80 protein-coding genes and 1 pseudogene (1 of these 81 running past the window's edge) are annotated in these 115,343 nt (G+C 72.0%); 44 read left to right on the top strand and 37 right to left on the bottom strand.

Translation table 11 applies throughout. The features are described from left to right. Positions 1-1,291, top strand: the 3' portion of a protein-coding gene (locus NAEX_RS52985; protein ID WP_245913752.1) for an ATP-binding cassette domain-containing protein. 620 nt of this gene lie to the left of the window's left edge; only the last 1,291 of its 1,911 coding nucleotides appear in the window; the start codon falls outside the window, past its left edge; it ends in the stop codon at positions 1,289-1,291. Between the two features lie 400 nt (positions 1,292-1,691). On the opposite strand, the gene NAEX_RS18055 is transcribed toward NAEX_RS52985, so the two are convergent. The 3 genes from NAEX_RS18055 to NAEX_RS18045 form a co-directional block, all read right to left on the bottom strand. Next, entirely contained in the window at positions 1,692-2,441 is a 750-nt protein-coding gene (locus NAEX_RS18055; protein ID WP_096328720.1) for an amidohydrolase family protein, read from the bottom strand. Between the two features lie 219 nt (positions 2,442-2,660). Then, entirely contained in the window at positions 2,661-4,193 is a 1,533-nt protein-coding gene (locus tag NAEX_RS18050) for a PAS domain-containing sensor histidine kinase (protein WP_096328719.1), read from the bottom strand. Next, the gene (locus NAEX_RS18045; RefSeq protein WP_096328718.1) at positions 4,190-4,456 is read right to left on the bottom strand and encodes an ATP-binding protein; all 267 of its coding nucleotides are present in this window, start codon (positions 4,454-4,456) and stop codon (positions 4,190-4,192) included. Before NAEX_RS18045 ends, NAEX_RS18050 begins: the two co-directional genes overlap by 4 nt. A 627-nt stretch (positions 4,457-5,083) precedes the next feature. On the opposite strand from NAEX_RS18045, the gene NAEX_RS18040 reads away from it, so the two are divergent. The 3 genes from NAEX_RS18040 to NAEX_RS18030 all read left to right on the top strand — a co-directional run bounded on the left by NAEX_RS18040 (position 5,084) and on the right by NAEX_RS18030 (position 8,303). Continuing rightward, positions 5,084-6,592, top strand: coding sequence for a serine/threonine-protein kinase (locus tag NAEX_RS18040; protein WP_170135808.1), 1,509 nt, complete (start codon positions 5,084-5,086; stop codon positions 6,590-6,592). Positions 6,593-6,764: 172 nt separating this feature from the next. Beyond that, positions 6,765-7,547 (top strand): nucleotidyltransferase family protein, encoded by a 783-nt coding sequence (locus NAEX_RS18035; RefSeq protein ID WP_096328716.1) that lies wholly within the window; start codon positions 6,765-6,767, stop codon positions 7,545-7,547. Between the two features lie 3 nt (positions 7,548-7,550). Beyond that, complete coding sequence (locus NAEX_RS18030; RefSeq protein WP_096328715.1) at positions 7,551-8,303, top strand: metallophosphoesterase family protein; 753 nt, start codon at positions 7,551-7,553, stop codon at positions 8,301-8,303. A 96-nt stretch (positions 8,304-8,399) separates the two neighbouring features. Here the strand turns inward: NAEX_RS18030 and NAEX_RS53840 are convergent, their stop codons facing one another. From NAEX_RS53840 to NAEX_RS47985, 4 genes are all read right to left on the bottom strand, one after another. Continuing rightward, positions 8,400-11,966, bottom strand: a complete 3,567-nt coding sequence (locus NAEX_RS53840) for a type IIL restriction-modification enzyme MmeI (RefSeq protein WP_143825590.1) — start codon at positions 11,964-11,966, stop codon at positions 8,400-8,402. A gap of 6 nt (positions 11,967-11,972) precedes the next feature. Next, positions 11,973-12,278 (bottom strand): DUF3817 domain-containing protein, encoded by a 306-nt coding sequence (locus NAEX_RS18020; protein WP_096328713.1) that lies wholly within the window; start codon positions 12,276-12,278, stop codon positions 11,973-11,975. A 571-nt stretch (positions 12,279-12,849) separates the two neighbouring features. Beyond that, positions 12,850-13,776 carry a hypothetical protein gene (locus NAEX_RS18015; RefSeq protein ID WP_143140919.1) on the bottom strand — a complete coding sequence of 309 codons (927 nt, stop codon included), beginning with the start codon at positions 13,774-13,776 and terminating at the stop codon, positions 12,850-12,852. Between the two features lie 364 nt (positions 13,777-14,140). Beyond that, positions 14,141-14,332 (bottom strand): hypothetical protein, encoded by a 192-nt coding sequence (locus NAEX_RS47985; protein WP_143140920.1) that lies wholly within the window; start codon positions 14,330-14,332, stop codon positions 14,141-14,143. A gap of 351 nt (positions 14,333-14,683) precedes the next feature. On the opposite strand from NAEX_RS47985, the gene NAEX_RS18010 reads away from it, so the two are divergent. Next, entirely contained in the window at positions 14,684-15,016 is a 333-nt protein-coding gene (locus tag NAEX_RS18010) for an FKBP-type peptidyl-prolyl cis-trans isomerase (RefSeq protein ID WP_096328711.1), read from the top strand. 60 nt (positions 15,017-15,076) lie between these two features. On the opposite strand, the gene NAEX_RS18005 is transcribed toward NAEX_RS18010, so the two are convergent. Both NAEX_RS18005 and NAEX_RS18000 read right to left on the bottom strand, forming a co-directional pair. Beyond that, positions 15,077-16,261, bottom strand: coding sequence for a class I SAM-dependent rRNA methyltransferase (locus NAEX_RS18005; RefSeq protein WP_096328710.1), 1,185 nt, complete (start codon positions 16,259-16,261; stop codon positions 15,077-15,079). 526 nt (positions 16,262-16,787) lie between these two features. Next, positions 16,788-18,062: a hypothetical protein gene (locus NAEX_RS18000; protein ID WP_096328709.1), complete on the bottom strand. Its 1,275-nt coding sequence runs from the start codon at positions 18,060-18,062 to the stop codon at positions 16,788-16,790. A gap of 252 nt (positions 18,063-18,314) precedes the next feature. Here NAEX_RS18000 and NAEX_RS17995 point away from each other — a divergent pair, with 252 nt between their 5' ends. Further along, positions 18,315-18,617 carry a polyhydroxyalkanoic acid system family protein gene (locus NAEX_RS17995; RefSeq protein ID WP_245913751.1) on the top strand — a complete coding sequence of 101 codons (303 nt, stop codon included), beginning with the start codon at positions 18,315-18,317 and terminating at the stop codon, positions 18,615-18,617. Between the two features lie 38 nt (positions 18,618-18,655). On the opposite strand, the gene ligD is transcribed toward NAEX_RS17995, so the two are convergent. Then, positions 18,656-21,421, bottom strand: a complete 2,766-nt coding sequence (gene ligD, locus NAEX_RS17990) for a DNA ligase D (RefSeq protein WP_096328708.1) — start codon at positions 21,419-21,421, stop codon at positions 18,656-18,658. Then, positions 21,421-22,359, bottom strand: a complete 939-nt coding sequence (ku, locus tag NAEX_RS17985; RefSeq protein ID WP_096328707.1) for a non-homologous end joining protein Ku — start codon at positions 22,357-22,359, stop codon at positions 21,421-21,423. Before ku ends, ligD begins: the two co-directional genes overlap by 1 nt. A 302-nt stretch (positions 22,360-22,661) precedes the next feature. Between ku and NAEX_RS17975 the strand changes: the two genes are divergently transcribed. The 4 genes from NAEX_RS17975 to pyrC all read left to right on the top strand — a co-directional run bounded on the left by NAEX_RS17975 (position 22,662) and on the right by pyrC (position 29,584). Beyond that, a complete protein-coding gene (locus tag NAEX_RS17975) occupies positions 22,662-24,398 on the top strand; it encodes a Ca2+-dependent phosphoinositide-specific phospholipase C (protein WP_143825589.1) in 1,737 nt (578 codons plus the stop codon). 86 nt (positions 24,399-24,484) lie between these two features. Beyond that, on the top strand, positions 24,485-27,037 hold the full coding sequence (locus NAEX_RS17970; protein ID WP_096328705.1) for a tetratricopeptide repeat protein: 2,553 nt from the start codon (positions 24,485-24,487) through the stop codon (positions 27,035-27,037). Between the two features lie 194 nt (positions 27,038-27,231). Next, complete coding sequence (locus NAEX_RS17965) at positions 27,232-28,374, top strand: acyl-CoA dehydrogenase family protein (protein ID WP_245913750.1); 1,143 nt, start codon at positions 27,232-27,234, stop codon at positions 28,372-28,374. 166 nt (positions 28,375-28,540) lie between these two features. Continuing rightward, a complete protein-coding gene (gene pyrC, locus NAEX_RS17960) occupies positions 28,541-29,584 on the top strand; it encodes a dihydroorotase (protein ID WP_245913749.1) in 1,044 nt (347 codons plus the stop codon). 69 nt (positions 29,585-29,653) lie between these two features. Here pyrC and NAEX_RS17955 read toward each other — a convergent pair whose 3' ends face one another. Together NAEX_RS17955 and NAEX_RS50385 are read right to left on the bottom strand one after the other, a co-directional pair. Beyond that, positions 29,654-32,812, bottom strand: a complete 3,159-nt coding sequence (locus NAEX_RS17955; protein WP_096328703.1) for an amino acid adenylation domain-containing protein — start codon at positions 32,810-32,812, stop codon at positions 29,654-29,656. Positions 32,813-33,207: 395 nt separating this feature from the next. After that, positions 33,208-34,092, bottom strand: coding sequence for an STAS domain-containing protein (locus NAEX_RS50385; RefSeq protein WP_170135807.1), 885 nt, complete (start codon positions 34,090-34,092; stop codon positions 33,208-33,210). Between the two features lie 1,054 nt (positions 34,093-35,146). Here NAEX_RS50385 and NAEX_RS17945 point away from each other — a divergent pair. Together NAEX_RS17945 and NAEX_RS17940 are read left to right on the top strand one after the other, a co-directional pair. Further along, positions 35,147-35,869 carry an SIR2 family NAD-dependent protein deacylase gene (locus NAEX_RS17945; protein ID WP_096328701.1) on the top strand — a complete coding sequence of 241 codons (723 nt, stop codon included), beginning with the start codon at positions 35,147-35,149 and terminating at the stop codon, positions 35,867-35,869. After that, positions 35,866-36,390: a GNAT family N-acetyltransferase gene (locus tag NAEX_RS17940; protein ID WP_096328700.1), complete on the top strand. Its 525-nt coding sequence runs from the start codon at positions 35,866-35,868 to the stop codon at positions 36,388-36,390. Before NAEX_RS17945 ends, NAEX_RS17940 begins: the two co-directional genes overlap by 4 nt. Positions 36,391-36,534: 144 nt before the next feature. Here NAEX_RS17940 and NAEX_RS17935 read toward each other — a convergent pair whose 3' ends face one another. After that, on the bottom strand, positions 36,535-37,353 hold the full coding sequence (locus NAEX_RS17935; RefSeq protein WP_096328699.1) for a hypothetical protein: 819 nt from the start codon (positions 37,351-37,353) through the stop codon (positions 36,535-36,537). 49 nt (positions 37,354-37,402) lie between these two features. Between NAEX_RS17935 and NAEX_RS17930 the strand changes: the two genes are divergently transcribed. The 3 genes and pseudogenes from NAEX_RS17930 to NAEX_RS54555 all read left to right on the top strand — a co-directional run. Continuing rightward, positions 37,403-37,693, top strand: a complete 291-nt coding sequence (locus NAEX_RS17930; protein ID WP_170135806.1) for a hypothetical protein — start codon at positions 37,403-37,405, stop codon at positions 37,691-37,693. Between the two features lie 81 nt (positions 37,694-37,774). After that, positions 37,775-39,475: an IgGFc-binding protein gene (locus NAEX_RS50380; protein WP_170135805.1), complete on the top strand. Its 1,701-nt coding sequence runs from the start codon at positions 37,775-37,777 to the stop codon at positions 39,473-39,475. Positions 39,476-39,560: 85 nt separating this feature from the next. Continuing rightward, positions 39,561-39,761: pseudogene (locus tag NAEX_RS54555) on the top strand (HEAT repeat domain-containing protein); the annotation flags it as partial. Positions 39,762-39,889: 128 nt separating this feature from the next. Here NAEX_RS54555 and NAEX_RS50375 read toward each other — a convergent pair. Both NAEX_RS50375 and NAEX_RS17920 read right to left on the bottom strand, forming a co-directional pair. After that, positions 39,890-40,165: a hypothetical protein gene (locus NAEX_RS50375; RefSeq protein WP_170135307.1), complete on the bottom strand. Its 276-nt coding sequence runs from the start codon at positions 40,163-40,165 to the stop codon at positions 39,890-39,892. 95 nt (positions 40,166-40,260) lie between these two features. Continuing rightward, a complete protein-coding gene (locus NAEX_RS17920; protein ID WP_096333649.1) occupies positions 40,261-40,578 on the bottom strand; it encodes a helix-turn-helix transcriptional regulator in 318 nt (105 codons plus the stop codon). A gap of 621 nt (positions 40,579-41,199) precedes the next feature. Here NAEX_RS17920 and NAEX_RS17915 point away from each other — a divergent pair. From NAEX_RS17915 to NAEX_RS17905, 3 genes are read left to right on the top strand one after another with little or no spacing between them, the layout of a single operon-like run. Next, entirely contained in the window at positions 41,200-42,900 is a 1,701-nt protein-coding gene (locus tag NAEX_RS17915; RefSeq protein WP_170135804.1) for a helix-hairpin-helix domain-containing protein, read from the top strand. Between the two features lie 17 nt (positions 42,901-42,917). Next, a complete protein-coding gene (locus tag NAEX_RS17910) occupies positions 42,918-44,108 on the top strand; it encodes an NADH:flavin oxidoreductase (protein ID WP_211302428.1) in 1,191 nt (396 codons plus the stop codon). Beyond that, the gene (locus tag NAEX_RS17905; protein WP_096328695.1) at positions 44,105-44,902 is read left to right on the top strand and encodes an SDR family NAD(P)-dependent oxidoreductase; all 798 of its coding nucleotides are present in this window, start codon (positions 44,105-44,107) and stop codon (positions 44,900-44,902) included. The genes NAEX_RS17910 and NAEX_RS17905 overlap by 4 nt, the downstream gene beginning before the upstream one ends. 1 nt (position 44,903) lies before the next feature. Here the strand turns inward: NAEX_RS17905 and NAEX_RS17900 are convergent, their stop codons facing one another. Both NAEX_RS17900 and NAEX_RS17895 read right to left on the bottom strand, forming a co-directional pair. Continuing rightward, positions 44,904-45,983 carry a hypothetical protein gene (locus NAEX_RS17900; protein ID WP_096328694.1) on the bottom strand — a complete coding sequence of 360 codons (1,080 nt, stop codon included), beginning with the start codon at positions 45,981-45,983 and terminating at the stop codon, positions 44,904-44,906. Continuing rightward, on the bottom strand, positions 45,980-47,860 hold the full coding sequence (locus tag NAEX_RS17895; protein WP_096328693.1) for a S8 family serine peptidase: 1,881 nt from the start codon (positions 47,858-47,860) through the stop codon (positions 45,980-45,982). Before NAEX_RS17895 ends, NAEX_RS17900 begins: the two co-directional genes overlap by 4 nt. A 227-nt stretch (positions 47,861-48,087) precedes the next feature. On the opposite strand from NAEX_RS17895, the gene NAEX_RS17890 reads away from it, so the two are divergent. Then, complete coding sequence (locus tag NAEX_RS17890; protein WP_096328692.1) at positions 48,088-49,005, top strand: PAS domain-containing protein; 918 nt, start codon at positions 48,088-48,090, stop codon at positions 49,003-49,005. Between the two features lie 170 nt (positions 49,006-49,175). Beyond that, a complete protein-coding gene (locus NAEX_RS17885) occupies positions 49,176-50,921 on the top strand; it encodes an NHL repeat-containing protein (RefSeq protein WP_096328691.1) in 1,746 nt (581 codons plus the stop codon). Positions 50,922-51,073: 152 nt separating this feature from the next. Here the strand turns inward: NAEX_RS17885 and NAEX_RS17880 are convergent, their stop codons facing one another. Continuing rightward, positions 51,074-52,357: a sensor histidine kinase gene (locus NAEX_RS17880; protein WP_100793227.1), complete on the bottom strand. Its 1,284-nt coding sequence runs from the start codon at positions 52,355-52,357 to the stop codon at positions 51,074-51,076. Positions 52,358-52,701: 344 nt separating this feature from the next. On the opposite strand from NAEX_RS17880, the gene NAEX_RS17875 reads away from it, so the two are divergent. Genes NAEX_RS17875 through NAEX_RS50370 form a run of 4 tightly spaced genes read left to right on the top strand, consistent with a single transcriptional unit; the run spans position 52,702 to position 60,071 of the window. Then, positions 52,702-53,685, top strand: a complete 984-nt coding sequence (locus tag NAEX_RS17875) for an ADYC domain-containing protein (protein WP_096328689.1) — start codon at positions 52,702-52,704, stop codon at positions 53,683-53,685. 4 nt (positions 53,686-53,689) lie between these two features. Beyond that, the gene (locus NAEX_RS17870; RefSeq protein ID WP_096328688.1) at positions 53,690-56,419 is read left to right on the top strand and encodes a serine/threonine-protein kinase; all 2,730 of its coding nucleotides are present in this window, start codon (positions 53,690-53,692) and stop codon (positions 56,417-56,419) included. 42 nt (positions 56,420-56,461) lie between these two features. Beyond that, a complete protein-coding gene (locus tag NAEX_RS17865; RefSeq protein WP_096328687.1) occupies positions 56,462-59,719 on the top strand; it encodes a serine/threonine-protein kinase in 3,258 nt (1,085 codons plus the stop codon). A 13-nt stretch (positions 59,720-59,732) separates the two neighbouring features. Then, positions 59,733-60,071 (top strand): DUF2325 domain-containing protein, encoded by a 339-nt coding sequence (locus tag NAEX_RS50370; RefSeq protein ID WP_211302427.1) that lies wholly within the window; start codon positions 59,733-59,735, stop codon positions 60,069-60,071. 200 nt (positions 60,072-60,271) lie between these two features. Here NAEX_RS50370 and NAEX_RS52150 read toward each other — a convergent pair whose 3' ends face one another. Beyond that, positions 60,272-62,065, bottom strand: a complete 1,794-nt coding sequence (locus NAEX_RS52150; protein ID WP_211302426.1) for a ribosomal protein L7/L12 — start codon at positions 62,063-62,065, stop codon at positions 60,272-60,274. Positions 62,066-62,117: 52 nt separating this feature from the next. After that, on the bottom strand, positions 62,118-63,587 hold the full coding sequence (locus NAEX_RS17835) for a sigma-54 interaction domain-containing protein (RefSeq protein ID WP_096328686.1): 1,470 nt from the start codon (positions 63,585-63,587) through the stop codon (positions 62,118-62,120). A gap of 182 nt (positions 63,588-63,769) precedes the next feature. On the opposite strand from NAEX_RS17835, the gene NAEX_RS17830 reads away from it, so the two are divergent. The 4 genes from NAEX_RS17830 to NAEX_RS17815 all read left to right on the top strand — a co-directional run bounded on the left by NAEX_RS17830 (position 63,770) and on the right by NAEX_RS17815 (position 66,311). Beyond that, positions 63,770-64,072: a 4Fe-4S binding protein gene (locus tag NAEX_RS17830; RefSeq protein WP_096328685.1), complete on the top strand. Its 303-nt coding sequence runs from the start codon at positions 63,770-63,772 to the stop codon at positions 64,070-64,072. A gap of 76 nt (positions 64,073-64,148) precedes the next feature. Beyond that, on the top strand, positions 64,149-64,922 hold the full coding sequence (locus NAEX_RS17825) for a HipA family kinase (protein WP_096328684.1): 774 nt from the start codon (positions 64,149-64,151) through the stop codon (positions 64,920-64,922). After that, the gene (locus tag NAEX_RS17820; RefSeq protein ID WP_096328683.1) at positions 64,906-65,283 is read left to right on the top strand and encodes a DUF3037 domain-containing protein; all 378 of its coding nucleotides are present in this window, start codon (positions 64,906-64,908) and stop codon (positions 65,281-65,283) included. The genes NAEX_RS17825 and NAEX_RS17820 overlap by 17 nt, the downstream gene beginning before the upstream one ends. A gap of 497 nt (positions 65,284-65,780) precedes the next feature. Then, positions 65,781-66,311 (top strand): hypothetical protein, encoded by a 531-nt coding sequence (locus NAEX_RS17815; RefSeq protein ID WP_096328682.1) that lies wholly within the window; start codon positions 65,781-65,783, stop codon positions 66,309-66,311. A 467-nt stretch (positions 66,312-66,778) separates the two neighbouring features. Here the strand turns inward: NAEX_RS17815 and NAEX_RS17810 are convergent, their stop codons facing one another. The 3 genes from NAEX_RS17810 to NAEX_RS17800 all read right to left on the bottom strand — a co-directional run bounded on the left by NAEX_RS17810 (position 66,779) and on the right by NAEX_RS17800 (position 69,716). Beyond that, a complete protein-coding gene (locus tag NAEX_RS17810; protein ID WP_245913748.1) occupies positions 66,779-68,143 on the bottom strand; it encodes a DEAD/DEAH box helicase in 1,365 nt (454 codons plus the stop codon). Positions 68,144-68,345: 202 nt separating this feature from the next. Further along, the gene (locus NAEX_RS52145; RefSeq protein WP_211302425.1) at positions 68,346-68,810 is read right to left on the bottom strand and encodes an RNA recognition motif domain-containing protein; all 465 of its coding nucleotides are present in this window, start codon (positions 68,808-68,810) and stop codon (positions 68,346-68,348) included. Positions 68,811-69,053: 243 nt separating this feature from the next. After that, a complete protein-coding gene (locus NAEX_RS17800; protein ID WP_096328681.1) occupies positions 69,054-69,716 on the bottom strand; it encodes a hypothetical protein in 663 nt (220 codons plus the stop codon). 728 nt (positions 69,717-70,444) lie between these two features. Between NAEX_RS17800 and NAEX_RS17795 the strand changes: the two genes are divergently transcribed. Both NAEX_RS17795 and NAEX_RS17790 read left to right on the top strand, forming a co-directional pair. Beyond that, a complete protein-coding gene (locus tag NAEX_RS17795; protein WP_096328680.1) occupies positions 70,445-71,455 on the top strand; it encodes a hypothetical protein in 1,011 nt (336 codons plus the stop codon). A gap of 499 nt (positions 71,456-71,954) precedes the next feature. Continuing rightward, entirely contained in the window at positions 71,955-73,892 is a 1,938-nt protein-coding gene (locus NAEX_RS17790; protein ID WP_143140928.1) for a sulfatase-like hydrolase/transferase, read from the top strand. Between the two features lie 73 nt (positions 73,893-73,965). Here the strand turns inward: NAEX_RS17790 and NAEX_RS17785 are convergent, their stop codons facing one another. After that, complete coding sequence (locus tag NAEX_RS17785) at positions 73,966-75,261, bottom strand: PQQ-binding-like beta-propeller repeat protein (RefSeq protein WP_143140929.1); 1,296 nt, start codon at positions 75,259-75,261, stop codon at positions 73,966-73,968. Positions 75,262-75,866: 605 nt separating this feature from the next. On the opposite strand from NAEX_RS17785, the gene NAEX_RS17780 reads away from it, so the two are divergent. Together NAEX_RS17780 and NAEX_RS17775 are read left to right on the top strand one after the other, a co-directional pair. Continuing rightward, entirely contained in the window at positions 75,867-76,220 is a 354-nt protein-coding gene (locus NAEX_RS17780; RefSeq protein ID WP_096328677.1) for an ArsR/SmtB family transcription factor, read from the top strand. Positions 76,221-76,456: 236 nt separating this feature from the next. Beyond that, the gene (locus NAEX_RS17775; protein WP_096328676.1) at positions 76,457-77,416 is read left to right on the top strand and encodes an SRPBCC domain-containing protein; all 960 of its coding nucleotides are present in this window, start codon (positions 76,457-76,459) and stop codon (positions 77,414-77,416) included. Positions 77,417-77,776: 360 nt separating this feature from the next. On the opposite strand, the gene NAEX_RS17770 is transcribed toward NAEX_RS17775, so the two are convergent. Beyond that, positions 77,777-80,632 (bottom strand): serine/threonine-protein kinase, encoded by a 2,856-nt coding sequence (locus tag NAEX_RS17770; protein WP_096328675.1) that lies wholly within the window; start codon positions 80,630-80,632, stop codon positions 77,777-77,779. A gap of 165 nt (positions 80,633-80,797) precedes the next feature. On the opposite strand from NAEX_RS17770, the gene NAEX_RS17765 reads away from it, so the two are divergent. From NAEX_RS17765 to NAEX_RS17755, 3 genes are all read left to right on the top strand, one after another. Next, positions 80,798-82,780 (top strand): serine hydrolase domain-containing protein, encoded by a 1,983-nt coding sequence (locus NAEX_RS17765; RefSeq protein WP_096328674.1) that lies wholly within the window; start codon positions 80,798-80,800, stop codon positions 82,778-82,780. Positions 82,781-83,383: 603 nt separating this feature from the next. Continuing rightward, entirely contained in the window at positions 83,384-84,274 is an 891-nt protein-coding gene (locus tag NAEX_RS17760) for an ADYC domain-containing protein (RefSeq protein ID WP_143140930.1), read from the top strand. 9 nt (positions 84,275-84,283) lie between these two features. Next, positions 84,284-86,770: a serine/threonine-protein kinase gene (locus NAEX_RS17755; protein ID WP_096328672.1), complete on the top strand. Its 2,487-nt coding sequence runs from the start codon at positions 84,284-84,286 to the stop codon at positions 86,768-86,770. Between the two features lie 205 nt (positions 86,771-86,975). On the opposite strand, the gene NAEX_RS17750 is transcribed toward NAEX_RS17755, so the two are convergent. The 3 genes from NAEX_RS17750 to NAEX_RS17740 all read right to left on the bottom strand — a co-directional run bounded on the left by NAEX_RS17750 (position 86,976) and on the right by NAEX_RS17740 (position 90,690). After that, positions 86,976-88,265 (bottom strand): hypothetical protein, encoded by a 1,290-nt coding sequence (locus NAEX_RS17750; RefSeq protein WP_096328671.1) that lies wholly within the window; start codon positions 88,263-88,265, stop codon positions 86,976-86,978. 292 nt (positions 88,266-88,557) lie between these two features. Further along, a complete protein-coding gene (locus tag NAEX_RS17745) occupies positions 88,558-89,742 on the bottom strand; it encodes an arginine N-succinyltransferase (RefSeq protein WP_096328670.1) in 1,185 nt (394 codons plus the stop codon). A 132-nt stretch (positions 89,743-89,874) separates the two neighbouring features. Continuing rightward, a complete protein-coding gene (locus NAEX_RS17740) occupies positions 89,875-90,690 on the bottom strand; it encodes a metallophosphoesterase (RefSeq protein ID WP_275937653.1) in 816 nt (271 codons plus the stop codon). 336 nt (positions 90,691-91,026) lie between these two features. On the opposite strand from NAEX_RS17740, the gene NAEX_RS17735 reads away from it, so the two are divergent. The 3 genes from NAEX_RS17735 to NAEX_RS17725 all read left to right on the top strand — a co-directional run bounded on the left by NAEX_RS17735 (position 91,027) and on the right by NAEX_RS17725 (position 94,853). Continuing rightward, complete coding sequence (locus NAEX_RS17735; RefSeq protein WP_096328668.1) at positions 91,027-92,169, top strand: response regulator; 1,143 nt, start codon at positions 91,027-91,029, stop codon at positions 92,167-92,169. A 271-nt stretch (positions 92,170-92,440) separates the two neighbouring features. After that, on the top strand, positions 92,441-93,562 hold the full coding sequence (locus NAEX_RS17730) for a hypothetical protein (RefSeq protein ID WP_096328667.1): 1,122 nt from the start codon (positions 92,441-92,443) through the stop codon (positions 93,560-93,562). A 463-nt stretch (positions 93,563-94,025) separates the two neighbouring features. Beyond that, positions 94,026-94,853, top strand: coding sequence for a hypothetical protein (locus NAEX_RS17725; RefSeq protein WP_100793229.1), 828 nt, complete (start codon positions 94,026-94,028; stop codon positions 94,851-94,853). Positions 94,854-95,655: 802 nt separating this feature from the next. Here NAEX_RS17725 and istB read toward each other — a convergent pair. Genes istB through NAEX_RS17710 form a run of 3 tightly spaced genes read right to left on the bottom strand, consistent with a single transcriptional unit; the run spans position 95,656 to position 98,265 of the window. Beyond that, positions 95,656-96,411 carry an IS21-like element helper ATPase IstB gene (istB, locus tag NAEX_RS17720; protein WP_096333575.1) on the bottom strand — a complete coding sequence of 252 codons (756 nt, stop codon included), beginning with the start codon at positions 96,409-96,411 and terminating at the stop codon, positions 95,656-95,658. Further along, a complete protein-coding gene (gene istA / locus NAEX_RS17715; protein WP_096328665.1) occupies positions 96,395-97,909 on the bottom strand; it encodes an IS21 family transposase in 1,515 nt (504 codons plus the stop codon). Before istA ends, istB begins: the two co-directional genes overlap by 17 nt. Then, positions 97,906-98,265, bottom strand: coding sequence for a hypothetical protein (locus tag NAEX_RS17710; protein WP_096326787.1), 360 nt, complete (start codon positions 98,263-98,265; stop codon positions 97,906-97,908). Before NAEX_RS17710 ends, istA begins: the two co-directional genes overlap by 4 nt. A 621-nt stretch (positions 98,266-98,886) precedes the next feature. Here NAEX_RS17710 and NAEX_RS17705 point away from each other — a divergent pair. After that, positions 98,887-99,801: a hypothetical protein gene (locus NAEX_RS17705; RefSeq protein WP_096328664.1), complete on the top strand. Its 915-nt coding sequence runs from the start codon at positions 98,887-98,889 to the stop codon at positions 99,799-99,801. 282 nt (positions 99,802-100,083) lie between these two features. Here NAEX_RS17705 and NAEX_RS17700 read toward each other — a convergent pair whose 3' ends face one another. Both NAEX_RS17700 and metF read right to left on the bottom strand, forming a co-directional pair. Further along, complete coding sequence (locus tag NAEX_RS17700; RefSeq protein ID WP_143825586.1) at positions 100,084-100,770, bottom strand: matrixin family metalloprotease; 687 nt, start codon at positions 100,768-100,770, stop codon at positions 100,084-100,086. Further along, positions 100,767-101,678 carry a methylenetetrahydrofolate reductase [NAD(P)H] gene (gene metF / locus NAEX_RS17695; protein WP_096333645.1) on the bottom strand — a complete coding sequence of 304 codons (912 nt, stop codon included), beginning with the start codon at positions 101,676-101,678 and terminating at the stop codon, positions 100,767-100,769. Before metF ends, NAEX_RS17700 begins: the two co-directional genes overlap by 4 nt. A gap of 68 nt (positions 101,679-101,746) precedes the next feature. Here metF and NAEX_RS17690 point away from each other — a divergent pair, with 68 nt between their 5' ends. From NAEX_RS17690 to NAEX_RS17675, 4 genes are all read left to right on the top strand, one after another. After that, positions 101,747-103,309 (top strand): permease, encoded by a 1,563-nt coding sequence (locus NAEX_RS17690; protein ID WP_096328662.1) that lies wholly within the window; start codon positions 101,747-101,749, stop codon positions 103,307-103,309. 11 nt (positions 103,310-103,320) lie between these two features. Then, on the top strand, positions 103,321-104,103 hold the full coding sequence (locus NAEX_RS17685) for an exodeoxyribonuclease III (protein ID WP_096333644.1): 783 nt from the start codon (positions 103,321-103,323) through the stop codon (positions 104,101-104,103). Positions 104,104-104,281: 178 nt separating this feature from the next. Further along, the gene (locus tag NAEX_RS17680; protein ID WP_096328661.1) at positions 104,282-106,189 is read left to right on the top strand and encodes a M2 family metallopeptidase; all 1,908 of its coding nucleotides are present in this window, start codon (positions 104,282-104,284) and stop codon (positions 106,187-106,189) included. A gap of 201 nt (positions 106,190-106,390) precedes the next feature. Beyond that, a complete protein-coding gene (locus tag NAEX_RS17675) occupies positions 106,391-107,983 on the top strand; it encodes a R3H domain-containing nucleic acid-binding protein (protein ID WP_096328660.1) in 1,593 nt (530 codons plus the stop codon). Between the two features lie 52 nt (positions 107,984-108,035). Here the strand turns inward: NAEX_RS17675 and NAEX_RS17670 are convergent, their stop codons facing one another. Continuing rightward, on the bottom strand, positions 108,036-109,868 hold the full coding sequence (locus tag NAEX_RS17670; RefSeq protein ID WP_170135802.1) for an IgGFc-binding protein: 1,833 nt from the start codon (positions 109,866-109,868) through the stop codon (positions 108,036-108,038). Positions 109,869-109,986: 118 nt separating this feature from the next. Between NAEX_RS17670 and NAEX_RS50360 the strand changes: the two genes are divergently transcribed. Further along, entirely contained in the window at positions 109,987-110,634 is a 648-nt protein-coding gene (locus tag NAEX_RS50360; RefSeq protein WP_170135801.1) for a TetR/AcrR family transcriptional regulator, read from the top strand. Positions 110,635-110,745: 111 nt separating this feature from the next. On the opposite strand, the gene NAEX_RS17660 is transcribed toward NAEX_RS50360, so the two are convergent. Beyond that, positions 110,746-112,611 carry an IgGFc-binding protein gene (locus NAEX_RS17660; protein WP_096328657.1) on the bottom strand — a complete coding sequence of 622 codons (1,866 nt, stop codon included), beginning with the start codon at positions 112,609-112,611 and terminating at the stop codon, positions 110,746-110,748. A 456-nt stretch (positions 112,612-113,067) separates the two neighbouring features. Next, positions 113,068-114,909 carry a c-type cytochrome domain-containing protein gene (locus NAEX_RS17655; RefSeq protein WP_096328656.1) on the bottom strand — a complete coding sequence of 614 codons (1,842 nt, stop codon included), beginning with the start codon at positions 114,907-114,909 and terminating at the stop codon, positions 113,068-113,070. Positions 114,910-115,343: the final 434 nt, after the last annotated feature.

The raw sequence follows: 115,343 nt of genomic DNA, 5'->3' as shown, positions 1-115,343 counted from the left end.
ACTGCCCGGGCCGTGGGCGCTGGCGCTGGCGCTGGCGACCAGCGTGGCCCGCGGGCAGGCGACGGTGCTGGCCCGCGGGGCGCTGGTGATGGCGATCGCCACGGCGGCGGCGTGGCTGGCAGCGCGCACGAACCAGGTGCGCGACCCGGCGGGATTGCAGATCTATCTGTGCGGATTCATGGTGCCGGCGGGACTGGTGGCAGGCTCGGCGGTGAGCGGGCCGCTGCTGCGGATCGAGCAAGCAGCATCGTGGCTGCTGCGGACGGCGGGAGCTTCGGCGCGGCTCCGCCGAGGCGCGGCGGTGCTGACGCTCGCGGGGCTGGGATCGGGGCTCGGGGCCGCCTGCGGGGCGGCGCTGGCGCTGGCGACCACGCTCTCGGCCGCGCCGCGGCTGGTGCTGGCGGGCGGTCTGGCGGGCGCGAGTCTGCTGGTGTCCGCCGGGCTGGCGGCTCGCTGGGCCGAGCGATTCGGCAGCCGCGGCCCGGGTCGCCTGGTTCTGGGGCTGCTGCTGGCGGCGACGCTGGCGCTGTCGGCGTTGGCGTGGATGCCAGCGACGGCGGTCCTGGGGTGGGCGCTGGCGGTCTCGATGGTATGGCTGATCGGACATGCCCGAGCGGGCAGCCCGGTGACGGCGAACGGAGGTGCGGCGGTGGTGCTCGAGATGCTCGGGGTGCGCAAGCGACTGGGGACGCGGATCGTGCTGGGGCACATCGATCTACGCTGCGCCGCGGGCGAGGTGGTGCTGCTCCTCGGCGAGAACGGGGCGGGGAAATCGACGCTGCTGCGGATCGCGGCCGGGCTGGTCGAGCCGGATCGCGGCTCGGTCACGGTGGCAGGGGCGGCGCTGGACGGCGGGACGGCGGGCAGGCGCGCGCTGGGCTACGCGCCCGACACCGCCGATGCGTTCCCGGACCTGGGAGTGCGCGAGCTGCTGGCGCTGGTCGCGGCGATCAAGCGCGCGCCGTTGCCGAGCCCGCAGCTGTGTGCGCGCCTGGGATTGACGGCCGTGATGGATCAACGCATGCGCACCTTGTCCTTCGGACAGGTGAAGCGAACGTACCTGGCAGCGGCGACGATCGGCGCGCCGCCGCTGTGGATCCTCGACGAGCCGAGCAACGGGCTCGACCCCGAAGGCGGCGCGCTGGTGGCGACGCTGCTGCACGAGCACGCGGCCGCGGGCGGGGCAGCGCTGGTGGCCACCAACGACGCGCGCTTCGTGGGCCTGTGCCCGGGGCGGACGGTGCGACTCATGGACGGGGCGCTGCGCGAGGAAGGGCAGGCGGGGGCATGAGGAGCCCGGGGCGTTCGTGCTTTTGGTGAAGGCACGGCGCGTATCATGAATGTGAACGAGGCGCAGCGAAACACCAGGCGGGGGCATGTGATTCCGGGGAATTCATGCTGTTGCCCGGGCGGGCGGTGCGAGTCAGGAATGAGTGGGGCGCCGGCAGGCCAGGCGGGAGCATGAGGATCCCGCGGGGCGGACGGCGCGAGTGATGAATGTGAATGAGTCGCTGCGGGAGGATGGACAGGCGGGGTATGAGGATCCCGGGCGTGCGAATCTCTGCCGGACGGACGATGCGATTCCGGCCAAGGATGATGCTCGGACGTCTGTGGATATTCGTGCGGACGGCGCGGCCCATGCGTCGCGCGGCTGCGGGCGCAGTGGTGCGACGCGCAGCGTAGGCCGGGCCTCAGGTCGCGGCGGGGCGGTACCAGGCGATCGCGTTGTCCCGCAGGGCGCGGCGGGCGAGCTCCGGGCCGAGCGCCTGTTTTAAAAGGTCGATGTCCGCGGGCGCGAAGGGGCGTGGGGCGCGGGTGGAGGGGAGGTCGGTGCCGAACATGAGGGCGTCGGGATCGACGTCGGCGATCTGGCGCATCACTTCGGCGACGTCGAAGTCGACGCGGCCGAAGCCGGTGGCCTTGACGCGGACGCCCCGCTCGACCAGCGCGAGCAGAGTCGGCAAGCCGGCGGCGGACAGGCCGAGGTGGTCGATGCTGACCCGCGGCAATGCACACAGTCGGGCGGCGAGGCCGGGCAGGTCGGCGGAATCGACGTAGAGCTCGACGTGCCAGCCGGCGAGGTCGAAGACCCGGCGCGCCAGCGGCTCGAGGTCGGCGAGGTCGGCCGAGCCGCCGCGACGGAGGTTGAAGCGCACCGCCCGGACGCCGCAATCGTGCAGACGCAAGACCTCGGCGTCGGCGACGTCGGCCGGGAGCTGGGTGACGCCGACGTAGGTCGGGCCGAGGCGGGCCAGCGCGTCCTCGAGGTACGACTGGTCGAACGCCTGGAACGAGCCCGAGACGACGGCGCCGCCGCCGATGCCGAGTGCTGTCGCATGGGACATGTACTCGGAGACATCGAAGGGCGCGGGCAGCCAGCCGTGGTTTTGGACCAGCGGGAAGCGCGGGTCGATGATGTGGAGGTGGGCGTCGAAGATCATGAGACGGCGGCGCGGTGGCGGCGGCAGCCCTCGCGTAGCACGGCGAGGGCGGTCGCGCGGGTCTTCAGAGCGCGAGGGCGGGGACGACGGCGAGGTGCGGGGGAGGGACGAGGGGTCGCGCGGGCAGCGGAGCCGGTCGTCGTGCGGAGGGGGCATGGTCTTCAGGCGCGAAGACGACGGCGTCGCGCGGGGCCGCGGAGCCGTCGTCGGGCCGAGGGCTCACAGGTCTCCTGGGCGCGCGGGGAAGCGGACGATGAAGGTGGCGCCGCGCTCGGGGGCGGCGCGTGCGACGATCGTGCCGCGCAGCAGGTCGGTGACGAGGTTGTGGACGATGTAGAGCCCGAGGCCGCTGCCCTGGTCGCGGGCAGTGGTGAAGAAGGGCTCGAAGATCCGCGGCAGCGTGCCGGCGGTCATGCCGACGCCGTCGTCGCGGCAGCCGATCTCGACCTGCTCGCCCGCCACTCGATCGACCCACACGACCACGCGGCCGGGCCGCCCCGCCGGGAAGGCGTGCGTCAGGGCGTTGTGGACCAGGTTGGTGACGATCTGCGCCAGCGCGGCCGGGAACACCGAGACGACCGGGTCGGCGCGGACGTCGACACCGACCCGGTGCGGGGTGCCGGAGGTCAGCGGGCTCAGGCTGGCGACCACGGCGCCGACATATGTCCCGACGGACATGTCCTGACGGACTTTTTCGGAGCTGTCGACGGCGATTTGCTTGACCCCGGCGACCAGAGCGGCGGCGCGGCGCAGGTTCACGAGCGCGATGTCGGCGGCGGCGAGCGCCTGCTGCAGGTGGTGCCGCATGTCGCGCTGGCGCAGGATGCCGGCCTCGAACGAGGCCCGCAGCTCGTGCAGCTGGTCGTGGGCGAGGTTGGCGGCGGTGACGGCGACGCCGAGCGGGTTGCCGATCTCGTGGGCGATGCCGTCGACGAGCCCGCCGAGCGCGGCGAGCTTCTCCTTGCGCAGGAGCTCCTCGCGGGCGAGGTCGAGGGCGGCCCGCAGGCGCTCGGCCCGGCGCCGCTCGGTGATGTCGCGCAGCGACAGCCACACGCCGGCGAACCGCTGCCGCGGCAAGGCCAGCGGGCGCGCGGCGAACTCGAGCCAGCGGCCGCGGTGCTGCAATTCGCGGCCGAGCGGGGCGCGGCCGGCGAGGTGGTCGCGCAGGGGGCTCAGCGAGTCGTCGATCAGCAGGTCGACCAGCGCCGCGCCGCGCACGGCCTCCTCGCTCAGCGGGATGTTGCGGGTCGAGCGGAGGTCGAGCAGGCGGAAGAAGGCGGGGTTGTGCTCGAGCAGCTTGCCGTCGCCGCCGAGGACGGCGACACCCTCGGCCGATTGATGCACGACCTCGCGCCACAGCTCGCGGCTCTGGGCCAGCTCGGACACGAGGTTGCCGGCGCCGCCGAGGTCCTCGATGAAGGCGAGCCAGCCGGTGTCGGTGCGCGTGAGCAGCAGGCGAGTGAGGAGCTCGCGGGCGCCGAGGCGGAGGTGGATGTCGAGGTCGATGTGGTCGGCGTTGCTGTGGCTGATGAGCTCGTCGAAGCGGAGGATCCCGCGGCGGTCGCGGACGCTGAAGAGGGCGTCGAGCGGGCGCCCGAGGACCTCGTCGGCGCGCTCGCCCGCGAGGGCGGCGAAGCCGGCGTCGAAGCTGCGGACGACCAGCCGCGGGTCGAGCTCGAGCCGACCGAGGTGCGGGACGGCCGAGGTGGAGGCGGCCCGCGGCGCGCGGGTGTGGGTGTCGGGTGGGGTCATGCTCCGGGGTCGGCGGGGAAGCGGATCGTGAAGCGAGCGCCGCGCCCGGGCGCGGACTCGGCGCGGATCGTGCCGCCCAGCAGGTCGGTGACGAGGTTGTGGACGATGTGCTGGGCGGTGAGGAAGGCGGCTCGCGTCTCGGCCAGCGGTTGCTCCGCGAGGTCGACCGCGGCCGCATCCCGCACCCACGCGGTCCCGGCCTCGATGATGGCCTCGTCGTGGGCCGCCAGCAGCCGGCGCAGCGTCAGCATCGATTTGTCCATGCCGGTCGCGGGCGAGGATAGGCCCGGCCCGGGGCGTATACAAGTGGGCGCGTCAATGGGCGATCGCGAGGAACGATGGTTTCGAGCGCCGAAAAGCGGGCGCAGGGCTTGCCTGGGGCCTGCGGGCGACGATGCGGGGGGCGATCGTGGACGCGGCAAATGTGCTGAGCACAAACTCTGTTGATTCGGTCCTTACGGCTGCTGCACGCAATACAGAGTCGAATGTAGAGTGTAGCCAGGGGTGTGATGACATAATGTCCGAAGAGACAGGTCGGACAGGCCTTCGAGGGTACCGAGCTCAGCCGTGCCGCAGGGAGCGGCGCCTCGCCGGGGCGAGGCGCGGGGACACGCGCGGGCGGGGACGCGGCGCGGCATCCGGCGTGACCGCAGGCAAGAGTCTGCCGGCGGGGGGTGGCGGCGGCGATCTCCCTGGTGCGAGTCGCGCCGCCGGGCGCGTCCAGAGGCCGGTGACGGCGCGGTCACGCCGGGCAGGTGCGGCCCGAGGGGGCCCGCGCGGGCGCGTGCTCCCGCCGGCGACAGGGCCCGGCGGAGGCGATGGCGGGCCGAATTTCGCGTGAGCGGACGCGCGATGGCGCCGCGGACCCGAATTCTCTTATGCTGCCGGCCATGAGCCCGGGCGAGCAGGACCGCACCGTATTGCCTCGGCGGTGCCCGACGTGCGGAGAGCACTTTCCGCTCGATTACAAGGTCTGCCCGCGCCACGCGGTCGAGTTGGTGGGGGTCGATTCGCAGACCGACGACCCCTACATCGGCTCGACCCTGGCCGAGACGTACCGCATCGAGGCGGTGATCGGCGACGGCGGGATGGGCCGGGTCTACGAGGCCAAGCACGCCCGCCTGCCCGGGCGGACGGTGGCGGTGAAGATCCTCCACCGCGTGCTGGCCAGCGACCCCGAGGTGGTGTCCCGCTTCCGCCGCGAGGCCGAGATCGCCGGCACCATCGAGCACCCCAACGTCGTGCAGATCCACGACGTCGACCAGACGATCGACGGGACGCCCTTCATCGTGTGCGAGCGGCTGGTCGGCGAGGACCTCGGGCAGCACCTCGACCGGGTCGGCCGGATCGGCGTGCGCGAGACGGTCCACATCCTCCGCCAGGCGGCGGCGGTGCTGATGGTGGCCCACTCGCGCGGGGTCATCCACCGCGACCTCAAGCCGACCAACCTGTTCCTCGTCGGCGACCCGGCCAACCCGACGGTCAAGCTGATCGACTTCGGCATCGCCAAGCTGCATGACCCGAAGGCCAGCCAGACGCAGACCGGCATGATCATGGGCACGCCGGCCTACATGGCGCCGGAGCAGGCCCGCGGGTCGAAGGTCGACGGGCGCGCCGACCTCTACGCGCTCGGGGCGATCGCCTACCGCTGCGTGACCGGGCGGCCGCCGTTCGACATCGACGACGCGGCGGCGGCGCTGCACGCGGTGCTGACGTCGGAGCCGCCGCGGCCGCGCGCGATCCTCCGCGAGCTGCCGGAGGCGTTCGAGATGGTGCTGCAGCGGGCGATGGCGCGCGAGCCGTCGCAGCGCTACGCCGACCTCGAGGAGTTCGACGCGGCGCTGGCCGCCTTCGTCGCCCCGGCCAATCCGACCGAGGCGGTCGCGCTGCGCGCCTCGACGTCGCTGGCGGCCCGCACGGCGACCGACATCGACGAGCTGTCGGCGGTGGCGCGGCGCGCCCGGCCGGAGATCGCGGCGTACTCGGGGATCGGCGCGGCGCTCCTGATCGGCGGCCTGGCCGACGTGCTGGCGCTGATCTTCTCGGCGTCGTCGCTGGCCGGCGGGCTCGCGGTGGCGGCGGCGATCGGCGTGGCCGCGACGCCGGGCTACCTCTACGTCCGCTACCTGCAGCGCGAGGTGTGGAGCAACAGCCCGCGCGCGGTGGCGTGGGCGCGCTCGCTGGCGGCGATGGTCAGCGCGGCCGGGATGGTCTACGCGGCCTCGTTCCTGTGCCTGCGCCTGCTCGACCTGTCCCTCGGGTCAGGCGACGGCCCGGGCGGGTGGGGCCGGATCACGCCGTGGGTGCTGGCGCTCGGCGCGGCGGGGGCGGTGTGGCGGCTGCGCCAGCAGGCCCGCTCGACCCGCGAGGAAGCGGCCCTCTCGATCTCGGTGTTCTGAGGCCTCCGCGGCCCGCCGCCTGCCGCGCCGAAACCCGTGCGGGTTCGCCGCCGATCGAGCCGGCGACCGCTGAAGTTGACGCAAAGCACACTTTGCGGCAGCGCCGCGGACGCCGCTTCGACGCGTCGCGGAGCGGTGCTCAGACTCCAGAACCCATGACGGAGGGGGGCCCTTGACCGACCTCGTGGACCCGCAAGCCCGGAATTTCTACGTCCGCACGATGACGGCGCTGACGGCGGCGCAGGTGCCATTCATGGTCGGCGGCGCCTACGCCTTCGCCCGCTACACCGGCATCGAGCGCCACACCAAGGACCTCGACATCTTCGTGCTGCCCGAGGACGCCGTGCGCACGCTCGAGGTGCTGGCCGCCGAGGGCTACACCTGCGACCTGACGTTCCCGCACTGGCTCGGCAAGGCCCACTGCGGCGAGGACTTCGTCGACGTCATCTTCAGCTCCGGCAACGCCGTCGCGCGCGTCGATGCGGGGTGGTTCCAGCACGCCCGCCGCGACGTGGTGCTCGACCAGGAGGTGCTGCTGGTCCCGCCGGAGGAGATGGTGTGGAGCAAGGCGTTCATCATGGAGCGCGAGCGCTTCGACGGCGCCGACGTCGCCCACGTGCTCCGCGCCTGCGCCGACGCGCTCGACTGGTCCCGCCTGGTCCGCCGCTTCGGCGACCACTTCCGCGTGCTGCTGTCGCACCTGATCCTGTTCGGCTTCATCTACCCCGGCGAGCAGGGCAAGATCCCCGGCCCGGTGATGACCCACCTGCTCGAGCGCCTGCGCCGCGACAAATATGCCCAAAAGAGCATGTGCAAAGGGACATTGCTCTCGAGGCAGCAATACCTCACCGACATCGACCGCTGGGAGCTGGCCGATGCGCGGCTCGAAGAGCGCTGGATGTCGCGCGAAGACATCGCTCACTGGACGGCCGCGATCGACAAGCACGGCAGGTGACGGATGACCGACGGGACGAAGGTTACGAACATCCGCATCGCGGCGGTCAGCGACCTCCACTGCACCAAACACTCCCAAGGCGCCCTCGCGCCGCTGCTGCAACAGGCGGCCCAGGCCGCCGACGTGCTGGTGATGTGCGGCGACCTGACCGACTACGGCCTGCCCGAGGAGGCCCACGTGCTGGCCCGCGAGCTCCAAGGGGTGCGCACGCCGGTCGTGGCGGTGCTCGGCAACCACGACTTCGAGTCCGGTCACCAGACGGAGGTGACGGAGATCCTCACCACCGGCGGGGTGACGGTGCTCGACGGCGAGTCGGTCGAGGTCTGCGGGGTCGGGATCGCCGGGATCAAGGGCTTCTGCGGCGGGTTCGGCCGCTACTCCCTCGGCCCGTGGGGCGAGGCCGGCACCAAGGCGTTCGTCCGCGAGACCCTCGACGAGGCGCTCAAGCTCGAGTCGGCGCTGGCCCGCCTGCGCACGCCCCAGCGCCTGGCGCTGCTGCACTACTCGCCGATCCGCGCGACCGTCGAGGGCGAGCCGCTCGAGATCTTCCCGTTCCTCGGCTCCAGCCGCCTCGAGGAGCCGCTGGTGCGCTACCCGGTGTCGGCGGTGATCCACGGCCACGCGCACAAGGGCTACCCCGAGGGGCTCTTGAGCAACGGGGTGCCGGTGTACAACGTGGCGCTGCCGCTCTTGCGCCGCCTCCACCCCGACGGGCCGCACTTCCGGCTGATCGAGCTGCCCGGCGCGGAGGCGTGAGCTCCCCCGGCGGGTGGGCAGTGACTGTCCTTCTGGACATGTCGAGGAGGACAGCTCGCTCGTCCGGCGCCGAACCGTGACGCGCGGTCGCGCGAGTCACCGCGCCGCGGCGGCGTTGGCGGCGAGGAGGCGGTCGAACAGCTCGGCGGCGACGGGCTCGCCCGCCAGCGGCTGCGGCCAGGGGGGCAGGCGCAGGTCGCTCCAGGCGTAGGCGTCGAGGACGGCGCGGTCGAGGAGGTCGTGGACGGCCCGCAGCTCGTCGAGCCGCGGGTCGCGGCGCGGGCCGAGGAGGGCGTTGTAGAGGCCGGTCAGCGAGCCCGGAGCGGCGGCCCGGGCGGCGAGCAGGCGCCGGGCCAGGGAGGCGAGCGCGGGAGCTTCGACGCGCGGGCCGGCGCCGGGGAACGGGAAGGGGTTGAAGCAGTCGGCGATCGAGTAGCGCAGGTCGGTCTTCATCGACGAGGCGAGGCGACGCGCCCAGACCTCGTGGACCCGCGACTGCAACACCGCGAACAGGCTGAGCGGGGCCGGGCTGGCGTAGACGTAGGTGGTATGACTATAGACATAGTCGGTGGGGGCGAGGTCGAAGACGAGGTGCTTGCCGACCTGGGAATTGACGACACAACGCTCGAGGCCGCGGAGCGCGGCGTAGAGGCCGGGCGCGAGCTCGCCGAAGCGCCACCAGTGACGCCGCCGGAACTCGCGGGGGTTGCGGTCGCGCTCGGGCTTGACGCGCTCGCGCACGAGCGCCAAAAGGTCGGGGTAGGCCTCGGCCTCGGCCAAGCTGCAGGCGCCGAAGTTGATGACGAAGCGCCGCGGCCCGCCGGCGTGGTTGATGTCGTCGCCCCCGAGGTAGGGGAAGATCCGCGCGCCGTTGCGCGGGTCACGAGCGACGAGCTCCGCCCGCTCGGCCGCGGTGAGCAGAAAACCCTGGCCGTAGACCTTGCTGCCGGCGAAGGCGATCCGTCGGTTCGCCGCGAGCGGCCGCGGATCGGGCCGCTCGCGCCCGGCGTGCAGATGCGAGGTGAGGCCGGTGACGACGCGGGTGCGGTGCGTGGGCGCGAGCGCCTCGGGGCGCTCTCCGAAGGGGTCATGGACGAGGGGGAGAGCGCGAGGAGGCGCCGAGACGTCGCCGGTGAGGCGCAGATCTTTCAATGATGTCCCGAGGGACAGGTCGGTCGGCGATCGCGCCGGCCCCGAGCGGGCGCTCGCGCCGGGGTTCGGCTCGAAGGGAACGGGTCGGTCGGAGGTCGCAGGTCCGAGTGGCCGATGGGACAGGTCGGGGGAGGGCGCGGCTGCGGCGGGGAGCGGGGCGTGGGATGACCCCGAGGCCAGGTCGTGCGCCCCCACCGCCAGATCGGGTCGGCCGGAGGTCGGGGGAGCGGATGGTCGATGGGACAGGTCGATAAGCGCCCCGGCGGGTTGAGATGGCTCCGGGGACAGGTCGCGCGCCTGCGGCGAGATCGGCTCGCGCAGCAGGTAGGGCGCGGCCGCGGCGGCCGCGGAGCCGCGGGCGAGGTGGACGATCGCCACGGTGACGGCGGCCGTCTCGGGCCACGGCAGGTCGCGCGTGACGTCGTGGAGGACATGGCCGCGGGCGAGCAGGGCCTGAAGGCCCGTGCTCCGCGTGTCGCCCTGGCCGATCGTGTTGGTGGCGATGAAGCCGATCGTGCCGGCGGCGGCGAGGAGGCCGTCGACGCGGCGGAGGAAGTGGGCGCACAGGTCGGCGTTGCCGTGCGCGCCCCGGTGGAGGGCGAGCAGCCAGGCGAGGTAGGGCTCGCCGAAGGCGCCGGAGATCTGGCTGCCGCCGAGGAACGGCGGGTTGCCGACGAAGGCGTCGAAGGCGTGCGGGAAGGCGAGCGGCCAGTGCAGCGGCGGGGCCAGCGGGGCGGGCAGCGGGAACTCGGGCAGGTCGCGGCCGGCGGCGAGGGCGGCGAGGACGGCGAGGAGCCGGCGGCGGCGCTCGTGTTCGCGGGCTCGATCTGTCCGCTGGGACAGGAAGGCGCCGACGACGAGGTCGCCCAGCCGGGCGGCGAGCTCGGGGTCGCGGGCGACGGCGGCGGCGATCGCGGGCTCCGCCGGGGCAGGCTTCCAGTGGAAGGCGCGCAGGCCGGCGAGGTCGAGGCCGAGGAGGGCGTCGCCGTGGCGGAGGGCGCCGGCGAGGAATTCGGCGGGCGGCTCACCTGTCCCGAAGAGCAGCCAGAGCGAGCGCCGGGCGAGGGCGACGGCGAAGGGGTCGGCGTCGACGCCGAAGACGCAGCGCTCGACGACGAGCCGGCGCGCGAGCCGATGCGGCTCGGGCGGGAGGTCGCCGGCGCGCTCCCAGGCGGCGACGAGGTGGACGGCGAGGCACCGAGCGACGGCGAGGAGGAAGGCGCCGCAGCCCATGGCGGGGTCGCAGATCTTCAGCCGGAGCAGCGCCTCGGCCGTCGGCGCGGGGCCCAGCGCGGCGAGCAAGGGGCGCAAGGCGGCGCGGACGACGGTGTCGGCGAGGTGGCGCGGGGTGTAGTGCGCGCCGGCCCGGCGGCGATCGGGACATGGCTGAAAGACCAGGTCACCCGCGCCGGCGGTCGCGGGCGGATCGCCGCGCGCGCGGGCGAGGACGGCGCGCGCGACGGCCTCGTCACGCACGCCGGCGAGCTCGCGCGCGCACCGCCGGGCCGCGTCGCGCGAGAGGCCGAGGCCGCGCAGGTGATGGGCGCGCGAGGCATCGGGCACCGCGAGCAGCTCGGGCAGGGCGATCCAGGTGGTGCGGCCCTGGAGGTCGCGCAGCGGGAAGGCGTTGGCGCCGAGGCGGACGAGCCGGCGGCCCGCGAGGGCGGCGTAGACCTCGCCGAGCGCCTCGATCGGCAGCGGCGCGGGCTCGGGAGACGGAGCGATGTCGGAGGAACCAGGGGGCCGGACGGGAGCGACAGGTGGTCCGCGGGCCGGCGCAGGCGGGTCGGGACCAGGGAGAGGGTGCAGCGCAGAAGGTCGAAGGGACAGGTCCAGCGCGGGAGGATCGGGGCCGGGGGCCGGGGTCCGGGATGGTCGAAGGGACAGGTCCAGCGGGGCGGGGGCCAGCGCGGGAGGGTCGGGGCCGGGGGCCGGGGTCCGGGATGGTCGAAGGGACAGGTCCAGCGGGGCGGGGGCCAGCGCGGGAGGATCGGGGCCGGGGGCCGGGGTCCGGGATGGTCGAAGGGACAGGTCCAGCGGGGCGGGGGCCAGCGCGGGAGGGTCGGGGCCGGGGGCCGGGGTCCGGGATGGTCGAAGGGACAGGTCCAGCGGGGCGGGGGCCAGCGCGGGAGGATCGGGGCCGGGAGCCGGGGTCCAGGATGGTCGAAGGGACAGGTCCAGCAGGGCGGGGGCCAGCGCGGGAGGAGCGGGGCCGGGGGCCGTGGGCCAGGATGGTCGAAGGGGCAGGTCGGAAGGGGCGGGGGGGTCGCGCGCGCCGGCGGACTCCGGGGGCGCCGAGCGCGGCCCGGCGTGTGTCGCACAGGACAGGTCGGAAGGGACAGGCTCGAAAAAACGCTCGGGCGGGACGGCGAGCAGGGCGCGGGCGAGGAGTTCGGCGTGGGCGGCGGCGCCGTCCTGCGCGGCGGCGCGGACGAGCTCGGGGCTCGGCGCCGCGAGGGCGGCGTCGAGGGCGGCGGCGATCTGCTCGAGCAGGGCGCGCGGCGGCGTCATGGCGGCTCAGCGCGCGGCGGCCCGCTCCTCTTCGCGGAGGCGGCGCTCGAGCACGAAGGCGCCGAACGGGATGACGCTGGCGATGAAGGCGCCGGCGGTCTTCGCCAGCGACCAGCGGGCTGCCGTCGAGGCCGACAGCAGGGCGAGGATGAAGAGCACGAACAAAAGGCCGTGGGCCCAGCCGACGTAACGCACGGCCTCGGGGATGCCGGCGGCGTACTTCAGCGGCATGGCGATCCCGAGCAGCACGAGGAACGAGATGCCTTCGAGGAGGCTGACGAGGCGGAACCGACCGATCTCGGTGTTGAGCATCGAGCGTGAAGCTAGCGCGTCCGCGCCAGCGCGACCACCGTTCCCGGCTGCGACGATCCGCCGCGGGCTCACCCGGGGGATTTTGGATCTCGGCCTCGGATGGCCTGAAGTCGGCGGGATGTCGTGCTCGGGAACAACCGCGGCTCCGCCGAGCCGCCCGGAGGCAGGCGATCGCGACGAAATGCCTGGCCCGCGGACTGGTGCTCGCGCTCCGGGCGGTTCGTGGTGAGGAAGCACTCCTGCCCGTCGAGGTCGGGCGCGGGGGGCCGGCGCGCAGGTGGGGGAGGCTGTGCCCGATGCCGGCGCCGGTGGTCCTGGGGGGCCGTGAGGTCGGTGATGGTCGCGGGCGCGACGGTCGCCCGGTGTCACATGCCCTCGAAGAGCGGCGCGAGGTCCTTCGGCGCCGCGTCGACGGGCTTGTTCTCCGCGGGGGACCCGACTCGGTCGAGAACAGCAAAAATCATGGCCGGACCGAGGGCCTTGCGATTGCGCATCCTTCCAACAAGGAAGGACGCGCATGGCAAGGCCCCCGAGTCCGGCCTCGGCTTTGGGGTGACGCCGCGATGACCTGCTAGAGATCTTCGCCGCGAGCCCCGATGTCCCAGACGTCATTCGTGTTCGACCTGATGATCCAGGTCCCGAAGTCGTAATTGGTGAGCGTGTACGACCAGTAGTAGTACTGGGCGCCGATATCCGCGACATCCAGGTCCTCGTTGACCACGGACACCCACGTGGTGGACTGCCGGTACATGAAGATCACGTTCGGTCCGAAGTGCGGATAGTTGATCCCGGACCTCGTGAGGTTGGGGTGATAACCGAGCGCGCACAACTGGACGAGCCCGTAGTATCGATCGGCATCGAGGATCTGATGACCGCCGCCGAGGCTGGTGACGTGGTATCGGTACCAGTCGCCGTGGGGCGCTTCGCTGTAGTACTGGAAGTAGGGCGAGGTCGAGGCCTCTTCGTCGTACACCTGCCAACCGCGGTCGGTGTACCCCTTGGAGGTGAGCTCCGCCAGGAAATCCGAGTTGCTGACACAGGTCCCGCGCGGCTTCACGATGTCGAGCTTCGGCATCAGGTCCAGCAGCCAGCCCTGATCGCCCCTGGGGGCGCCGCCAGGGACCGCCAGATCGAACTGCTCCGGCACCTCGGTCCCGGGTTCGGTCACCGCCCAGAACACGTCGAGCACGTTCGTACCGTGGGCCTCGGGGATGTCGGCGAGGCCGATCGCCCCTGCGGGCACCTTTTCGAGCAGGTGGATGATGTACCCACCATCCTCCGTCTCGGTCCCGACGAAGGTCAGATCGGCCCCGCCGTCGAGCTCGATCTCCGCGAGCACATCTCCGTTGATGCGACGCTCACCGTCCTTGAGCGGGGGCAGGCCTTCCGCCGCGTTGGTCGAATCCTCGACCGAATCGACCGGACGCTGATCGAGCTGCTCCTCATCACACCCGGCGAGCGACGACATAAGAAGTGCTGCGCCCAAAACGCGTTTCATCACCATCAATAGAACCACCTTTCGTCGACAGAATACAGATGAGGTGGTTTTGGACAAAGTTAATTAGATTGATCGGCTTCGTGAGCGTGATCACTGGCGCTTCGGTGAACCAATCAATGGATACAGGACACGCCGGCCAGCCATTCCTTGTCGCCCCAATGGGGGCTGCGCAAGGCAAGGGGGGAGTAGGAGGACGCAGGGCACGTACGCGCAGAACTGAGCCCGCCTCGCCCGCCCGCGAAGTCGACGCATGGGCGCCCCGCCGGGCCTCCCGAGCTGCTGAAGGCCGATTGGAGCCCCCCGGACTTCACGCGACGATCAGCATCCGTCTCCCGCATTGCCTCGGAATCGAATCTCGACGAAGTCAATGGCCGTCTTTTCCCGGCCACAGATGCTTCGATCCGCTCTCGCCGCGTCGAGCGATCCCGGTGAGCCTCTTGCCTCGATTGTGCGATTGCAATCGACGGTGCGCCCCGCTGGAGAGCGTATTTACGGCGACGTGCGCCATGTCGTCCGTTTCGCGGCGGTTCTCGCGAAAATCGTGATCGTTGCGCAAAGGGCAGATGATTTTTTTAAATAGGAGTCGCACGAAGAGCTCGCGGGCGAGTCATGGTTGATGTGCCGCGCAGCTCTCCACGTGGATCGTCGGAGAATGTGTCGACGACCCCGCGATGTCCGAACCATGCCTCTTGAAAATCGGCGCGCCCCGCTTCCGCGGGGTCGACGAGCTGCCTCGGCGCGCGCCGCGGGTGCCGATCGCGATCTCCGAGCCCGTCGAGAGCAGGCGGACGTGCCGGGGCCGGGGGCGGCGCGTGCGAGCCGTTCCCGAAATCGCGCGGGGTCCGCGGGCCGCGCAAATCGGTCTCCGGGACGCCGCCCGCGCTTCCGCAACCTGCTAGGCTCGGTCATGGCCGAAGAGCTACAGATCGAAGACATCGTCGTGGGCACCGGCGCGACCGCGGAGCCGGGCAAGCAGGTCAGCGTGCATTACACCGGCTGGCTGGTCGAGGGCGGGACGAAGTTCGACAGCTCGCTGGACCGCGGGCGCCCGTTCAACTTTCAACTCGGCGCCGGCGACGTGATCAAGGGCTGGGACCAGGGCGTGGTCGGGATGAAGGTCGGCGGCAAGCGGCGCCTGACGATCCCGCAACACCTCGGCTACGGCCGCCGCGGCTTCGCCGACGTCATTCCGCCCCGCGCGGCGCTGCTGTTCGAGGTCGAGCTGCTGGCCGTGAAGTGAGCGCGACTCGGCGCCCGCCGAGCCACGACCCGACGTTGCGATCGGCGAGGCGGTGAAGCGCTACTCGGCGAGCGCGAGCACGAACTTGAGGTAGCGGCCCTCGGGGAAGTGCAGCGGGGTCGGGTGGTCGGGCGGCTCGTGGCGCACCTCGAGCAGCCGCAGTGGACGCCGGGCCTGCCGCGCCGCCTCGCTGAGAATTTTTAAAAACATGTCCATCGGGACATGGCTCGAACAGCTGGCGGCGGCGAGCAGGCCGCCCGGACGGACCTGGCGCAGGGCGCTGGCGTTGAGCCGCGCATAGGCGGCCTCGGCCGCGCGCACGGCCTTATGGTTCGGGGCGAACGAGGGCGGGTCGACGATGACGAGGTCGTAGGTGGCGCCGGCGGTGTCGTCGAGGAAGGCGAAGGCGTCGGCGGCGACGAAGGCGTGCGCGGCCGGGTCGAGGTCGTTGAGCGCGAAGTTGTCGCGGGCGGCGTCGACGGCGTTGCGCGCGAGGTCGACGCTGGTGACCCGCGGGGCCCCGCCGAGCGCGGCGGCCAGCGAGAAGCCGCCGGTGTAGGAGAACAGGTTGAGGGTCTCGCGGCCGCGCGCGACCTGGCGAATGAGGCGCCGGTTCTCGCGCTGGTCGAGGAACATGCCGGTCTTCTGGCCGCGGCGGACGTCGACCTGCATGCGCATGCCGTGCTCGCAGATCGCAACCTGCTCCGGCGGCGCTTCGCCCGCGAGCACGCGCGGGCGCTGGGCGGCAGGCACGTCGTCGCCGCCGCGCTGGCCGCTCAGACCCTTGAACCACAGCGTGCGCGGGCGGACGACGTCGACGATCGCCTCGGTGAGGTCGCCGAGGTGCGGAAGCCAGGCAGGCGTGTCGAGCTTGAGGACGGCGCAGTCGGCGTAGAGGTCGACGACGACGCCGGGCAGACGGTCGCCCTCGCCGTGCAGGACGCGGAAGGCGTCGGTGGCCGAGAGGTCGAGGGTGGTCTGCCGCAGCCGCCAGGCGGCCTCGATCCGCCGGCGCCACAGCGCAGGGCCGGGCTGCTCGTCCTTGCGCGTGCCGAGCACGCGGAGGGCGATCGGCGAGTCGGCGTCGAACAGGGCGTGGCCGATCGGCCGCCGACCCTGGCCGAGCAAGGTGACGAAGTCGCCCGTGCGCGCGCCGACGACCTCGGGGACGGCGTCGACGTACAGCCACGGGTGGCCGGCGGCGACGTGGCGGGTGAGGCGGTCGGGGACGAGGACGGCGGGCACGCGAGGCGGAGTCTACGCGATCTCGCGCGGGTGTACTGCGGGGCGCGAACGCGTGGGAGACAGCGGCGTGAGCGGAGCGGCCGCGTCGGCAGGACCCGGCGAGCGGCGGCGGCCCGCTCCCGGCGACGAGGGTCGAGTGCGGTTCGGCCGCCCACGAAGAAAGGGGCGCGCCCTCCCGGACATGCGCTCTCCCGAGGTCGCGCGCGGCGACGGCGGTTCGACCGCGGCCCCGCGCGAATGCAAGGACATGAGCCCGCGGACCTGCATTGACCCGAGGCCGCGAGCGGCGAGCAGCGGCCTGCCGGCGGCGTGCGAATGAAAGGACATGCCCTCGCGGACATGCCTCGTCCCGAGGCCGCGAGCGGCGAGCAGCGGCCTGCCGGCGGCGTGCGAATGAAAGGACATGCCCTCGCGGACATGCCTCGTCCCGAGGCCGCGAGCGGCGGTCGACCGCGGCGGCGTGCGAATGGAAGGACATGCCCTCTCAGACATGCCCTTGCAGACATTAACTTTAGAGTACGCCCGATCAGGCAGCCGGGGCGTCGACGCGGCAGACCTCGTCGGTGTCGAACTCGGCGGTGTAGTCGACGCCGTCGATGCAGAAGCCGCGGGTGCGGGCGTACTCGTCCATGAAGCTCTGATAGAGCGCGGGGTCGAACGGGTCGCCGGGCTTGCCGGCGAAGAAGCGGCGCGAGAGCTCGGCCTGGACCGCCTCGTCGAGCTCGACGTCGTCGAGGCGGACCAGGCCCTCGGCGTCGACCACGGGCTCGCCGCCGTGGGGCAGCTTGTCGCGGAACAGGCGGAGCATGGAGGCGAGCGGGTCCTCGAAGCGGTCGCCGAGGACGTCGCGGACGAGGGCCATGTAATAAGGGACGCCGGGGATCCCGCCCGACGCCTCGGTGACGACGGCGGGGCCCTCGACGGCGACCGCCCGCCCGCCGACGCGCCCGCGCAGGACCGCGTCGATGGCCCGGGTGTAGAATTCGAGGTCGGCCTTGGCGAGGCCGATCAGGCCGTTGCGGTAGACGGCGGCGTTGAGCGGGTTGCCGCGGTACGAGATGGTCGCCAGGGTGAAGCCGGGCGCCAGCAGGTCGTGCTGCAGCAGCGCGTCGACCCACTGCTCGACGATCCGCCCGCCCATGACGAACTGGGTGGCGACCGCCTCCTCGGGGCTGCCGGGCGGCAGCTCGAGCTCGACCAACTTCGGCGCGTCCTCGGGGGTCTCGCCGCGGCCGCTGAAGGTGCGCACGGTGGCCGGCTTGCCGAGCGGCTTGAGGGCGCTCTGGACCGGCTTGCCGGTGCGCGGGTCGGTCGCCCGTGGGGCGGCGAGCGCCCACACCAGGCCGTGCAGCTTGCCGCCGAAGTGCTCGCGGACCTCCTGGATCGCGGCCGCCAGCACGGCCGGGTCGAACGCGTCGCCGAGCACCGTGCGCGCCGCCAGGCCGCGCGCTCGCAGGCGCCGCTCGATCGCCAGGGTCCGGTGATACCCCGGCGAGCCGATCTTGCGCAGCTTGTTGGAGCTCTCGGGCTGCGGCGCAGGGTCGTAGGAGACGTTCAGCGTATGTGCTCCGAGACATGTCCCCAAGACCACACGCGCGGCGCTGCCGAAGCCGCCCGAGCCGCCGACGACCAGCCAGGCGCCGGGCTCGCCGCCGGCGCGGGTGAAGCCGCTGGCGGCCGCGCGATCGACCAGCGCCTCCGCCGAGCGCTGGACGCCGACCGGGTGGAAGTTGCCGGGGTGGATGACGTGGCCGAGCGAGGGCACGAAGCGGAACTGGAACTTCGGGACAGCGAGGCGCATGACGGGCGCCTTCTACCACGCCCGCGCCGCCGCCGGGGAGCGCGGCGCGACGACGCGCATCCGCAGGCGCGACCGGGCCTGCGCGCGCGCGCTGGCGTTCGCACGCGCGTGCGGCCGGCCGTGTCGCGGGCGCGGAGGGCGCGGTACGGCCGCACGGCGCAGTTTTTCGCGAGGGATCGAGCAATGTGAGACGCGTCGGAGCGGGGCGACGCGTGACGGAGATCCGCGGTGGTCGAGCGGAGGTCTCGAGTCATGCTGCAGGTCATGGCCAACATCAGCATTCGTCGCCCGAACGCCCTGGGTAAGGCGATGGCGCGGCAGAAGACGGAGTCCCTGGCGCTCAGCATGGAGGCGAAGCTGGGGATCCGCTGGCACTGGAAGGGCGACCAGTTGACCTTCGATACGCCGCGCGGGGCGGCCCGCGGGACGTCGGGGACGGTCAGCGTCGACGACTCCAGCGTGCGGGTGGAGATCGACCTGCCGCTGGTGCTGCGCGGGTTCCGGGGCGCGGTCGAGGGCAAGATCCACGACGAGCTCGACCGCCTGCTGCGATAGGAATGGACAATGTTCTTCGGGGCATGTCCCGAAGGCCATCAAACCTTGGCACCGACCGCGCGCAGGCGCTGCGCCGTGAGCACCTGGCGGACGCGCGCCAGCTCGCGCCAGGGGTCGCTGCGCAGCTTGGCGAGGCGAGCGACGGTGCTGTCCATGTCGTAGGCCTTGGGGTCGGCGAGGCCGGCCAGCTCGGACCAGCGCAGCGGGACGGACACCGACGCGCCCGGGCGGGCCCGGGGCGAGTAGGCGGCGACGCTGGTGGCGCCGCGGTCGTTGCGGAGGTAATCGACGTAGATCTTGCCGCGCCGCTTGTGCTTGGCGGCGACGTCGACGAAATGCTCGGGGTCGGCGAGGCTGAACTCGCGGGCGATCCCGCGAGCGAACGCCTTGACCTCGGCCCAGCTCTGGCGTCCGGCGGTCAGCGGGACGACCACGTGCAACCCCTTGCCGCCGGTGGTTTTCAGGAAACTGTCGAGGTCGATCCGGGCGAGGCGCTCGCGCATGGCTTTCGCTGCACCTTTGACCAGGTCCCAGGGGACATCCTCGGCGGGGTCGAGGTCGAGGACCAGGCGGTCGGGGCCGTCGGGGTCGGCGACGGTGGCGCCCCAGGCGTGCAATTCGAGCGCGCCGATCTGCGCCAGCCCGATCAGGCCGCGGGCGTCGCGGACGTAGACGTAGGCCGGCTCGTCCTCGTCGCCGATCTCGATCGCCTGGATGCCGTCGGGCAGGTCGTGCTTCATGTGCCGCTGGAAGAAGCACGGCTTGCCGATGCCGTCGGGGCAACGCACCAGGCTGAGCGGACGGTCGGCGACGTGCGGGAGGATCCAGTCGACGATCTTTTCATAGTACTCGGCGAGGTCGCGCTTGGTGATGTCGTCGTCCGGCCACAGCACGCGCCCCGGGTTCGACAACGGGACGCCGAGGACCTCGACGCCGGCGCTGTCCGGGGTGGGGGCGGGGGCCTCGCGGTGGACCTGCTTCGGCCGCTTGTCCTCGCGCACGCCCTCGTAGACGGCGTGGCGGATCCGGTCGTCGCGCGTCCACTCGCCGAAGCGGACCTCGACGACGACGTCGGGGCGGACGAAGTGGACGTCGCCGAGGCCGGTGGGCAGGCGACCGGCGAACGGGGAGCGGGCGACCTCTCGCGCGCTGAGCAGCTTGTGCAGGCGCGCGGCCTCGGCGAAGTCGAAGCCGGTGCCGACCTTGCCGGCGTACTGCAGCTTGCCGTCGTCGTCGAACACGCCGACCAACAGGGCGCCGAGCGCCCGCGGGCCGCTGCGCGCGGTCGCGTAGCCGCCGACGACGACCTCCTGGCGGCGGCCGCACTTGATCTTCAGCCAGTCGCGGGTGCGGCCGCTCTTGTACGGGGCGTCGGCGCGCTTGGCGAGGATGCCCTCGAGGCCGAGCGAGCAGGCGCGCGCGAGCAGCTCCTCGCCGCCGCCGACGATGTGCTCCGACAGCCGCACGCGACCGGGCGCGTCCTCGGGCGGGAGCAGCTCGGCCAGCAGCTTCTTGCGCTCGATCAAGGGCAGGCCGCGCAGGTCGTGGCCGTCGAGGTGGAGCAGGTCGAACGCGTAGAACACGAGCTCGCCGGGCCGATTCTCCGCGAGCGCGGCCTGCAGCGGGCCGAAGCGGGTCAGCCCGTCCTCGTCGACGTGCACGAGCTCGCCGTCGACGAGGGCCCGGTGATCGCCGAGCCGGCCCTGCAGCGACCGGGCGAGCGGGGCGAGCCGCTCGGTCCAGTCCTGTTCGCCGCGGGTGATCAACCGGACGTCGCCCTCGTCGACGCGGGCGAGCAGGCGATAGCCGTCGAACTTGATCTCGTGGCACCAATCGTCGCCGGGCGGGACGTTATCCACCAAGGTGGCCAGCTCCGGCGCGACGCGCTCGGGGAGCGGACGCTCGGACGCTGATTTTTTTGCAGTGGCGGCGGCCTTCTTGGTCGACTTCTTCTTGGCCGCGCGCGGTCGCTTGGTCGTCTTCTTGGCGGCCTTCTTGGTGGCGGTCTTCTTGGTCGCCTGCTTCGCCGTCGGCAGGCGCGCGGGTTCGTCGCTGGCGGACCGCTTCTTGGCCGACTTCTTCTTCTTGGCGGCGGGCTTCTTCGCGACCGCCTTGACGGCGGCGTTGGCGGCGTCGCTCCTGGCCGGCTTGTTGCCCGCGGGGCGGCGGGTCGACTTGTTGCTCGGCTTGCCTTTGGCCTGCTTGTTGGTGGTCTTGCGGGCCTTCTTCTTCGGCGGCTCGCCGGCGGCGACCTCCTCGACGGTGCGGCCGCTGAGGATGCTCTCCGGCTGGTCGCGCACGAGGGCCTCGCCGTCGTCGCTGGCGACCTCGTCGCGCTCCTTGATCAGCAGCCAGTTGTCGGTGTCGTCGTCGCGGCGGCCGTGCATGCGGACGAGGGTGTAGCTGCCCTGGAGCTTGTGGCCGTCGAAGCGGAACTTGAGCTTGCCGGCGCGGTAGCCGGCGCGCGCGTCGCCTTCGGGGTACCAGCGGCCGCGGTCCCACAAGATCACGGAGCCGCCGCCGTACTCGCCCTGCGGGATGGTGCCCTCGAAGTCGCCGTACTCGAGCGGGTGGTCCTCGACGTGGACGGCGAGCCGCTTGTCGTGCGGGTCGAGGCTCGGGCCCTTGGGGCAGGCCCAGCTCTTGAGCACGCCGTCGAGCTCGAGCCGGATGTCGTAGTGCAGACGGCGGGCGGCGTGCTTGTGAATGATGAACTCGCCCTGCGAGCCGCTCTTGGGCGCCTTGCCGCGCGGCTCCGGCGTGACGGCGAAGTCGCGCTTCTGATGGTAGCGCGCGAGCGACATCAGGCCGCCTTTCGCCGGGCCGTCTTGGCCCGCTTGGCCGTCTTCTTGCGGTTGGTGGCCGCGGCCTTCTTGGCCTTCGCCGGGCGCGGGTTACGGGCGGCGGTGCGCTTCGGCTTGTTCTTCTGCTTGTCGGCCTCCTCGGCGCCGGCCTTGCCGCCGCGCTGGAGGCTCTTCTTCAGCAGCGCCATCATGTCGACCACGTTGGTGGCCGGCGCCTCGGCCTCGACGTCGACCTCCTCGACCTCCTCGCCCTTCCACTTGCGCTTGATGAAGGCCAGGAGCTCGTCGCGGTAGGTGTCCTTGAACTCCTCGGGCTTGAACTCGGCGGTCATCTCGTCGATGAGCCGCTCGGCCATCCTGAGCTCGGGCGCCGACACCTTGGGGGCGTCCTTGCCGGTCGGCAGGTCGTAGTCCTCGAGCGGATGCAGCTCGTGCGCGTAGCGCAGCAGCTCGAGCACGAGGGCGTCGCCCTTGACCATCACCGCCGCGAGGCTCTCGCGCGTGCGGATGACGACGCGGGCGATGCCGACCTTGCCCGACTTGCGCAGCGCCTCGCGCAGCAGCACGTACGGCTTGGCGCCGCGCTTGCCCGGCACGAGGTAGTACGGCTTCTCGAAGTAGGTCGGGTCGATCGCGTCGGCGTCGGTGAACTGGACGATGTCGACGGTCTGGGTCGCCTTGACGTTGGCGCGCTTGAAGTCCTCGTTCTCGAGGATCACGTACTCGCCCTTCTTGACGGCGTAACCCTTGACGATGTCGTCCCAATCGACCGGCTCGCCGGTCTCGCGGTTGTACCGCTGATATCCGACGGGCGACATGTCGCGCCGGTCGAGGAGGTCGAAATTGAGCTCGTCCCTCGATTCGGCGGAGTACAGCCCGACGGGGATCTGCACGAGGCCGAAGCCGATGGTTCCTTCCCAAATTGCCCTGGCCGGCATGCCGGAGACCTAGCGCGCGAGGCCGCGCTGTCAAGCCGCCCGGCCCGATCGAGGCGCTTCGCCGAGGCCCGATAGGCCGACGATCGCTCGCGCTCGCGGTGCGTCCAAGGATGCGGGGAGAGCAGGCTCAGCGTGGTCGCAGCGGGTCGGAGACGCGAGGCGGCGATCACGCCCGCGAGCGCGGCAGCCCGCGCGAAGGTCGCGGACGCGGCGGCGAGGACACGCCGCTCGCGACCGGAAGGAGATGTCTCCGGGGACAGGTCGGCTTGACAGCGGCGACCCGGTGGCGGTCAGCTCGCGACATGCTCCGCCCGGCGTTGCTCGTGCCCCTCGTCCTGTCGGCCTGCGGCGGCGCCCCGGGAGCGACCGCGGGCGGGAGTGGGAGCGAGTCGGAGACCGGCGCGAGCACGACCACCACGAGCGAGGCCCCGACCGGCGGCAAGACGACGAGCTCGGGGACGACGAGCTCGGGGACGACGAGCTCGGGGACGACGAGCTCGGGGACGACGAGCTCGACGACGGCGAGCTCGACCGTGACGACCGAGGCGCCCACGACGACCGCGGCGACGACGGGGGACACGACCACGGGGGCCGAGGCGAGCGGGCCGCGCTATCACGAGGTGCGGCAGAAATCGTCGCACAACGCGTTCCAGCGGCACGAGGCGCTGTTCGACCAGATCGTGTACCACCGGATCCGCTCGCTCGAGCTCGATATTCACACCGGCAAGGCGTTCGAGGCGGCGCTCGCCGGCGATTGGTTCGTCTATCACACCGACGTGATCGACGACGACACGCACTGTCGCACGCTGTCGCAATGCCTGGACCAGGTGGCGGCGTTCGCCCGCGCCGTGCCCGCGCACGAGGTCGTGACGCTGTGGATCGATCTGAAGGACGGGTTCGGCGGCGGGCACCAGCCGGACGATCTGGACGCGCTGCTCGCGGCCGCCTTCGCCGACGCGCTGGTGCGGCCCGAGGAGCTGCTGGCGGCCTGCCCCGGCGCGACCACGTTGCAGGAGGCGGTGACGACCCGCGGCTGCACGTGGCCGCGGCTCGAGGCGTGGCGCGGGCGGGTGATCGCGATGCTCACCGGCGGCGACCTCGACGATCCGTCGGGACCGCTGGCGACTTACGTCGGGGCGGACGCCGGCGCGCGGGCGGCCTTCGTCGCTCCCGGGCTGAGCGACGCCCAGGACCTCTTCAAACATTCGGCGGCGATCGTGCACAACCTCGAGATCGGGGATGTGACAGTGGCCGAGGCGGTGCGCGCGGCGGGGATGGTCAGCCGCGTGTGGGTGGCCGACGACGAGGGCGCGTGGGCGGCGGCGGAGCAGGCGGGGGTGCATCACATCGCCACCAACCAGATCAACCGCGACGAAGATCCGTGGGCGAACACGGCGGGGCCGCAGGGCTGGCCGTTCACGTGCATCGCGGATTGTGAGGCGCCGGCGAGCGAGTCGGCGGCGATCGTGACGGTGACGGTCGACTCGGGAGACCTGTGGGGCGGCAGCGACGAGGGGCTGTTCGCCGGGGCCCTGGCCGGGGCGGGCGAGGTGGTGTGGACGGCGGCGATCGCCGCGCCGAACAGCCACGTCGAGCCGTGGGCCAAGGCGTGTCTGGCGGCCCGCGCGGGGCTTCAGGCGGACGCGGCGTACCTGGCGATCTGCCGGCCCGCCGACGATCACCCGCTGCGGGTGCAGCGGCGCGAGACGGCCGGCGCGGGCACGGAGGCGTTCGAGTTCGCCGGGGTGCCGGGGCTGACGGGCGAGTCACCGGCGTTCGTGCGCCTCGAGCGGCTGGCCGACGCGAGCTGCGTGCGCGGGCTCGGCTCGAGCGACGGGGTGGGGTGGACGGCGATCGCCGAGCACTGTTTCTCGGAGCCGCTGACACATGTGGGACTGGCGGCGGCGTCGCACGGGGCGGGCCCGCTGCCGCTGCTGTTCGTGGCGCCGACGGCGACGCCCGGCGGACCGGTGGCGGCGGCCGACCTGACGGTGACGCCGCTCGGGGCCGGCGTCGGCGGGGTCGCGGACGGCTGGTGAAGGTGTCTCGAGGGACAGGTTCGCATCCGAGCGAGGTCGGCAGGCCACGCGACACCAGGCGCGCGACTCCGGTAAGCTCGGCGGCGATGACCCACGACGAGCGCGAGTCCGGGCGACTGTGGCAGCGGGTGCGTGATCGACTGGCGACGGCGGTGCGCGGGCGCCTGCCCGATCCGCCGCCCGACCTGCAGCTCCTGCGGGTCAGCTGCGAGGTGGCGCCGGCCGCCCTCCGGCCGCTGCTCGAGGCGCGCCGGCTGACCGAGGCGATCCTCGGCGAGGCGCGGCCGAAGCCGCCGGACCGGGCCAAGTCGCTGCGCCGGCGCACGCTGTTCGGCGAGGCGCCCGAGCGGGCCACCGAGGCGGTGCTGGTCGAGCTGTGGAATCACCTGGCCCAACAGCCAGGTTCGCGGTGGGTCGTGGTGTTCGACGCGGTCGAGCAGGCCGACGAGGCGACGCTGGCGGCGCTGACCCAGGTCGTGCGGCGGCAGGGGTGGCTGCAATTGCCGCTGGTGCTGGTGTTCCACGGCGAGCCGAAGGAGGCGGCGGCCGAGCTGCTGCTGGCGGTGCGGACGCGCGACCCGGCCGGGGTGGTGCGCGGGGAGGAGCCGCCGAGCGGCGAGGCGCAGGCGATCCAGTGGCGCACGCTGCCGCCCGAGGTGCTGCGGGTGCTGCGGGCGGGCGCGCTGATCGGGCCGGGCTTCGAGACGCGGATCGTCGCCGACCTGCTGTCGTTAGAGCCGCTGGTGGTGCTCGAGCTGCTGCAGCAGGCGACCGACCTCGGGCTGCCGGTCGAGGACCGCGGCGAGGGCCGGTTCTCGCTGCCGACGTCGGCGCTGACGGCCCTGTCGACGTCGCTGATGCCGTCGCTGGCGCAGGCGTGGCACCGCAAGCTCGGGCGGCTGCTCGGGGCGCGCGCCGGCGAAGAAGTGGCCGGCGCCAAACCGCCGCGACCGCCGGTGCCGAAGCCCAAGCCGCGCGAGAAGATCCCCAGCGCCGCCCAGGTCGCGGAGATCATCGACCTCTCGGCCGAGGTCGTCGACCTGGTCGACGAGACCGGGCTGGCCGCGCAGGTCGCCAGCGAGATGGCCGCAGGGACAGGTTTCGAGGATCACGGCAACAGCGAGGCGCCCGCGGGGACGGGCGAGGCTGCGGCCGCGGCGAGGGGGGTGTCCGCAGGGACAGGCGCGGGATCGGGCGATTCCCCGCAGGTGTCCGAAGAGACATCTGCAGCCAATTCGCCCGGCGCGCCGACGTGGACGGTGCCGGGCAAGGGCGAGCGGTCGGGGCCGATCGACATGTCGCTGGGGGCGAGCTCGCTGGCGGGGCTGCGGGCGGCGAGCCCGAATGTGTCCCCCGAGACAGGTCCGAACGAGCAGGCGGAGGCGCGGCCGGCGGGCTGGTCGCCGGCGCGGCGCAAGACGATCTTCGCGGCGCCCGCCGCCGAACCGCGGGCGGAGGAGGCCGATCCGGACGGCTGGGGGGCGCCGTCGCGGGTGGTGCCGACGCGGCTGGAGGACCCGCTGGTCGACGAGGCGCGGGCGGCCGAGCACATGCGCCTCGCCGGCGAGTTCGACGCGGCGGCGCAGCACCTGTGCGAGGCGGCCCGCAAGGCGGCGGAGATGGGGGCGCCGCAGGCCGCGGCGCAGCACGCCCACAACGCGCTGTCGCTGCTGGCGACGCTGCCGGCCAGCGCGACGCGGCGGCTGCTGCGGGTGCAGGCGCTGATCGAGCTCGGGCGGCTGCAGTGGCAGTCGGCCGGCTACGAGTTCGGGTTCACGTTGACGCAGGCGCAGGCGACCCTCGACATGGCGCGCGCCGAGCTCGGGGCCGACGCCCCGGTCGAGCTGGCGGCCGACCTGGCGCAGGCGATCGCCGGCGTGTGCTTCGATCTGGGCGACCCGCGCTCGCTCGGGCGCGCGCTCGACGAGCTGGTCGCGGCCGGGAGCATGCTGCAGGCCGCGGGCGACGCGATCGGGGCGGCCTGCCTGCTCAACGACCAGGCGGCGGTGCTCGTGCGCATGGGCGACCCGGGGCGCGCGCTGCAGCTGCTCCGCCAGTCGCGCAAGGTGTTCGACCCGCACGTCAACAGCGACCCGGTCGCGCTGCGCGAGCTCGCCGAGACCGAGCACCTGTTCGCCCGCCTGCCGCTGCACGCGCAGCTGCGGCCGGGGCGCGAGGCCGAGGGCTTCGAGATGGGGCTCGAGCACGCGCGGGCGGCCGAGCGCGCCTATCGCGACCTCGGCGAGGTCCGCGAGCTCGGGCGCGTGTGGGAGACGATCGGCCGCCTCGAATTGCGCGCGGGGCGGACCGAGGCGGCCAAGCAGCGCTTCGACGCCGCGGCGGAGGTGCAGACCCAGCTCGGCGACCTGACCGGGCTGGCGCAGACGACGGAGGCGCTGTCGCAGGTGCTGGCGCTGCTCGGGCGCGACGCCGAGGCGGTGACGCTGCTGCGCGACTCGGTGGTGTTCAACCGCGACAAGGGCTCGCCGCTCGGGCTGCAGCAGAACCGCCGCGCGTTCACCGAGCTGTCGGAGCGGCTGGCGCAGCGGGCGGAGCACGCGGCCGGCCTGCAGGAGGTGGCGATCCTGCTGTCGGCCGGCGAACGCGAGCTCGGGGCGCTGCTGCAGCCGCCGGCGTGATCGGCCGGCGCGTCGGTAGACCCCGAGCAGACGCGGTCCGGGTGCGTCGACGACAGGAGGATCGTTCACCCGACCTCGCCGCACCCGGGCCGCCCTCGTCATGCGTCGCCGCGGCGCATGACAGTGGCGGTCGCGCCGGCGTACGATCGCGGCGGAGGTTGCTGGTGATGCGAGAGGATGATTCCGCGAGGATCATGGCCGCGGTGCGAGATCTGGGTCCGACCATCGCCGGGCGCGCCGGGGAGATCGACGGGGCGCGGCGGGTGCCGGCGGACCTGCTGGCGCAGCTCAGGGCGGCGGGGGTGATGCGCATGTTCGTACCGCGCAGCCACGGCGGCGCCGAGCTCGAGCTGCGCGCGGGCCAGGAGATCCTCGAGGCGCTGGCGCGCGTCGACGGCTCGACGGCGTGGACGGTGATGATCGGCGCCGAGAGCCCGCAGGTGCTGGCGCTGCTGCCCCGCGCGCGCTTCGACGCGATCTACGCCGCCGGCCCCGACGTGGTCCTGGCCGGCGGCTCGAGCCCGCAGGGCGAGGCGCTCGTGGTCGAGGGCGGCTATCGCGTGACCGGCAAGTGGACGTTCGCCAGCGGGTGCGAACATTGCGACTGGATGATCGGCAATTGCGTGGTGATGCAGGACGGCCAGCCGAGCCCGGGCGCGGCGCCCGGGACGCCCGAATTGCGCGGGATGATCTGGCCGGCCGCGGCCGGCCGCGTCGTCGATTCGTGGCACGCGCTCGGGATGCGCGGCACCGGCAGCCACGACATCGCCGTCGAGGGGCAATTCGTGCCCGCGTCCGATTCGCTCGACCTGTTCGCCGGGGCGCCGTCGGTCGCCGGCCCGAACTTCGTCGCGCCGGTGCTGCACATCCTGGCGCACATGGCCGCGGTCGCGGTCGGCCTGGCCCAGGGCGCGCTCGACGAGGTGGTGACATTGGCGCGCGGCGGCAAGAAGCGGGTGTTCGCCCGCGCGTCGCTGGCCGAATCGCCGGTGTTCCAGATCCACCTCGGGCGCGCCGAGATGGACGTGGCCGCCGCCCGCGCGCTGGTGCGGGCGACCAGCGAGGAGTTCTGGGCGGCGTGCGTGGCCGACCCGGCGGCGGTGCCGGCGATCGTGCCGCGGCTGTCGGCGATGCTGGCGTGGGTGGTGGAGACGTGCACGCGCGTGGTCGACGCCTGCTACCGGGCGGGCGGGGCCGGGGCGGCGCGCGACGCCTCGCCGCTGCAGCGCCGGTTCCGCGACATGCACACGCTGTCGCAGCACGCGGTGGCCGCGGAGGGCTTCCTCGGCCAGGTCGGCGCGCTGCGGCTCGAGCAGCCGGCCGGCTTCTGGAGCTGATGGTTTTCTAAAAGAGGGACATGGCGGAAAGGACATGTCGCGGCGCGCCCGGGCGGCCGCGTCGCCCGGGTCGCCGCGCGGCGCTCGCGCTCGGCCCGCGCGCCGGCTGCGGACGCGATCCGGCGGGGCTGCGCGGGGGCCGGGGCGCGTGATACCTCTTGGCGCCGTGACCGACGCGCTCGAGCTTGTCCGCCCCGACGACTGGCACCTCCACCTGCGCGACGGCGTGGTCCTCGCCGACGCGGTGGCCCACACGGCGCGGCAGTTCGCGCGGGCGATCGTCATGCCCAACCTGAAGCCGCCGGTCACGCGGGTCGCCGACGCCGCGGCCTACCGCGAGCGGATCGTCGCCGCCGTGCCGCCGGCGCTGGCCGGGCGGTTCACGCCGCTGATGACGCTGTACCTGACCGACGCGACGCCGCCGGAGGAGATCGCCCTCGCCCGCGATTGCGGGTTCGTCCACGGCGTGAAGCTCTACCCGGCCGGCGCGACCACCAACTCGCAGTCGGGCGTGACCGACCTGGCGCGGGTGCTCCCTGTCCTCGAGGCCATGCAGCAGGTCGACCTGCCGCTCCTGGTCCACGGCGAGGTCACCGACCCGGGCGTCGACGTGTTCGACCGCGAGGCGGTGTTCCTCGAGCGCCACCTCGCGCCGCTGCTCGAGCGCCTGCCCGACCTGCGCGTGGTCGTCGAACACATCACGACCCGCGAGGCGGTGGCCTTCGTCCGCGCCGCCGGCCCGCGCGTGGCCGCGACGATCACCGCCCATCACCTGCTGTACAGCCGCAACGCCATGTTCACCGGCGGCGTCTGCCCGCACTACTACTGCCTGCCGGTGCTGAAGCGCGAGCTCCACCGCGAGGCGCTGGTCGAGGCGGCCACCAGCGGCGAGCCGAAGTTCTTCCTCGGCACCGACAGCGCGCCGCACCCGCGCCGGGCCAAGGAGAGCGCGTGCGGCTGCGCGGGGATCTTCACCGCCCACGCGGCGATCGAGCTGTACGCCGAGGCGTTCGAGCGCGCCGGGGCGCTGGGCCGGCTGCAGGGCTTCGCCAGCGAGTTCGGCCCGCGCTTCTACGACCTGCCGGTCAACCGCGACAAGGTCCGGCTCGAGCGGGCGGCCTGGGAGGTGCCGGCCGCCTATCCGTTCGGCCAGGACGAGCTGGTGCCGCTGCGCGCCGGCGAGCGCCTCGCCTGGCGCCTGGCCGATTGAGCATGTGATCAAAGGCATGTCCCCGAGGGCATGCCCCGGAGAGCATGCCCTCGGGGACATGCCGGTACATCAGCGCCCGGCGAGCAGGTGCGCGCCGCCGCGGCCGCCGTCGTGGGCGCGGACGGGCGGGAGCTGGCCGGTGGCGATCCAGTAGCGGAGGTAGCGGGCGATCAGGGCCCGGTCCAGGGCGACGAAGCGGACGCCGCTGCCGGCGAGCGCCTCGTTGGTGTTGCTGGTGTCATACTGCGGCATGTCCTCGTAGAGCTCCCAGCGGGTCAGCTCGTCGCGGTAGACCCGCTCGAACAGCATCGGCAGCAGCGAGCACAGCGGGTTGTCGCGCTCGCGGGCGTCCTGGATGGTGCGGTCGACCCATTGGGCGTAGGTCCACTGCGCCAGCGGGTAGCCGAACTCGCAGATCAGGGCGAAGAACTGGTTGAGGTCGGGCGACTGGCGCAGCTCGGGTGGGACCAGGTGATAGGCGCGGCCGTGCGTGCCCGGGGTGCCGGCGATGTGGAGGATCGCCCGGCTGACGAAGTCGACCGGCACGAACTCCTTGCGCTGGCGCGGCAGGTCCGGGTACCCGCCGATCTGGACCGCTCCGCGCACCGAGCGGCCGACGAAGTCGTCGGCGTTGCCGGCCCCGCTGCGGCTGTCGCCCATGATGAAGCCCGGGCGGTAGACCGTGACCGGCAGCCCGAGCGCGCCCGCCGACCACACCGCCTTCTCGGCGACCCACTTGCTCGCCGAGTAGCCGATGTCGAGCACGAGGTACTCGAGGTGGTCGTCGATCGGGTCGTCTTCGTGGACCACCCGCTTGCCGCCGAAGAACCCGCTCGGGCCGAACACCGCGATCGACGACACATAGTGCAGCGGCTTGAGCCGGCCGGTGGCGGCGAATCGCAGCACCTCGAGGGTGCCGCCGACATTGGTCGCGCGGTGGGCCGCGTAGGGCTGGACGTAGTTGACCTGCGCGCCGGCGTGGAAAACCGCGTCGACCCTGCCGGCCAGCGCGGCGAAGGTCGCCTCGTCGAGGCCGAGGCGCGGCCGGGCGAGGTCGCCGGGGACGGCGTGGATCCGGGCGGCGAACGACGACTGCCACAGGCCGTACTTCGCCAGCGCCTGCTTCACCCGGGTCATCCCCGCGTGGGGGTCGGGCGCGCGCACGAGGCAGTGGACGCGAGTCTGCGTGTGCAGCAGCAGGTCGCGCAGCAGGAAGGCGCCGAGGAAGCCGGTCGCGCCGGTCAGGAACAGCTCGCCGGTGCGCCACGCGTCGGCCGCCGGGCGCGGCTGCGCGGCCGCGCCGGTGATGAGGGCGCGGAGGTCGTCGGGGATGCGGGCATCCGCCTGCCACGTCTCCGGGCCCACCGCGGTGGCGCTGCGGACCGCCTCGCCGCGCAGCGCTCGCCGCAGCTGGGCCGCGAACTCGCGCAGCGTGCCGGCCTCGTACAGGGCGTAGACCGGGAAGCGGACGCGGTACACGTCGCGCACGCGCAGGACCAGGCGGGCCGCCTGCAGCGAGTTGCCGCCGAGGCGGAAGAAGTCGTCCTCGGGCAGGACCACCGGCACGCCGAGGATGTCGGCCCACATCGTCGCGAGCTCGCCGGTCAGCGGGTCGTGGGTGGCCGCGAGCATCGCATTGAGGCTGAACACCCCCGAGTGGCCCTGGCCGGCGACGAGCGCCTTGCGGTCGACCTTGCCGTTGGCGTTGAGGGGCAGGGCGTCGAGCTCGACGAACCGCGGCGGCACCATGAATCGCGGCAGCTTGCTCTGCAGGTACTCCTGCAGCAGCGAGGCGCGGAAGCCGGCGCGGTCCTTCGGGACCACGTGGGCCACCAGCGATTTGTCGCCGCTCGGGCTCTCCGTCACCGTGACGGCCGCGGCCGTGACCATCCCGCTGGCGACCAGCGAGGCTTCGATCTCCTCGAGCTCGATGCGATGACCGCGGATCTTGACCTGAAAATCGGTGCGGCCGACGAATTCGATCAGGCCGTCGGGGCGCCAGCGGACCTGGTCGCCGGTGCGGTACAGGCGAATCGGCGCGTCTCCCGTCAATCCTGCCAGCGAGACGAAGCGCTCGGCGGTGAGCTCGGGGCGGTTCAGGTAGCCGCGGGCCAGGCCGTCGCCGCCGATGTAGAGCTCGCCGAGCTCGCCGACGCCGACCGGACGCTGCTGTTCGTCGAGGATGAAGGCCAGGGTGTTGCTGATCGGGCGCCCGATCGGCACGTTGGTGCCGGCGGCGCGCTCGCGGTCCAGCTCGCAGGTGACGGCGAAGGTCGTGCTCTCGGTCGGGCCGTAGCCGTTCAGCAGGTGGCGCGGCGGGGCCGCCTCGAGCACCGCGCGGATCGCCTCGGCGTTGAGCTTCTCGCCGCCGACCAGGAGGTACCGCAGCGACGCGAACGCGTCGGGGCAGACGCCGGCGACCAAATTGAACAGCGCGGTGGTCAGGAACATCACGGTGACGCCGCGAGCGGTCAACTCGGACCGCAGCTCGTTCGGGTCGAGGGCGCGGCGGCGCGGGATCAGGACAATCGCGGCACCGTTGAGCAGCGCGCCCCAGACCTCGAAGATGGCGGCGTCGAACGAGAAATTGGCGATCTGCGCGACGCGGTCGGTCGGCTCGAACTGCACGTAATTGGTGCAGAGCACGAGCCTGCTGACCCCGCGGGCGACGATCTCGATGCCCTTGGGTTTGCCGGTCGAGCCGGAGGTGTAGAGGATGTGCGTGCGCCGCTCGGCCCCGCCTTGGACCCACGGGAACGTCGGCGGGTTGCGCTCGAACCGCGGGCGCTCGCGGTCGACGCACAGCTCGCGCCGGCCGCCGAGCTCCAGCCCGAAGTGCCGCCGGTCGGTGAGGACCAATTCCACCCCGGCGTCGGCGATCATGAACTCCAGCCGCTCCCGCGGGTAATCGGGGTCGAGCGGGACGTAGGTGCCGCCGACCATGCAGATCGCCACCTGGGCGACGATCTGCTCGATGCGTGGACTCATGAAGACCCCGACAGGCGTCTCCAGGCCGACGCCCGCGTCCTTCAGCGCGTGCGCCATCTGACTCGCCCGGCGGTCGAGCTCCGCGTACGACAGCCGCTCCTCCCCGGCATCGACGGCCAGCGCGTTCGGGCGGCTCCGGACCTGGCGCGCGAGCAGCTCCGCGAGCCCCTCCGCGTTCGGATATGGGGAAAAGCCGCCGGTCCACGCTGCGTCGATGGGTCGGGCGTCAAGCTTCGTCATTCTCAGTCCTCCGGCGAATCGAGGTCACGACGGCGCGCGCAGGCCACAGCCGTCCCAGCTTCTTGAAGATGCCTTGATGATATAGACTGCTATGATTTAAACCATATCCAATTTTGACCCGCACGCAAACTCAGGTCCCCCGTGCGCGTCCGACGTGTGGGTGAGCAATTTTGCCAGTTTGTTCCTATTGCCTCGAAGAGATTCCACTCATGCGTCTGTGGCAATCACCACACCAGCGGCGACCGCCACACATCGACGTGCCTCGCGCAGGGGCCGAAAGCGGCCGCAAGCCCCCGACGCCGGCCGCGATGGAATGCACGCACGACGTCCTGGGTCGACACGACCCCGGGGCGAACCGGGGGTAGAGCCACCCCAGAAATGCACCGACGGCGGCGTCAGCCTTGCTGCATGGCGAACGCGATGCCGCTCTGGAGCGTCGCGCGAGTGACGATGCCCTCGAGATTGGTCCCGAGGTTGACGAGAGTCTGCGCGACGTCGGGCCGGATCCCCGTGAGAATCACCTCGGCCCCGAGCAGCCGCACGGCGCGGGCGGCCCGCAGCAGCGCGTCGGCCACCTGCGTGTCGACCACGGCCACGCCGGTGATGTCGAGGATCGCCGTGCTGGCCCGGGCCTCGCTGATGCCCGTGAGCAGGGTGTCGATGATCCGCTGGGCCCGCGCCGCGTCGATCGAGCCGATCAGCGGCATGGCGACGATCTTGCCGCTGATCGGGATCAGCGGGGTCGACAGCTCGGCGAGCGTCGCGGCCTGCACCGCGATGATCTCCTCCTGCAGCCGGCGGCGCTCGTTCTCCTCCCGCTTGCGCTCGGTGACGTCGACCCCGAACGACACCACCTCCTGCAGCGTGCCGTCGGCCCCGAAGCGGTGATAGGAGTTCCAGGCCAGGATCCGCCGCTCGCCGGTGTGCGACTGAATCGTCAGCTCGTAGTCGCTGACGTCGCCGCCCTCGGCCGCGATCTTGAAGTACTCCTCGACGGCCGGGTACAGGTCGCCGGGGTATAGCAGCGGCATGATGTTGGTGCCCGCGATCTGCTCGGTCGTCTTGCCGATCAGCCGCTCGCACGTGGCGTTGGCGTAGATCATCCGCCCGTCCGGCGTGAGCCGTGAGATGAAGGCGGGGGCGTGATGCACGACGTGCTTGAACACGTCGCGCTCCTGCTCGAGCGCGGCGACGGTCTGCTCGAGCTCCGCCACGCGCCGCCGCAGGGCCTGGATCTCGCTGTCGAATTCCGGGAGGGTGGGGGCGCTGGGGTCGTTCATCGGAGCCGCTCCGACCCGCAGCGCGGGCCACAATCCAGGGTATAGAGCCGCCTTCGCGCTGACCAGCCCCTTCGCGAGTGGTGAACACCGGTCTCTGCGATCGCGCAGACGCGTACCGGTCGCTTCCGCGCGAGGTCGGAGCGCCGGCGGTATCATCGTACATACGGTGTTATGATCAATACATTGTTCTGCACGGTGTAATACATGTCTGTTCCCACATGTGTGAACAGACATTGAACAGGTAGGAGGGGAGGCCCGCGAATGGGACTGCAACCGTCGCGGGCGCGGCCCGAACGGCCGCTCCGCCGCAAAATCGCGGTTCCGACGGCGGGCGGCGGTGAGCACGCGGCTGCCGCGTGCAGCGGCGAATCTTGGGCGAACGCTGCTTACGCCCTGTACGATACGGTCGCAGCGGCGCGAACGACCAAATCCCCTGGTCATACGGATCGTCGTCGGTATCGTGAGTGCAGACCAGGTAAACCGCGAACATGTCCCGCTTCGGCCCGTGCAGGCCGGCGCGCGCGCGCAGAGCGGGCTCGGGGAAAAGGCCTGGTCGGAACCCCGGGTCGCTCGCGACGCCCGCCGAAGACGTGCGTCGACTCGCTGCTCGCCGCTCCGCTCGCGCTCCGCGCGGTCACGCCCCGCCAGCGAGCTCAGCCGTGGCGAGGTCGGCGCCGCAGCGAGAGCGACCCGACTTCGGGTCAGAGGTCGTCTCGCGATCGTCTCGGCCATCCTCACGGCCTCGCGTGGCGACTCGCGGGAGCGACGGGACGGCGCTCGCCTCGTCCCGAGCGCCGCGAGCAGCGACTGGCGGTCGAGAGCGGCCGGGCTGCGCTCGCCTCGTCTTGATCGCCGCGAGGGGTGACGCGGGCGGCGAGAGCGGCCGACCTGTGCTCGCCTCGTCACGACCTCCGGGATGAGGACGGGGACTAACATGCGCTCGTCTCGGGCCGTGCTCACGGCCTCGCGCTCGCGTGGCGGGAACGGCCGCCTGCGCCCGCCTCGCCGGCTTCACGGCCTCGCGTCGCGGCTCGCGGGTCGATACCATCTCGCCATGTCAGGGCCGCATTTGCGCGATTTCAAGCGGATCGTCTTCTTCACCGGCGCCGGCATGTCGGCCGAGAGCGGCGTGCCCACCTATCGCGGGGCCGGCGGGATCTGGAAGGAGTACGACTATCGCCGCTACGCCTGCCAGGAGGCGTTCGTCCGCGATCCCGCGGCCGTGTGGGAGTTCCACAACTACCGCCGCGGCCTGGTGGCGGCCTGCTCGCCCAACCGCGGGCACCACATCGTCGCCCGCGCCGGTCAGCGCTCCGCTCGCGTCACCGTGGTCACCCAGAACATCGACGGCCTGCACGCGCTCGCCGGCAGCCGCGAGATCCTCGAGCTGCACGGCAACCTGTGGCGCGTCCGCTGCGACACCTGCCGCGTCAAGCAGCAGGACGGCCACGTGATCCGCGAGCAGCTGCGCTGCGACGGCTGCGGCGGCTGGTGGCGGCCCGACATCGTGTGGTTCGGCGACATGCTCAGCGAGCCCATCCTCGACGCCGCTCAGGCGGCGATCGAGGAGTGCGATCTGTTCGTCTCGATCGGCACCTCGGCGGTCGTCTACCCGGCCGCCTACCTGCCCGAGTACGCCCGCAAGGCCGGCGCCGTGCGCGTCGAGATCAACCCCGAGGAGACGCCGGCGTCGTACCTCTACGACGTCCACCTGCGCGGGCCGGCCACCGAGATGCTCGCGCGGCTGGCCGACGGCGACCCGGAGCTGCTGGCGTGACCGCCGCCCGCGCCCCGGAGACGCTGACCACGGCGCGCCTGCAGGGCGCTCGCATCACCGCCGACGACCGCCCGTTCTACCGCGCGCTGTGGCAGGACCCGGAGGTGACGCGCACGCTCGGCGGCCCGCGGACGCTGGCGCAGATCGACGCGAAGATCGATCGCCTGGTGGCGATGTGGCCGGACCAGGGCTTCGGGGTCTACACCCTCCGCGAAGGCGACGTCGCCCGCGGCTACGCCGGCCTGGCCCCGACCGCCGCCGGCGGCCACGCGAGCGTCGAGATCCTCTACGGATTCGCCCCGGCGGTGTGGCGCCGCGGCCTGGCCACCGAGGTCGCCGGCGCGCTGGTCCACCTGGCGCTCGACGTGCTCGCCCTGCCGGAGGTGTGTGGATTCACCTGGACCGAGAACGCCGGGTCCCGCCGGGTGCTCGAGCGCGCCGGGCTGATCCATCGATTCGACTTCGTCCTGGCCGACCTGCCGCACCGCTACTACAGCCTGTCTCGCTCGTCTCGCGATTGATGGGGCCCGCGCGGGTCGTTGCATTCATGGCACCGCGAGCGGGCTCGGCCGCGGCGCGACGCGGCGGGCGCGAGCGGGAAGACGGCGCCTCCGTCACCCGTAACTTAAAAAGCATGTCGGAAGAGACATGCTCTTTAGGGCACGTCACTCCGGAACGAACACGGCGAACAGCGCCGCGTCGCCGCAGCAGCCGCCGGTGCGGACGGCGCTGTCGAACACGTTGGCGCCGACGGCGAGGTCGATCGCGTGGGGGCCGGCGCCGGGCAGCAGCGCCTCGTTGGCGAGCACCAGGTGGCCCTGGCCGCCGGAGGCCGGCAGCAGCATCTCGGCCTGGTGGAGCACCGCGCCGCCGTCGCGGAGCTGGCTGACGAGGGTCTGGGTCTCGGCGCCGCAGACCGCGTTCGGGTTGGTGTCGGGGCTGCCCTCGACCACCGACATCAGCAGCGCCTGGGTCCCGGGCGGCGTATCGATCGGCAGCGCGAGGATCGGGCTCATCATCGTCTGCCACACGTAGGTCGCCTCGAAGCCCTGCGTCGCGTACCAGCTGGTGTAGGCCACGCGCTCGCAGCCGGGCGTCGGGTCGGCGTACCACACCGTCAGCGTCGAGCCGGCGCGGACCGCCAGCGCGCCGTCGGTGCAGGGCGCGGAGCCCTGGTACATCGGCACCTTCACGCGGTCGCTGGCGTCGGTGAGCAGGCCGTAGCCGAGGTTCTGCTTGGTCACCGGCTGGTAGCCGCTGCACAGGTCGTCGCCGATCCCGAAGCCGTACTCCGACTCGCCGACCAGCACCGTCGCGTTCCAGAAGTGGATCTCCGGCACCGACTGCGTGTGCTCGATCGTCAGCGTCGCGCGCGCGACCGCCGGGCCGCGGTGACGCAGCGGCACGTCGAACACGTCGACCGCCGCCATCGCCCCGCACGCGAGCAGGACGTCCTGCGTCAGCGTGAAGGTCTCGCTGGTCACCGGCGCGCATTCGCCCGGGCCGGTGGTGATCGCCGTGGTCCCGGCCGGCGTGGTCGAGGTCGCGTCGCTCGTGCTCGCGTCGCTCGTCGTCGAGGTCGTCGAGGTCGAACTCGACGTCGTCGGGGCGACGCTCGTGGTCGCGCTCGCGGTCGTCGCGTCGGTGGTCGCCGCGGCGGTCGCGGACATCGTCGAGGTCGACGAATTCGCGGTCGTGTCGCTGGTGGGGCTGCCCGCGGCGCAGGCCGAGGCGATCAGGAGAAGCCCGCACGCGCCCTGGGGCCGGAACCGGACGAGCAGTGGCATGCCCCCGTCATCGTACGCGAGCGTGGGGTCGGGATGACCGTGTGAGAACTCGCGCCCGCACCTCGCCCGGGCGGGTGAGTGCGGGTCCTATCGTGAAGCTCTGCTCGAGGTTCTTCGCATGCACATCGTTTCTCCGCGGCTCGCTCCCCTCGGCTCGCTCCTGCTCCTGCTCGCTGCCTGCAGCGACGACGGTCGCAGCGAGACCTCCGCCCCGATCACGGGGGTGTCCTCGATCGCCAGCCTCGGCCCGACCGGGAGCCCCACGACCGAAGAGCCCGGCACCGAGTCCGCGAGCGGGCCGACCACGACCGGCGGCAGCACCACCACGCCGGCGGGGCCGACCGAGGCGACCGCGGCGAGCAGCGATTCGACCCCGAAGTTCGACTTCGGCAACGAGATGCAGCCGGACTTCGGCGGACCGGACGAGGGGCCGATCATCCCCGAGAACTGCGACCAGGCGTCGGCCGGCAAGAGCACCGTGGGCTGCCGCTTCTACGCCGTCGACATGGACGCGCACGACCAGGTCGAGACCTCGCAGTACGCGATCGCCGTCGCCAACGTGCAGCTCGCGACCCCCGCCAACGTCGTCGTCGAGGTCAAGAACGGCGGCGTGTGGAGCCCGGTCGGCGGGCCGCAGGCGGTCGCTCCGCTGTCGCTCTACACCTTCAACCTGCCCGACCGCCACATCGACGACTCCGGCGTCAACCCGGGCGGGGCCTATCGCGTCACCTCCGACGTGCCGGTCGTCGCCTACCAGTTCAACCCGGTCGACGGCGCCTCCTCATTCCTCTCGGACGCGGCCATGCTCTACCCCGCGGCCGCGCTCGACACGATCAACCGCGTGACCGCGTGGAAGTCGATGTACGACAACACCAACGGCTTCCAGCACAGCTACGTCACCGTCATCGCCACCGTCGACGGGACGATGGTGCAGGTCGAGCCGAGCGTGGTGACCGCGGCGGGCCCGAGCGTGCCGCAGGGCGCCCCGGGGGCCCCGTTCACGATCCCCCTCAACGAGGGCGACGTGCTCTCGGTCGCCGTGCAGTCGATCCCCGACAGCATGACCGGCACCAAGATCAACAGCAACGAGAACCACCCCGTCGCCGTGTTCGCCGGTCAGGAGTGCGCGCTCATCCCCGAGTCGACCTGCTGCTGCGACCACATGGAGGAGCAGCTCGCCGGGGTGCGGCAGTGGGGCAAGCACTTCATCGCCTCGCGCATGCCGATCCGCAGCGGCGGCTCGCCCGAGAACACGCTGTGGCAGATCTACGCCTCCGAGAACGGCACCAACGTCACCATCCACGCCGACGCCGGGGTGACCGGGATCCCCGCCACCAACTTCGTGCTCAACGCCAACCAGATGAGCGAGTTCTACGCCACCGGCCCGGCGACCGAGCCCGGTGACTTCGAGGTCATCGCCGACAAGCCGATCGCCGTCTACGGCTACATGGTCGGCGCCGAGGCGTTCGGCAGCTCGATCGGCGACCCGGCGATGGTGCAGATGGCCCCCGTCGAGCAGTACCTGCCGCGCTACGTCGTCCTCGTGCCCGGCACCTGGACCAATGACGTCGCCGTCGTCACTCGCCCGGTCGGCGCCGTCATCACCATGGACGGTGTCCCGATCTCCGACGCCGAGTTCAACCCCGTCGGCGCCAGCGGCTACGAGGTCGCGCGGATCGCCTGCGCCGACGGCGTCCACGTGTTCGACGGCGGCGACTCGCCGTTCCAGGTCATCATCGTCGGCTACGACCAGCACGACTCCTACGCGTACCTCGGCGGCACCGGCACCGGGAAGATCAACCCCAACCCGCCCGGCTGACCGTGGAGCTGCGCGGGCTCGTCGACGCCAGGCTCGCCGCCTACCCGGGCGACGGACTGCGTTCGCGCGGGACTGCTTCTCGGTCCGCGCCCGGATCTACCGCTCGCTCGGCCAGCGCCCGCACCCGGCCGCGATCGCGGCGCTGCACGAGGGGACCGACGATCCGCACCCGTTCGCCCGCACCCAGGCGGTGCGCCCGCTCGGCTGGTGCGCCGACCCGACCTTCGTCCACCGCCTCCGCGAACTCGCGGTCGCCGATCCGCACCCCGAAGTCCGCCGCACGGCGGCCAGGGCGGTCCAGCGAATCGTCGGCGACTGGACCTGGTACGGCGAATGGTCGGCGATCGCGGCCAGCGAATCGCGCACCGCCGCCGTCGTTCACGAATTCGTGGCCGCCGGACTGCCCGCATTCGCCTACGAGGTGGCGATCCACAGCGGCCGGGCCGACGACGGCGAGCCCGCGCGCTCACCGAGGCGCTGGAGCCCGAGGCCCTGCGCCGCGACCTCGCCGAGCCGGCCGCAACTACGATTACTGTTCCCCGAGGCGGCGGCCGTCGCGGCGAACCCCCATCTGCGCTCACCGACGCCGCCGCGCTGGCCGCCTGCACCGAGCCCGGCGCCGAGGGCTTCGAGGCGCGTCGGGTGCTCCGCCGGCGCGAGCTCGGGACCGACGCCCAGCGCCGACGTCACCGCATCGACTGGTCGTAGGTCCCGGCGACCTCGGAGTCATGAATCCCCGCGGCCGTCCGCGGCCCGATCGGTCACACGCGCCGGCGACCTCGGAGTCATGAATCCGCGGCGGCTCGGCGCTGGGTGATGAGCTGCAGCAAGTCGCCGACCTGGCGGTGGCGGGCGATCGAGCGGCGCAACGGCTGGCGGGCATGCACCAAATAACGATTGCGGCGACCGTTCCGCTCGCGCGTGATGTAACCCGAGGTCGCCAGTTCCTTGACGATCCGCTGCACGCCCCGTTCGGTGAGGCCGACTTCGGCCGCGACGTCGCACAAACGAATCTCCGGATCTTGCGCCAGGCACAGCAAAACGTGCGCATGGTTGGTCAGGAAGGTCCAGCTATCTGGGTTCTCGGGCATGAGTTCGCTCATCGTCGAAAGCGTCCAGGGGGTCTTCGATGTTGCGGCAAGGGGCTGGAGGCGTCAACGGCGAGGCCCCCGCCCGTCTGCGAGCCTGCGCATCCCAATGCACACTCGGTGTTCATGCCGGCGCGACGACGGCGCGGCGCAGCGGACTCGTCAGGACAGATGAACTCGAATGCGCCGATCGACGGCGCAAGTCGCTCAGGTCCGACGCCCCGGGCGCTCGCCGGAGGCCGTGGGCGCCGCGGCTCCATGCGCGTGGCCCGGAAGCCGGCGAGGATGGAGAGCAGCAGCGGCGCAAGCGGGCTCGCCCGCCGCCACCCGCCGGGCCTTCGCGGGGCGGAAAAACCCGGTCCGCCGGCGGCCGGGGCCGTGATCGATGTGCCCCGCCCGTGCAAGCAGGATTGTTCGGCCACCTTTCGGTCCTGTCATCTCGGCCTCGAACATGTAGTAAAGGCCAGCACCCTCGCGCACCCGGATGTGCCAGCGGCCGCTCGGGCTTCGACGACGTTGAGTCGACGCACGGCCGATCGACCCCCGTCGCGGCCGCCCGCGTCGGTGCCGACCCGGCGACCCGGCGTCCGCAAGCTTTACGCGTGCGCTCGCCGGCGTTCGGCGCCATCTCGGAGCATGGCGCGCGCCGCCGCGAAATCACATGTCCCTGCGGACAGCTCCGATCGCGCCGCCAACCTGCGCGTCGCCGCGGTGTTCGGCGAGATCGCCGACCTGCTCGAGGTGGAGGGGCAAAATCCGTTCCGGATCCGCGCCTACCGCAACGCGGCGCACGAGCTCGGCGGACTCGGCCGCGACCTCGCGGCGATGGTCGCGGCCGGCGACGACCTCACCGAGCTGCCGGGCGTGGGCGAGGACCTCGCCGGCAAGATCGCCGAGATCGTCGACACCGGCCGCTGCGCCGTGCTCGACGAGCTGCACCGGGCGTGGCCGCCGACGATCCACGACGTCATGCGCGTCCCCGGCGTCGGCCCGAGGCGCGCGCGCACCCTGTTCGAGCGGCTCGCGGTGCGCAGCCTCGCCGACCTGCAGGCCGCCGCGGAGCAGCAGAAGATCCGCGAGCTGCCCGGGTTCGGGGCCACCAGCGAGCGCAACATCCTCGACGCGCTGGCCGGCCTGCTCGGCACCGGTCGCCGGCTGCCGCTGGCCGAGGCGCGCGTCCACGGCGAGCGCCTGCTGGCCCGCCTGCGCGGCGCCCCCGGAGTGCTCGAGGCCGTGATCGCGGGTAGCTACCGCCGCGCGCTGGCCACCGTCGGCGACCTCGACTTCCTCGTCACCGCCCGCAGCCACAACGGCGCGATCGCGGCGCTGGTGGGCGCGCCCGACGTCGTCCACGTGCTCGCCGAGGGCCCGACGCGCGCGACCGTGGTGCTGCGCTCGGGCCTGCAGGTCGACCTGCGCGTGGTCGGCCGCGACAGCTTCGGCGCCGCGCTGCACTACTTCACCGGCAGCAAGGCCCACAACATCGCCGTCCGCCGCCTCGGCGTCGCCCGCGGGCTGAAGATCAACGAGTACGGGGTGTTCCGCGGCGAGCGCCGCGTCGCCGGGCGCACCGAGGCGTCCGTGTTCGCGGCCGTCGACCTGCCGTTCATCCCGCCCGAGCTGCGAGAGAACCGCGGCGAGATCGCGGCCGCCCGCGCCGGCGCGCTGCCGGAGCTGGTGCGGGCCGAACAGCTGCGCGGCGACCTCGTGCTGGTCGAGGCCGGCGACGAGCCGAGCGCCGTGGTCGCGGCCGCGGCCGCAGCGGCGCGAGCCCGCGGGCAGCAATACCTGCTGATCGTCCACGAGGTGCCGGGCCGCGCGCGCACGAAGCTCGACTGGGACGCGCGCGTCCGGGCCGCCGCGGCCGCCTGCGCCGAGCACGACCTGGCGCCGCTGCAGGGGCTGGAGCTCGATCTTTCGCAAAGGACATGTCCTGAAGTGCAGGTCGACTTCCGCGCCGCCCGATTGTCGCACGCCGCGCGCGCCGGCTCGCCCCCGGCGCTGCTGCGGATCGTCGGCGGGCCGCGCGAGGCCGAGGCGGCGCGCGACCCGACCGCGCTGGTGCGCCTGGCCGTCGACGGGGCGCTCGCGGTCGTCGGCGACCCCTCGCGCTTGCCGGCGCTCGAGCCCGAGCTGCAAGCGGCCCGCGCCGCCGGGGTGCCGGTGGTGCTCGGCTCCGGCGGCGAGCCGGGCGGGGGCCAGGCGTCGCGGCTCGAGCTGGCGGTCAGCCAGGCCCGTCGGGCGTGGATCGAGGCCGACGGGGTGATCAATTCCCGCTCGCTGGCGGAGGTCCGGCAGCACCTGTCGCCGCGGCGTCCGGCCCGGCGGCGGGCGTGATAAGCTGGCCCGGCCCCGTGACGAACCAGCTCTTCGAGCCATGTACGATCGGACCTGTCCGATTGCGCAACCGCAGCATCCGCGCCGCCGCCTTCGAGGGCATGTGCCCGGGCCACCTGCCGTCGCCCGAGCTGCTGGCGTACCACCGCGAGGTCGCCGAGGGCGGGGTCGGCATGACCACGGTCGCCTACGCCGCGGTCGAGCAGAGCGGCCTGTCGTTCCCGCACCAGCTGTGGCTGCGGCCCGAGGCGGTGCCGGGCCTGCGCGCCCTCACCGACGTCGTCCACGCCGCCGGGGCGCGCGCGTCGATCCAGATCGGTCACTGCGGCAACATGGCCAAGGCCGCGGTCGCCGGCGGCCGCGCGCTCGCCCCGTCGGCCCTTTTCAACCTGTACGGGCCGGTGTGGCCGCGCGCCATGGACCAGAGCGACATCGACCGCGTCGCCGCCAGCTTCGGCCGCGCCGTCGCGCTCGCGCGCGAGGCCGGCTTCGACGCCGTCGAGGTCCACGCCGGCCACGGCTATCTCATCAGCCAGTTCCTGTCGCCGGCCACCAACCACCGCCGCGACGGCTACGGCGGCCCGCTGGCGCGGCGCATGCGATTCATGCGCGAGGTGATGGCCCGGGTCGTAAAAGCCGCGCGCGGCGAGGTCGCGGTGCTGGTCAAGGTCAACATGCGCGACGGCTTCCGCGGCGGCGTCGAGCTCGACGAGGCGATCGAGGTCGCGCGCACGCTCGAGCAGGACGGCGCCGACGCGCTGGTGCTGTCGGGCGGGTTCGTCAGCCGGGCGCCGATGTACATCATGCGCGGCGCCATGCCGACGCGGGTGATGGGCCGCCTCATGACCGACTGGACGCTGCGCCTCGGGCTGGCGCTGTTCGGCCAGACGCTCATCGCCCCGTTCCCGTACAGCGACAATTACTTTTTGCAAGACGCTCTGGCGATTCGTCAGGCGGTGCGCATGCCGCTGGTGTACATCGGCGGCGCCGCCTCGCGCGCCGCGATCGACGAGGCGCTGGGCCACGGCTTCGTCGCGGTGGCGATGGCCCGCGCGCTGATCCGCGATCCTGCCTTCATTCGCAACCTCTCCACGGCCGACGGCGCCGCCGCGGCGTGCGATCATTGCAACTACTGCGCGGCCCGGATCTACACCACCCACATGGCCTGTCACCACCGCGAACCACCGCCGGCGAGGCTGCGCGCATGAACGTCCCCGGCAGCACCGCGCTGGTGACCGGGGCCTGCTCCGGCATCGGTCTGGCGATCGCGCGCCGCCTGGCGGCCCGTGGCCACGGCCTCGTCCTCGTCAGCAACCGCGAGGAGCCGCTCGCACGGGCGGCCGCCGAGATCGCCGCGGCCCATCCGGTGCAGGTGCAGGCGATCGCCCAGGACCTCGCGGCGCCGGACGCCGCCGAGGCGCTGGTCGCCGTCCTCGACGCTCGCGGGCTGGAGATCGACATCCTCGTCAACAACGCCGGCGTGTTCTTCTTCGGCGAGGCCGTCGACGCCGACCCGGCGCGCGCGCGGGCGATGCTGCAATTGCACGTCACCACCCCGTCGCTGCTGTGCACCCTGCTCGGCGCCCGCATGCGCGCCCGCCGGCGCGGGCGGATCCTCCTCGTCTCGAGCATCTCGGCCTGGCGGCCGTTCCCCGGCATCAGCTACTACGCCAGCAGCAAGGCCTACCTGCGCAGCTTCGCCGCCGCGCTGCGCAGCGAGCTCGCGGTCTACGGCGTCGGCGTCACCTGCCTCGCGCCCGGCGCGACCGCGACGGGCCTCTACGACCCGGACGTCGTACCTGTCGCAAGAGCCAGGCGGCTCGGGGTCATGATGGACGCCGAGGTCGTCGCCGAGGCCGAGGTGCAGGCGCTGCTGCGCGGCGACGCGCTGTGCGTGCCGGGGCTGGTGACGCGGGCGATGACGACGGCGGCCGTGCTGACGCCGCAGCCGGTGATCGACTGGCTGCGCCGGCGGGCGCCGTGGCTGCGACCGCGGTCGTGAGTCACTCGGCGGCGATCGGCAGGGTCAGCACGGGGGCGGTGCCCTTGATCTCCCCCGACTGCAGCTCGAGCACCTGGGCGATGAACGAGAACGTCGACTTGGAGTCGAGGTCGTTGTCGGCGATCCAGAACCACAGCCCGCGGTAGTACACCGAGACGTAGGCGTTCTTCGGCTCGCGCGCGCCGTGGCGCACGCGCATCAACGTGCCGGTCAGGCGGGCCCAGTCGAACACCTCGCCGGCGTCGTCGCGGGTGGTGGGCACGCGGCCGACGGCGTAATCCTCGGGCGGGACCTCGACCCCGTGCGATACGTAGTACATGCCGCCGAGCAGCGAGCGCGGCACCAGCTGCACCGCCCCGACCTCGCCCGGGCGCGGCGCCTCGGTCAGGGTGATCTTGTAGGTCGGGCCCGGCAATCCGAGCAGCGCGCACAACCTGGCGACCCTCGTGTCGGTGTCGTCGCCGCGGCGGGTGAGCGTCAGCGTGAGGCCGTTGCCGGCGACGCTCGGCAGGTAGGTCAGGTCGACCAGGCCGTCGGCCCACAGCGAGCGCATCAATTCGGTCGCCGCGAAGAACGCCTCGAACTCGGGCGCATTGTGAGGAGTCGGCCCCGACGCCCGCGGGGCGTTCTGCAGCGGCCCGAGCTTCTGCACGAAGACGCGGAAGATCCGGTCGATCGCCCAGCCCGCGTGATATAATAACAAGATGTCGCTCAGCTCGACGGGGCTGAGGAATTGCGTGCCGAAGCGCGAGCCCTGCAGCGGGGCGTAGGTGATCGTCGGGCGCTCGATGTAGGAGACCGCGCTGCCGGGGGCGACCGAGCTGTTGGGCGGAGCGATCGTGCCGCCGAGGCCGGCGCCGAGCTCGAGCGAGAGGCTGCTCGAGATGCTGGTGACCTCGAGGAACAGCGGGGCGTCGCGGTAGCGCAGGCGGACCAGGTTGAGCAGCAGCTGCTCGATGTTGGTCTGTTGGATCGCGGCGTTGTAGGTCCCGCGGCCGTAGCGGAGCGAGCGGGGGCCGACGGCGCCGCAGGCGAGGGTCGTGGCGGAGAAGAGAACCAGGGCTGCTGCGGTGCGCCTCACTGCGGGCGCGAGGATACTCGAGAACGCGGCCTTCGGCGGCGCAGGGCCGCGAGCCCGAGCAGCAGGCCGAGGGGCGCCCCGCGGCCGCGCGTCGAACAGGCGCAGCCGTCGTCGCCGCTCGCCCCACCGCCGCTGTCGCTCGCTCCGCTGCTCGTGCTCGGCTCGTCGGCCGCGGTGGTGCCCGACGTCGGTGTCGCGGTCGACGCTTCGGACTCGCCGGTGTCGCTGCCTCCGCCGGTCGTCGGGGCGCAGGCGAGGTCGCCCTCGCCGTCGCAGTCGCTGTCGATGCAATCGTCGGGGTCCTCGGGCGCGCCCGGCCGGCGCGCCGGGTCGGCGTCGTCGCAATCGCCGGCGCACGGCAGGACGCCGTCGCCGTCGCCGTCGACCTCGCCGTCCGGCACCACGGCGTCGCAATCATCGTCGCGCCCGTCGCACACCTCGGCCGCGCCCGGGTGGCGCGCCGGGTCGCCGTCGTCGCAGTCGTCGCCGCCGCAGGCGCTGGCGAAGTGCCCGTCGCCGTCGCCGTCGGTGCACGTGCAATACAGCCCCGCGGCCGCGTAACCGTCGATCATCCCCCAGCCGCCGTCGTTGTCCGGCGCGTCGGGGTGCGACGCGGTGGTGCGCAGGAGCGCCAACATCTCGCCCGGCGTGAGCTCGGGGTAGGCCTCGAGCAGCAACGCCCCGACGCCGGCGGCCAGCGGGGTGGCGAAGCTGGTGCCGTTGCCCTGCAAATATTCATTGTCGGTCCCCGGGCGGACCACCCACACGTCCTTGCCGGGCGCCAGCAGGTCGGGCTTGGTCCGCCCGTCGCTGGTCGGCCCGCGCGACGAGAAGTCGGCGACGACGCCGTCGAGGTTGGTCGCGCCGAGCGCGATGATGCCGTCGACGTCCGCCGGGGCGATCAGCGTCCCCGGCTCGGGCCCCTCGTTGCCGTTGGCGGTGAACATCACCAGCCCGTTGGCGAGCGCCACCATCGCGGCCTGCGACACCACCGCGGTCTTGCCGTCGTATTGCGGGTGCTCGTACCAATCGAAGTACCCGAGCGAGGCGGTGAACAGGTCGGCGCCCATGCCCTCGATCCACTCGAGCCCGGCGACGTAGAGATCTTCCTCGTACGGCTCCTCCTCGTCGACGCGCTCGGTCTTGGCCAGGATCACCGACACGCCCGGCGCGACCCCGGAGTACGCGTCGCCGTCGTCGCCGGCGAGCAGCGACAGCACCATCGTCCCGTGGCGGTCCTGGCCCTCGCCGTCGCCCGGCTCGTCGGCGACGACGTCGTCGCCCTGCACGAAGTCGCGGCTCGCCAGCACGTGCAGCCCGGCGAACGCCTGGTGCTGCAGCGAAAAGCCGCTGTCCTGCACGCCGATCACCACCCCCGCGCCGGTCAGTCCGCACTCGCGCAGCGCCGGCACGCCGAGCAGCGCGAGCTGGGTCTCGGCGACGCCGAAGGCCGCGGACGGCGACGGTTCGGCGGTCCCCAGCGGGGCGTGATCGGCTCGCTGCGCGCGGGCGACCGGCCGCAGCCCGGCGACGAACGGCAGCCCGGCGATCGCGGCCCGCTGCGCCCCGTCGGCCTCGACGCTCACCGCATTGAGCCAGCGCGAGGTGGTACGGATCCGCACCCCCGTGGCCGCGATCGCCTGCACGTACTGCGATGCCGGGGAAAGATCGCGGACGTCGACGCCCCGGTCGCCACGGACTCGCACGCGCCGACGCATCGTCCGCGGCGCCAGCTCGTCGGCCCGTCGCGCCAGCGCTGCCTCCAGTTCGTCCGCATTCACCCGCTTGTCGGCGAAGAACACCCACGTCGGCGGGTCGCTCGCTGGCGCCGGCGCCAGCAGGACGGTGGCGATGGCGAGAGCGGCGATCAGCGGCACGAGAGGGGTCCTTCCTCGCGACCGGTCTGCGCCGGCACACGACGCCGCATTATCGCCGGCCGGCCGCGCGCCATCGGAGCCGCGGGCGCGCGAAGGCGTGAGCCTTGTCTCGGTCGTTCGCCCCCACGGCAGCAATTGATGGCACCACGCGGATCGAGGTATCGCGGCTCCAGGTGCCTGCGATTACGATCGGTGAGGCCCCGCTCGCCTTGATAGACTGCGGGCCCGTGACGGCACGAGACGAGGAGATCGAGGCGCTGCGCGCGGCCCTGCGCGCGGCGGAGACCCGGGTGGCGGAGCTCGAGCGCGACCGGCACGAGCTGGCGCTGCGCGAGCGACTGCTGCGCGAGCGGCTCGACGGGCTGGCCATCCACATCCCGGGCATCTTGTGGGAGAGCTACTTCGAACAATCGCCGCAGGAGATGACCGTCGATTACGTCAGCGACCGCATCGAGCCGATGTCCGGCTACACGGTCGAGGAATGGAAGCAGCCCAATTTCTGGCTCGAGCTGATCCACCCCGACGACCGCCCGGGGGCGATGGCCGACGCGAGCAAGGTGTTCCAGGCCGGGCGCGGCGAGTCGTCGTATCGCTGGATCACCCGCGACGGGCGCACGCTGTGGGTCACGAGCCGGATGTCGCTGATCCTCGGCGAGGACGGGGCGCCGGTCGGCATCCGCGGGGTGACGATGGACGAGACCGGCATCAAGCAGGCCGAGGCCCAGCGCCTCGAGATGCGCATGCGGGAGGAGGTGATCCGCGCCCAGGACGAGGCCTTGTTGGCGCTGTCGACCCCGCTGATCCCGATCGACGACGAGACCGTGGTGCTGCCGCTGATCGGCACGCTCGACCCTCGCCGGGTCGAACGCGTGCTGCAGACGATGCTCGAGGGGGTGGCCACGACGCGCGCCCGCACGGTGATCCTCGACATCACCGGGGTGCCGGAGATCGACGCGCAGACCGCCGACGCGCTGCTCCGGGCCGCCCGTAGCACGGCGCTGCTGGGCGCCGAAGCGGTGATCACGGGGATCCGCCCGGGCCTGGCGGCGACGCTGGTCGGCCTCGGCGCGGACCTCGGCTCGCTCGTCACCCTCGGCACGCTCAAGGCCGGTATCGCCTATGCGATGAATCGCCGCCGCGGCTAGCGTGCCGGCCGTATCGACCGACGCCTCCCCCTCGCGCCTTGCAGCGCTGTCAGGTCCCGCAAGCGGCGCGTCGAAGTCGTGACAATGGGCGAAACCGCGCGGAATGTGAGGACGCCCGAAGGCCTCGGCAGACGCGCCCCGCGTTGCGCCGCCTGTGGTATGAGCCGGCGATGCGACGCTCCGCCCCGCTCCTCTGCGCCTTCGCCCTCGCCTGCGGCACCGACGACGCCGCCACCGAACAGGCCGCGACCGACACCGCGGACACGACCACGGACGGCACTGCGAGCACCGCGGAGACGAGCACCACGAGCGACAGCGCCGGCACCAGCGACAATGGCACGATCGCCACGACCACCGAATCGACGCCGACGACCACCGCGCCGACGACCGGCCAGGGCCTGACCGAAGGGACATCCACGACCGACACCTCGACCTGTCGGCCGGGCGAGCAGAACCCCTGCTACACCGGCGACCCGGCCCACGCCGACGTCGGCAACTGCAAGTCGGGCCTCGCCCAGTGCGAGGACGGCGAGTGGGGCGCGTGCGTCGGCGACGTGATGCCGGCGCCGGAGACCTGCGAGTCGCGCGGCGACGACGACTGCGACGGCGTCGACCCGTGCACGGGCGACGGCGCGGCGGCGTGGCACAACGCGTGGGGCGACGCGGCGGACCAGCGGGCGCTGGCGGTCGCGTTCGACCCGAGCGGGGCGGTGGTGGTCCTGGCCCAGGGGGCAGGTACGTCGAACTTCGGCGGCAGCGACCTGACCAGCGCCGGCAGCCACGACGTCTACGTCGCCAAGTTCGCGGCCGACGGCGCGCACGAGTGGAGCCAGCACTTCGGCGACATGGCGACCCAGCTCGGCGACGGCTGGGGCCTCGACGTCGACGCGGGCGGCGACATCGTGATCGCCGGCGACTTCGCCGGCACGATCGACCTCGGCGGCGGCCCGCTGGCGGCCGAGGGCGACCGCGACGTGTTCGTCGCCAAGCTGTCGCCGACCGGCGAGCACGTGTGGAGCGCGGCGCACCCGTCGACGGGCTCGGCGATCCCGCGCGACCTGGCGATCGACGCGTCGGGGGCGATCGCGGTCGTCGGCTACTTCACGCAGTCGCTCGACCTCGGCGGCGGGCCGCTCTTGGGGCAGGGCGACTCGCTCGACGCGTTCGTCGCCAAGTTCGCCCCGACCGGCGAGCACGCGTGGAGCTTCCACTTCGGCGACGACACCGAGCAGGACGCGCGCGCGGTGGCGGTCGACGGCGACGGCAATCTCTACGTCGGCGGCTCGTTCCAGGGCACGATCGACCCGGGCAACGGGCCGCTGGTCAGCGCCGGCAGCAGCGACGTGTTCCTCGCCAAGCTCGACCCCGAGGGCGCCGCGCTGTGGGCGGCGAGCTGGGGCGACGCCAAGGAGCAGAAGCTGTCGGCGATCGCCGTCGACCCGCAGGGCCGCGTGACCACCACCGGCCACTTCGTCGGCGCGCTCGACTTCGGCGGCGGCCCGCTCGAGGCGCCGATGTACCGCGGCTTCGTCGCCCAGTTCGCGGCCGAGGGCGGCGCCCACGCGTGGTCGAAGCTGCTCGGCGACGGCATCGTCTGGCCGGCCGACCTCGCCGTCGACGCCACCGGCACCCTGGTGGTCGCCGGCCACTTCTACAGCGACAACGACTTCGGCGGCGGCGCGCTGCCGTGGGCCGGCATGCGCGACGCGTTCGCCGTCAAGTACACCTCGGCCGGCAGCCACGTGTGGAGCAAGCACTTCGGCGACGCGACCGAGCAGGAGGCCGACGGCGTCGACGTCCGCCCCGACGGCACCACGGTCGTCTCCGGCGCGTTCTACGGCGACGTCGACCTCGGCGGCGGCCCGCTGACGAGCAAGGGCCTGTTCGACGGCTTCGTCGCCGTGTTCGCGCCCTGATCGGCGGCCGCCGCTGCAATCATCACAGGCGGGGAACCGCCCGACTCGCGATTCGCGCGCCGTCTGCCGCCCTCGCGACGTGACGTGTCTGAACGAGCATGTCCAGCTGAACATGCCTTTTTGGCAATGTTCTTGAGGACATCAACAGGAAATCAGAAGGCCGACACGAGGACCCCGGCCTCGCGCGGGTCGCGGGCGGTCGCGGGCACCTGGACGCGGAACACCGAGCCCTTGCCCAGCTCGCTCTCGGCGCTGATGTCCCCGCCCAGCAGCATGCAGTAGTGGCGGCACAGCGCCAGGCCGACGCCGAGGCCGCCGAAGCGGCGCGTCGGCGAGTCGTCGGCCTGCGAGAACGGGGTGAACAGCCGCGGCAGGTAGGCCGGGTCGATGCCGACGCCGGTGTCGCGGACGCTGAGGAGGTACACCGGGCCGGTGAGGGTGGCCATGGGCTCGACGCGCAGCTCGACGAGGCCGTCGTGGGTGAACTTGCAGGCGTTGCCGAGCAGCTGCATGAGCACCTGGCGCAGGCGCGTGCGGTCGCTGCGGATCGTGCCGAGCTCGCGCGACAGCTTGAGCTTGAGCTTGTTGCGCCCGCGCTCCGCCAGCGGCGTCACCGCGGCCACGCACTCGTGGACCAGGTCGTGCAGCGCGAACTCCTCGATGTGCAGCTCGAACTTGCCGGCCTCGAGCCGCGCCAGGTCGAGCACGCTGTCGATCAGCGCCAGCAGCTCGTGCGCGGCGCCGAGGATCCGCGCCAGGTCGGCCTTCAGCTCGTCCGGCTCGGCCTCGTCCGGGTGCTCGAGCAACAGCTCGGTGTAGCCGACGATCGCGTTGAGCGGCGTGCGCAGCTCGTGGCTGATCTTGAGGAGGAAGGACGTCTTGGTCCGACTGGCGTCGAGCGCCTCCTCGAGGATCCGTCGCCCGCGCTCCACCTCGGACTGCAGCGCATGGTTGGCCCGGGTGAGCGCGACGAGCCGGCCCTCGGTCCCGGCGACGTGCTGGCCCCGGAGATCTCGCAGCTCGGCCCGCACGCCGGCCAGCTCGCCCTCGCGGCGCCGGAGCGCGTCGTCACGCGCCTCGCCGCGGCGCTGCTCCGCTGCAGCGAGCAGGCCGACCGCGGCGACCGCCGCCGTCGCCGACCACGCGGCCGAGCCGGCGCCCGCGATGAAGAGGCCCGCACCTGCGGCCACCCCGAGCGCCACCGCGGTGATCCCCGTAGCCGCGCTGGTGGCATGCACGGAGGCCGCCGCCACCGGCAACAACAAACACCAGAGCGGCGCCGTCGCCCCCGCGGCACTCGGCGCCGCGATCGCCAGCACCACGACGATCACTGACCAGAGGAGCGCACCGATGCGAACCCCGGAACCCTCGCCGTGCCCCAAGAACACCGTCGCCGCGACGTGTCCTCCGAGGAGGATCGCGCCGCCGACGATCACGGTCAAACGATGTTCGCTCCCAGCGGCCACAGCCACGCCAGTGAGCAAGGCGAGGCTTGCGATCACCAACACCAGCCGCGAGCCGGTGTCACGCGACGACACCACACTTGCGGAGCGCCCGTCTCGTCGCGCGTGGTCTTCGCCGGTCGTCATCGGAGCAGAGGTCACCTCCATCATAGAAGGTGCGACCCGTGCTGCGCCACGTCCCGGCGTGAGCCGACCCAACGAGCACCAGGAAGCCTCTGACGGCCGTGAAATACGCACGCGCGTTCTCGCCCGGCACCCGAGCCTTCACTCCGCGGAAACCGACGGATAGGATCGAAGATCAGCGGAGCTTTCTTTTTGTGGAGGAGGGAACGATGGCGTTCAAGTTCGGCGTGGTGAGTGGTGCGGTGGTGCTCGCGCTCGGATCTCTCGGCTGCGACGAGGTGGACGGGGATGACGAGGCGGTCGGGTTCGGCGACGAAGAGGTCGTTCAGCCGCGCAGCACCCAAGAGAACGGCTGGAACCTCAACGGTTGGAACCTCAACAACTGGAAGCTCAACGGGGCGAGACTCAACGACACGAAGCTCTACAGGGACGCGAACCAGACCGAATACATCCAACTGCATGATATCTGGCTGCCCGACGGCGACTATGTGACCAGCGGCTCGCTGGTGGGCGGCATGCTCAAGGTCGGCGACTACACCGACTGGGAGGTCGAAGACACGACCTTCGACTTCATGGTGAAGGAGGGCGCGACGACGTACTGGAAGTACGTCTGGCTCAAGTACGCCTATCCCGTGCCCGGCTTCACGGACGTGTGGGAGTACGACCTGGATCTCCAGGTCTCTCTCATCAACCAGCCGCTGTGCGTCGACGGACAGGGTAAGCGCACTCGTGCGCTGCTCCTCGGCGACGTGTGGGATCCGGCCACCGGCGCGAAGACCTTCCCGCGGCCCGACAAGGCGCTGACGTTCGCGTGCAAGGACGGCGCGCTCGCCAAGTGCGTCCTGTTCGGCTACCGTCCGTGGGCCACCGTGAACGGCGTCTCGCTGGCCGACTATCATCAGGCCTGCACCCGAATGGTGCGTGCGGACTACTGCGGCGACGGACAGTCGCACACGACGCTCGGCACTCCGATCCACGTCCTCGACCAGCTCGGCATCCAGAACGCGGACGCGAACACCCCGTACGTCGTCGAGGCCGAGTGGGGCCCGAACGGCGCCGTCTGCCTGAATCCGAGCAACGCCCGCAAGCCCAACCTGACGCTCGGCTGCAACATCCCGACCTGCGGCGCCCCGTTCGCATCCGGCGGTTTGATTCAGAGCGGCAAGATCGTACCCTGAGGGGGTGACCGAAGGCGCAGAGCCCGCCGCGATCGGCCCGTTCGTCGTCCTGCGCAAGCTGGGCGAGGGCGGCATGGGGGTCGTCTACGCGGGCTACGACGTCGCGCTCGACCGCAAGGTCGCGCTCAAGCTGATCCGCCGCTCGCTGATCGACCGCAGCGAGGTGCGGGCCCGCATGATCCGCGAGGCGCAGGCGATGGCCCGCCTGTCGCACCCCAACGTGGTGCAGGTGTACCAGGTCGGCGAACACGGCGACGGCATCTACGTCGCCATGGAGTACGTCGAGGGCCAGACGCTGACGGCGTGGCTGCGCACCGAGAAGCGCCCGTGGCAGCTCGTGCTGCGCACGGTGGTCGCGGCCGGCCGCGGCCTGGCGGCGGCCCACGCGGCCGGGCTCGTGCACCGCGACTTCAAGCCCGACAACGTGCTCGTCAGCAAGGACGGGCGCCCGTGCGTCCTCGACTTCGGCCTGGTCCACGCCGAGAACAGCCCGGCGCTGCCGATCGGCGGCCTCGACGTGCGCACCTCGGTCACCGGCCTGCCGACGATCTCCCGCATGTCGACGCAGCCGTCGGGCCCCGGGCTCGGCGCCAGCGGCAGCGGCCAGACCGACCGCGGCGATGTGCTCGACATCCGCCTGACCCGCGCCGGCAAGGCTCTCGGCACGCCGGCGTACATGTCGCCCGAGCAGCACTTCGGCGACGAGGCGGTCGGCCCGGCGTCGGACCAGTTCAGCTTCGGCACCACGCTCTACGAGGCGCTCTACGGCTCGCGCCCTTTCCCCGGGGCGACGTGGGAGGAGATCAAGCGCGAGGTCCGGCGGGGGATCGTACCGCCGCCGCCGCGCGACTCGGCGGTGCCGGGGCGGATCTTTCGCATCATCGTCCGCAGCCTCGCGCCGACGCCGGACATGCGCTGGCCGAGCCTCGAGCACATGCTCGCGGCGCTCGAGCGCGACCCGCGAAAGACGATGCTGCGCGCGGCCGGGATCGTCGCTGTGGCCGGCGCCGCGGCAGCCGGAAGCTACGCGCTGGCGCTGTCGCAGCGCGAGGCGTCGATGCAGTGCCAAGGCCTGGCCGCGGAGCTGGCAGGGGTGTGGGACGACGCGCGCGCACGTGCGGCCGAGCGGGCCTTCGTCGCCACCGGCTCGCCGTTCGCGGCCGACACCTGGCGTCGCGTCGACGCCCGCCTCGACGCCTACGCGCTCGCGTGGACCGAGGGCCGCACGCAGGCGTGCGAGGCGCACGCCAGCGGTTCGCAGTCGACCACGCTGTTCGATCGGCGGACCGCCTGCCTCGCGCGCCGTCGGGCCTATTTGTCCGCGCTGGTCGACGTATTCATCGCCGCCGACCGCTCCGTGATCGAAAATGCCGTGCAGGCCACCGCGGCGCTGCCGAGCCTCGAGTCGTGCGCCGACGCCGACGCGTTGCTGGCCGCCGTCGCCCCGCCCGACGACCCGCACGCGGCGGCCCAGGTCGATGCCCGGCGCAGCCAGCTCGCCCGCGCCGCCGTGCTCGAGGGCACGGGGCAATACGCCGAAGGGCTGCAGCTGGCCCGTGAGGTCCGCGCCGCTGCGGAGGAGCTGCACTACCCGCCGCTCACGGCCGAAGCCGCGCTCGGCGAGGGCAGCCTGCTCATGGCCGTCGCTCGCGTCGACGAGGCGGAGGCGGCGTTGACCGCGGCGCTCAAGCTGGGGATCGTCCATGGGCTTGACGCGATCGCGGCCGAGGCGGCGGCCAAGCGGATCTTCGTCGTCGGCGAAGGTCAGGGTCGCCGTCGGTTCGCGCTGGACGACCGACCGGTGGCCGAAGCCCTGGCAGAGCGGGCCGACGACGACCGGATCGCCGCGCTCCTCCACAATAACCTCGGCGCCGTCTACGAGCGCGAGAACGCCGACGTACCGGCCCGCGAGCAGTACATGCGCACGCTGGAGCTGCTCGGCCGCAATGCCGGTCCGCCCGACCCGCTGATGGCGATCGTTCATCACAACCTCGGCGGGCTGCACCAACGTTACGGCCGGCTCACGGAGGCCCGTGAGCAGTTCGTCCGCGCCCGCTCGCTGTTCTCGGAGCTGCTCGGCGAGCGCCATCCGATGGTCGCGCACCCGATCGCCAGCCTCGCCGAGATCGACCAGCTCGAGGGCAAGCTCGACGCGGCCGCCGAAAATTACAACCGAGCCCTCGCGCTCATGGAGGAGCTCTACGGTCCCGAACACCTGTACCTCTTGCAGCCGCTGGGAGGCCTGGCGAAGCTTCAAGCGACTCGCGGCGACACGGCGGCAGCGGTGGCCACGTATACCCGCGGGATCGCCATCGGCGAGCGAGCCGGCACCACGCATCCATACTACAGTCAAGCTCTGGTCGGTCTGGCCGAGCTCGTCCCGATCGCCGAGGCGCGCAGCCTGCTCGCCCGCGCCATCACCGCCTACGAAACCGACGGCGGGCCCAAGAACCCGGCGATCGCCCCGGTGGCCGTCCGCGCCGGCGAGCTCGCGGTCGCCGCGAACGACCTTCCTGCGGCGCGTCAGTGGTTCGAGCGCGTGCTGGCCGATGCGACAGGTTCCAAAGAACAGCTGGCGACGCGTGCGCTCGCGGCCCTGAGGCTCGCCCGTCTCCTCCTCGACGCCGGCGAGCGCCAGCGGGCCTGTTCGTTGTTGCTCGACGCCCGCGTCGGCCTGACCGGCGACGCGCCCAGGGCCGACCTCGACGCGCTCGAAGCCGCCTGCGCGCGCTGAGGCGATCGGCTACGCTGTGACCACGCCGAGGCCGGACACTGCGTGACCGAGGACGTGCACCCCGCCAAGATCGGTCCGTTCGTCGTGACCCGCAAGCTGGGCGAGGGCAGCATGGGCATCGTCTATGCCGCCCAGGACGCCTCGCTGGCGCGAGAGGTCGCGCTCAAGGTGCTGTCGCGGCGGCACTTCGACAACCGGCAGGTCCGCGCTCGCATGGTCCGCGAGGCGCAGGCGCTGGCGCGGCTGTCCCATCCCGACGTCGTGCAGGTGTATCAGGTCGGCGAGCACGACGACGAGATCTACGTGGCCATGGAGTACGTCCACGGCCAGACGCTGAAGTCGTGGCTGCGCGCCGGGAAGCGCCCCTGGCAACTGGTGCTGCGCACGTCGATCGGCGCCGGACGAGGTCTGGCGGTAGCGCACGCGGCGGGGCTCGTGCATCGCGACTTCAAGCCCGACAACGTGCTGGTCGGCGACGACACCCGGGCGCGGGTGGTCGACTTCGGCCTGGTCCACGCCGACGGACAGGTCCTGGCTTCCAGCCCGGACGAGTCCTCGCCGCAGGAGATCGAGGCGATGTCGCTGTCGCAGGCCTCGACCCGACTCCAACCCGTCGATGAGCCGCAAGGGATGCTTCTCGGCGATCGGTTGACGCGCACCGGGATGATCGTCGGGACGCCGACGTACATGTCGCCCGAGCAGCACTTCTTCGGCGTCATCGGGCCGGCGTCGGATCAGTTCAGCTTCGGGGTCACGCTCTACGAGGCGCTCTACGGCGTGCGGCCGTTCCTCGCCGCGAGCTGGGAGGAGCTGCGGCTGAAGGTCCGCCGCGGGATCGTGCCGCCGCCGCCGCGCGACTCGCCGGTGCCGAAGCGGGTCTTCCGCATCATCGCCCGCAGCCTGGCGCCGACGCCGGACCTGCGCTGGCCGAGCCTCGAGCAGATGCTCGAGGCGCTCGAGCGCGACCCGCGAAAGACGGCGCTGCGGGCGGCCGGCATCATCGCCGTCGCGGGCGCAGCGGCGACGGGCAGCTACGCGATCGCGGTGTCGCAGCGCGAGGCATCGCAACCGTGCACCGACCTGGCAGCGGAGCTCGTGGGGGTGTGGGACGGCGCCCGGGCCACCGCAGCGGAGCAGGCCTTCACCGCCACCGGCTCGCCGTTCGCGGTCGACACCTGGCGTCGCGTCGACGCTCGCCTCGACGCCTACGCGCTCGCCTGGACCGAGAGCCGCACGGACGCGTGCGAAGCCCACGCCAGTGGTTCGCAGTCGACCACCTTGTTCGATCGCCGCACCGCCTGTCTCGCCCGCCGACGCGCCCACCTGTCGGCGCTGGTCGACGTGTTCATCGCCGCCGACCGCTCCGTGATCGAAAACGCCGTGCAGGCCACCGCAGCCCTGCCGAGCCTCGAGTCGTGCGCCGACGCCGACGCCCTGCTCGCAGCCGTCGCCCCGCCGGACGACCCGCACACGGCGGCCGAGGTCGAGACTCGACGCAGCCAGCTCGCACGAGCGGCCACCCTCGAGGGTACTGGCCACGACGCCGAAGGCCTGCAGCTCGCCCGTGAGGTTCGCGCCGCCGCGGAGGAGCTGCGCTACCCTCCGCTGGCCGCCGAGGCCGCGCTGGGCGAGGGCAGCCTGCTCATGGCCGTCGCGCGGGCCGAGGAGGCCGAGGCGGCCTTGACCGCGGCGCTCAAGCTGGCGCTCGTTCACGGCCTCGACGCCGTCGCTGCGGAGGCGGCCGCTCGGCGAGTGTTCGCGCTGGGCGAGGGCCTCGGTCAGCGAGTGGCCGCGCTCGCGGGCGAGGCGGTCGCGGAGGCGCTAATCGAGCGCACGCGCGACGACGGGCGCATCGCGGCGCTCCTCCACAACAACCTCGGGGCCGTCTACGAGCTCGACGGCGCGACCGCTCGCGCGCGCGAGCACTACCTGCAGACGATCGAGCTGCTCGGCCGCCGCACCGGCGCGAGCGATCCGCTCCTCGCGGCCGTGCATCACAACCTCGCCGGTCTGTTGCGGCGCGAAGGTCGACTCGATGCGTCGCGCGAAGCCTATTCGCAGGCCGTCGCGCTGTTCTCCGAGCTCCTCGGCGAACAGCACCCGATGGGCGCGCACCCGCTCGGCGGCGTGGCGGACATCGACCTGCTGCAGGGCCGCCGCGACGCGGCGGCCGCCGCGTATCGCCGCCAGCTCGCCTTGATGGAGGCGACCTACGGCCCGCATCATCTCTACTTGCTGCACCCGCTGGTCGGCCTCGGCAAGGTCGGCCTTGCGATCGGCGACCTCGACACCGCCACCGCCGAGTTCCGCCGCGCGGTCGCCATCGGCGAGCAGCTCGGCACGACGCATTCGATGTACGCCGAGGCACTGGCCGGCCTCGCCGAGTGCTTCGCCGCCACCGACGTGGCCGAGGCCCGCGGCTTGCTGGCCCGCGCCATCGCGACGTACGAGGCCGACGGCGGCCCCACCAACCCCGCGATCGCGCCCCTGGCCGTGCGCGCCGGTGAGCTCGCGGTCGCCGCGAACGACCTGCCTGCGGCGCGTCAGTGGTTCGAGCGCGTGCTGGCCGATGCGACAGGTTCCAAAGAACAGCTCGACTCACGCTCGCTCGCCGCCCTCGGGCTCGCCCGCCTGCTCCTCGCGGCCGGCGAGCGGCAGCGCGCCTGTTCCTTGCTGCCCGAGGCCCGCGGCGTGCCGGGCGACGCGCCCAGGCCCGACCTCGACGCGCTCGAAGCCGCCTGCGCGCGCGGAGGCGATCGACCACGCCTTCGGATTGGAGCTCGCAGCGGCCGTCCTCGCTGCCTACGCCCGCAGCGCGCGAGCCCGTCACGCTGCCTACGCCCGCAGCGCGCCTACGCCCGCAGCGCGCGCGCGCGAGTTGTCCTCGCTGCCTACGCCCGCTGCGGGCACGAGCCCCGTCGCGCTGGCTTCTCGACCGCGACAGCGAGGTCCCCCTCTCGCTCGCCGTCGAGCCGCTCGCATTCCGCTGAACCCCTGGCCTCCCGCGCCGATGCGCGAACACGCGCTCTCTGCCGCGTCAGACGGCCGGCAGCGCGGCGGCGCGGCGACGGCGCAGGTGGGCGCGCCAGAGGCTCACGAGCAGCAGGGTCAGCATGGCGAGGGGGCTGGGGAGTGCACGCTATTCAGAATAGCGGAAACTTCTCTCGTGCCATGGAGCCGGCTGAGCTCGCTCGCAATTTCTTCCACCGTGGCCACACCTCCACTTTGGCCCCATTTTCGGCCGCGTCCGCCGCCCCGGCGCACTCCTCGGACAGATCGCCGTCCTGTTCAGTACCTTGAAAATTTCATTTTAATGAATTACTGTGGTGGCATGCGCGTGGGCATCGTCGGCGGTCTCGACCGGAGCGAACAGAGCTACCAGCGCGCCGTGCGCGCGATGGGCCACGAGCTCGAGCACCACACCGGCTACATGCGGGGCCACGCCTCGCTCGAGCTCGAGCGGCTCGTCGACCGCAGCGACCTCGTCGTCATCGTCACCGAGGTGAACAGCCACGGCGCGGTCCAGACCACCCGTCGGCTGCTGCGCGAGCGCTCGCGCCCGGCCGTGCTGGTGCGCAAGCTCGGCCTGTCGCGCCTGGTCGCGCTGGTCGAGGACCACGCCTCCGCCCTGGCCGCCGCACCTGGCCGCTAGGCCAGGTGCGCCAGCTTTCTTTCACAACATGTCCCTCAGGACACGTCACTCCCCGGCTCCGGATCGCGCCTGTCCCTCGAGACAGGCGCCGATCACCCGTTGACCCCGCGGCGGGGAAACGGGCGCCGCGGTCACGAGCCGAGCTGCCGGTTCCTCGCGAGCACCCGCACCCGGCCGCAGCCGGGCACGAACGACGGCGGTCAGCGCAGCTCGACCACCGCCCCGGCCTCGACGAGCGTCGCCTGCAGCTGGAGCGCGGTCGCCCGCTCGACCCTGGCCTTGATCAGCGTCGGCGCGGCCTCGACCAGGTCCTTGGCCTCCTTGAGCCCGAGGCCGGTCAGGGCGCGCACCTCCTTGATCACGGAGATCTTGTTGGGCCCGTGGCTCTGCAGGAACACGTCGACCTCGGGCGGGAGCTGGTCGCGGCGCCACGACTCGCACAGCTCGACCGTCGCGCCGAGCGCGGTCAGCCGCTGCGCCAGCGCCTCGGCGTCGGCGCGCCGCAGCCCCTCCCACAGCACCGCGCCGGGCGTCTCGGCCAGGTCCTTGGCCTCCTTGAGCCCGCAGTCGGTCTCCTCGCGGATCAGCTTGATCACCGCGATCTTCTGCGGCCCGCAGGCGCCGAGGACGACGTCGACCGGCGTCGTCGGGTCGGGGCCGTCGTCCTCGTCGTCCTCCTGGTCCGTCGTCCACGCCGGGCTGCGGACCTCGACGCGCGCGCCCACGGTCCTCAGCGCCTGCGCGAGCCGCTGGGCCTCGCCGCCGCCGAGGCCGTCCTTGACCATCACGTCGGTCGACTCGGCCAGGTCCTTGGCCTCCTTGAGGCCGAGGCCCGTCGCCTCGCGGATGATCTTGATGACGCTGATCTTGTGGGTGCCGAAGTGACGCAGGACCACGCCGTAGCCGACGGTCGGCTCGGGCAGCTGCACCCGCGGCGGCGGGGCCTCGCCGCAGACCGACACGCGCGCGTCCACGGCCGTCAGCGCCTGCGCGAGCCGTCGCGCCTCGTCCTCGCGCATGCCGCCCTTGATCACGACGTCGGTCGACTCGGACAGGTCCTTGGCATCCTTGAGCCCGAGCCCCGTGGCCTCGCGGATCAGCTTGATGACGTCGATCTTGCGCGTGCCGAAGTGGTGCAGCACCACCTCGAAGCCCGCGGCGGAGCTCACGGGCGGGCGCGGGGCCGGCGCGGGCACGTCGCGGACCGACACGCGCGCCTCCACGGCGGCGAGCGCCTGCGCGAGCGCCCGCGCCTCCGGCTCGCGCATGCCCTGCTTGACCGGCACGTCGGTCGACTCGGCCAGGTCCTTGGCGTCCTTGAGCCCGAGCCCCGTGTGGTCGCGGATCAGCTTGATCACGTCGAGCTTGCGCGTGCCGAAGTGGTGAAGGATCACCGCGAAGCCGGCGATCGGCTCGCTCGCGGCCACGCTGCGGGCCGGCGCCGGCTCGCTGGCGATCGGGCCCCACGTCACCGCCGCCGACTCGCCGCTGACCGCTCGCTCGGGCGGCGCGCCGGTCTCGTGGGCGCGGACCTCGACGGTCGCCCCGGCCTCGACGAGCTCGTGGCGCAGCGCCTCGGCCTCGTCCTGGGCGATCCGCCGCCGGACCAGGCACGGCGCGTCGTCGACCAGCTCGACCGCCTCGCGCAGGCCGAGGCCCAAGATCATCTTCAGCGCGCGCACCACCCCGATCTTGTTGGCGCCCTTGTCTTGCAGATACACGTCGAAGAACGCGGGCGCCGGCGCGGCGCCGTGGGTTCGCAGCTCGACCGTCGCGCCGGCGGCGACCAGCTTGACGCGCAGGGCCTCGGCCAGGGCGGGGGCGATCCGCGTCCGGATCGCCGTCGGCAGGCGCGCCACCAGCTCGGCGGCCGCGGCCGGCTCGAGGCCCGTCATCGCTCGCACCGCCTCGGTGACCGCCGCCAGGTTCGACCCGGCGTCGCGCAAGATCACGTCCTGCGGGATCAACTCGCCCGACTGGCCTCCGACCGTCATCGCTCGCCCTCCCCGGCGACGATACCCGAATCGCCGCGGCGCGCCGCGTCCGTCACTCGCGGACGAACGGCTCGCGGTCGATGCCGAGCTTGCGCATCTTGCTCTGCAGCGTGCCCGGCTTGAGGCCGAGGGCCTGGGCGGCGCCGCCGGGGCCGTAGATCCGCCCGTCGCAGGCCTGCAACGCGGCGGTGATGCAGCGGCGGATCGCGGCGTCGAGGCGTTCGACCGGGGCGGCAGCGGGCGCGGGCGTCGGGTCGACGGCGAGGGCGGCGTCGAGGGCCAGCGTCGCGCCGCGGCCGAGGATGATCGCCGCCTCGAGCACGTTGGCGAGCTCGCGCACGTTGCCGGGCCAGTCGTGGCGGGCCAGCCGGACCAGCGCGGCGGGGGGCACCGGGGGCGCGGGCAGCTTGAGGCGGGCGGCGATGTCGGCGACCAGCGCGGCGGTGAGGGCCGGCAGCTCGCCCGTCCGCTCGCGCAGCGGGGGGACGCGGATCGGGAACACACATAGCCGAAAGAACAGGTCGCGGCGGAACGCGCCGGCGGCGACCATCGGCTCGAGCTCGCGGTGGGTCGCCGCGATCACCCGCACGTCGACGCGGACCCGCTCCTCGCCGCCGACGCGCTCGAACTCCTGCGACTGCAGCGCACGCAGCAGCTTGACCTGCACCTCGAGCGGCAGCTCGCCGACCTCGTCGAGGAACAGCGTGCCGCGGTCGGCCCGCTCGAACACCCCGAGGTGGCGCCGCGTCGCGCCGGTGAACGCGCCCGCCTCGTGGCCGAACAGCGCGCTCTCCACCAGGTTCGCCGGCAGCGCCCCGCAGTTGATCGCCACCATCGGCCGGTGCCCGCGCGCCGACAGGCGGTGCAGCCGCTGCGCCAGCAGCTCCTTGCCGGTCCCCGATTCGCCGGCCAAAAGCACCGTGGTGTCGAACGGCGCCACCGCGTCGATGCGCCGCAGGACCTCCTGCATCGCCGCGCTGCGAACCACCAGCGGCCGCTCGCGCTCGCCGTGGCGGGCCTGCTCGCGCAGCTCGCGGTTCTCGACGTGGGCCCGCCGCGACAGCTCGGCGACCCGCTGCGTGACCTCCTGGCCGCGCAGCAGGTGGAACAGCACCTCGCCGAGCGTCGCCGCGAAGCGCGGGTCCAGGTGTCCGCCGGGGCCGAGCGTCAGGGCCACGAACATCGCCGCCGGGGCGCCGCCGAGCGGCACCACGAGGCGCGAGCGCCCGCCCGGACCGCGCCGCTCCGCCTCGTCGACCCGACCCGAGCGCAGCGCGGCGATCTCCCGCTCCTGCAGCCGACGGCGGGTCGTCGCAATCGCGCCGCCGTCGGGCGCGCCGCTCACGACCTCGACTTCGTCGGTGCCCTCGGCCCGCTCGCCGAGCTCGAGCCGCACCAGCGGCAGCGCCCGCGCCAGCACCTCGACCACGCGGCGCGCCCACGTCCGCCGCGTGTGCGCCTCGCTGGCCGCTGCCACCAGCGCCGCCAGCAACTCGACCGGCTCGAAACCCGCCTCGGCCATCGCGGAAGGCAGCTTAGCCCGATGCACTGAAATATCAGTGCTCCAACACTGAAATTTCAGTGCGTCACCCTCGGTGTGTCATCGCGCGCCTGTAAGGTGTTTATTTCACACGCAATTTTCACCACCGCCGACGGCGCGCGGCGTGCTCCGGGGCGACCGCGAGAGGAGAAATCTCTTTAAAAATGCCGCACGTCATCACCCGTCATTGCGTGGGCACCTGCGACACGGTCTGCGCCCAGGTCTGTCCGGTCGAGTGCATCCACGGGCCGATCGCCCACGCCACGCTGCGCTCGGTCCCCGCGGCCGAACGCGGCGTGCGGTTCCCCGGGGTCCAGCTCTACATCGATCCGGACGAATGCATCGACTGCGGCTGCTGCGTGCAGGAGTGCCCGGTGTCGGCGATCCACATGGACTGCGACGTCCCGCTCGAGCTGCGGGACGACATCGAGGCCAACGCGCGCTTCTTCGGGCGCCGCCGGCGATGAGACGCGCCGACGCCGCGGCCGCGGGGCCGCGACGACGACGCGTGACGTCGCCGCGGGGGGACCCTACACTCTCGGCGTGCTCCGTCGCGTCGTCGCCGCTCGTTATGTGGTCCCGTTGCGCGAGGGCGGCTCGTTACCCGCGGTCGTCGAGGCCGAGGACGGCCGCTCGTACGTCGTGAAGTTCCGCGCCGCCGGTCAAGGCGCGCGCGCCCTGGTCGCCGAGATCGTGGTCGGCGAGCTCGGGCGCACGCTCGGCTTGCCGGTGCCGGAGCTGGTGATCGTCGAGCTCGACGCGGCCGTCGGCCGCAACGAGGGCGACCCGGAGATCCGCGACCTCGTGGTCAAGAGCGCCGGCGACAACGTCGGCATGGCGTTCCTGGCCAGCGCGATCGGCTTCGACCCGGCGGCCAGGCCGAAGCTCGACCCGACGCTCGCGGCCCGGATCGTCGCCTTCGACGCGTTCGCGCAGAACATGGACCGCACGGCCAAGAACACCAACCTGCTGTGGTGCACCGGCCAGCTCTGGCTCATCGACCACGGCGCGGCGCTCTACTGGCAGCACGACTGGGATGGCGGGCTGGATGGCGCCGACTCGAAATTCCCGTTGATCGCCCGCCACGTGCTGCTGCCGTGGGCCGGCCCGATCGCGGCCGAGGCGGCGTGGCTGACCGCGGGCTTGACCGACGCGGCGATCGACGCGGCGACCGCCGCGGTGCCCGAGGCGTGGTGGACACCGCCGCCCGCATTGCCGCCCGACGAGTTCCGGGCCGCCTTCGCGGCCCGCCTGCGAGCCCGCCGCGACGCGGCGTCCATCTACCTCGAGGAGGCCGACCGTGCGCGCGCCGTTTGATTACGCGATCGTCCGCGTGGTACCGCGGGTCGAGCGCGAGGAGTTCGTCAACGTCGGCGTGATCGTCCACGCGCCGACGGTCGGCTTCCTCGGCTGCGCGCTGGCCCTCGACCGCCACCGGGTGCTCGCGCTGGCGGAGAACGTCGACCTCGAGGCGCTGACCCGCCACCTCGACGCCTTCCGCGCGGTCTGCTACGGCGACCAGGGCGCCGGCTCGATCGCGGCGCTGCCGATCTCCGAGCGCTTCCACTGGCTGGTCGCCCCCCGCAGTACGATCATTCAAACCTCCGCGGTCCACGGCGGCGTATGCACCGACCCCACGTTCGCCCTGCGCGACCTGTTCAAGAAGCGCGTGGCCTGATCGCGGGCCGGGGATCGCCGCTTCGGGGGCTTCTGATCGTCGTCGCGGCAGCGTCGAGCGGGACGCCGGTCGTCGGCGGCGGGCGATCGATGTCGGCATCGCCGCGCTGCTGCGAATCACGGTGGTGGTCGCCGCGGGCGCTCACCGATGCCGGGGTCGGCGTGGACCGAGGCTCGGGCGTCAGCTCGCAGCGCCCCGGCGGTGCCGACCTCGCGCTGCGCCCGCCTCGGCGCCGGCGAGAGAATATCGGTGAATCTTCGACATGTCCGAAGGGACATTGAACGCATCCGCCGCCCGCTCGCGCCGCCCGCCCCGGCGGCTCGGGGCATTCGAATGATTCGTAAATTTGCTCGTCGCGGGCGCCGCGCGAGGCAGTGCGGTCTCGGGTGATACACTCTCCGTCTCGGCCCACCCCGTGACGAACATCCCGCGCGCCGTGCAGTCGCCTCGCTGCGCCGTCGGCGAGCGGCATGGTTATCCGCGGAGAGAATTCGCCAATGCGCAAAGCATCGATCGTCACAGTCACTGCGCTCGCGCTGTTCGGCTCGCTCGCCGTCGCGGCCCCGCCGCCCATGAAGAGCAGCACGACCTTCACCGACAACGGCACGACGCTGGTCGTCGCGGGGAACCTCCTCGGCCTCGCCAGCGGCGACCTCGAGATCACGCTCGAGGCCACCGGCACCGAGACCGTGGTCTGTGCCGACGCCGGCGGCATGGACCCGCCGCCGAAAGAGATCGTCCTGGTCGGCACGAAGGTGGTGACCGCGGCCACGAACACGCCCGTCACCTTCGCCGACCTCGCGTCGTCGATCCCGCCGGCGCCGGTCTGCGGGCAGATCGAAGGCGACCCGCTCCTGGTGAAGCAGGACGTGGCCTTCACCAAGGCCTCCCTCGAGATCCGTCCGGTCCAGCCGGACCCGATGCTGCCCCCGCTGAAGCCCGTGCGGTGCATCCAGTGCAGTTTCAAGGCGCCCACCATCGACGGTCCGGCGAAGCCGCAGCAATGCCTGATCCTGCCCTGGTGCTGAGCTGGCGAAGATCCGCGGCGCGGGCGAGGCTGCTCCCCGCGGGCCCCGCCGCTCCGGCGCGAGCCCGCGGCCATGCGCTCGGGTAGGCGGAGACCCGGCTCCGCGGAGGCACGCAGTAGAGGTCGCTCGCGTCGACGTCCGCCCGCAGCGTCCGCGCCGGCGCGAGCATTGGCTCGACGGAGAACGGAGCTCCTCCCAGGCGCCGAAGTAGAGGGCCGCTCGAGCGGGTCGAGGCCCGGCTGCAGCATCCCGCGCCGACGGAGCAGGCGACTCGGCGGGGGACCGAGCGCCTACGCGACACCGAGGGAGGGCGCTCGGGCCGCTCGTCCGTCGCGGGCGCGGCTGCTGACGTGGACGAGGTCCCACGCGGTCCAGCCCATGTCGACCAGGGCAGGAATTTTTTAAAACATGTCCTCCGGGCAATGCTCCTCAGGGCATGCGCGAAAGGACATGTCCTCGGGGCCGCCTCAGCGAACCGTCGGGCGCCGGTTGCCCTGCGCGCCTCGTCCGGGCGCGGCCGCGGCGCGTTGCTGCGGCTGGCGCGGCTGCTGAACCCGCTGCTGCGGCTGGCGCGGCTGTTGCGGCTGCTGCTGGCGCTGCTGCTGCGGCTGCTGGCGCGGCTGTTGTTGCGGCTGCGCGCGGACCGGCGCGGCGCCGGCGACCTGGCCCGCGAACGGGTGGTTGTGCACGATCGGCACGCGGCGCTGGATCAGCCGCTCGATGCCCTTGAGGCGGGCCTGCTCCTCGCCGCTGCAGAACGACAGCGCGACGCCCTGGGAGCCGGCGCGGGCGGTGCGGCCGATCCGGTGGACGTAGGCCTCGGGGTCCATCGGCAGGTCGTAGTTGATGACGTGGGAGATCCCGCTGACGTCGATGCCGCGGGCGGCGAGGTCGGTGGCGACGAGGACGCGGACCTGGCCGTCGCGGAAGCGCGACAGGGCGCGCAGGCGGGTGCTCTGGGCCTTGTCGCCGTGGATCGCCTCGGCGTAAATCTGGCCCTGCGCGAGCTGACGGGCCACGCGGTCGGCGCCGTGCTTGGTGCGGGTGAAGACGATCGCCCGCGTGACCGCGCCGTCGCCGAGGACGTGGCGCAGCAGCTCGCGCTTGTGCTCCTGGGCGACGAAGTAGACCGACTGGGCGATCGCGTCGGGGGCCGACGCGACCGGCGTGGCCTCGATGTGCAGCGGGTCGCGCAGCACCTGGGCCGCGAGCGGAGCGATCTCCGGCGGCATGGTCGCCGAGAACAGCAGGGTCTGGCGCTGCTTCGGCAGCACGCCGACGACGCGGCGGATCGACGGCAAGAAGCCCTCGTCGAGCATGCGGTCGGCCTCGTCGAGGACGAAGAACTCGACCCGCTGCAGGCGCACCAGGCCCTGAGCCATGAGGTCGACGAGGCGGCCGGGCGTGGCGACCAGGAGGTCGACGCCGGCGCGCAGCGCCTGGACCTGGTTCTGCATGCCGACGCCGCCGTAGATCACGGCGTGGCGCAGCCCGGTGAAGCGGGCGTAGACGCCGATCCGCTCGCCGATCTGGGCCGCCAGCTCGCGCGTCGGCGTCAGGATGAGCGCGCGGACCCCCGCGTCGCGCGCGACGGGGCGCTGCAGCATCTGGTGGACGATCGGCAGCACGAACGCCGCCGTCTTGCCGGTGCCCGTCTGGGCGCAGCCGAACAGGTCGCGGCCGCCGAGGGCAGGGGGGATGGCCGCCGCCTGGATCGGCGTCGGCGTGGTGTGACCCTCCTGGCGCAGCGCGCGGAGCAGGGTCTCGGACAGGCCCAGCGCGGCGAAGTCCGACGTCTGGGCAGGAGTAACGACAGGAAGGTTGTCTTGCACGGAAAAGTTCTCGAGCGGCCCATGAGGGGCCAGGTCTTCGTCGGCGCGCAGCGCTCGCGGCCGCGAACGCGGGCCCGAGGTCGAGCCGTTCGTCGGCCGAAAGGCGCGTGGAGGCGCGGCGCCGCGGACGAAGGACGCGCGGACGGGTACCACGCCTGGGCGGCCGACGCAACGAGACGGCGCGGACGGCCGCGCCGGAGGGTCAGCGGCGCTCGGTGGCGATGTTGACGACGATCGACGAGCCCTTGAGGTCGGCGCCGTTGAGCGCCTCGATGACCCGCGGGGCGTCCTTGCGGTTGGCCATCGTGACGAAGCCGAACCCGCGCGACGCGCCGGTCTCGCGCTCGGTCATGACGATCGCGTCGGCGACCGGGCCGTAGGCGCTGAAGGCGTTGCGGAGGTCGCCGGCGGTGGTGCTGCTGCTCAGGCTGCCGACGAACAGGCGCACCGGGATGGTCGCCGCCGAGCGCTCCTGGCCCGGGTTCTCGAGCGCCCGCATCGCATCTTCGATGGAGGGCATGTGGCCCGTGAGATCCTCGGCGGTGGCGATGGGGATCTCCCGCGGCCCTCGCTCGCGGCGGGCCTCTCGGGCCTGGGCCTTCTCTTGCTTCTTCTTGGCTTGATTGGCCTCGCGGGCCCGCTTCCCGGAAGAGTAGTAGTTGCTCACGTCTGGTCTCCTCGGTGAAGGTCGCGCGCGTGACGGCGGATCGAAGAGTGATAACTGTTCAAATGCGTCTCGGAGGTTGGCGGCGAACGGTTCGCCAGGTCCGTTCAGCTTACGGCAAAAACCGCCGCGGCGCCGCTACCATCTCGTCGCCGTCGGCGCCGGTCGGCCCGGGCACGCCCCTTTTGCCCCGCCGACGGGCGTTTGCGGCGCCCGCGTTCGCTTGCGCACACGCCGTGCAGGCCGTCACGCGGGGCCGCGCTCCAGCGGGAACACGGCGACCGTACACAGTCGGTTGCCGAGGCGGTCGCCGATCGCCAGGGACCGCTGTTCGCGGGGCATGAGCCGCAGCCCGCGCAGGCTGGCGCCGGACGACCACACGCCGAGGTCGTGCTCGGCCACGTCGGCGTCGGCCGTGAACAGCACCAGCACCGCGGCGCCGTGCAAGATGTGCGGGTCGGCGGCCAGCTTGGCGATGTCCTTCCAGACAGGTCGCTGCAGGGCGCTGGCGTAGGCGCGGTTGGGCCCGCGCTCGTTGTGCTGGGCGACGACCTTGACCTCGAGCCAGGCGGCGTCGACCAGCGCGACCGCGTCCGCCGGGGCGAACAACCCCAGCTGATCGGCGGCGTCGGCCAGCGGCCTCCCACCTGGCGTGACGACCATGTCGCAACGGACACCCTCGCTGCGCCGCCGCAACACCCGGTCGCGCGGGAACCGGACCTCGGCCGCGACGCCGTAGCCCGCCGCCTGCAGGCCCCCCCGCAGCACCGGGTGCAGCTCGAGCTCGCTGCGCGCGTCGAGCCCCCGGACCGCCTGCTCGAGCTCGACGTCGGCGGCCGCGGCCCGCAGCCCGGCCGCCAGGGCGTCGGCGAGGTCGTCCCAGCGCCAGTCGATCGCGGTCGTCGTCACGGGGGGCGAGCTTAGCGCTGCGACCCCGTCGCGCCCGCACCCGCCGGCGCGGGGCCGAAGAACGCGAAGGACGTGGCCCTGGCCGCGTCGCCGAGGTCTGACTCACACGCGCCGTCGTCGGCGCTCACGTCGCAGGTCCGCGACCCGGGGCGACGCGTCGTGTGCCGGCGGCGTCGAGCGTCGGGCCCCCTCGAGGACGGCGAGCGCGGCACGTCGCGACCGGGGACACGGCCGATGCGCGGCCGGGTGGCATCGAGGGGCCGATCGCTCGCGGTCGGCGAGCGCGGCACGTCGCGCCGGGGCACGGCTCGACCGAGACGTGGTCGTTCCGGCGGCGTCGAGCGCCGATCGCTCGCGGTCCGCGAGGGTGGCGCATCGCCCCGTGGTACTGCCCGGCCGACGCGCGCCGTTTCGCTGGCAGCGCCCGTTCCCCGCTGCTGATGATGACCGCCGAAGGCGGCGAGGCGCGTCGCGTAGAGGCGGCGTCGAGCCCCCGCCGTCGCCTCGCGCGCAGAGGATGTCGCTCGCTTCGCCGGGTCTCTCGGCCGAGGTGCCAGCCGCCGGCGGATGCCTCGCGCGTCACCTCGCCGGCGAGCACCCCAGCACCTGTCTCTTCGGACATCTCGAGACGCCGCGGGGCCCGCCGCGGGGGCTGTGCGGAGCGCGCGCTTGCGACGCGCGACGGGCCTCGGCTATGCCTCGCGCTTCCCCACAGGAAGGTCCCCCCCATGTCCCTGCTGACCCCGGGCGCCGTGCTCCGCTACGAGATGGCCGACTTCGACGCCGCCGACAATTATGAATTCCAGATCCTCGAGACCGACGAAGGGCTGGTGCTGTCGAGCGCCTTCGAGGACGGCGAGCCGGAGGCCGTGGTCGGCTTCTCGAACGGCAGCCTGACCGACAGCCGGACGATCGCCGTGCTGTCGCAGGGGTCGTGGCTGTCGGCCGCGCTCGAGCAGCCGACGCGCGACGACGAGTGCGAGCGCCTCGACGCCGACCTGCCGCCGTTCTTGCTGAGCCGGACCCAGCTGATGGAGCTGCGGGCCGGGGCGACGCGCCTGCGGCCGGAGTGGGCCGCGCCCGGCAGCGAGCCGGAGCCGCTGACGCTGAAGGAGCGGGTCGCGGTGGAGATCGAGATCGACGACGAGCCGCAGGAGTTCACGGCGCTGGTGGCCGAGGGCGACGGGGTCGAAGTGACGGTGATCGACGACGAGGCGTGGCCGCTGGTGGTCGAGCGGGTCGAGGGCGACAACTACTGGCGGCTCCTCGGCATCGACCACGGCGAGCTCGGCGACGGCGAGAACGACGAGGACGACGACGACCTGCCGCCCCCCGAGCCCGCCGGCCCGCTGGCGGCCACCGGCCAGATCGACACCGACGCGTTCGTCGCCCTGTGCCAGCGCCTCGGCGTCGCCGGCATCGACATGGACTACCAGGGCTCGCGCTTCTCGCTGCTCGACGCGGAGCGCAAGATCGTCATCTCGGCCCAGTACAAGATCGTCCTCGTCGCGATGCCCGGCGGGGTGCTCCGCCGCGCCCACGTGTTCGACCGCTACATCCCCGACCAGGTGCTGGGCCCGCTCGCCGGCGACGACCCGGTCGACCAGCCCGGCACCTTGAAGGACGGCCTCGCCGTCGCCGAGAAGCTGGCCGAACGCGCCGGCGCCGACGTGCTCTACCCCGACGCCCTCGGGCCGATGTACATCGCCCTGTTCAACGTCCGCGCCCTCGCGGATTGATTGTTCTAAAAAGAAAGCAAGAGCCCGGGGGGCGCCGCGAGTGAATCGGCGGGGCGCGGCGCCGCAGAGGGTCTCGTCGGTGCCCGCGGGCTCGCGCGTGTTTCGACGGCGCGTGGCGCCGCAGAGGGTCTCGTCGGTGCCCGCTAACTCGCGAGTGATTCGACGGCGCGGCGGCGAGGGATGCACGGCGAGCGGTCGCGGCAGGCCGTCTCGACGGTGCCCGCGGGCTCGCGCGTGCTTCGACGCGTTGTCGCGAGGGATGCCCGGCGATCGGGCCGTCTCGTCGGTGCCGCGCGCGTGATTCGACGCGCTGCGGGAGAGATGCACGGCGAGTGCCTCCAGGCCGTCGGCCTCGTCAGTGCCTCGCTCCCGGGAGCTCGCGCTCCCGCGTGAGAGGCATGGCGAGCGCGTCGCGGCGTCTCGCCGGTCAGCCCGCCGCGGCACCGCGCTGCTCGGTCGCTGACCGGTGGCGACCGGCGCGTGTATAGTCGCCCGCCTCGTGGCCGGCGCCCGTCCTTTGTCCCCCGCCGCGGCGATCGTCCTCGCCTGGGCCGGGCTCGCGCTCGTCAACGCCGGCTGCATCGCCGCTCGCGCGCTGCCCCACGCGGGCCTGCGGGTGCGCGCGCTGAACCATCTGTTCGACGCCGGCCAGTTGCTGTTCCTCGGCCTCGTCTGCGGCCTCGCGGTCGCGCTGTGGCAGCGGCTGGCCCCGCGGCGCTCGTGGCTCGCGCCGCTGGGGCTGAGCCTCGTCGCCGTGGTCCTCGCCCTGGCGATCCTCGCGCCCGACCTCGACAACTTCGCGCTTCGCATGGCCGGCCGCGAGCGCGCCGCGCTGCTCGCCGCGACCCTGGCCGTCGCGCTGGCCCAGGCCGTCCCGCTGGCGTACCTCGCCGGGCGGCGAATGGCCCGATCGCGCGTGCGCTGGATCGCCGTCGCAATCGCTGTGGTCGCCGCGGTGGTCAACACCCAGATCTTGCCGGTCGACTACCCGGGGGTGCATGCATTCCTCGCCTGGACCGCGGCGACGCTCGCCGGCGCCGCGCTCGCCGGCACACCCTCGCGCTGGCACCTGCCTCCCGCGCCCCGCCGCGTCGCCGTGGTCGTCACCGCGATCCTCGCCGGCGCGACCGTGGCGATCGACCCGGGCAACGCCGTGCGCGTCGAGCTGACGCGCCTCGATTCGGCGCTCCTCGCCGCCCACGTCCCGCCGTGGCGCGGCGAGGTCGATCCTTCACAATACGGCCACATCCCGATCCCGCCCGAGCTGGCCCCGTGGTTCGCCTGGAGCGCCGACGCCCCGCCGATCGCCGCCAGCGAGCCGCCGCTGCTGCCGCCCGATGCGATCGTCCTGTTCTTCACCCTCGACTCGATGCGCGCCGAGGTGCTGCAGAACCCGGCCAACCACGAGCTGCTGCCGACGCTGCACCGCTGGCGCGACGCCGGCTTCTACGTCCCGCGGGCGATCAGCCCCTCGACCGTCACCCGCTTCACCCTCGCCAGTCTGTTCACCGGCCTCGAGGTCCCGCAGCTGCGGTGGGCCCGCGACAGCGCGACCCAGGGCTCGCTCGTCAAGGAGGATCGGCCGCGCGTCGCCGACCTGCTGACCGCGCGCGGTGTGACGACCGTGCACGTCATCAGCCAGTTCGAGCTGGTCAATCACGTCAACAAGATCGGCCGCGGCTTTTCGGAGGAGATCGAGGCCCCGATCGCGCCAGGCGATCGCCTGGCCTACGCGCCGGCGGTGATGGACGCGATCCTCGCGCGCCTGCGGCAGCACGGCGACGGCCCGCTGTTCTTGTTCACGCACTTCATGGACGCCCACCACCCGTTCGACTCGGGCGACCGCAAGGGCCGCGCCTACGCGCGCCACGTGTCCGAGCTCGCCAACATCGACCGCGAGCTGGCCCGCCTCGACGCCTGGCTCGGCGAGGCCGGCCTGTGGCCGCGCACGCTGATCGTGGTCAGCGCCGACCACGGTCAGGCGTTCGGTCAGCACGGGGTGCAGCACCACGGCGGCCCGCCCTACGAGGAGCAGTGCCGCGTCCCGCTGATCGTGTTCGGCCCAGCCGTGGCCGCGCGCGAGAGCCCGTGCGACCTGCCGCTCCTCGACCTGTCGCCGACCTTCCTCGAGCTGTTCGGCCTCGAAGCCCCGGGCTCGTTCGTCGGCCGGTCGCTGGTGCCCGCCCTGCGCGGCGAGCCGCCCCTGTGCGGCCGTCCGGTCCTCAGCACCACCTGGGACGTGTTCGCCCTGCTCCTGCCCGACGGCGTCAAGATCCTCGACAACCGCCGCAAGCGGACCCTCGAGGTCTACGACCTGCACGCCGACCCGCGCGAGACGAAGAACCTGTGCGACGGCGACCCCGCCGGCTGTGACGCCCGGGTCGGCCTGCTGCGCCGCTACCTCGAGCTGCACGGGGCGATCCCGGCGCCGCGCTGAGCCGGGCGCGGGCGCGGGCCTGGCACTGTCCGAAAGGATATGTCTATGAAGACATGTCCGATGAAACATGCGCTCAATCGAGCGAGTACTTGCGCACCCACATCTCGAAGCTGTCGCCCGTGCTCTTGCCACCGACGGCGACCATGAACCCGGGTCCGAACGCGCCGCCGTAGGCGAGCTCGTGGTCCTCCGAGTCGTCGAACTCGAACGGCGCCTGCCACACTTCGCTGCCGTCGCCGGTGATGCAGCGGATGGACGGGACCCTCCGCGAGAGATCCTCGGTGGTGGTCCAGCCGACGACGAGGATCCGCTCGTGGGCGTCGACCTTGACGTCGTCGATGCTCTCGCCGACCGCGCTGTCGGCGAACAGCGTGCTCCACACCTCCGCCCCGCCCGGTCCGGCGCGCCGGACGGATGCGCCCTCCGTCGCGTCGTCGGTCAGGTGCTCGCCGACGAGGACCCGCTCGCCGGCGGCGCCGATCGGCTCGACGTCGAGCCAGAACCCGGCGATCGTGTCCTCGACGGTGAACGACTCGACCACTCCGTCGCCGTCGAGCTGGAGGACGAACGGGTGCGCGGTGTTCCCGGGAGCGAGCACCGCGCGGGCGACCGCGAGGACCTTGTCGCCGACGACCGCGACCTCGGGCGCGTAGAGCTCCACGATCTCCTCGCCGTAGGTGGTCGTCCACACGGCCTCGCCCGTCGCCAGGTCGTGGCGCCGGACGACCAACTGATGATTGGAGGTGCCGGCCGAGAACAGCGCGCCCTGGCCGAGCCCGAGCCCGTCGATGGTGGCGAAGTTGTCGGGCTCGGCGCCCGGCTCGCTGAAGCTCCACAGCTCCTCGCCGTCGGGCGAGAGGGCGCGGAGCGAGGCGGCGGAGGGGCCCATGAGCCACTCCGTGCCGCCGACGAGGATCTGGCCGGACTCGTCGACGACGATGTCGGCGAGGTCGCTCATGACCCCGGAGAGCTTGGTACGCCACACCTCGGTGCCCGCGGGATCGAGCGCGAGGACCGTGGCCTCGCCGCTCACCTCGGCGAGGACGACGATCCGCCCGGCCCCGTCGACCGCGACCCCGTACGCGGCGGTGGTCGTGCGCAGGCCGCCGCTCTCGGTGTGGTGCCATTCGAGCACGCCCTCGCCGCAGCCCGGCGAGACCGGCTCGCCGGTGGTCGGGCCGGTGGTCGGGTCCTCCGACGTGGTGCTCGCGGAGGTCGAGGTCTCGCTGTCCGAGAGCGTCGCGGCGGTGGTCGAAGTGTCGGCGTCCGTGGTCGTCAGGTCGCCGGTGGTCAAGAGCGGGCTCTCGATGCCGCAGGCGAGGAGGAGGGCCGACGCGAGGGGCAGAAGGAGAGCTCGGTGACGACGCATGACTGTGCTCCGTTGCGGGAGTAGCCGGAGGCCGCAGAAAAATTGCGCGCCGTCACGATCGCCGTGCACGTGCAGTCCCGCGCGATCGCCCTCGCGGCGCCCAGGAGGACGACCGGCATGTCCTGCTTCGAGCGCGCCGGACCAGTTCGTCGCCCGGCAGCGCTCCGGCGCGGGAGCTGCGGAGCGCGAACAGCCGCACGCGTGTCCGCGGTGGGCCGCAGGCTCTCGTCGACGATCTCGCGGTACGTCGAGCCGGCCCGACCGGTCGGCTCCAGACCATGCCGAGCAGCGGCGCGACGTCGTCCATTCGATCGATCCGCAGCCGTCGATCGCCGCGCAGCGTCCAGCCCGAGCGCGGGTCGAGCACGACCTGCTCGACGCCGTCGCCGGCGAGCAGCGGCGCGAGCTCGTCGGGACGCATCGGCTCGTCCGCGGCGAGGACCGCAGCTCGCGGAGCGCTGTCGACCCCGACCCCTGAAACCGGGGGGCGATGCCGGCCTGGCACCCCCCGCGAATTTCGCCCGGCCCCTCGCAGAGGCCTTGACACGGGCCCTCATGGCCAGTAGTTAACCGACAGGTTTCTTAACCGAACGGTTTAAAAAGCGATGCCCGCCAGCAACCTCGACACCACCTTCGCCGCCCTCGCCGACCCGACGCGGCGGGCGATCCTCGCTCGCCTCGCGCAGGGGGAGGCCTCCGTCTCCGAGCTGGCTGCGCCGTTCGCCATGAGCTTGCCGGCGATCTCCAAGCACCTGCGGGTGCTGCAGCGGGCGGGCCTCATCAGCCGCGGGCGCAACGCCCAGCAGCGGCCGTGCCGGCTCGAGGCGGCGCCGCTGCGCGAGGTCGCCGAGTTCACCGAGCACTACCGGCGGTTCTGGGACGAGAGCTTCGACCGCCTCGACGAGTACCTGCGCGAGCTCCAGGCCGGCGACGACAAGGAGCCGCGGCGCAAGCACTGACCGCTCGACCGGCCCCGCGAGTCCCTGCGCGAGCTGCAGGCCGGCGACGACGAACCGCGGCGCAAGCACTGACCGCTCGACCGGCCCCGCGAGTCCCGGCGGGAGCTGTCGGCCGACGACCATGAGACACGGCGCAAGCACTCGCCGCTCGACCTCCCATTGTTCATACCGGGCGTTCGCCCGGGCCCCCGAGTATCGCCCATCTGCACGGATTGCACCGACGACAAGGAGAACGTATGTCCGCACATCTGCCCCGACCCCCCGAGAACGCCAGCGACCGCGAGCTGGTGATCACCCGCGTCTTCGCGGCTCCGCGCGAGCTGGTGTTCAAGACCTGGACCGAGCCGCAGCACGTCGTGCGCTGGTGGGGCCCGCGCGGCTGCACCACCACGATGCGCGAGATGGACGTGCGCCCCGGCGGCGTGTGGCGCTACGTCATGCGCACCCCCGACGGCGTCGACTGGGACAACCGGATCCGCTACCACGAGGTCGTCGCCAACGAGCGCCTCGTCTACGACCACGACGGCGACGTCGACGACGACCCGCGCGGGTTCCACGTGATCACCGAGTTCCACGCCCGCGGCGAGCAGACCGAGGTCGTGATGCGCATGCGCTTCGCCTCGGTCGCGGCGCGCGACGAGGCGGTCAAGCGCGCGGGCGACGGCGTCAGCTCGACCTTCGACCGCTTGGGCGAGCTGCTCGGCGACCTCGAGGTCGAGTTCGTGCTCACGCGGACGTTCGACGCCCCGCGCGAGCTGGTCTACCGCGCCCTCACCGAGGCCGAGCGGCTGGCGCAGTGGTGGGGCCCCAGGGGCTTCACGATGCAGACGCGGCGGCACGACCTGCGCCCCGGCGGCAACTATCACTATTGCATGCGGGCGGCCGACGGCCGCGAGATATGGGGCAAGTTCACCTACGTGGAGATCGATCCGCCGGCCCGCCTGGTCTTCTTGAATTCGTTCGCCGACGCCGAGGGCAACACGGTGCGCCCGCCCTTCGACGACGACTGGCCGCGCGAGATCCTGCACACGCTGACGCTGACCGAGCAGGGCGGCAAGACCACCGTGACGCTCCGCGGCGTCCCGCACAACGCGACGCCCGCCCAGCGCGCGACCTTCCTCGCCGGGCACAAGTCGATGGACGGCGGCTACTCGAGCAGCTTCGACGAGCTCGCGCGCCACCTGGCGAAGGGGTGAGCGCGGAGAGATCACGGGCGTGTTCGCAGGGGCATGTTCTAAGAGACGCTTCCTGCGTCGCGCGCCATGTCCCAGAGATGTTCGATGCGTCGTGCGCCTGGCCTCGAACTTGCGCCGTGCGTCGCGTCGCCGGTGACTGCCGCGGTGCCGGGGCGGCCTCACCGCACGCAGAGATGGAACGCTCATGAGACATGCTTCTCGAGGCATGTCCCGAGGGGCATTCGGGCATCGCGCGCCAGACTTCGGACGTGCGCGGTGCGTCGCGTCGGCCGGTGACTCCCGGGCGCCACGGCGGCCTCACAGCACGCAGCCATGAAAGGCTCAAGGGACATGCTCATCAGGTCAGATCCCGGGAGTCGTTCAGTGCGACGCGCGCCAGGCGTCGATCGTGCGCAGCAGCTCGGCGTCGGCCGGTGAATTCTTCAGCGCCTCGGCGGCCACGGCCGCCTCGCCGCGGGCGCGGATCGGGCTCTCCGGCCACAGCGCGCGGGCCATGTCGAAGTGAGCGCTGGCGATCCGCGCCGGCGCCGGCGGGTGCGGGGCCGGGGGCAGCGTCGCGGCGCGACCCAGCGCCGCCACGGCCGCGGCTCTTTCGCCGCGGAGCAGCTGCACGTGGCCGAGCGCGCGGAGGATCGCCGCCAGCTTCGGGTCCTCGGCGCCGAGGCGTTGCTCGGTCAGCTCGAGCGCGCGGGTGTAGTGGGCCGCCGCGACCGCGAGCTGCTCGCGGGCCTCGGCCAGGCGGCCGCGATCGAGCTGCAGCGTCGCGAACTTCGGGTGGCCGGCGGGCAGGTGGGCGTTCCAGATCGCCTCCGCGCGGGCCAGCTCGCGCTCCGCCGTGTCGAGGTCGCCGGCCTCGCGGGCGGCGTCGGCGAGGTTGCGGTGGGCGCTGGCGACGATGTCGTGGTCCTCGCCGTAAGCGGCCCGGCGGATCCGCAGGGCCTCGACCAGCAGGCGGCGGGCCTCGTCGTGGTGGTGTTGCTCGACCGCGAGGTTGCCGAGGCCGGTCAGCGTCTCGGCCACGTCGGGGTGGTCGGGTCCGAGGATCCGCAGGCGGATCGCCAGCGCCTCGCGCAGCGCCGCCTCGGCCTCGCCGTGGCGGCGCAGGTCGGCCAGCGCCTCGCCGATCTGCGACAGCGAGAACGCGGTGCGAGGGTGGTCGCGGCCGTACGCGCGCAGCCGGATCGCAAGCCCGCGCTGGAACAGCGCCAGCGCCTCGTCGGCGCGCCCGAGGTCGAGCAGCGCGGCCCCGCGGTTGTTGAGCGGCACCACCACGCTCGGGTGCGACTCGCCGAACGCCGCGCGCAAGATCTCCTCGTCGCGCGTGAACGCCTGCATCGCCTCGTCGACGCGGCCGAGGTCGCGGAGGGCGATCCCGCGGAGCAGGTGGACCCGCGCCAGCTCGAACGCGTCGGGGCCGAGGGCCCGCTGCAGCGTCGTCAGGGCCCGTTCGAGCGCCAGCAGGGCCTCGGCCGGGCGGCCGGCGTCGGCGAGCGCCTCGCCGCGCCGCAGCTCGAGCTGGGCCAGCGGGACCTCGCCGAGCTGGCCGCGCTGCAGCGCGTCCTCGGCGTGGTCGAGCCACTCCTCCGCGGCCGCGAACTGGGCCCGCCGGGACGCCACCTCGGCCAGGGCGATCGCGGCGCGGAAGCCGAGCTCGTCGTCGCCGCGGCGGATCGCGCCGTGGAACGCGGGGTGGAGGTCGCCCGCCGCCAGGTCGAGCTGCAGCCCGGCCAGCGCCGCGCGCCCGCGCCAGTAGAGGGCCTCGTCCTTCAGGACAGGGTCCGAAAGACCTGTTCCTTCGGACATGGCTGATTGTGCGAGCGCGAGCGCCCGCGCGTCGTCGCCGGCCGCCAGCTGGGCGCTCACCTCGGCCAGTCGGGCCTGCATCGCCGCGGCCTCGGGCCCGGCGGGGCGGGCCTCGGCGGGGCGGGGCTGCATGCAGCGGTCGGGCGGCGGCAGCTCGCGCACGGCCGGCAGCGCCCGTTCGACCGCCGCGGGGTCGGCCAGCACGGCGAGCAGCGCCGCGAGCTCGCGCAGGCGGTCGCGCAGGCAAACGCCGCGGCGGTCGAGCAGCTCGCTCGAGGCCTCGTGGCGGATGTGGGTGGCCACGCACGCCTGCTCGGCGGTGCGGGCCCAGCGAGCGGCGTAGGCGTCGAGCTCGGCGAGCAGCGCCGGGGCCGACGCGCGCGCGTAGGGCAGCGGACTGCGGGCGAAGCTCGCCAGCAGGGCGTCGCGGCGGACGGGGCTGTAGACCTCGCCGAGGCTCGCCGCCGCGGCGCGGCAGTCGATCGGCGCCGGCTGGACCAGCGCCGTGCCGGCGGCGACCGCCAGCAGCAGCGCGGACAGCCCGGCGACCCATTTGTGCGTGCGGTACGGGTCGCGCGCGAGGGCGGCCAGCAGGGCGGTGAAGTCGGGGTGACGCGCGCCCGGATCGATCTGCAGCCCGCGCTCCACGGCGCGGCGGATCGCCGCCGGCGCCCGGTCGTGCGCCGGCGCGGCCGGTCGCCCGCGCAACAGGGCCGCCCGGATCTGCTCGACCGTGGCGCCGGGGAACGGCCGCTCGCCGTAGAGCGCCTCCCACAGCGTCACGCAGTAGCTGAATTGATCGCTGCGCGCGTCGGTCGGCGTGCCGAGGAATTGTTCGGGCGACATGTACGCGGGCGTGCCGACGAAGCCGCCGTCCTGGGTGAGCAGCAGGCTGGAGACGCGCATGTCCCCGAGCGCGTCGAGCTCGGCCTGGCGGTCGATCGGGGCCGCCAGGCTGAAGTCGAGGACGCGGACCCGGCCGTCCTCGCCGACGACGATGTTGTCGGGCTTGATGTCGCGGTGGACGACGCCGCTGGCGTGGGCGGCCTGCAGGCCCGCGCCGACCTGCATGAACACCGCCAGCACCGCCCGCCAGTCGCGCGGCGCGTCGCTCAGCCATTCGCGCAGGGTGCGGCCGTGGACCAGCTCCATGGCGATGTAGATCCCGCCCTCGACCGGGCCGACCTCGTAGACCTGGACGACGTTCGGGTGCGACAGGCGGGCGAGCGCCTGGGCCTCGCGCTCGAGGCGGGAGGTGCCGCGCTCGTGCTCGCCGGGGTACTTGTCGCTCAGGACCTTGATCGCCAGGCGGCGGTCGAGCTTGGCGTCGTACGCGGCGTAGACGACCCCCATCGCGCCTGCGCCGAGCTCTCGCAGGACGACGAAGCGGCCGATCCGCGACGGCGCGAGCAAAGCCTCGACAGTGTCGCCGCGGCCCGCAGGCGCGACAAGGTCCGCGGGCGCGTCGGCGGCTGCACCCGACCGACGCTACGACGAGGGAGTACCCCTGAGGCGAGACAGGACGTCGACGTCGCCCCGGCCGCGCGCGACCGGCCCCGTGCCTGTTACACTGCGGCCGTGAACCATGCTTCGCTGCTGTCGGCGGACCTCCGCGCGCGCCAGGTGAGGCGGCGCGCGCTGGCCGTCCTCCTGTTCGTCCTCTTCGTTTTCGGCGCCGCGCTCGGCGGTCCGGTCGAGCCCGCTGGCCACGTGCTCGACGAGTCGGCGCTCGTGCATGCGACCACGGCCGCGCCGCCGATCGAGGTCGAGGCCCCGCCGACGCTCGAGCAATTGCAGGCGCGGGTCGCCGCCGTGCTCGCGCGGGAGGGTGTCCCCGGCGTCGGCCTGGCCCTGGTCGATCGCAACGGCGTTCGCTGGGCCGGCGGCGTCGGCGTCGCGGATCGCAGCACCGGCGCGCCGGTCGGCCCCGACACGCAGTTCCGCGTCGCCTCGATCACCAAGAGCTTCGTCGCGCTCGGCGTCATGCGCCTGGTCGAGCAGGGCCGCCTCGACCTGAACCGCCCGCTGCGCGAGCTCATGCCGGACGTCGCGCTGGGGAACGACTGGGACGCGACCTCGCCGATCACCCTCGCGCACGCGCTCGAGCACACCGCGGGCTTCGACGAGATGCGCTTCAACGAGTACTGGGGGGAGGACGGCGCCGTGCCGCGCGAGGCGCTGGCGATCAACCCGCGCTCGCGGGTGGCTCGCTGGCGGCCCGGCAGCCGCATGTCGTACTCGAACCCCGGCTACACGCTCGCCGGTCACGCGATCGAGCTGGCCACCGGCGAGTCGTACGAGACCTTCCTCGAGCGCGAGGTGCTGCGCCCGCTCGGCATGCCGACGGCCCGCTTTCGTCGCACCGACGAATATGCCGACCGCCTGGCCACCGGCTATCACGAGCCCGACCGCCCGGCCGAGTTCCGCCCGATCTACCACGCTCCGGCCGGGGCTTTGCTGGCCTCGCCGCGCGAGCTCGGCCAGCTCGTCCACTTCTGGCTGCGCCGCGGCGAGACGGGCGGCCCGGCGATCGTCGGCCCTGAGTCGCTGGCCCGCATCGAGCGGACGGAGACGCTGTCCTACCCCGGCGCCGACAACAATTACGGCCTCGGCAACTACGGCGACGTGCTCCACCCGGCGCGCGGCCGCGGCCACGACGGCGGGCTGCCGGGCTTCCTGTCGTGCTACCGCTATTTCCCCGAGCTCGGGGTCGGCTACGTGATGCTGTTGAACAGCACGCATTCGCTGCAGGCGTACCTCGAGATCCGCGCGCTCCTGTTCGGCTACCTCACCGGCGGGCGCACCGTGGTGCCGCCGCCGCCCGTCGAGCCCGACCCCGGGGCGATCGCGGCGCTCACCGGCTATTACGGGTACGCCAACCCCCGCGTGGAGTTGTTCGGGTTCATCGAGCGGGCGATGCTCGGGATCTCCGTCCGCCCCGACCCCGCCGGCATCGACCTCCGAATGCTCACGGGCGAGAGCGTGCAAATGGTCTCGACCGGCGACGGCGGCTTCCGTCACTGGCGCGAGGGCGGCACCAGCGTCCGCCTCACCCGCGGCGACGACGGCCGGCGGATCCTCGTCGGCGGCATGGCCTACTTCGAGGAGGGCTCGTACGCGTGGGCCCGCGCGCGCCTGCTGCTGCTCGGCGCGGCGAACATCCTGCTGCAGCTCGCGCCGGTGTGGGCGCTCGGGTGGGCCGTCCTGGCCGTGATCCGCCGCCTGCGCGGCCGCGCGATCGCGGCGGGCGAATTCGCGCTGCACGCCTGGCCTGCCGCCGCCGGGCTGGCGTGGGGCCTGCTGCCGCTGCTGTTCGTCCACATGGCCCGCGCCGAGGCGTACACCACCGCCAATCCGCGGAGCGTCGGCGTGTGCGTCGGCACGGTGGTGTTCGCGGCCTGCTCGGCCGCCGCGGTGGCCGAGGTCGTGCGCGCCGGGGTGGCCCGCACGGTGCCGCTGGGGCTGCGCCTGGTCCCGAGCGCCGCGGCGATCGCCGGATTCGGCATGACGCTCTACTTGATGTTCCACGGCGTCATCGGCCTGCGGATCTGGGCGTGGTGAGGCCGGGGCTCGTCGCCCGGCGATGCCGGGCCGGGCCTGTCGAGCATGCCGAGCAGGCCCGGCTGCGACGAAAGCGGGCAGGGTCGTAGCATTCGCGGGACGTCTGAGCGCCCGCCCGAGCGGTCGAGCTCCACGGCTCCTTTGTAGAGGGAGTCGCGGGGCGCAGCGGCGGGGGGTCGGTTCGAACCGCGGCGCACCGACCCCAGGAGCGCCACGACGACGCCCGCGGGTGTGTGCGGCGCTCGTCGACAAAATCGCGATCGTCGTACGATTTGATGATTTCCATATACATGTCTTTCGAGACAGGCAATGGATTGGCTGCCCGGGGCCGGCAGGCGGTTGAATTCGAGCGCGCGGGGCCGGGGCCGCGACGTGTTTCAGCCGGAGGATACCCACACGCGACTCCAGGTCCGCACTGCGAGGGTGGCGCACTCGAGGCGGCGGAGGAGTTGCCGGCGAGGGGGCGCGCGGCTCCGTCCGGTCGCGACGTTGTCCTGCCGGAGGCACGATTCGCGACGGCGGCCCGGGCGCATCTTGATATCGACGAGGGCGGATTGGATGCGCGTGCGACGAGCGACGGCGTTGGGGTTGATGACGGCGACCATGGCGTGTGATGTGGGCCACATCCCCCGCGCGGACGGGCCCGACGAGGTGGGCGTCCGCGAGCTCGAGATCAACGGGTTTCGACTCAATGGCCTCCGGCTCAACGGGTTCCGGCTCAACGGGTTCCGGCTCAACGGGTTCCGGCTCAACGGCGACGCCGGCACCGGTGATTATATCGACCTCGAGATGTTCCAGCTCCACCAGGGCTGGACCGTGACGCACGCCTGGCTGGAGGGCAGCGAGCTGCGGGTCCAGACGTCGACGGGGACGACCCTCGTCGGGACCCAGCTCGTCGATTCTATCCTGCATTTCGGCCTGGTGGACGGGGCGCCGAAGAAGCGCAAGCTGAAGATCGCCGGGGCCGCGCTGCAGAGCTCGGGGTTGTGGCTGTACGACCTGCAGATCAAGGACGACGTCGGCGTGTGGGAGCCGCTGTGCGTCGACGCGCTGGGCAACGCGACGCAGGCGGTGATGGTCGGCGCGGTGTGGGATCCGTCGACGGGCGACCGGCTGCCGGCGGTGAGCGGGCTGGTGACGCTGGCCTGCCGGGACGCGGCGATCGGCAAGTGCGCGGAGTGGGGCTACCACCCGTGGGAGTTTGCCGACCACCACCAGGCGTGCACGCGGATGGTCCGCGCCGACTATTGCGGCGACGGGGCGTCGCACACGATCGACGGCATGGTGATCCACGTGCTCGACGAGATCGGGGTCGAGGAGGCCGAGGCGAACCTCGACTACGTGGTCGAGGCCGAGTGGGGGCCCGACGGGGCGACCTGCCTCAACCTCGAGTCCACGCGCCTGGTCGGCTCGACCGCGGGCTGCGAGCGGACCGCCTGCGGCGAGGCGTTCGCCTCGGGCGGGCTGATCCAGACGGGAATCCCGGTGCCCTGAATCGCGGCGATGACGGACGCGCAAGCACACCCCACGGCGATCGGCCCCTTCGTCGTCCTGCGCAAGCTGGGCGAGGGGGCGATGGGGGTGGTGTACGCCGGCTACGACCTCGCGCTCGACCGCAAGGTCGCGCTCAAGCTGGTGCGGCCGTCGCTGCTCGACAACGAGTCGGTGCGCGAGCGGATGACCCGCGAGGCCCAGGCGATGGCCCGGCTGTCGCACCCGCACGTGGTCCAGGTCTATCAGGTCGGGACGCACGAGCGCAGCGTGTACATGGCGATGGAGTACATCGAGGGCGAGACGCTCGCGAGCTGGCAGCGGGCGCAGCCGCGGCCGTGGCCGGCGGTGCTGCGCACCGTCTGCGACGCCGGGCGCGGGCTGGCGGCGGCGCACGCGGCCGGGCTGGTGCACCGCGACTTCAAGCCCGACAACGTGCTGGTCGACGCCGAGGGCCGGGCGCGGGTGGTCGACTTCGGGCTGGTGCAGGCCGGCGTGGGCGAGGAGCGCGAGGGCGACGACGAAGAGACCGAGGAGCCGGTGATGCAGTCGACCTTGCCCAGCGGCGAGGTGAGCGGCGAGCGCTCGGGCGGGGTGCGCTGGTCGGCCCGGCTGACCCGCCGCGGCAACACGCTCGGCACCCCGCTGTACATGTCGCCCGAGCAACACTTCGGCCAGCCGGTCGGGCCGTGGTCCGATCAATACAGCTTCGCGCTGACGCTGTACGAGGCGCTGTACGGCGAGCACCCGTTCTGCGCCGATTCGTGGGAGGGCATCCGCAAGCAGATCCGCGCCGGCACGGTGCCGCCGCCGTCGCCGGGCTCGCCGGTGCCGTGGCGGTTGTTCAAGGTGCTGCAGCGCGGGCTGGCCTTCCGGCCGGAGGACCGCTGGCCGAGCCTGGCGGCGATGATCGCGGCGCTCGAGCACGACCCGTGGCGCCGTCCGCTGGCGGTGATGGCGGTGGTCGGCCTGCTCGGAGTGGCGTCGGCGATCAGCTACGCGGCCGCGAGCCGCGGGCAGGAGGCGCCGCGCTGTCAGGCGGTCGAGCACGAGCTCGCGGGCGTGTGGGACCGCGAGCGCGCCGACGCGGTGGCGGCCGCGTTCGCGGCCACGCAGGCGCGCTTCGCCGCCGACGCGCTCGAGCGGGTGACGAGCCGGCTCGACGACTACGCGCGGTCGTGGACCGACGCCAGCCGCGAGGTGTGCGAGGCCCACGTGGCCGGCAGCCAGACCGGGCGGATGATCGATCTGCGGAGCGCCTGCCTCGGGCGCCGCAAGGCGCACCTCACCGCCCTGGTCGACGTGCTCGCGGCGGCCGACCGCGACGTCGTCGAGCACGCGGTCCAGGCGGTCGCGGCCCTGCCGAGCATCGCCGCGTGCAGCGACGCGGAGGGGCTGATCGGCGGCACCGCGCCGCCCGACGACCCGCGGACGGCGGCGCGCGTCGAGGCGCTGCGCGGGAAGACGGCCCGGGCGGCCGTGCTCGAGGTCACCGGGCACTTCGATCGCGGGCTGGCGCTGGCGGCCGAGGTGCGGGCCGAGGCGGACGCGGTCGGGTACGGGCCGACGATCGCGGAGGCGGCGCTGGTCGAGGGTCGGCTGCAGGTGAGCGCCGCGAACCCGACGGCGGCCGAGGCGGCGCTGGTGCGGGCGATCCGTCTGGGGATCGCGCACGACCTGCACGCGGTGGCGGGCGAGGCGGCGGCGCTGCGGATCTTCGTGCTCGGCGTGGGGCTGAATCGGCGGGCGGAGGCGTTCGCGGCGGAGGTGTTCGCGGAGGCGCTGGTCGAGCGGGCGCACGACGACGGGCGGCTGCAGGCGCTGCTGAGCAACAACCTCGGCGCGGTCCACGACCTGCAGGGCGACACCGACGCCGCGCGGATTTACTACGAGCGCACGATCGCCGGGCTCAAGCGGCGGCCGGGGCCGCCCGATCCGCTGATCGCCATCACGTACAACAACCTCGGCGGCATGTACCACGATCGCGGCGAATTCGCCCGCGCGCGCGAGTATTATGAATTGTCGATGCAATTGTTCACGACGATCCTCGGCGACGCCCACCCGTTCGTCGCCCACGCGCTGGCCGGGCTCGGTGACGCCGACGCAGCCGGCGGGGCGCCCGAGCGGGCGCAGGTCAACTACGAGCAGTCGCTGGCGCGGATGGAGGCGGCGTACGGGCCGGCGCACCTCTATCTGCTGCAGCCGCTGACGGGGCTCGGGCGGGTCCACGCGCGGCTCGGGCGGGCCGCGGACGCGGAGCAGGCGTTCGTGCGGGCGGTCGCGATGGCGGACGAGCTGGAGCTCGGTCACCCGCTGCTGGCGCAGGCGCTCGAGGGCCTGGGCGAGCTGGCGGCGAAGCGGGGCGAGCGCGGCCGAGCCGGGTCGTTCTACGAGCGCGCGGCGGAGGTGTGGGCGGCGAACGGCGACGCGACCGCGGGGGAGCGAGCTGTCCTTCGGGCCAGGGACTTGCGAGACGGGCTGGCGCCCTCGGGGCAATAGCCCGGGCGCGTGCCGCCGGCGGAACGAACCATGGAGGCCGTGCCTGTCGGCGCCCATGCGGCTCGACGGGCCGAGTCGGACCGGGCTGCGTGCGTCGGCTGTTCTGCCGGACAGGCGCCCGGCCGCGAAGGACCTCCCGGCCGGTATGCCGCGCACGACCACCCGCGCGGCGCGGGCGTCCTGGCCCGGCGGCCCGCAAGCGGGCTCACTGCGGGATGATGCCGCAGCTGTCGACCTCGTTGGGGACGCAGCCCATGCAGTCCCAGCGGAACTTGTCGAGGATGCCGACGGTGTCCCACACGGTGTCGCCGAGGTCGAAGACGGAGATGGCGATCGTGAAGGTCTCGCCGGGGGCGGCGGAGCCCTTGGCGGTGTACCAGCCGGTGGCGGCCCCCTCGTCGTCGCCGGGGAAGCCGGTGCCCGCGAGCCGCGGATCGCCGGGGAGGATCGTCATGTACGGGTCGAGCGCGGTGACCGTCAGCGGCTGCTCGTCGATGAAGGTGACGTTGCCGGTGAAGGTCTCGCTGGTCGACCACACGATCAGCATGTCGTTGACCGTCGCGTTGACGTAGTTCGGCCACTCCTCGGTGAAGTAGACGAAGTCGAGCAGGTAGCCGTGGGTGCCCTGCGGGACGTCGAGGTCGAACGACATGTAGAACACGTCGTGGGCGACGCCGGCGCCGATCCCGTTCCACTGGTTGGCGATCGTGTCGGAGCAGTCGTGGACGCCGTCGCAGTTCATGAACGGCGTGCCGCCGGCGCCGTTGTTGCTGCCCATCTCGTGGTGCATGACGCCCGGCAGCTGCGTCTGGTCGTCGGGGTTGCCGTTCGGCTGGGTGTCCTGGCCGTTCTGCTCGACGAGGCCGCCGTCGGCCTCGAGGTTCGGGAAGGTGCCCGAGCCGATCACGAGGAACCGCGAGCCCTCCTTCGGCGCCCACGCCCACTGGTTCGGGTCCATCGGATCCTTGGCGGTCCCGAAGTGAGTGGCGACGCGGTAGCTGCTGGTGTCCGGCGCCATGATCACCGGGTTCTTGATCGGGATCGCCATCGCCGGGTTGTCCGAACAGTTGAGGCCGATCGCCTTGAAGATGTCGTCGCCGGCCTCGTCGCACGGCGGCTGCGTCGCGGGCGCTTGACACTCGTCGATGTCGCCGGTGGTCGCGTCGCCGGTGGTCGTGTCGTCGGTCGTCGATGAGGTGCCGTCGGTCGTCGTGGTGGCGTCGGTCGTGCCGTCGGTCGCCGGGCCGTCGGTCGCCGTCGCGTCTTCCGTCGTCGTGCCGGTCGCGGTCACGTCCGCGGTGGTGCCGGACGTCGGCTCGGTCGCCGACTCCGACTCGCCCATCGTCCCCGACTGCTCCGTGGTGTCGCCGACGGTGGGGTCGTCCACGCCTGAGGTCGTGGTCCCAGGGACGGTCGGATTGAGGGTGGTGATGTTCGCGGTGTCCGAGATCGAGAGGCCGCTGTCCTCGCCGCAGGCGGCGAGAGAGAGGGTCAAGCAGGAAGAGAAGGTAAGAGTTCGTGTATGGCGCATGTCGGTGTCGTTACCGTCTCGCGTGAACACCGCTCGTCATGAACGGCGGGCGAGGTCGCCACACCTTAGCCTGCTTCGCAGCGATCGAGCTGCCGTACGCGAAATCTCCGGTCGAGTGAGATCGACAGCGGGATATCTCCGCGACGGCACCCGGCGGGTGACTTCGCCAACTGCACCCGGGCCGCTGTCCGCTGAATTGAACCAGGAGCGGCTGTCCGAATCCGCCGGCGGACCTGCGGCTCACCTGTCCTTGCGGTCAGCTCAGCCGGAGCGAGCCGGTCGGCGAGCGAGCGCCGGGGGGCACGCTGGCGACGCGGTCGGAGTAGCGCCGTTGCGGGCGCAGGGCGACCAGCACGCGGGCCTCGGGCGAGGGGGTGTCCTGCCCGGGCGCGAGCACGCCGAGCTGCTGCAGCGCCTCGCGGCGGACCAGCACCTGCGTGGGCGGGGCGCCGGGCGGCGTGTCGGCGGCGAACACGGCCTGGGCGGGGGTCCAGACCGCGCGGAAGTGGGGCGCGCGGTCCTGGGTGACGGCGACGATGCCGGGCTGAGCCGAGGGGTCGGGCTCGCCGACGACGGGCGCGTAGCCCTGGGTGTCGCGGACGATCGTGACCTGGTCGGTGTCGGCCTCGTAGTGCGGGCCGCCGTCGAACGGGTCGACGCGGCCGCTGTACTGGAAGCCGATGCTCTCGAGCAGCCGCTTGGCGCCGACGGTGTTGGGGCCGACCTGACCGATGATGTCCTGCACGCCCTCGGGCAGCAGGCACGCGTGGATCGGCATGGTCGGGAACAGCCGCCAGATGAACTCCTTGTTGAAGCGGCTGAGGCGGTCGGCCTCGTGGTAGGTGAGGCCGGTGAACTTGTGGCCGAGCGCGTCCCACAGCGGCGAGCGCGTGGTCCCGCCCGGCCCCTGGACCAGCGGCGGCAGCAGCTCGGCGAGCAGGCGGTCGCGGAACCACCCGCGGTGGCTCGAGATGAAGACGAAGCGGGCGAGCGACAGCAAGCGGCCGAGCTTGTCGGGGTGGTGGCGCAGCTCGGGGCGCAGCACGAGGCCGCCGAGCTCGGTCGGGCCGTCGTAGGTCTGGCCGAGGTACAGCATCGTGTGCGTCATGTGCACGTCGTGCACCTCGGAGTTCGGGGTGACGCGGAGGTCGGCGTAGCGCTCCTCCTGGATGACGCGGAAGAACACGTGCGGCTCGTCGGTGTCGCCGTGCTGGGCGTGGATCATCGACGTGCCGACGACCTGACCGTCGTCGCCCTCGAGCACGAACAGGAAGCGGCGGGTCGGGTCGAAGTCGGGGCTGCCGCGGAACGAGGCCAACGAGCGCTGCAGCAGCTCGTGGATGTAGGGCCGCTCGGGCGGCAGGTTGAGGCTGTTGAGGTGGCGCGCGAGCTCGAAGATCGCGTCTTCGTCGCTCATTGCTGCCTCGCGGAACAGGAACATGAGGACACCTTCCAGGGCAGGGTGGAGCGCGTCGTGTGGCGCTCCGAATCGCCGCTGGCCACCGAGAGTGTGGCACCGAGGCACGCATGAGGGCGCTCGCAGTGCGAGCCCTCACTGCGTCCGGCACTCACATCACGGCTCGCGCAACACCGTGACCTTGTCGCCGACGATCTCCAGCGCCTCGGGGTGACCGCCGTAGTACGCGGCCATGCCGACGTCGATGCACCACACCGCGCCGTCGCAGGCCGAAAACACGCCCTCCTTGTGGACGGTGTGGCCGACGACCAGTCGCTTGGCCGGCACCGCGGCGAGCGTCTCGCGCAACACGTCGCACTCGGCCGGCTTGGGCTCGAGGCAGTAACGGCGCACCCATACCGGGCTCTCGTCGTCTTGCAGGATCTCGGGGGAGATCTCTCCGTCGCCGCGGAGCCAGCGCTGGACCTCGTCGTTGATCGTGTCGAGGCCGCGACGCACGTGTTGCGGCAGCAGGCCGCCGTGCGTGAACACGGTTTCGCCGATCACCAGGACGACCGGTCGGGTCGCGAGCTTGCGCGCCCACGGGCCGCCCGGCGCGAAGGCGAGCCAGCGGCCGCGCATCGGCTCGGGCACGCGGGCGGCGCGCGGGTCGGCGAGGTCGACGCCGGGCTCGTGCTCGAAGTCGAGGAAGCCGCCGGCGGTCACGTAGCGCAAGTCGCCGGCGGCGTTCATCAGCTCGTGATTGCCGTTCAGGACGTGCAGGGCCCCGCCGGCGGCCCGGGCCTCGGTCTGCAGGCGCTCGAGCAGCTCCAGGATCTTGCGCTCGCCGTCGCCACGGTCGAGCTGGTCGCCCGTCTGCACGACCACCAGCTCCTTGCCGATCCATCGATCCTGGGGGTCGATCGCCCCCGCGAGCCGCAGGGCCGCGCGCGTGGCCTCGAAGTCGCCGTGGAGGTCGCCGAGGGCGACCAGCCGCGCGGGCGCAGGCAGGCGCGTGGTCGTGGGCGCGGCCGCCGGGGGCGCTGCGGTCGCGGTCGTGGGCGCGGCCGCCGGGGCGCCGCGGTCGCGGCCGGCGGCGCAACCGGGGCCTGCTCCGCGCTCGCCGCCGGGCGCGCGACCTGCTGCGCACCGGGAGGCCGGCGCGCCGAGTCACACGCCGCGAAGGAACATGTTCCGAATGCCAGGATCGCCCCGCACAGGGCAGTACGCGTCGCTCGCCGCGGGTCCTCACGCATGGACCGGGAGGGTAACACGGCGCGCGGATCCGCGGGCCCCGCGGGGCTGGCGATCCGCGGTAACGTCCGAGTGATGGACAGCGGCGCTCCGCAGCTCAACGGCGGCCGGATCCTCGTCGTCGACGACGAGGCGACGATGCGCCGCCTGCTCGAGAAGTTGCTGCGCCTGGAGGGCTACGACGTCGCCCTCGCCAGCTCGGGGGAACAGGCGCTGCAGGAGGTGTTCTCCCGGGGCGCCGATACGGTGCTTCTCGACATGCGACTGCCGGGCATGAGCGGCCTCGATGTATGTCGAAACATCCGCTCGCACCCGCGAGGATTACACACGCCGATCGTGTTCATCACCGCGGTGAACGACCGCGAGCTGCGCCGCAAGGGCATGGAAGCCGGCGCCGACGATTTCCTCAGCAAGCCGTTCGACGAGGTCGAGCTGCTGGCCCGGATCCGCAACAGCGTGCGGGTGAAGCGCTACTACGACAACCTCGAGCAGCAGAAGGGCGCGCTGGCCCGGGCGATCGACGACCGCACGACCGAGCTGGCGGCGGCGGTGGCCGAGCTGACGCGCATGCAGAGCGAGCTGCGGGCCTCGCACGAGGAGACGATCTATCGCCTGTCGCGCGCGGCCGAGTTCCGCGACGACGAGACCGGGCAGCACCTGCAGAGGATGAGCTGGTACTGTCACTTGATCGGCAGCAAGATCGGCCTGTCCCCGAGTACATGTGAGTTGTTGCGGATCGCCAGCCCGATGCACGACGTCGGCAAGCTGGGCATCCCCGATCGGATCCTCCTCAAGCCCGGGCGGCTGACGCCGGAGGAGTTCACGATCATGAAGACGCACGCGGAGATCGGGTACCGGATCCTCCACGGCTCGACGGCAGCGCCGCTGGAGATGGCGGCGACGATCGCCCACACGCACCACGAGAAGTGGGACGGCAACGGCTACCCGCGCGGGCTGCGCGGCGAAGACATCCCGCTGGCCGGGCGGATCGCGGCGATCGCCGACGTGTTCGACGCGCTGACCAGCGCCCGCCCCTACAAGCCCGCCTGGCCGCTCGAGGCCGCGCTCGACCTGATGCGCAAGAACGCCGGCTCCCACTTCGACCCGCACCTCACCGACGTGTTCTTGACCCACATCGACGAGGTCCTGGCCATCCGCGACCGCTTCGTCGACGGCCACCCGGAGCCACACCCCGAGTCGGTCGCCCTGGTCGGTTGAACGGCCGCCGCGCCGGGCGCCCCCGCCGGCAGGGTCGGTGAGGCCATGAGGCCAGCCGCCGCGCGAGAAAGTCGCACGGTCGGCAAATTGATCGGCCGCCGGGGCGCACTGACCCGGTGAGAGGCGTCCCTCGGCGGGCGCGCAGGCGCAGGCAGCGTATGCCCGCGGCCCGGCGCGGCGCGCGAGGGGGTGTCGACGTATTGCCAGCGAAGCGAGCGGGACCATGTTCGGATTGTTCAATAATGATAGAGGTAATCGTCGGAGCGGGTATGTGCATTGTCGCGGCGTCGTCGCCCTGGCGGTGAGCCTGGCGCTCCTGGGCTGTTCGGGCGGCGGCGGCGGCGGGACCGAGGCGGCGCCGAGCTCGGGCGACGAGCCGGGCTCGTCGAGCGACACGAGCGACACGTCGAACCCGCCGACGGGCAGCTCCAGCGAGCCGGGCGGCACCGACACGACGTCGCCGGGCGAGGTGATCACCGAGGGCGACCCGACGGAGGGCGACCCGACGGAGGGCGACCCGACGGAGGGCGACCCGAGCGCGGGGCCGACGACGGAGACGTCCGGCGACCCGCCGGTCGAGGAGTGCCACCTGGCCGACGACAACGTCGAGTGCAACCTGCTGGTCGAACGCAGCGGCGCGATCGCGGTGTCGAGCGAGCACCTCTACCCGCCCGCGAGCTTCAAGGCCGCCGACGAGCCGACGGCCGCGGAGGCGTGCGACATCTACGGCCAGGACTGCCCCGAAGGCCAGAAGTGCACGGTGATCGGCCAGCAGTGGAACGAGGTCGCCTGCGTGCCGCTGACGCAGTTCCCGCGCCAGCTCGGCGAGTACTGCGGCCAGGAGGGCGACGGCGATACCTGCGATGTCGGGTTGCTGTGCCAGTGGGACGCGCTCATCATGAGCTCGGTCTGCAAACCGCTGTGCGGCTGCGGCGAGGCCAGCCCGACCTGCAGCGAGAACGAGCGCTGCGTGATCTACAATAATGGGCTCCTGCCGATGTGCGAGCGCCTGTGCGACCCACTCGACGTGTCGACCTGCAAGGAGGGCGAGGTGTGCATCAAGGGTCAGTGGGTCAACGACTTCTTCTGCAGGCTGGACGCGTCGGCCGAGACCGGGAAGTTCCGCGACGCGTGCGACAAGGCCAACGGTTGCGACCCCGGCTACTCGTGCGAGGCGCCCGAGTACGTGCCCGGCGGCTGCCCCGAAGGCGCGATCGCCTGCTGCACGCCGATGTGCGACCTCGATGACCCGCAGTGCCCGGAGGACTCGAAGTGCTACGAGTACTTCGGCGGCTTCGGGCTCGAGCCGGCGCAATGCCTCGAAGACGTCGGCTTCTGCACGGTCGAGACGGCGCCGCTGGTCGAGCGGGGGGAGCTGCGCCTGTCGATTTGAGGGGCGGAGGACTCCAGTGCGGAGATCGGGACCTGGAGTTCGCGAATTGCCGACTGTGAATTCGGTTCAGTTCCGGCGTATACGCCAGAACTCGGACTAATTGCCAGCCAGTGCCAGGCGGTTGCCCACGGACCGGCGGGGTCGGCCGCATCGGAACCACGGGTGACAGCGTCGGGGGCGGGGCGGTTCCCGCCAGCATGTCCACGGCCTCGCGAGCCTTTCGGAGCTTGTCGAGGTGGATGTAGTACGTCATGGTCGTGGCCATGAGTGAGTGGCGCGCGAACGCCTGCAGGGCGTAGGGACTCGTGGCGGCCGGGCTCGAGCGTGGGCCTGTCCACCGAATCGAAAGCGACTCGGCAGTCGTCTACGTCGCGTGCGTACTCGAGTACGTGTCCGACGTCCAGGCGGCGATGGACGAGATCCTTCGCATAGCCGAGACGGTTGAGAACGTCTACGTGGTGACGTGCAGCCCTGGACGCTCACGGCGACCCTGCGCTCCCGTGCGCGATGGGCCGGCATCGCCGACACCCACGCATGCTCGATGGGGCGCAATCACGGCGCTGAGCCCGACGTTCTCTCGGACAGCGCGCTTGTGGAGGCGCGCGACGGCATTGAGGAAAGCGAGAAATTTGAGCTTCTCTTGGGCGATAATCCTGATGCCTCAGTCATTGCCGATGCGACGCGGTTGATGGCGTCGGTTCCCGCACCTCCGGGTGTCGACGCCGAGGGCAAGATCGTCATCGAGTATCTCGGGCTCGGCCAGCTCCAAGAGACTCCCGGGGAGGTACGGGCGCCGGAGGTGGAGCCGCTCAGCGAAGCCGAACTGCAAGGTCTGGAATCGCAAGATCCGGATTTCACCTCGTTCATCGGTATCAACCTGGCGACACGGAATCAGTTCAAGGTCACGATGCCGCGGGAGCTTATCACCGGGCTTGCGCCGCCGACCCTCGACGATGCGCCGGACATCCAAGCGGGGCCGGGCGATTTCGATGACGTTCAGGAAGGGATTCAGGGCCTGTTGCAGGCGCCGCAACTGGCCGCCGAGACCGCAGAGATGTTGACGCCGGACGGGCCCGACTACACCGCCGCGGCTGGAGGCGATGATGCGCTGCCGGGTTGGAGTCTGGGGGCGATCTTTTTACGGTTCGAGCGGGTAGAAATGAAAGTTCGTGGCTGGCTAGCGTCGCCATCAACTCCGGGAGCATCCCACCGGGTGAAGACCTCTGGTACTTCGTCTACCCAGACTACATCACAACGGGACAGCGGCAGTTCGACTTTGGTATTCTTGTGACCCCGGGTCGCATCGGCGGCTCTGGCGTTGGCCAGGCAGGTTGCTTTGATGGCAAGTGCTCGTTTGGAGCTGCCACATATACCGACAGCACGACTTCTGGCTACAACGTTTACCGTCGTGGCTACCCTCTTTGCGATCCCTCCTTCCTGAGCACTGGGACGGCTAGGATCGACGAACCATGCCAGGGCGGCAGCTTTACATCCGTGCAGGCCTGCACGAATGTGCCGTGCAATCCCGCCCACTTGTACGGACAAGATGCCGCCTGTGGCCCTGACGACTTCGCGTTCCCTGACCCGGATGGCTGGAACCGGATTCTTCACCATAGCTGCGATGCGAGCGCCGGCGACAGCGGTTCGGCTCTTTACCACAAACATGCGACTTTAGGTTGGGTGATCCTCTCAGTCCAGTCGGGCCAGGAATGTGGCGCGGTCACCCCGTGCTCCCCGGGGCACGGGCCAGGGTACTTTCGGCCGCTGATTGACGTTCGTATCACGCCCGAGTACCGTGGCTGGATCTCACACTGGCTGAGTACATACCCCTGAGTCCGCCGATGCATCCCTCATCCTTCGCCCGCTCGTTCGTTCCTTCACCCCGGATCAAGATCTAAGGGAGTTCCAAGCTCGGTGGGCTGCTCGCCCTCGCCCTGATAGCTTGCGGAGACGACAAGGTGTTGTCGCCGGCCACGATCCGCAGCGTAGCGCCGGTGTCCGGCGCCGGTGGGTAGCGCCGGTGTCGGACGCCGACGCAAATCGCCGGCGCACAGCGCCGGCGTGGACGTGATGCGGGAGCTGGCTGCGGGCGGTCAGCCTGGGGGTTTTGGCGGACGGCTACGGCGACGGGAGGTGCGTTCGTTGGCTTCCTTGAGGCGCCAGGATTCGCCGGCGATCTCGACGATCTCGACCTTGTGGCAGAGGCGATCGAGGAGGGTGCCGACGCAGGAGGCGCTGTGGAAGACGGCGGCCCACTCGCTGAAGGGCCGATTGGTGGTGATCACGACCGGCGCCTTGGTGTATCGCTGGGAGACGACCTCGAAGAGCAGGTCGGCGTAGCGGTTGCTGTAGGGCAGGTAGCCGAGCTCGTCGACGACGAGCAGCGCGGGCTTGACGTAACGGTGCAGGCGACGGCGCAGCGCGGCGGCGCCGTCCTGCGCGGCGAGGTCACCGAGCATCGCGGAGGCGGTCGTGAAGCGGGCGGTGTAGCCCTGCAGGACGGCGTGGTGGGCGAGGTTTTGCGCGAGCATGGTCTTGCCGACGCCGTTGGGGCCGAGGAAGACGACGTTGACGGCTTCGCGGATGAAGCCGAGCTCGAAGAGTTCGTCGACGAGGGCGCGGTCGAGCTTCGGGTGCTTCCAGTCGTAGTCGGCGATCGGCTTCATCGCGGTCAGCTTGGCGGCGAGCATGCGGCGCTCGAGGCTGCGACGCTTTCGCTCGTGCTCCTCGATGTCGAGGACGGTGCGCAGCCACGGCTCGCGGACGACCTCATCCCAGCGTGCGTACAAGCCATGCAGGCCGAGACCCAGAGCGCGCCTTCGCAGGGCATCGTCAGGTGCGAGAGCCATCGTCACCCTCCTCATCCTTCGGACGCAGCCGGTCGTACAGGTCGAGCGCGTGCGGCCTCACGACGACGTCGCGCAGCCGCGGGTTCGTGGGTACCTCGGCGGACAGCGGCGCGGGCCGCCCTTCGTCGGCGCGCCGCCTTTCGAGCAGCTGGCGCACGCTCGGCGGATGGACGAGCTCGCGGGCGTTGGCCTCGGCGAGCGCGGCGTCGAGCCCCGCGGCGCCGTACTGGTCGAGCAGACGCCCGAGCTGCCAGGTCACGTTGCCGAGGTTCTGCCCGCGCTCGGCGCAGCGATGCAGGAAGCCGCGGCTGTGCGGCGCGGCGTGCTGCAGGCGGTCCATGCCGCGGTGATGATGCGCGGCGCGCTTGTCGGCGATGAGCGCCTCGATGTGCGCGGGATCCTCGACGCGTTCGTCGCGGCCCCAGGCACGCGCGTGCGTAGCGACGACAGCGGTGCCGTCGACGATCCGCACGGTGTCCGGGTCGGCGACCACCGCGAGCTGCCGGCGCACGTGGGTGTGCGGCACCGAGTAGTCGTTGAGGTCGAAGCGCACGTACGGCGTCTTGCCGACGTGCACGGGCACGACCTCGTCGCACGGAAAGCGCGTCTCGGACAGCGGCATCAGCCGCGCCCGCTCCTCGGCGAAGGCATCGCCGACCGTCCGCGCGCGATCCTCCGGGCACGGGCGCGCGGCAGCGATCCGCGCGCACCAGTCGGCGGCCTGGACATTGAGGTCGTCCAGATCGGCGTACGTGCGCGCGGCGAAGAAGTTGTCGCGGATGTAGCGGATCCGCCGCTCCACGCGCCCCTTCTCGTTGCCCCGCGCCGGCGCGCACGGCTTGGGCGCGTATCGGTAATGACCGGCCAGCCGCAGCAGCGTCTCGTTGAAGCGGATCGCGTCGCCGACGCGCTCGAGCACCGCGCTCTTGAGGTTGTCGTACAGGAGCTCGCGCGGCACGCCGCCGAATGTCTCGAAGGCCAGCTGGTGGCCGCGCAGGAAGCTCGGCATCCGCGCGTCGAGGAAGAAGTGCAGGTGCATCATCCGCGACCAGCTCAGCACCATGACGAAGGCCATCAGCGGCCGCTCCGCCCGGCCGACCCGCAGCTTGCCGAAGTGCGCCCAGTCGACCTGCCCCTGTTCTCCGGGCAAGGTCGCAAGGCGCAGGTACGCTTCGGCCTTCGGCCGCGGCCGCATCGTCGCGACGATCTCGCGGAAGCGCGAGCACTTCCCCGTGTACCCGCGTGCCTGCACCATCTGCAGCAGCCGGCTCGCGCGCAGCCGCGGGTACCTCTCCAGCGTTTCGCGGATGAATGGCAGGTACGGGTCGGCCTTCGACGGTCGCGGCATCGTCACCGCCGGCACCACGCCGGCCTGGCCGAGCACGCGCGTCACGACGCTCGTGTGCACGCCGAGCTGCTCGGCGATCGTCCCGATCGGCCAGCCCTCCGCGTGATGCAGGCGGGCGATCTCCGCCTCGGTTTCGGGCCGCGTCTTCACACGTCACCTCCGAGAAGGCGCAGCTGCCGGAAGTCACCGACGCCGCGGATCCGTCTCCGTGCGCCGCCGTGCACCCGCGTGGAAAAATCCACGAGCGGGCTGCGGTGCCCGCGAAGATCCGCGTTGGGAAACGCCCAGTCGATGTAATCCGGACCCCTCGCGTCCACATACTGCACAGCGCCGAGCCGCTGGCCCTGCCACATCGCCAGCCCCTCCAGCACCGTCATCAGCGCCCGCGGGTGCTCGCTGTGCAGCGGCAGCCGGGCCTTCAGCCGATCCCCCTCGCCGTCGATCACCAGGATCTGCAGGTCCGGCTCGCAGACCCGCAGCAGGGCTCTCCATCTCGATTGACTCACGATCGTCCTCGTCTCCGCAGATGGCGACCAGCACCACGCCGGCCTCGGCCACCTGCTCGTCGAGCATCGGCGCCGGCTCCGATGTGGCTAGACCGTGATCCATCACGATCTTCATCCGCCGCTCGGCGCGCCGCCTCGCCTCGGCCCTCGCGTGCATCCGCCGGCCGTGCATGCTCCGCGCGTACCGCCGCCTCGCCGCCCGCACCGACACAAGCCGCTGCTGGGCCGCGCAGTCCTTCCCGCAGTACCGCTGCCCGCGGTCGCAGGCCCGGCACACCGAAACCTGCCGCCGGCACCTCCCGCAGTTGAACAGTCGCTGGCTCTCGTCCTCGATCGACCACGTGCCCGGCCACGCACTCCGCTGGACTTCCCCGAGCCCTCGCCGTACCCTCCTGCCGTCGCTTCTTTGTTGGCTGTCCTTTTGGGGTACGGCTGGCTACGACACCGAGCGCTGAGAGTCGCTACCTCTCAGCGCTCACCTTTTTGGCGGCCACGCTCCCTTTACCCGACCCGCCAGCGTTCGCCGAAAACTTGACGCGCTGCTTGATCCTCATCCGCTGACCGTTGACGCCTCATCGGCGCTGCGCCTCGGATTTCGGCCGGCGTCGACACAAGGGGAAGATGATGACGGACGCTGGAACCGATTCAGCCTCGGATGCTCGATTGCTTCGGATCCCAGAAGGCTTCGAGCTGTGCATAGCTACCCCGGGGCTGTCGACGCCGCTGTTCCACTTCCGTGGGGTTCTGCGACTGGACCCGGGTGAAGTCCCGCTACCAGCAGAACCGGACGTTCAGGCCGAGGCGTGGTTGCCGTTCACGCTCCAGACGGGGCCGAACGGGCCCGAGATCCGCGGAGCCGAGGGGAAGGGCGCGATCTGGATCGCGGCCAACAGCGTACCGAGTTCAATCTACTTCCTCGGCGAGGGTCAAGGGTGGGAGACGGTCATCTACGTCGACAATCCGGACGCGATGACGGTGAGAGGCGACCGCTTGCTCGTACAGGTCGCCTATCCCGCCGGCACCAATGAGTTTGAGCTGGCGCCGGTATCCACCCTCGACCAGGAGTCTCGTCTCCATGTCATCGCCTTCGCACCTGGGATCGCACCCGAGGATCCCCCAAGGCGCACCCTGGCGGGTCCGTGCCAGTTGACCGACATCCAAATCGACCGGATTGACGTCAAATTGGCCGAGGGGGCGGTGTCGTTCCACACACGCCCCGCCCGATGGGGAGCCCTCGACGGCTTTACGGTCCTCGCTCAGGGCGAGGTCGACGGGATCGCTATCGAGGTCGACAGCTATTGGGACCTCGAGTATGCGACAAATAATGCGGAGAGCAGGTACGGCGCCAGCCCTCGCTTGGCCGTGCGATTCGGCGAGCAGCCGGATGGCTCCTGCATTTTGGTCGTCGAAGCGGACCCATTCGCCCCGGATGAGGTCTATTCGGCGCGCATCCTTGACTGTGAGCAGAACAAGCTTCGGGATCTTGCGTTGGAGTCCATCGACTTCGTCGCTGGCGGTGGCGAAAGCCGGTGGTAGCGCGTTGCACCATTGAACGGCACCACGATCCTCGATCCCTTTCTCGGTGCGCCACGCGACGTCGAGCCGATCTCGTCTCCCACGCCTCGGGCGGTCCCGCGGCGTCACGCCGGGGCGTAGGCGGGGGCCTGGCGCAACTCGTCATCCAGGCGCAGAGTCGCCTCGATGTGCTCGATCACGGCCCGGGCGCGGCTCAGCGGAGGTTCGGGGAAGCGACCGTGATCACGGTGACTGACGGACCGCCTCAACCGCAATGTCAACTCAAGTCCAGCTAGAAGACCGTCAGCCGGGCTTTTGTGCCTGTCCCTTGCGACCTGCCCGATCGACCAGCATGCCCTCGCGCAGCATGCGGTCGCGGTGGCGGCGCATGCGGGCGAACTCGGGCTCGGCGAAGCTGAGCTCGCCGGTGAGCCAGGCGACGCGGGGGGTCTTGTTCATCAGGCTCTCGTCGTACTCGGAGTGGGGCAGGCCGAAGAAGTGGCCGAGCTCGTGGGCGAGGGTCAGCGCGCCGGCGATCTTCGAAAGAATGACCCACCGGCGCGAGCGGTCCTTGCGGAAGCGCCAGTGGACGCCGCGGATCTCGCTGCCGGCGATGTCGACGTCGGCGAGGCGGCCCACGACGAACACGTGGGCGACGCCGCGGCTGAAGTGCGGGTCGCCGAGGGCGTCGCGCTCGGCGCGGTCGTCGACCTCGGCGTCGGTGGCCGGGAGCGCGTCGGCGGCGATGACTTCAAAGTTGACGTCGATGGTGGAGAAGCGGGCGTTGGCCTCGGCGATCTGGGATGAGACCCACTCGACGGTCTGAATCGCCGTGCCGGCGGTGACGACGAGGTGGAGGTGGACGCCGAAGCAGCGCGGGACCTCGGCGCTGCAGCGCGGCGTCTGTTGCACGTAGGCGGCCAGGTCGGGGCTCGTCGGCGGGGCCGACAACGTCGCCGCGAGCGTGGCCGCGAGCAGCAGCATCGTCACACCGCCACGTGGGCGAGCCGCAAGATCTCGAAGATCGCGCGGGTCGCCGGCGACTTGTTGAGGGTGTAGAAGTGAATGCCCGGCACGCCGGGGCGCGGGGTGGCGAACGGGTCGCCGACCGGCGGGGTGAGCAGCGCGCGGCACTGGTGGGCGGCGTACGAGACGCCGGTCCAGAACACCTCCTGCGGGTCGCCCTCGGTGCTCTGCAGGCGCTGCCGCAGCGGCGCCGGGATGGTCGCGCCGCACATCTGGGTGAAGCGCTGGATCTGCTCGTAGTTGGTCACCGGCATCACGCCGGCGAGGATCGGCACGGTGATGCCGGCCTCGATCGCGCGGCCGACGAAGTCGTGGTAGGTCGCGTTGTCGAAGAAGAGCTGGCTGATGAGGAAGTCGACGCCGGCGTCGACCTTGTGCTTGAGCCACTTGAGGTCGGTCGCGCCGCTCTCGGCCTCGGGGTGGACCTCGGGGTAGCAGGCGGCGCCGATGCAGAACGGGCCGCGCTCGCGGATGAAGGCGACGAGCTCGCTGGCGTGGCGGAGGCCGCCCTCGGGGGCGACGAAGGCGGCCTCGCCCTTGGGCGGATCGCCGCGCAGGGCGAGGATGTTGCAGATCTCGCGGTCGCCGAGCTGGTCGATGGTGCGGGCCAGCTCGTCGCGGGTGGCGCCGACGCAGGTCAGGTGGGCCATCGGCTCGATGCCGAGCTCGCGCTTGATGCGGGCGACGATGTCGAGGGTGCGGGTGCGGGTGCTGCCGCCCGCGCCGTAGGTGACGGACACGAAGTCGGGCGACAGCGGGGCGAGCTGTTCGAGGCTGCGCCACAGCACGGCCTCGCCTTTCTCGGTCTTCGGCGGGAAGAACTCGAAGCTGAACACAGGCCGCTTGTGGGCCAGGCGCTCGCGGATCAGCATGTCCCCGTCCTCGTAGCACGGGCCCAGGGTCCTGGTCCAGCGGCGCGCGGTTTGGTACATCGGGCCTCATGCGCTGGTTCCAACGCGGCGACATCGACGGGTTCTTCGGCCTCGCGGTCGACAACCTCGTGCAGCTCCTGCTCATCGACGCGCTGTGTCGCCACGTGCTCGGCTTCTCCGACGCGTTGCTCTACGGCCAGGTGCTGCCCGGCGCGGCCGTCTCGCTGCTGGTCGGCAACCTCTACTACGCGTGGCAGGCGCGCCGCCTCGGCCAGGCGCTCGGCCGCTCCGACATCTGCGCGCTGCCCTACGGCATCAATACGGTGTCGGTGTTCGCACATGTCTTTTTGGTCATGTTGCCGGCGAAGCTGGCGGCGACCGCCGCGGGGGCGGCCGACCCGACGACGATCGCGTGGCAGGCGGGGCTGGTCGCCTGCTTCGGCTCGGGGCTGATCGAATTGAGCGGCGCCTTCGTCGCCGAGCGGCTGCGCAGGGCGACGCCGCGGGCGGCGCTGCTGTCGACGCTGTCGGGCGTGGCGCTCGGGTTTATCAGCCTCGGGTTCTTGTACCGCAGCTTCGCGCGCCCGGTGGTCGGCCTGGTGACGCTCGGGGTGCTGCTGCTGGTGTACTTCGGGCGGCTCAAGTTCAAGGGCGGGGTCCCGGGCGGGCTCGTCGCCGTCGCGCTGGGGACGCTGATCGCGTGGCTGACGGGCATCGCCCCGGTGGGCGAGGCGCCGGCGCACGGGCACGGGCTGCAGCTGCCGCTGCCGGTGCTCGGGCCGCTGATCGAGGCGCTGACCGGCGACATGCTGTGGGCCTACCTCGCGGTCATCGTGCCGATGGGCGTGTTCAACGTGGTCGGCTCGCTGCAGAACATCGAGGCCGCCGACGCCGCGGGCGACCCGTTCCCGACCACGCCGTCGCTGGCGATGAACGGCCTCGGCACGCTGGCCGCGGCGCTGTTCGGCTCGTGCTTCCCGACCACGATCTACATCGGTCACCCCGGCTGGAAGGCCATGGGGGCGCGCGCCGGTTACTCGATCCTCAACGGCGTGTTCGCCACGCTCGTGTGCCTCACCGGCACGCTGGCGTACATCGCCTGGGCGGTGCCGATCGAGGCCGGGATGGCGATCATCCTGTGGATCGGTATCGTCATCACCGCGCAGGCGTTCGAGGCCACGCCGCGAGCGCACGCGCCGGCGGTGGTGATCGGCGTCCTGCCCGGGGTCGGCGCCTGGGGCGCGATGATGGCGAAGGCGGGCCTGCGCGCCGCGGGGGTCGACGGCACGACGAGCGCGATGTCACCCGCGCTGGTGCCGATCTTCCAGCGCGGCGACGTGTGGATCGACGGGGCCTTCGCGCTCGAGCAGGGCTTCATCTTCACGTCGATGTTCCTCGCCGCGACCACCGTCGCGGTCATCGAACGCAAGCTGCGGCAGGCCGCGGCCTGGTGCTTCGCCGGCGCCGCGCTGTCGGCGCTGGGGTTCATGCACTCGTACGTGTGGACCCCGGCCGACACCGTACTATCCTTGTCGCCCGCCTGGCCCTTCGTCCAGAGCTACGCGCTGATGGGCCTGGTGTTCCTGGTCGCCCCGCTGGTCACCACCCGCAGCGACGGCCCCGCCCACTGAGAACCGCCTTGCTGACGATCGCCTCCTGGAACGTCAACGGCCTGCGCGCCCTGGCGCGCAAGCAAGCCCTCTCGCCCTGGCTCGCCAGCGGGCCGAGCATCGTCGGCCTGCAAGAGGTCCGCGCCAGCGCCGAGCAGCTCGGCGAGCTGGCTCGACCCGAAGGCTGGCCTTTCGCACATGTCTCGGCGGCCAGGAAGCCGGGCTACAGCGGGGTCGCGCTGTTCAGCAAGCTCACGCCCGACAGCGTCGACACCGCGCTCGGCCCGAAGTTCGACGTCGAGGGCCGCCTGCAGCTGGCCCGCTTCGGCAAGCTGGTGGTGGCCAACGTGTACTTCCCCAACGGCAACGGGCAGGACCGCAGCAACGACCGCGTGCCCTACAAGCTGTCGTTCTACCGCGCGCTGCGCAAGCGGCTCGACGCGCTGCGCGGCGAGGGGCTGCGGGTGCTGGTGATGGGCGACTTCAACACGGCCCACCAGGAGATCGATCTGGCCCGCCCGCGCGACAACCTCGGCACCAGCGGGTTCCTGCCGGAGGAGCGGGCCGAGCTCGACCGGTGGCTGAAGCGCGGCTACCACGACACGTTCCGCAAGTTCGAGGCGGGGCCCGGCCACTATTCGTGGTGGTGCCAGCGCGGCGGCTGCCGCCAGCGCAACGTCGGCTGGCGCATCGACTACGTGCTGGCGTGCAGCGAGGCGCTGCCGTTCGTCAAGGCGGCGGCGATTCACTCGAGCGTGCTCGGCTCGGATCATTGCCCCGTCAGCGTCACCGTCGATCCGGACATCGTGCGCTGACCGGCGGCGCTGGGGGCTCCGAACCAGCACGGTCGGCAAAGCCTCGCGCTCGCATGGGCCCGCACGCGTCCGCGGTGGTTTCGCCGCCTGCAGTTCGTGTGTCGCCTGCAGCGGCGGTGACTTTTGCGGCGCGGAAATTCCGCTGACAACCGCGGCGACGCGCAGTATCGTCCCGCCCATGCTCCGCACCCGCGTCGCCGCAGTCCTCGTCCTTTCGTCGCTCCCCGTGATCGCCTGTCAAGGCGGCGCCGAACAACAACCGCCGCCGGCGGCGCAGAAGGGCAAGCCGGCGCGGGCGAAGACCGAGGTCAAGGCCGAGACCAAGCTCGACAGCAAAGAGGTCGAGAAGAAGCCGAGCCAGGCGGCCGAGGCCAAGGCGTTCGTCGACCGCGTCGACGCCGAGCTGCGCACGCTCGCGGTCGCGGCCGGCAAGGCCGAGTGGGACAAGAACACCAACATCACCGACGCCACCGAGAAGGCCGCGGCCGAGGCCAACGAGAAGCTGATGGAGTTCATGGCCAAGACCATCAAGGAGGCCACGACCTTCACGGGCGACGACATCGACCCCGAGACGCAGCGCAAGCTGCACCTGCTCAAGGTCGCCGCCAGCCCGCCGCCGGCCCCCGGCGACCCGGAGAAGCGCAAGCGGCTGGCCGAGCTCGGCGCCAAGATGGAGGGCATCTACGGCAAGGGCAAGGCGTGCGAGGGCGCGAAGTGCAAGGACCTCGGCGCGCTCGAGGACATCATGGCGCAGAGCCGCAAGTACGACGAGCTGCTCAAGGCGTGGACCGGCTGGCACAAGGTCGCGATCGAGCTGCGGCCGCTGTACCAGGAGTTCGTCGGCCTCGCCAACGAGGGCGCCAAGGAGATCGGCTACAAGGACCTCGGCGAGCTGTGGCGCGCCGGCTACGACATGAGCCCGGCCGAGTTCGAGCAGGAGACCGAGCGGCTGTGGACGCAGGTGCGGCCGCTCTACGACAAGCTGCACTGCTACGTCCGCGGCAAGCTGGCCGACAAGTACGGCAAGGACAAGGTCCCGGCGGAGGGCCTCATCCCGGCGCACCTGCTCGGCAACATGTGGGCGCAGGAGTGGGCCAACATCTACCCGCTGGTCGAGCCGTTCCCCGGCGCGGCCAGCCTCGACGTCACCGGCGCGCTGAAGAAGGCCAAGTACGACGAGGTCAAGCTGGTCAAGCTCGGCGAGTCGTTCTTCACCTCGCTGGGCCTCGACCCGCTGCCGGCGACCTTCTGGGAGCGGTCGATGCTGCAGAAGCCGAAGGACCGCGAGGTCGTGTGCCACGCGAGCGCCTGGGACGTCGACCTCAACGACGACCTCCGGATCAAGATGTGCATCAAGATCAACCAGGAGGACATGGTCACCGTCCACCACGAGCTCGGGCACAACTATTATTATCACTACTACTACAAGCTGCCGGTGCTGTTCCAGAACGGCGCCCACGACGGCTTCCACGAGGCGATCGGCGACGCGATCGCGCTGTCGATCACGCCGGCCTACCTCAAGCAGATCGGCCTCATCAACGACGTGCCGGCCGACGAGAAGGGCCTCATCAACCTGCAGATGCAGGACGCGCTCGAGAAGATCGCGTTCCTGCCGTTCGGCAAGCTGATCGATCAGTGGCGCTGGGACGTGTTCTCCGGCAAGACGGCGCCCGAGAAGTACAACGAGGCCTGGTGGGCCCTGCGCGCCAAGTACCAGGGCATCGCGCCGCCCGAGGACCGGCCCGACCCGGACTTCTTCGACGCCGGCGCGAAGTACCACATCCCGGCCAACGTGCCGTACACCCGCTACTTCCTGGCGCGGATCCTCCAGTTCCAGTTCCACAAGGCGCTGTGCGAGGCGGCCGGCCACACCGGGCCGCTGCACGAGTGCTCGATCTACGGCAAGACCGCCGCGGGCGACAAGCTCAAGGCGATGCTCGCCCTCGGCTCGAGCAAGCCGTGGCCCGAGGCGATGGCCGCCCTCACCGGCACCAAGCAGATGGACGGCGGGGCGCTCCTCGAGTACTTCGCGCCGCTCGAGAAGTGGCTCGACGAGCAGAACGCGGGCAAAAAGTGCGGCTGGTGAGCGGACAGCAGGCTCATGCGCCTTGAGGCGGGCCGCCGCCGCAGTGCTTGAACCATCCGGCCGCGTCGGCCGGAGCGATGAGACCCGCAACGGCGCGAATTGCGGTCTCGAAGCGCGGGACGGGGAAGGCCGCGAGGCCCTCCCGTCCTGGTCTCGCGCTCCCTCCCGCGTGGGCGCACGCGCCCCACCTCGCCCGGATCCATGGCGAAACCCGCCGGGGAGCATTATGGCTCCCGGGTGACCAGCACAACGGACCACGAACTCGGACTCCTCATCGGGGTCCTGCCCGCCGAGCTGCAGAGCGCCGTGCGCGCGCTCGCGCCGGCTCAGTTGCTCGAGGTGGTGATGGACCTCGGTCGCACGCCCGAGGCCCGACTCGAGGGCCGCGCCGAACGCCTCTCCGGCACGCCCGTCGCTCGCGCGGACATCGACGCCGTGCTGCGGGAGCTGAGCCCCGTGGGCGAGGACAACCGCACCGGCATCGAGGGCACGCTGCACCGGATCTCGGTCATCCGGAACCGGCGCGGCGAGGTCGTGGGGCTGACCCTGCGCGTGGGTCGCGCGGTGGTCGGCGCGATCGAGCTGCTGCGGGACCTGGTCGAGACCGGGCAGAACGTGCTGCTGCTGGGCCGGCCGGGCGTCGGCAAGACGACCAAGCTGCGGGAGATCGCGCGCGTGCTGGCCGACGACCTGGGGCGGCGCGTCGTCGTGGTCGACACCTCCAACGAGATCGGCGGCGACGGCGACGTGCCGCACCCCGGCATCGGCGCCGCGCGGCGGATGCAAGTGCCGCGGCCCGACCGCCAGCACGCCGTGATGATCGAAGCGGTCGAGAACCACATGCCCGAGGTGATCGTCGTCGACGAGATCGGCACCGCGGCCGAGGCCGCGGCCGCGCGCACCATCGCCGAGCGCGGGGTGCAGCTGATCGGCACGGCGCACGGCAACACGCTCGAGAACCTGGTGCTGAACCCGACCCTCTCGGACCTGGTCGGCGGCGTGCACACCGTCACGCTCGGCGACGAGGAGGCCCGCCGGCGTCGCTCGGCGAAGACGATCACCGAGCGCCGAGGGGCTCCCACCTTCGACGTCGTGGTCGAGATGGTCGGGCGCGACGAGGTCGTGGTGCATCACGACGCGGGCGCCGCGGTCGACCGGTTGCTCGCCGGCGAGCCCGTGAGGGGCGAGCGCCGGCAGCCGGGCCGCGCACCCGCGCCCGACGTCCCCGCGGCCGCGCCCGAGGCCCCTGCCGCGCCCGCGACCCGCGCCCGCGTGGCGCACCCGGCCACGTGGGAGGGCCCGGTGCGGATCTACCTGCACGCGATCAGCCGCGACCTCCTGGTCCGCGCGCTCCGAGACGTCGCCGTGGACGCGCGGATCGTGAACAACCCCGAGCATGCGGACATGATCTTCGCGCTGCGCGCCCGGGCCGACGACCAGAAGATCCGCCGGCTGGCGGAGGAGGGTCGGCCGGTGCACACGGTCAAGCGCAACAGCGGCTCGGAGCTGCGACGCGCGCTGCAGGCCGCCTTCCCGAGCGTGCCGGGCATGGACGACGAGGTCGTCCGCGAGGCCATCGTGGAGATCGAGCAGGCGATCGAGCGGGCCGTGAGCGAGAACATCACCGTGGCGCTGCGGGCTCAGCCGCCGCCGCTGCGCAAGGTGCAGCACCGGTTCGCGGCGCGGTACCACCTCGTCGAGGTCTACTCCGAGGGCCACGAGCCCTTCCGCCACCTGGTGGTCCGCCCCGCCGGGAGCGAGGATTTCGACGAGGACGAGGCGGTCTCGCCCTGACCCTCGCGCTGCGTCCGCCAGCGACGACAGGACCAGCGCGCGGGGCCGTGGGCTACTCCGGGATGTTCGGGATGAACTTGAGGTCGGCCCCGCCGGGGTACCAGTAGCTGGTGTACTGCCCGTAGCCGTAGACCTGGATGCCGAACTCCTGGTCGCCGGTCAGGGCGTGGGTGCCGTCGCCGGCGTTCGAGAGCTGGGCGCGGATGACCCCGTAGCCGGTGTTGCCGATCGGGGTCGGCGCGGGCAGGGGCATGCCGTCGAGGGTGATGTTCGCGCCGACCGGCGCGGTGACGTTGACGAACGAGCTCTCGTAGTTGACCGGGGCGTGGAACAGGTAGTTGGTGCGGTACTGCTTGAGCGGCACCGCGATCGTCATCGCCGGGTCGCCGGTCATGCCGCCCGCCTGCTGGCCCTGCATGTACTCGGCGACGACGACCTTGGCGCTGGCGGTGATCATGAAGTCCTTGTCGGTGGCCGCGATCTCGAAGTAGTCGCCGGGGTTGGCGAGGGTCGTCGGCGCGCCGTCCTGCGGCGGCTCGTAGCTGATGGTGGTCCCCGCCTCGGTGGCGATCACCCGGACCATGCGCGGCTTGATGAACGGCTCCTGGTTGAGTGGCTTCACGAACGGGGTGGTGACGAGGTACTCCCTGGCGAGGCTCTCGTACGGGAGCATCGACTCCTCGAGGTGGTCGCAGGCCTCGACGTCGAACGGGATATAGGTGCAGAAGTGGGTCGCGATCACGTGGACCGGCTTGTCGGCGGTGACGTGGGTGCCGGTGAGGTCGGCGATGTCGGGCATGCCGGGCTCGCCGCCGCCGTGCCCCGAGAGGACCTGCAGGACGTCGCCCTCGTCGAGCGTGACGACGCCGGTGCCGTCGGCCGCGATCCCGCCGCCGGGGTTGACGATCTTGCCGGTCGCCGACGGGGTCACCGTCACCTGGGTGCCGTCCTGGCTGGCGACCACGGCGTAACCGCCGGGGTTCCAGCCGCCGTGGGTGTTGCGGATCGCCACCCAGTAGTCGGCGCTCCAGGCGTTGACCGGCACCAGCAGCGAGGCGTCGTTGGTCATCGAATATTCGTCGCCGATGACGTACTCGAGCGGGCTGTACTGGTACAGGGTGATCGGCTGGGTCGAACGCACCCGGTAGGCGCCGTCGGGGACGACCTTGCTGTCCCAGTAGTCCTTGAGCTCGGCGACCCACGGGAGGGTGATCACCTCGACGCTCTGGCTCGGGACGTCGGCCTCGGTGACGGTCATCGCGCCGCGGGTGATCGTGACGTGGGCGCTCTCGTCGGTGGTGTTGGAGACGACGACGGCGAAGTGATAGATGTTGTCGACCCTGTTGGTCGTCACCGTCGGGTAGTAGTCGCAGCCGATGTACGAGGTGCCGAGGTTGGCGGGGGCGCAGGCGCCGACGCAATGGCCCGAGTCCGGGTCGCACGTCACCCCCTGGACCTCGTCGCAGTAGGTGTCGACGTAGCCGTCGCCGGCGTCGTTGCAGACGTGCGCGACGTCGCCGTCGCACACGCCCTCGCCGGGGTTGCACAGGAGGCAGCCGAGGCCCTCGACGCAGACGTCGTCGCACAGGGTCTCCTCGAAGAAGCCGCCCATGCCGTCGCACACCTTCTTGACGTTGCCCTCGCAGACGATGGTGCCGTCGGGGCAGATCGGCGGGATGGTGGTGTCGGCGCCGCCGGTCGAGGTGCCGGTGTCGGTGACGACGCCGGAGGTCGTCGGCGCGGTGCTCTGGGTCGTCGAGGTGGTCGACTCGGTGGCGGTGACGGTGGTGACGCCGGTCCCGTCGCTCGCGCTGCTGGCGGGGTCGTCGCCGCCGCACGCGGCGAGGAGGACGAGGACGGACGGGAGTGCAATCTCGAAGCGCATCGCCGGATCATTCCACCGGCCGCCGGGCCGCGAAAGCCTCGGAGCGCCTCCTCGTGGCCCGCGGCCATCCGCCCCCTTGTGTAAGCACGGCTTACTTGCTAAGTCAGTTCGACTTACTTTGGACAGGAGCGCGCCCACGCCGGCGAGGAGACGGATCAAGAAGAAGTCCGCGGACGCCTATCACCACGGCGATCTACGGCGCGCGCTCATCGACGCCGCGGCCGCGGCGGTCGCCAGGCGCGGCGTCGACGCGTTGAACGTGTCCTCGCTGGCCGTGCGCCTCGGCGTCAGCGGGGGCGCGCCGTTCCGCCACTTCGAGAGCCGCCTCGCGCTGCTCGTCGCCGTCGCCGAGGAGGGCGCGCGACGTCTGTTCGAGCGCATGGAGGCCGCGGCGGGCTGCGTCGCGGCGCCGCTGGACAAGCAGCGCGCGCGCGGCGTCGCCTACGTGCGATTCGCCGTGGAGGAGCCCGGCTTCTTTCGCGCGCTCACCCACGCCGAGGTCGTCGCCGCGTCGCCGCTCCTGCAGCAGCTCGGCGCCGTCTCGCAGCAGACCATGGACGAAGTGCTCGGGCGCGCCCACCAGGGCGTGTCGAGCCCCGCGCTCGTCGCCCGCAGCGCGGGGTTGCTGGCGGCCCAAGCCCTGACGTACGGGCTCGCGCGCATGATCACCGACGGGCTGCTCGGCGACCTCAGCGCCGAGGAGGCCGAGCGCCTGACGTACGAGATCACCGGCGTCCTCGGCGTCGGGCTGAAAGCGTCGTCCTGAGACACGTCGTCGAGGTCGTCTTCGACGTGCTCGTGGCGTTCGTCGCCTCGCCGCTTGCATGGGCCGCCGCGTGGGGCTGCGCGGCGGGACCGCGCTGTCCGGAGGGACAGGTCACTCCGGGATGACCTCGACTTCGTTGATCGCCTTGATCCTGGCGCCGGCGGGGTAGGCGTAGGAGACGTACGCGGTATTGAAGCCCTGGCTCTGGAACGAGCCCCAGCCCCACACGGTGACGCCGAAGGGGTTCTCGCTCGAGATCTCGTGGCGGCCGTTCGAGCAGTTGCCGACGTCCTGGAAGTTGCCGGTGACGAGGTCGATGCGGGTGTACTCGTAGTCGGCGCCGAGCGGCTGCCAGCCGCCGAGGGCGCCGGCGCACTGGAGGTTCACGTCCGCGAACGCGCCGTCGACTTTGCTGCGGGTGATGACGAGGTGGGTCTCGGAGTAGGTCGGGTCGGTGAAGAACACGTACTTTTCGAGGAACTGCTCCGAGGGGACGACGTTGACCCACTCGGGGTCGCCGACGCCGTTGTAATACCCGCCGCCGGTCATGTACGCCGCGAGGTAGAAGGGGTGGTCGGCGTCCTGGCTCTGCACGAGGAAGGGCCCGGGCGAGTTGAACTCGGCGACCTCGCCGCGCGCGAGGGTGTCGGGCGCCCCGTCCGGCTTGGCGGGCGTCCACGTGAGCTGCGTGTTCGCGACCGTGCCGACCAGGCGCCAGGGCGGCGACTCCTCGTCGACCGTGCGGTTGCGGTAGCGCACCCCCGCGTACGCGCTGCCGAGCGCCTTGACCGGCGGGATCTGCTGGTGCGCCCCGTCGCACGCGGTCGTGTCCTCGGGGATGTTGAGGCAGCTCGCGCCGCCGAACACCCCGACGCGCTTGTTGGCGACCAGCGGCGAGCCGGTGAGCTCGGTCGTCTGGTTGAACTGGATCGTCTGCCCGCGGTTCAGCACGTACTTCAGCGGCACGCCGGCCGGGCCGCCCTGCACGCCGTTTCCGCCGACGACCTCGACCTTCGGGTCGAGCGTGATCTCGGTGCCGTCCTCGTCGGCGACGACGACGAAGAGCGGGTTGGCGTCGGGGACCAGTTCGCTCTTCTTGTAGGCGTTGACCGCCATGTAGTTGACGTCCCAGACGCTGGTCGGCAGCAGCAGGGTCGCCGAGGTCGCCGCGACCGAGCCGCCGCCGTAGGGCAGCATCTGGTAGGCCGCGACCGGCTGGTCGGTGGAGATCCGGAAGGCCTTGCCGAGCCCGGTGCCGACGACCTGGACCTCCTGCTGGATCCCCGCCGGCGCCGGGCAGTCCGGGAAGTCGCCTGGCCCGCGGGACAGGAACACGATCGCCACCTCGCCGACCGGGAGCCCTGCGCCGGCGTCGTAGGGGGCGTAGCTCAGGCCGCTGCCCTGGCCCTGGGGGATCCGCGTGAAGTCGGCGACCGGCAGCGCCTGGCCGTCGTACTCGACCTCGATATGCACCGGCTGGTCGCCGGTGTTGGCGATGAAGACCGCGAAGCAGGTGCCGGTCGCGTCTTTGAGCAGCTCGGTCTTGACCGACCAGAAGTTGCAGCCCTCGCTGCCCTTGAGCAGCTCGGCGGCCTCGCACGCGCTCAGCGGGGTGCAGACTTCGTCGACGCAGTAGGTCCCTTCGCCGCAGCTCTCGACGACCTCGCCGTCGCACAGCACCTCGGAAAAGTCGTCCGAGCACACCGATGGCCAGCATCCCCAGTCGGTGGTGCCGAACGTCTCGTCGACCATCCCGGTGGTCGGCGTCGTCGCGGCGGTGGTGCCGAGCGTCGGCTCGCTCATGCTGCCCTGCGACGTCGACGCGGTGCCCTCGGTGTTGCTGCCCGCGGTGACCGTCGGGTCGTCCGTGGACGAGACGCCGCTCGTCGGCGCGGTCCAGGCGGCGGTCTCGCCCCCGCTCGAGTCGCCGCAACCGAGCGGGACGCACGCGAGGAGGATGAGGGCGCTGTGTTCCAAGCTGTGCAGTCTTCGCATTCCCGCCACGGCAAAGGGCTCCGGCCGGCGTGTCGCGGTTAGGAGGTTCCACGAGGTGAAAGGGCGCATGGACATCGGTCTCTCCACGTCTCCACGGATGTCAGGCAGACATCGCCCTCATACTATCTGTCAGATATATCTTCAAGAAGTAAAATCCGCGCAGGTCGTGGGCGAGCAGTCCACGATCTGCTTCGTGCGCGAGGGGCGAGCCCTGAGCTCGGTCGTGTCTCACGCGATGCTGGCAGGCAGGGAGCTGGCTGCCGGGGGTCGACGACCGCATCGGTGAGCGCCGCGACGCGGCTCGAGCTCGCGCCGTTCGAGAAAGAGAAGAGCCGACCTCTCGTGGGCGCGAGAGGTCGGCTCTTGGGACTTAAAAGCGAGGAGCCGACCTCGCGCCCGGGGGTGCGGGAGGTCGGCTCGTTCGCTTGGGCTCGGTCGTTACGGGCAGGCCTTGGTGCGGCCGACCTTGAGCTGGCAGATCGCGTCGGCGTAGGCGGCGGAGAACACGTCGCGGCGGACGCCGGTCTGGTTCTTGCCGAGGTTGTCGAGGTCGGGGCTGAGCTGGCCGAGCTTCTCGCGGAGGGTCGTCTCGGTGGTCCACAGCTCGGCCGCGGCGCGGCGGATCTCCACGTCCTCGTCGAACGCGTTGAACACGGTGACGATCGGCTCCCTGGCGCCGCCGAGGGGCACGCCGGCGGCCTTGACGGCGAGGTTGAAGCGGTCGGCGTCGAGCTGGAACAGGAGGTTGAAGTCGTCGCGCGAGGGGTAGAGGGCGCGGATGGCGTCGAGCTCGTTGTCGTCGAAGTCGCCCTCGCCGAGGTTCTGGTCGACCTCCCAGCGCAGGTCGTCGTCCTTGTTGATCATGCCGACGTTGTGGCAGCCCATGCACGACTTGCCGTTGCGGACCACGCCGTCGGGGGCGTTCTTGTCCTGGACGATCTGGATCGGCGCGTCGTCGATGCGGCGGCCGGCCTCGTCGACGATCATGTAGCCCTGGAGGCCGTTCGGCAGGTTGTAGATGATCTCGCTGCCGTCCTCGACGAAGTTGAACGGGTCGACGAAGACGTTGGCGTCGCCGGCGTTGCTGCCGAAGTCGTAGCTGATCCAGTACGAGCGGTTGCTGGCGTTGGGGAAGTCGTGGCGCTCGATCACGCGGTGGTTCTCGGACACGCCCGAGTCGTGGAAGGCCGAGCGCGCGACCCGGTTCGGGTTGGTGTCGATCTCCTCCTGGATGTTGGCCTCGACGTCGATGCCGAAGCTCGCCTCGAGCTCCTGGCGGGTCAGCGGGATCCGCAGGACATCGTGGTAGAGCGGCGGCTGGGCCGCGACCTCGACGAACGCGTCGGCCTGCAGCAGGAAGAACTTGGTGCCGGTGGCCAGCTTCACGTCCTCGGCGCTGTCGCCGATGAACTCGATCGCGTACGGGTCCTTGGCGGCGATGAGCTCCCAGGTGTCCTTGAAGGTCTCGGTGACGCTGCCGCTCGCGGGGTCGAGCACCGAGCCCGGGGCGTCCCAGTCGTAGTCGCGGATGTCGATGCGGAAGATCAGTTTGTCCGGGTCGATCGGCGTCGGCGGGACGACCTTGATCTCGTTCGACAGGCTGTTGACCAGCTTCGACAGCGCGTGGCGGTAGATGTCGATCTGGTCGGAGCACCAGCCGAAGTTGTAGAGGTGGACCAGGCTGAAGTAGCGGATGAAGGGCCGCGCGTCGGCCGAGATCTCCTGGGTGTTGAGGAGGTCGGCGCGGATCATGTCGATCACCTGGGTGCGGGTGATCCACGGGTTGTCGCTGCAGCCGCTGACGCCGGCGCACTCGCCGATCCACTGCTCGACGACGCGGAGGTCGTCCGCGCTCGGCCGCTGCGTCTCGCTCTCCGGCGGCATCGGGGCCATCGTCGCGCTCATGCGGCGGTAGAGCGCAGAGTTGGTGGGCTCGCCGGGGACGACCTTGCCGTTCGAGATCAGCGCGTCGAGGTTGGTGATGTAGTTGATGCTGCCGAGCGCGGCGCTGTCGGGGCCGTGACACTTGTCGCAGTTGACGTCGAGGATCTCGATCGTCTTGGCCGACAGCTCGCCGCAGTTGGCGTCGCCGGCCTGGCCGTCGGTGCCGCCTTCGGTGGTCCCGCTGCCCGGGCCGGTGGCAGAGTCGGTGCCCTCGGTGCCCTCGGTCTCGTCGCCGCCCTCGTTGCCGGGCAGGACGATGGTCTTACAGGCGCCTGCGAGGAGCAGGGTGAGCGCGGCGGCGGCGAACGGGATGGTGGAGTACGTACGCTGGGACATGGTCGAATGCGTTCGTGGGGGAAAGGACGGGTGGCCCCGCGTCGGGGGGCGTCGCGCCTTCCGTGGCGCCCCGATCGAGCTCGCCGCATCACAAGCGGCACCACCCGCGGTCCGAGTAACGCCACTCGCCCGCTCGATCACCGCGGCCCGCAGAAAGTTTAAAAGGTGCCTAGAACGCGTATTTGGCCGCTGCTACGCGTGGGCGACAGCTTTTACCGGAATTTCCGAGCACGCCAATGCATTCAAGTCGACGGAGTCCTATGACGCATTTCGCTGTTTTCGCTTCGCCGGCGCGCACCCGTGCGGCGGCGGCGCGGCTGGTCGCCGTCGACGCGGCTCGCACGACGCGGGGACTGATGGATGCGAGGCGAGCGGTGCGAGGTGGATGTCTTTCGAGACATGTCCCGAGCACCCGGTCGGCACGCGCTCGGGAC

The sequence above is a fragment of the Nannocystis exedens genome (assembly GCF_002343915.1).
GTDB classification, from domain to species: Bacteria; Myxococcota_A; Polyangia; order Nannocystales; family Nannocystaceae; genus Nannocystis; species Nannocystis exedens.
This window is presented reverse-complemented; position numbering and strand designations above follow the sequence as displayed.

Coding starts and splice junctions, on each gene's coding strand:
- NAEX_RS17670 (WP_170135802.1), bottom strand. CDS start 109,868: ATGCGCTTCGAGATTGCACTCCCGTCCGTCCTCGTCCTCCTCGCCGCG.
- NAEX_RS17760 (WP_143140930.1), top strand. CDS start 83,384: ATGGCGTGTGATGTGGGCCACATCCCCCGCGCGGACGGGCCCGACGAG.
- NAEX_RS17970 (WP_096328705.1), top strand. CDS start 24,485: ATGACCCACGACGAGCGCGAGTCCGGGCGACTGTGGCAGCGGGTGCGT.
- NAEX_RS18055 (WP_096328720.1), bottom strand. CDS start 2,441: ATGATCTTCGACGCCCACCTCCACATCATCGACCCGCGCTTCCCGCTG.
- NAEX_RS17755 (WP_096328672.1), top strand. CDS start 84,284: ATGACGGACGCGCAAGCACACCCCACGGCGATCGGCCCCTTCGTCGTC.
- NAEX_RS17835 (WP_096328686.1), bottom strand. CDS start 63,587: ATGGCCGAGGCGGGTTTCGAGCCGGTCGAGTTGCTGGCGGCGCTGGTG.
- NAEX_RS17745 (WP_096328670.1), bottom strand. CDS start 89,742: ATGTTCCTGTTCCGCGAGGCAGCAATGAGCGACGAAGACGCGATCTTC.
- NAEX_RS17945 (WP_096328701.1), top strand. CDS start 35,147: ATGTCAGGGCCGCATTTGCGCGATTTCAAGCGGATCGTCTTCTTCACC.
- NAEX_RS17680 (WP_096328661.1), top strand. CDS start 104,282: ATGCTCCGCACCCGCGTCGCCGCAGTCCTCGTCCTTTCGTCGCTCCCC.
- ligD (WP_096328708.1), bottom strand. CDS start 21,421: ATGTCGCTCGCGCGCTACCATCAGAAGCGCGACTTCGCCGTCACGCCG.
- NAEX_RS17655 (WP_096328656.1), bottom strand. CDS start 114,909: ATGTCCCAGCGTACGTACTCCACCATCCCGTTCGCCGCCGCCGCGCTC.
- NAEX_RS17780 (WP_096328677.1), top strand. CDS start 75,867: ATGCCCGCCAGCAACCTCGACACCACCTTCGCCGCCCTCGCCGACCCG.
- NAEX_RS17955 (WP_096328703.1), bottom strand. CDS start 32,812: ATGACGAAGCTTGACGCCCGACCCATCGACGCAGCGTGGACCGGCGGC.
- NAEX_RS18040 (WP_170135808.1), top strand. CDS start 5,084: ATGAGCCCGGGCGAGCAGGACCGCACCGTATTGCCTCGGCGGTGCCCG.
- istB (WP_096333575.1), bottom strand. CDS start 96,411: ATGGCTCTCGCACCTGACGATGCCCTGCGAAGGCGCGCTCTGGGTCTC.
- NAEX_RS17785 (WP_143140929.1), bottom strand. CDS start 75,261: ATGCGTCGTCACCGAGCTCTCCTTCTGCCCCTCGCGTCGGCCCTCCTC.
- NAEX_RS50370 (WP_211302427.1), top strand. CDS start 59,733: ATGAATTACTGTGGTGGCATGCGCGTGGGCATCGTCGGCGGTCTCGAC.
- NAEX_RS18010 (WP_096328711.1), top strand. CDS start 14,684: ATGGCCGAAGAGCTACAGATCGAAGACATCGTCGTGGGCACCGGCGCG.
- NAEX_RS17975 (WP_143825589.1), top strand. CDS start 22,662: ATGCTCCGCCCGGCGTTGCTCGTGCCCCTCGTCCTGTCGGCCTGCGGC.
- NAEX_RS53840 (WP_143825590.1), bottom strand. CDS start 11,966: ATGACGCCGCCGCGCGCCCTGCTCGAGCAGATCGCCGCCGCCCTCGAC.
- NAEX_RS17965 (WP_245913750.1), top strand. CDS start 27,232: ATGGCCGCGGTGCGAGATCTGGGTCCGACCATCGCCGGGCGCGCCGGG.
- NAEX_RS17905 (WP_096328695.1), top strand. CDS start 44,105: ATGAACGTCCCCGGCAGCACCGCGCTGGTGACCGGGGCCTGCTCCGGC.
- NAEX_RS18015 (WP_143140919.1), bottom strand. CDS start 13,776: ATGAAACGCGTTTTGGGCGCAGCACTTCTTATGTCGTCGCTCGCCGGG.
- ku (WP_096328707.1), bottom strand. CDS start 22,359: ATGCCGGCCAGGGCAATTTGGGAAGGAACCATCGGCTTCGGCCTCGTG.
- NAEX_RS17885 (WP_096328691.1), top strand. CDS start 49,176: ATGCGACGCTCCGCCCCGCTCCTCTGCGCCTTCGCCCTCGCCTGCGGC.
- NAEX_RS17830 (WP_096328685.1), top strand. CDS start 63,770: ATGCCGCACGTCATCACCCGTCATTGCGTGGGCACCTGCGACACGGTC.
- NAEX_RS17690 (WP_096328662.1), top strand. CDS start 101,747: ATGCGCTGGTTCCAACGCGGCGACATCGACGGGTTCTTCGGCCTCGCG.
- NAEX_RS17675 (WP_096328660.1), top strand. CDS start 106,391: ATGGCGAAACCCGCCGGGGAGCATTATGGCTCCCGGGTGACCAGCACA.
- NAEX_RS18045 (WP_096328718.1), bottom strand. CDS start 4,456: ATGGACAAATCGATGCTGACGCTGCGCCGGCTGCTGGCGGCCCACGAC.
- NAEX_RS17795 (WP_096328680.1), top strand. CDS start 70,445: ATGTCCCTGCTGACCCCGGGCGCCGTGCTCCGCTACGAGATGGCCGAC.
- NAEX_RS17775 (WP_096328676.1), top strand. CDS start 76,457: ATGTCCGCACATCTGCCCCGACCCCCCGAGAACGCCAGCGACCGCGAG.
- NAEX_RS18050 (WP_096328719.1), bottom strand. CDS start 4,193: ATGACCCCACCCGACACCCACACCCGCGCGCCGCGGGCCGCCTCCACC.
- NAEX_RS17735 (WP_096328668.1), top strand. CDS start 91,027: ATGGACAGCGGCGCTCCGCAGCTCAACGGCGGCCGGATCCTCGTCGTC.
- NAEX_RS17705 (WP_096328664.1), top strand. CDS start 98,887: ATGATGACGGACGCTGGAACCGATTCAGCCTCGGATGCTCGATTGCTT.
- metF (WP_096333645.1), bottom strand. CDS start 101,678: ATGCTGATCCGCGAGCGCCTGGCCCACAAGCGGCCTGTGTTCAGCTTC.
- NAEX_RS18000 (WP_096328709.1), bottom strand. CDS start 18,062: ATGCGCCTCGCTGTCCCGAAGTTCCAGTTCCGCTTCGTGCCCTCGCTC.
- NAEX_RS17920 (WP_096333649.1), bottom strand. CDS start 40,578: ATGAGCGAACTCATGCCCGAGAACCCAGATAGCTGGACCTTCCTGACC.
- NAEX_RS50385 (WP_170135807.1), bottom strand. CDS start 34,092: ATGAACGACCCCAGCGCCCCCACCCTCCCGGAATTCGACAGCGAGATC.
- NAEX_RS17815 (WP_096328682.1), top strand. CDS start 65,781: ATGCGCAAAGCATCGATCGTCACAGTCACTGCGCTCGCGCTGTTCGGC.
- NAEX_RS18020 (WP_096328713.1), bottom strand. CDS start 12,278: ATGCTCAACACCGAGATCGGTCGGTTCCGCCTCGTCAGCCTCCTCGAA.
- NAEX_RS17915 (WP_170135804.1), top strand. CDS start 41,200: ATGGCGCGCGCCGCCGCGAAATCACATGTCCCTGCGGACAGCTCCGAT.
- NAEX_RS17995 (WP_245913751.1), top strand. CDS start 18,315: ATGCTGCAGGTCATGGCCAACATCAGCATTCGTCGCCCGAACGCCCTG.
- NAEX_RS52150 (WP_211302426.1), bottom strand. CDS start 62,065: ATGACGGTCGGAGGCCAGTCGGGCGAGTTGATCCCGCAGGACGTGATC.
- NAEX_RS50380 (WP_170135805.1), top strand. CDS start 37,775: ATGCACATCGTTTCTCCGCGGCTCGCTCCCCTCGGCTCGCTCCTGCTC.
- NAEX_RS18030 (WP_096328715.1), top strand. CDS start 7,551: ATGACCGACGGGACGAAGGTTACGAACATCCGCATCGCGGCGGTCAGC.